This window comes from Amycolatopsis acidicola (assembly GCF_007713735.2).
GTDB classification, from domain to species: Bacteria; Actinomycetota; Actinomycetes; order Mycobacteriales; family Pseudonocardiaceae; genus Amycolatopsis_E; species Amycolatopsis_E acidicola.
In genome coordinates, this window is sequence record NZ_VMNW02000022.1 from 1 (window position 1) to 103013 (window position 103013).

Below are 103013 nucleotides of genomic sequence, written 5' to 3' on the forward strand. Positions count from 1 at the left end.
GCCCTGCTACACGCCCGGCCGGATCCGGCTGAACCGGGCGGGTAGTTGCGGCGCGGGCGCGGCGACGTGACAGGATCGACGCGTGTTGCGCTGGATTACCGCTGGTGAATCGCATGGGCCCGCATTGGCGGCCGTGCTGGAAGGGATGGTGGCCGGCGTAGCGGTCACCACCACCGAAGTCGGCGAGCAGCTCGCCCGCCGGCGGCTCGGGTTCGGCCGGAGCCCCCGCATGGGCTTCGAGACCGACCACATCGAGTTTCTCGGCGGCGTCCGGCACGGCGTCACCCAGGGTGGCCCGATCGCGGTCCACATCGACAACGCGGAATGGCCCAAATGGGAAAAGGTCATGGCCGCGGACCCGGTCGACCCGGCGGAGCTGGCCGGGCTCGCCCGCAACGAGCCGCTGACCAGGCCCCGCCCGGGCCACGCCGACCTGCCCGGCATGCAGAAGTACGGCTTCGACGAGGCGCGTCCCGTCCTTGAGCGCGCGAGCGCGCGGGAGACGGCGTCCCGGACGGCGCTCGGCACGGTGGCGCGGGCGTTCCTGCGGCAGTTGCTCGGCGCGGAGATCGTGAGCCACGTGGTGTCGATCGGCGGCGCCGAGGCGCCGGACGGCCCGCTGCCGGGCCCCGGTGACCTCGCGGCGGTCGACGAGAGCCCGGTGCGCGCGTTCAGCCAGGAAGGCACCGACCGCATGGTCGCCGAGGTGGACGCGGTCCGGAAGGCCGGGGACACGGTCGGCGGCGTGATCGAGGTGATCACGTACGGCCTCCCGCCGGGCCTGGGCTCGCACGTGCACTGGGACAGGCGCCTCGACTCGCGGCTGGCCGGCGCGCTGATGGGCGTGCAGGCGATGAAGGGCGTCGAGGTCGGTGACGGCTTCACCACGGCGCGCCGCTGGGGCAGCCAGGCGCACGACGAGATCGACCGCGGCAGCGGGCCGGCTGGCGTCACCCGGCGGTCCAACCGGGCCGGCGGGCTCGAAGGCGGCATCACCAACGGCGAGCCGCTGCGGGTGCGCGTCGCCATGAAGCCGATCTCCACGGTGCCCAAGGCACTGTCCACAGTGGACGTCGCGACGGGTGAGCCCGCGGTGGCGATCCACCAGCGCTCGGACGTCTGCGCCGTGCCGAGGGCGGGCGTGGTCCTCGAGTCGGTGGTGGCGCTGATCCTGGCGGACGCGGCGATCGAGAAGTTCGGCGGTGACTCACTCACCGAGAGCAAGCGCAACGCCGACGCCTACCTGAAGGCCCTGGAGGAACGGTGGTGAAACCGTGCATCGTGGTCGCGGGGCCGCCGGGCTCCGGTAAGAGCACGGTCGGGCCGCTGCTCGCCAAGCACCTCGGGGTCGACTTCCGCGACACCGACGACGACATCGTCGCGCGGGCGGGGCGGGCGATCGCCGACATCTTCACCGAGGACGGCGAGCCAGCCTTCCGCGCGCTCGAAGAACAGGTCATCGCCGAAGCGTTGGCCGAGCACGAAGGCGTCCTCTCGGTCGGCGGCGGCGCGGTGCTCGCCGAGGGCACCCGCGCGCGCCTGAAGCCGCATCCGGTGGTGTTCCTCAACATCGGCTTCGCGGCCGGGGTGCAGCGCGTCGGCCTGTCCACAGCCCGCCCGCTGCTGGCCGGGGTCAACCCCCGCGCCACCTATCGCAGCCTGCTCGAAGCCCGGCTGCCGGTCTACCGCGAGGTCGCCACCGTCGAGGTGCACACCGACGACCGCACCCCGGAAGAACTCGTGGCCGTCATCGCGGCCGCGCTGAACGAGGAACTGGAGAAGACGCAGTGACCGATCCGGTACGGATCCCGGTCCGGACAGCCCGCCCCTACGAGGTCGTGATCGGCCGCGGCCTGCTGGGCGAGCTCACCGAAGCCGTCCGGGACGCGTCGAAGATCGCCCTGATCCACCCGCCGACGCTGACCACCACGGCCGACGCCATCCGCGACGAGCTGAACGAGGCCGGGCTGGACGCGCACCGCGTCGAGATCCCCGACGCCGAGGACGGCAAGGCGCTCACGGTCGCCGCCTTCTGCTGGGAGGTGCTGGGCCGCATCGGCCTGGACCGGCGCGGCGTGGTCGTCGGGCTCGGCGGCGGCGCGGTCACCGACCTCGCCGGTTTCGTGGCGGGCACCTGGATGCGCGGGGTCCGCCTGGTCAACGTGCCCACCACGCTGCTGGGCATGGTGGACGCGGCGGTCGGCGGCAAGACCGGGATCAACACCGACGCGGGCAAGAACCTCGTCGGCGTCTTCCACGAGCCTTCGGCGGTGCTGGCCGACCTGGCCACCCTGGAAACCTTGCCCCCCAACGAACTCGTCGCCGGGATGGCCGAGGTGGTCAAGACCGGGTTCATCGCCGACCCGGCCATCCTCGACCTCATCGAGTCCAGCCCGGCCGACGCCGTCGACGCCACCGGCGAGGTCCTGGGCGAGCTGGTCCGCCGCTCCATCCAGGTCAAGGCCGACGTCGTCGCCGCGGACCTGCGCGAGTCCGATCTGCGGGAGATCCTCAACTACGGCCACACCCTCGGGCACGCCATCGAACGCCGCGAGCGCTACCGCTGGCGGCACGGCGCGGCGGTCAGCGTCGGCCTCGTCTTCGCCGCCGAGCTGGCCCGGCTCGCCGGCCGCCTCGACGACGCCACCGCCGATCGCCACTCCGCCGTGCTGAAGTTGCTCGGCCTGCCCACGAGCTACGAAGCCGACGCGCTGCCCGATCTGCTCGAAAACATGCGCGGGGACAAGAAAACCCGCTCCGGGGTGCTGCGGTTCGTCGTGCTCGACGGCCTCGGCAAACCGGGCAGGCTCGAAGGCCCGGACCCGGCGCTGCTCGCCGCGGCTTACTCCGCAGTCGCGGCGGACAAGCCCGCGGACGGCGGGAGCGTGCTGCTGTGAAGGTCTTCGTCTTCAACGGCCCCAACCTGGGCCGCCTGGGCAAACGCGAGCCATCGGTCTACGGCTCGACGACGCACGCCGACCTGGCCGCTGTGTGTGTCGCCACCGGAGCCGAACTGGGCATCGAGGTCGAGGTGCGCCAGACCGACCACGAGGGCGAGATGGTCGGCTGGCTGCACGAGGCCGCGGACGGCGGAAACCCGGTGGTGCTCAACGCCGGCGCATGGACGCACTACTCGATCGCGGTGCGCGACGCGGCGGCCCAGCTCACCGCGCCGCTGATCGAACTGCACATCTCGAACGTGCACAAACGCGAGCAGTTCCGGCACCACAGCGTGCTTTCCGACATCGCGACCGCCGTGATCGCCGGGCTCGGCGTGCCCGGGTACCCGCTGGCCCTGCGGTGGCTGGCGGAAAACGCCGGATGAGCGTACCCACGCTCACCACGGAACGGCTGGTGCTGCGTGGCCTCGAAGCCGCCGACACCGACGCGGTGCTGCGCGTGTTCGCCGACCCGGAGACGAGCCGGTACTTCGCGGCCGACTTCAGCGATCCCGCCCAATGCCGCGCGATGATCGGCCGACGGCTCGCCTACGACGGGCCCGACGGCCAGGGCCACTGGGTGCTGGTGCACGAGAACGAAATCGTCGGCCTCGCGCACCTGCGCCCCTCGGCGGAACTGCCGGGATCGGTCGCGGAGATCGGCTATTTCCTCGACCCGGCGCACGGTGGCCGGGGCCTGGCCACCGAAGCGGCGCGGGCACTGCTCGGCCACGGATTCGGCACGCTGGGCCTGCCCGCCGTCTGGGCGCTGATCCACGAGTCCAATGTGGCCAGTCGGAAACTGGCCCGGCGCCTGGGTTTTCTCGATATGGGCGAGGGGGAGCACTACGGCGCCACGCATCGCGTGTGCGTCGCGCTGCCCGGCGTGCACGGCCGCCTGCACCACGTCGAGCTGTGGGTGCCGGACCTCGAGCGCGCCGAAACGAGCCTCGGCTGGCTGCTCACCGAACTCGGCTGGCGCGGGTTCCAGCGCTGGCGCGACGGCGTGAGCTGGAAGCTCGGCGGCACGTACGTCGTCGTCGAACGGTCCCCGGCGCTGAGCGCCCCGCGGCATGATCGTCTCGCCCCGGGGCTGAATCACCTGGCGCTGCACGTGGGCACCGAATGCCGTGTCGACGAACTGTCCGCCGCCGCGCTGGAGCACGGCTGGCGCCCGCTGTTCGCCGACAAGTACCCCCATGCCGGGGGCCCCGGGCATTACGCGGCCTACCTGGAGAACGAGGACGGGTTCGAGGTCGAACTCGTCGCCGTGCCGCGTGCTGCGGCCCCCGGCAAGGTGACGTCTCTCTAAACTGAGTGGGCCGGTGCGCCTGGAGAAAGTGGGTCAGCGAGTTCATGCGCGGAGTTCGCCAGCGGTTCGCCGCAGCCCTCGCGACGGCGCTGCTGGGCGCGTCCGGGCTGACCGCGTGCACGGCAGGAAACGCGCAGACCCAGGCCGAGGGCCAGCAGGGCGGGCTGGGCGGCGCGAAGCCGACGAGCACTCCCAGCCGGCCCAGCGACGTCGCCCTCGCCACGGCGAACGCCCGCCAGAGCCCCGGCACGGTCGCCGCGGGCGGGCCGGGAGCGCCGTACAACTACGGCCCCAGCGTGATGCTCGACGGCGGCAAGACGCGAATGTGGTGGTGCAGCCAGTATCCCGGCGCGCTGCCGCCGGGCGACGACATCCTGTACGGCGAGTCCGCATCACTGGACGGGCCCTTCACCGGGCCGGGCGGGGGAGTGCCGCCCGCCGTGCTGTCCGGGGATCCCGGCCACTTCGACGGCGTGCACACCTGCGATCCGTCGGTCATCCGCGTCAACGGGATCTACTACCTGTACTACACCGGCGCGGCGGGCGACCACGCGCTCGGCAACTCCATCGGACTGGCCACCAGCACCGACGGCGTCACCTGGAACAGGGCGCCGGGGCCCATCGTGAGCCCCTCGCACGACGTGCACCGCGACAACCTCTACGGCGCCGGACAACCTTCCGCGGTCTACGTCGACGGCTGGTTCTACCTGATGTTCACCGACACCACCGGCAAGGCCGCGGGCTGGAACGGGGCCGGGCAGTTCGTCCTGCGCGCCCAGGATCCCGCCTTCACCGAGAACGTGGAATCGTTGGGGGACAACGGTTTCAGCGCGGCGTCGAGCACGGCGGCGCCGCGCGTGAAATCGGTGGCCGACGCGTTCAGCGCGGACCTGGAATGGGTGGACGCCCTCGACGCCTTCGCCATCGCGCACGAAACCCAGGACGGCACCACGATCTCGTTCTGGAACGCCGACTTCACCGCCAGCCCTTACCAGCCCGTCGTGCTGCCCGGGGCGTGGCAGGAAGGCCCCGGCCTCGCGCGCAGCGCGGACGGGCACGCGCCGGTTTCCGCGGACGATCCGTGCGGGCGGATCCCGATCGACGTCGTCCGCGCCACCGCGATCGGCGAAGCGGCCGCGCCCACCGATCTGCGCCGTTTCGGCCTTGACGTCACCGCCACCGGCTGCACCGATCCCGCCACCGCGCTGGCGGTGCTCGACGGGTTCGCGATGCCTTCGCCGTCGCGGACGATGGACCTCGTCGCGGACGGCAAGGTCGTGCGCGTCGACCGCCGCTCGGTCGCGGGGCAGCTCGCCGCGCACGTACTCGACCAGCGAATCCCCGTGCTCGACCAGGTGCCCGTGTCCGCGCGGCTGACGTCGGGCGCCCGCGCGGTCCAGGCGGAGGGAATCGGGCTGGGGTTCCTGCTCGACGACGGGAACCTGTGGCCGGCGCACCCGGACAGCGTCGCGGCGCTCAACGGCTCGCCGGTGCAGCCGGTGACCGCCGCGCAATGGCGCGCTTACGCGAAGGGGCCGACGCTCGGCAAGTGACTACTTGCCGTGCCGCGGCACCGGTGAAGGCCGGCGGGTCGGCGACGGCTTGCGCGTCCTGCCGCGTTCCCAGGACCGAGGACGTTCCGGCGCCTCAGCCGACCGACGCCGCTTCACCGGGCGAGCGGGCGGCTTCGGCGCGGGAGGCTCCTCCGGGGGTTCGAGCCGCGCGGGGCGTAGCCGCGGGCCCACGACCATCCCGAGCCCGGCGGGCACCAGCACCAGCAACGCCGTGAAGGCGGCGCCGCCGGTGAGCGCGGGCCACAGCTCGTCCGTGCCGCTCTGGTCGACGAAGATCGCGCGCCCGATCACGTACAGCACGCCCGACACCGGGCCCGCGATGATGGCGGCGATCAGCCAGGTGCGGCCGAGATCCGTTCTCCGCAGCAGGCCGTCGATCGCGCTCCACAGCGCCGCCGCGCCGACCAGCAGCGCGATCACGACGATCTTGGCGGTGAGCAGGCCGGTCGGTTCGTAGACCGACGCCTTCGCGAGGGCGGTGTCGGCCACGGCGTGCAGCAGTGCCATGCCGAGACCACGGGTCAACCAGGGCCGCATCGCCCCACTGTAAGGCAACTCGCCAGTAAGGTGAGTGCGTGCCCGAGATCCACGCCACCCGCCGCGAGTCCCTGCGTGCCATGCTCCGTGCCGACGAGACGGACGCGCTGCTGGTCACGGACCTGCTGAACATCCGCTACCTGACCGGGTTCACCGGTTCCAACGCCGCGCTGCTGCTGCACGCCGGCGACGAGGGCCGCACGGTCTTCTGCACCGACGGCCGGTACACCACCCAGGCCGAGGGGGAGGTGCCGGACCTGGAGCGAGTGATCAGCAGGCAGAGCGCGGCGGCCTTGCTCGAGCGCGGCAGCGAGCGCAGGAAGGACTACGGCCGCACCGGGTTCGAGAGCCAGCACGTCAGCGTCGAGCAGTACGAGGCGTTCGCCGCGCTGGCCGACGGCGTGGAGCTGCGCCGCCTGCCCGGCCTCGTGGAGCGGTTGCGGCTGGTGAAGGACGAGACCGAGATCGAGGCGTTGCGCCAGGCCTGCGCCGCGGCCGACAACGCACTGCGGGACTTGATCGAGCGCGGTGGGATCCAGCCCGGCCGCACCGAGCGCGAAGTGGCCAGGGACCTGGAAAACCTGATGCTGGACCACGGTTCGTCCGAGCGCTCGTTCGAGTCCATCGTGGCCGCCGGCGCCAACTCCGCGATCCCGCACCACCGCCCCGCGGACGTGGTGCTCGAAGCGGGTGACTTCCTCAAGCTCGACTTCGGCGCCACGGTCGACGGCTACCACTCCGACATGACCCGCACCCTCGTGCTGGGCGAGCCCGCGGACTGGCAGCGCGAGCTCTACGACCTGGTCCGGCGGGCGCAGGCGGCGGGCCGCGAGGCGGTCCGGCCCGGCGTGGCGACCGCGGACGTGGACAAGGCGGCGCGGCAGGTGATCGAGGACGCGGGGCACGGCGCCGGGTTCTCCCACGGCCTCGGGCACGGCGTGGGCTTGGAGATACACGAGGCACCCAGCCTGGCCAAGACCGGCGACGGTACACTGTCCGCTGGTATGGCGGTCACCGTCGAGCCAGGCGTGTACCTCGCCGGCCGTGGTGGCGTGCGCATAGAGGACACGCTGGTCGTGCGGGACGACGCTCCCGAACTCCTCACCCTGAGCAGCAAGGAACTCGTGGTCGTCTAGCGGCCGCGCAACGAAGACAACAGGAGAACTGGACAACCCGTGGCCTCCACCAACGACCTGAAGAACGGCCTGGTGCTCAACCTCGACGGGCAGCTCTGGTCCGTCGTGAACTTCCAGCACGTCAAGCCGGGCAAGGGCGGCGCCTTCGTGCGCACCACCCTCAAGCACGTGCTCTCCGGCAAGGTGGTGGACAAGACGTTCAACGCCGGCACCAAGGTCGAGACCGCGACGGTCGACCGCCGGAACATGACGTACCTGTACAACGACGGCACCGACTACGTCTTCATGGACGGCGAGACGTTCGAGCAGATCAGCGTCCCGAACGAGACCATCGGTGACGCGGCGGGCTACCTGCTGGAGAACACCGAGGCCCAGGTCGCGGTGCACGAGGGCACCCCGCTCTACGTCGAGCTGCCCACCTCGGTCGAGCTGGTCATCCAGCACACCGACCCCGGCCTGCAGGGCGACCGCTCCACCGGCGGCACCAAGCCCGCCACGCTGGAGACCGGCGCCGAGATCCAGGTGCCGCTGTTCGTCACCACCGGCGAGAAGGTCAAGGTCGACACCCGCGACGGGCGTTACCTGGGCAGGGTCTCGTCTTGAGTCCAGCCGGTTCCCCTCAGCGCGGCGGCTCTCCGGGCCGCCGCGCTTTGCGCAGGCGCGCCGTGGAGATGCTCTACGAGGCCGCGCAGCGCTCCCTCGACCCGGTCACGATGCTGTCGGGCCGGGTCGGGTCCCCCGAAGTCGACCCGATCGGGGACTACACGATCTCGCTCGTCGAGGGCGTCACGACGCACCGCGAGCGCATCGACGAGCTGCTGTCCGAGCACGCGCAGGGCTGGACGCTCGACCGGATGCCCCCGGTCGATCTGGCGGTGCTGCGGGTCGGGGTCTACGAACTGCTGTGGGCGGCCGACGTGCCGGACCCGGTCGCGATCGACGAGGCGGTCGGGCTCGCGAAGGAGCTGTCCACGGACGACTCGCCCCGGTTCGTCAACGGGGTGCTGGGCCGCATCGGCAACATCGCGGACAGGCTGCGCGCGGTCCTGTAGGCGCGCGGCCTGTGAGGGCGCGGCGGCCCCCGCCCGCCGCGGCACCCTTCCCGGAGGGGTTCTTAGTCTTCCTTCGCCGGCCTGGCCTCGGGCGGCAGCACGCCCCAGTCGATGAGCTGTTCGGTGAGCTCGCCGGGGGTCATGTCGTAGATGATCGCCAGCGACCGCAGGTCCTCGGTGCGGATGGAGAGCACCTTGCCGTTGTAGTCACCGCGCTGGCTCTGGATGGTCGCGGCGTAGCGGGCCAGCGGGCCGACCTTCTCGGCGGGCAGCTGCTGCAGCCGTTCCAGGTTGATCACGATCTTGGTGGCGGGTTCGGCGCCCGAGGGGACACGGCCCTCCGGCAGCAGCTCGACCACCGGGACCCCGTAGAAATCGGCCAGCTCGGCCAGCTTCTGGACGGTTACCGCCCGGTCGCCCCGTTCGTAGGAACCGACCACGACCGCCTTCCAGCGGCCGCCGGACTTCTGCTCGACCCCGTGCAGGGACAGTCCCTGCTGCTGGCGGATCCCGCGGAGCTTGGCCCCAAGCGCCTTGGCGTAATCGCCCATCTGGTGGTTCTCCGTTTCCTCGCCCAGTCGGTCAGGGCGACCGCCGGGGAATAGCCTGAGCTGAATACTCAGAGTAATGGTTACGCATTGTCGTCACCAGGTCAAGCAAATGTCCGGGCGGGAAGCTTGCATACCACTCGCCGGGCTGATCAAACCTCCTGATATCGTGTCGGGGATTCCCTGGCTGAACAGGGTCTCGACATCCTTTAAGGACCCGTCCCGTGAGGCGGGGAAGGAGTCTGCCGTGGCGTCACGCCCTCGTGGCGCGACGGAACCGGCCGGTGAGCGTGAGCTGCTCTCCGCTGGTGACGTCGCGCGCACCATCGCCCGAATGGCCCATCAGGTCATCGAGAAGACCGCTCTCGGTGCGGACACCGCCGAGCCGCCGGTCCTGCTCGGCATCCCGACCCGGGGCACCTCGCTCGCCGGGAGGCTGGCCGGGCGCATCGCCGAGTTCGCCGGCATCACGCCGCCCACCGGCGATCTCGACATCACCCTGTACCGCGACGACCTCCGCCGCAGACCCACCCGGCCGCTCGCCTCGACGCGGCTGCCGGGCGACGGCATCGACGACCGCGTGGTGATCCTCGTCGACGACGTGCTGTTCTCCGGCCGCACCGTCCGCGCGGCGCTGGACGCCCTGCGCGATCACGGCCGCCCCCGCTCGGTGCAGCTGGCCGTACTGGTCGACCGCGGCCATCGCGAGTTCCCGATCCGGGCCGACTACGTGGGCAAGAACGTGCCCACGTCGCGGTCCGAGGAGGTGCACGTCCTGCTGTCCGAAGTGGACGGACGGGACGCGGTGCTGCTGCGCGGGAACGGGGAGGAGAACCGATGAAGCACCTGCTGGCCACCGACGGGCTGGACCCGGACCAGGCGACCGCCGTGCTCGACACCGCCGACGAGCTGAAGAAGACCCTGCTGGGGCGCGAAGTGCGCAAGCTGCCGACGTTGCGCGGCCGCACGGTGATCACGCTCTTCTACGAGAACTCCACCCGCACCAGGGTCTCGTTCGAGATCGCGGGCAAGTGGATGAGCGCCGACGTGATCAACGTGTCCTCCGGCAGCTCGTCGGTCGGCAAGGGGGAGTCCCTGCGCGACACCGCGCTGACGCTGGCCGCCGCGGGCGCGGACTGCGTGATCATCCGGCACCCGGCCTCGGGCGCGGCGCACCGGCTTTCGGGCTGGCTCGCCGAGGCGGGCACGGCCGTGGTCAACGCCGGGGACGGGATGCACGAGCACCCCACCCAGGCCCTGCTCGACGCCGCGACCCTGCGGGAGCGGCTCGGCACGGTGAAGGACCGGCGGATCGCGATCGTCGGGGACGTGCTGCACAGCCGGGTCGCCCGCTCGAACATCCACCTGCTGGCCGCGCTCGGCGCGGAGGTGGTGCTGGTCGCGCCGCCCACGCTGCTGCCGGTGGGGGTGGAGTCGCTGCCGGTCACCGTCTCGCACGAGCTGGACGCCGAGCTGCCAGCCGCGGACGCGGTGATGATGCTGCGCGTGCAGGCCGAGCGGATGCACGGGGCCTTCTTCCCGTCCGCGCGGGAGTACTCGATCGCTTACGGGCTCAACGGAAAGCGGCTGAAGATGCTGCCCGAGCACGCCGTGGTGCTGCACCCGGGGCCGATGCTGCGCGGGATGGAGATCGCCTCGGCGGTCGCCGACTCGCCTTCTTCGGCGATCACCGAACAGGTGCGCAACGGGGTCCACGTGCGGATGGCGGTGCTGTACCACTTGCTGGCAGGAGAGGAAGAGAAAGCGTGAGCGAGCTTGCGAGTGAACAATTCCATACAGCAGCGGCCGCTCGCGGGCTCGACGAGCGAAGCGAGGAGTGCGCGTGAGCGACCGGGTATTGATCAAGGGCGCCCGGCTTTACGGCGAAGGCGAACCGGTGGATGTCCTGGTTTCGAACGGGATCATCGCCGAAATCGGTTCGCCCGCGGTTTCCGGCGACACCGAGGTGGTCGAAGCGGGCGGCCAGGTGCTGCTGCCCGGTTTCGTCGATCTCCACACCCACCTGCGCGAGCCCGGCCGTGAGGACGCCGAAACCGTGGAAAGCGGTTCGGCCGCCGCGGCGCTGGGCGGCTACACCGCGGTGTTCGCGATGGCCAACACCGATCCGGTGGCCGACAACTCGGTCGTCGTCGAGCACGTGTGGCGCCGGGGGAGGGAAGCCGGGCTGGTCGACGTGCATCCGGTCGGCGCGGTCACCGTCGGGCTCAAGGGCGAGCAGCTCGCCGAGCTGGGCACGATGGCGAAATCGGCCGCGAACGTCCGGATTTTCTCCGACGACGGGCACTGCGTCGACGACCCGCTGATCATGCGGCGGGCGCTGGAGTACTCGACGGCGCTGGGCGTCGTCATCGCGCAGCACGCGGAAGAGCCGCGGCTCACCGTCGGCGCGCAGGCGAACGAAGGCGAGCGCGCCTCCCGGCTCGGCTACGCGGGCTGGCCCGCTTCGGCGGAAGAGTCGATCGTGGCCCGGGACTGCCTGCTCGCCCAGCACGCCGGGGCGCGGCTGCACGTCTGCCACGTGTCCACCGCGGGGACCGCGGACGTGCTGAGCTGGGCGAAGGACCGGGGCACCCGGGTCTCCGCCGAGGTCACCCCGCACCACCTGCTGCTCACCGACGACCGGCTGGAGACCTACGACCCGGTCAACAAGGTCAACCCGCCGCTGCGCACCGGGGGCGACGCCGCCCGCCTGCGGGCCGCGCTGGCCGAGGGCGTGATCGACTGCGTCGCCACCGACCACGCCCCGCATCCGGTGCAGGACAAGGACTGCGAATGGGCGGTCGCCAAACCGGGCATGCTCGGCCTGCAGACCGCGCTGTCCGTGGTCGCCGAGACGATGGTCCGCACGGGGCTGCTGGACTGGCGCGGCGTGGCGCGGGTCATGAGCGAGCGGCCCGCCGAGATCGCCGGGCTGCCCGACCACGGCCGTCCGCTGGAGACGGGGGAGCCGGCCAACCTGGTGCTGGTCGACCCGGACGCGGAGTGGACGGTGCGCGGCGCCGAGCTGGCGAGTATCGCCGCGAACACCCCGTACGAGGGCATGCGGCTGCCGGGCGTGGTGACACTCACGCTGTTGCGCGGGCGGATCACCGCGCGTGAAGGGAAGATTGGGTAATGGAGCGCTTCATTCTCGTCCTGGTCGTCCTCGCCTTCTTCCTGCTCGCGGTGTGGGGGATGCGCGTGGGCTGGCGGCGCAAGGCGCGTTCGCAGAGCGCGCGCGTCGCGCCCTTCCCGCAGCTGCCCGAGGAGCCGGGTGAGGTGGAGTTCGAGGCCAAGGGCCTCTACGTGAGCACGACCACCGCGGGGAACTGGCAGGACAGGATCGTCACCCGCGGCATGGGCCTGCGCGGGCGCGCGGTGCTGCGCCGGTACGCGGGCGGGATCGAGGTCGACCGGGCCGGCGCGCCCGGCTTCTGGATCCCGGAAGAGTCCATTGTGGACATCAAACGGGGCAGCGCGATCGCCGGGAAGGTGATGGGCTCGGACAGCCTGCTCATCCTCACCTGGCGCCTCGGCGAAGTGGAGCTGGACACCGGGTTCCGGGGGGACGACCACGGCGTCTATCCACAGTGGATGGAAAGCTTGACCCACAAGAGCAAGGGAGGGGCCCAGTGAGCACGCGTACACCCGCGGCGCTGGTGCTGGAGGACGGCCGCGTGTTCCGCGGCTCGGCGTACGGCGCGCAGGGGCGCACGCTCGGCGAGGCGGTGTTCTGCACCGGCATGACCGGCTACCAGGAGACGCTGACCGACCCGTCATACCACCGCCAGATCGTGGTGCAGACGGCGCCGCAGATCGGCAACACCGGCTGGAACGACGAGGACGACGAGTCGGCCCGGATCTGGGTTTCCGGTTACGTCGTGCGCGATCCCGCGCGCACCCCCTCGAACTGGCGCTCGCGCCGGGGCCTCGACGACGAGCTGGCCCGCCAGGGCGTGGTCGGCATCGCCGGGATCGACACCCGCACCCTCACCCGGCATCTGCGCGAGCGGGGCGCGATGCGCGCCGGGGTGTTCTCCGGGGACGCGCTCGCCGCCGAAGAGGCGATGGTGGCCGAGGTGCTCGCGAGCCCGCCGATGAAGGGCGCGGACCTGGCGGGCGAGGTCACCACGGCCCAGCCGTACGTGGTCGCGGCCGAGGGGGAGCGGCGCTTCCGCGTCGCGGCGCTGGACCTGGGCATCAAGTCCAACACGCCCCGGCAGATGAGCCGCCGCGGCATCGAGCTGCACGTGCTGCCCTCGTCGAGCACGATCGAGGACATCCTGGCGGTCGAGCCGGACGGGGTGTTCCTGTCCAACGGCCCCGGCGACCCGGAGACCCAGGCGCACGCGGTCGCGCTGACCGAGGAGACGCTGCGCCGCGAGATCCCGCTGTTCGGCATCTGCTTCGGCAACCAGATCCTCGGCCGCGCGCTGGGGCTGGGCACGTACAAGATGCGCTACGGCCACCGCGGCATCAACATCCCGGTGATCGACACCGACACCGGCCGCGTCGCGATCACGGCGCAGAACCACGGGTTCGCGCTGGAAGGCGAACCGGGCCAGGTCTTCGACTCGCCGTTCGGCGCCGCGAAGGTCAGCCACTACTGCCCGAACGACGGCACCGTCGAGGGCGTGCGCTGCGCCGACGTGCCCGCGTTCTCGGTGCAGTACCACCCCGAAGCGGCCGCCGGCCCGCACGACGCCGCGCCGCTGTTCGACGAATTCGCCGCACTGATGGAGAAGAAGAGCCAGTAATGCCGAAGCGGACAGACATCGAGCACGTTCTCGTCATCGGCTCCGGCCCGATCGTCATCGGGCAGGCCGCGGAGTTCGACTACTCCGGCACCCAGGCCTGCCGCGTGCTGCGCGAGGAGGGCCTGCGGGTCAGCCTGGTGAACTCGAACCCGGCCACGATCATGACCGACCCGGAGTTCGCCGACTCCACCTACATCGAGCCGGTCACCGCCGACTTCGTGGAGAAGGTCATCGCGGCCGAGCGCCCCGACGCGATCCTGGCCACCCTCGGCGGGCAGACCGCGCTGAACACCGCGGTCGCCCTGCACGAGCGCGGGGTGCTGGAGAAGTACCAGGTCGAGCTGATCGGCGCGGACATCGACGCCATCCAGCGCGGCGAGGACCGCCAGAAGTTCAAGGACATCGTGCGGACCATCGGCGGCGAGGTGCCGCGCAGCAAGGTCTGCCATTCGATGGACGAGGTGCGCGAGACGGTCGCGGACCTGGGCCTGCCGGTCGTCATCCGCCCGTCGTTCACGATGGGCGGGCTCGGCTCGGGCATGGCGCACACCGACGAGGAGCTGGAGCGGCTCGCCTCGGTGGGGCTGAGCGAATCCCCGGTCACCGAGGTGCTGATCGAGGAGAGCGTGCTCGGCTGGAAGGAGTACGAGCTCGAGCTGATGCGCGACCGGCACGACAACGTCGTGGTGGTCTGCTCGATCGAGAACGTGGACGCGATGGGCGTGCACACCGGCGACTCGGTCACCGTGGCCCCGTCGATGACGCTGACCGACCGCGAGTACCAGCACATGCGCGACGTGGGCATCGCCGTGCTGCGCGAGGTCGGGGTCGACACCGGCGGCTGCAACATCCAGTTCGCGATCAACCCCGCCGACGGCCGGATGGTCGTCATCGAGATGAACCCCCGCGTGTCCCGCTCGTCGGCGCTGGCCTCGAAGGCCACCGGGTTCCCGATCGCCAAGATCGCCGCGAAGCTCGCCATCGGCTACACCCTCGACGAGATCCGCAACGACATCACCGGCGAGACCCCGGCCTCCTTCGAGCCGTCGCTGGACTACGTCGTGGTGAAGGTGCCGCGGTTCGCCTTCGAGAAGTTCCCCGGGGCCGACCCGACGCTGACCACCACGATGAAGTCGGTCGGCGAGGCGATGGCACTGGGCCGCAGCTTCCCCGAGGCGCTGGGCAAGGCCATGCGCTCCATCGACACCAAGGCGGCCGGGTTCTGGACGCGGCCCGACCCCGAGGGCGCGACGCTGGAGAACACCCTCGAAGCGATGCGCACCCCGCACGACGGCCGGCTCTACGCGGTCGAGCGGGCGCTGCGGCTGGGCGCGACGGTGCAGCAGGTGCACGAGGCGAGCGGGCTCGACCCGTGGTTCATCGACCAGATCGCGCTGATCGGCGAGGTCGGCGCCGAGGTGCGGGACGCGCCGGTGCTCGACGCCGATCTGCTGCGCGAAGCGAAGCGCACCGGTCTGTCGGACAAGCAGATCGCCGCGCTGCGCCCGGAGCTGGCCGGTGAGGACGGGGTGCGCGCGCTGCGGCACCGCCTCGGCGTGCGGCCCGTGTTCAAGACCGTCGACACCTGCGCGGCGGAGTTCGCCGCGCGGACGCCGTACCACTACTCGGCCTACGAGGCCGATCCCGCCGCGGAGTCCGAGGTGACCGCGCAGCCGGACAAGCCGAAGGTGCTCATCCTCGGCTCCGGGCCGAACCGGATCGGCCAGGGCATCGAGTTCGACTACTCCTGCGTGCACGCGGCGATCGCGTTGCGGGACGCCGGGTTCGAGGCCGTGATGGTCAACTGCAACCCGGAAACCGTGTCCACCGACTACGACACCTCCGACCGCCTGTACTTCGAGCCGCTGACGTTCGAGGACGTGCTCGAAGTCGTCTACGCGGAGCAGAACTCGGGCACCGTGGCGGGCGTGATCGTGCAGCTGGGCGGGCAGACCCCGCTCGGGCTGGCCAAGCGGCTCGCGGACGCGGGCGTGCCGATCGTGGGCACGTCCCCGGACGCGATCAACCTGGCCGAGGACCGCGGCGCGTTCGGCGAGGTGCTCGGCGACGCCGGGCTGCCCGCGCCGGCGTACGGCACGGCGACGTCCTTCGAGGGCGCCAAGCGGATCGCCGACGAGATCGGCTACCCGGTGCTGGTGCGCCCGTCCTACGTGCTGGGCGGCCGGGGCATGGAGATCGTCTACGACGAGCCCTCGCTGGAGGGCTACATCCAGCGCGCCACCGAGGTCACCCCCGAGCACCCGGTGCTGGTGGACCGCTTCCTCGACGACGCGATCGAGATCGACGTGGACGCGCTGTTCGACGGCGAGGAGCTGTTCCTCGGCGGCGTCATGGAGCACATCGAGGAGGCCGGGATCCACTCCGGCGACTCCTCGTGCGCGCTGCCGCCGATCACCCTGGGCCGCCAGGACGTGGAGACCGTGCGCGCCTCCACCGAGGCCATCGCGCGCGGCGTCGGCGTGCGCGGGCTGCTGAACGTCCAGTACGCGCTCAAGGACGACGTGCTCTACGTGCTGGAGGCCAACCCGCGCGCCTCGCGCACGGTGCCCTTCGTCTCGAAGGCCACCGGCGTGCAGCTGGCGAAGGCGGCCTCGCTGATCATGACCGGCTCCAGCATCGCGGACCTGCGCGCCCGCGGCGTGCTGCCCGCCGAGGGCGACGGCGGGCACCTGCCCGCGGACTCCCCGGTGGCGGTCAAAGAGGCCGTGCTGCCCTTCCACCGCTTCCGCACCCCGGAGGGCAAGGGCGTGGACTCGCTGCTCGGGCCGGAGATGAAGTCGACCGGCGAGGTGATGGGCGTGGACACCTCCTTCGGCGAGGCGTTCGCGAAGTCCCAGGCCGGGGCGTACGGCTCGCTGCCGACCTCGGGCAAGGTGTTCGTCTCGGTGGCCAACCGCGACAAGCGGGCGCTGGTGTTCCCGGTGAAGCGGCTGGCGGACCTCGGGTTCGAGATCCTCGCCACGTCCGGCACGGCGGAAGTGCTGCGCCGCAACGGGGTCGCCTGCACCGAGGTGCGCAAGCACAGCGAGGACGCGGCGGGCTCGGCCGTGCCGGGGCCGAACATCGTGGAGATCATCCTCGACGGCGGCGTCAACATGGTGATCAACACCCCGTACGGCAACAGCGGTCCCCGCATCGACGGCTACGAGATCCGCACCGCCGCGGTTTCGCGCGACATCCCGTGCGTCACCACGGTGCAGGGCGCGGCGGCCGCGGTGCACGGGATCGAGGCGCTCATCCGCGGCGACATCGGGGTGCGCTCGCTCCAGGACCTCCAGGCGGCGCTGCGGGCGAACTCGTGACTGGGCCGTTCGGCCCAAAGCTGAGCGCGAAGATTGCCGAACGCGGCAATCTTTGCGCCGGCATCGACCCGCACCCGGGGTTACTGGACGCATGGGGCCTCGAACGCACGGTGTCGGGGCTGGAAAAATTCGCCCTCTCCGCCACCGAGGTGCTGGCCGCCGAGGCCCCGGTGATCAAGCCCCAGTCGGCCTTCTTCGAGGCCTACGGGGCCCCTGGGATCGCCGTGCTGGAGCGCGTGATCGCGGGGGCCAGGGAGGCCGGGGCGCTCGTCCTGCTGGACGTGAAGCGGGGCGACATCGGCTCCACGATGGGCGCCTACACCACCGCGTATCTGAGTGGTGACACAGCGCTCGCCGCGGACGCCGTGACGGTCTCGCCGTACCTGGGGTTCGGATCGCTCGCACCGGCGATCGAAACGGCGCGGGCGAGCGGGCGGGGCGTGTTCGTGCTCGCCCGCACGTCCAACCCCGAGGCCGCGGAACTGCAGAAAGCCTTGCTGGGCAACGGAAAGACCGTCGCGCAGTCCATTGTGGACGAGGTGGCGGCCGTCAACGCGGGCGCCGGGCCGCTCGGGGACGTCGGCGTCGTCGTCGGGGCCACGGTGCCCCCGGGAGAGCTGGAACTGGGCGCCTTGAACGGGCCCATCCTGGCACCCGGTTTCGGGGCCCAGGGGGCGGGCGTGAGCGATCTTCGGGCGGTGTTCGGAACGGGACTGCCGGGCGTGCTCCCGGCTTCGTCGAGGGACCTGCTGCGGCACGGGCCGGACCCGCGGGCGCTGCGTGAGCAGGTGCGGCGGATCCGGTCTTCGTTGGCCGAATTGGAGTTCGGACAGTAACGCGCAGCGTTTCCGTTGAGGGTGGCGGTGGGTGACGGGAGGGCTAATATCAGGCCTGGCCATTCGAACTGACCGGCCACCCCCGCATTGTGGCCGGTGGCCCGGGGTGGGTACCGTCGCGTCACCCACCCGGAATTTTGAGTACTACGGAGGAAAAACGTGGCACTTCCCCAGCTGACTGAGGAACAGCGCAAGGCGGCGCTGGAGAAGGCCGCTGCCGCTCGACGTACCCGTGCCGAATTCAAGGAACGCCTCAAGCGGGGCGGCATCACCCTGACCGACGTGCTCAAGCAGGCCGACGAAAACGAGATCCTCGGCAAGATGAAGGTTTCGGCTCTGCTCGAGGCTCTCCCCGGCGTCGGCAAGGTGCGCGCGCAGCAGACGATGGAACGCCTGGAGATCGCGCCGAGCCGCCGGCTCCGCGGCCTTGGCGACCGGCAGCGCAAGGCGCTGCTGGCCGAGTTCAGCGGCGAGTGAGCGAGACGGGCAACGACCACGCGGTGGCGGCCGGCACCCCCGGCCGCACGCGGCACGGTGAGCCGGTTCCCGGGCGTCGGCCCAGGCGCCGGCTCACCGTCGTCTCGGGTCCTTCCGGGGTCGGCAAGTCCAGCGTGGTCTCGGAGCTGCGGAAGCTGGACCCGGAGATCTACTTCAGCGTTTCGGTGACCACCCGGGCTCCCCGGCCCGGCGAGGTCGACGGGGCGCACTACCACTTCGTCGACCGGGCCGTCTTCGACAAGATGGTGGCCGCGGGCGAGCTGCTGGAGCACGCGGAGTTCGCGGGCAACTGCTACGGCACCCCGCGCGAGCCGGTCGAGCGGGCGCTGGCCGAGGGCCGCCCCGCGGTGCTGGAGATCGAGCTGCAGGGCGCCCGGCAGGTCCGCCGGGCCATGCCCGGCGCGCGCCTGGTGATGCTGATGCCGCCGTCCTGGCAGGAACTGGTCGGCAGGCTGACCGGGCGCGGCACCGAGGAGGAGGCCGCGGTCAAGGCGCGGCTGGCCGAGGCGGAGCGCGAGCTGGCGGCCGCGGGGGAGTTCGACGCCCGCGTCGTCAACGCCGACGTGCGGGACGCCGCGGAGCAGTTGTTAAACTTGATGAACGCCGACTTCGAAACCATTCAGGAGCAGAACGAGTGACCGCAGCGCTGGGTATCCACGGTGAAGAGCTCGAGGGCATCACCAACCCGCCGATCGACGACCTGCTGGCGAAGGTCAGCTCCAAGTACGCGCTGGTGATCTACGCCGCCAAGCGCGCACGCCAGATCAACGACTACTACGCCCAGCTCGGCGAGGGCCTGCTGGAGTACGTCGGCCCGCTCGTCGAGCCGGGCCCGCGCGAGAAGCCGCTGTCCATCGCCCTGCGCGAGATCCACGGCGGCCTGCTCGAGCACACCGAAGGTGAGTGACAAGCCCCGCGTCGTCCTCGGCGTGGGTGGCGGCATCGCCGCCTACAAGGCTTGCGAGGTGCTGCGCGGGCTGACCGAATCCGGTCACGACGTCCGCGTGGTGCCCACCGAGGCCGCGCTGAACTTCGTCGGCGCGGCCACTTTCGAAGCGCTGTCGGGGCATCCGGTGCACACGGGCGTGTTCACCGAGGTGCCCGAGGTGCAGCACGTCCGCGTCGGCAAGGAAGCGGACCTCGTGCTGGTCGTGCCCGCCACGGCCGACCTGCTGGCCCGCGCCGCCCACGGCCGCGCGGACGACCTGCTGACCAGCACCCTGCTCACGGCGCGGTGTCCCGTCGCGTTCTTCCCGGCGATGCACACCGAGATGTGGGAGCACCCTGCCACCCGCGACAACGTGGCGCTGCTGCGCTCGCGCGGCGTGGTCGTCACCGAGCCCGCGGCGGGGCGCCTGACGGGCGTGGACACCGGCAAGGGGCGGCTCGCCGACCCGGCCGAGATCGTCGACCTGGCCCGGCTTCTGCTGGCGTCGCGGACCGCGCTCCCGCGTGATCTCGAGGGGCTGCGCGTCGTCGTGTCGGCGGGCGGCACTCGTGAGCCGCTGGACCCGGTGCGCTACCTGGGCAATCGGTCGTCGGGCAAGCAGGGGTACGCGATCGCGCGGGTGGCCGCGCAGCGCGGCGCGGAGGTCACGCTCGTCGCGGGGCACACGGCCGAGCTGCCGCCGCCCGCCGGAGTTGATCTTCGTCACGTTTCGACCGCGGCGCAGCTGCGGGACGCGATGCAGGAGCGCGCGCAGGACGCGGACGTGGTCGTGATGGCCGCCGCGGTGGCCGATTTCCGGCCCTCGGCCCGCGCCGAGTTCAAGATCAAGAAATCCGACGACGTCCCGGACCCGGTCGTCACGCTGACCCGGAACCCGGACATCCTGGCCGAACTGGTGCAGAAGAGGCGTGCGGGCCAGGCCATCGTCGGGTTCGCCGCCGAGACCGGGGACGAGCGCGGCTCGGTGCTCGACCACGGCCGCGCCAAACTCGCCCGCAAGGGCTGTGACCTGCTGGTCGTCAACTCGGTCGGGGAGGGTGGCGCCTTCGAGGCCGAGGACAACGCCGGCTGGCTGCTGGCCGCGGACGGGGCCGAACGGCCTATTCCGCGTGGGCCGAAAGCGCAGCTGGCGGCCACATTGTGGGATGCGGTGGCCGAGTTCATGCGCCGTTGACCGTCCGCTTAGGTTTAACTCAGTAGGCTGGCCAAGCCCATGGAGTTGAGGGGATGTGAGGTGCGTCGTGACCGAGACCCGCAGGCTGTTCACGTCGGAGTCGGTGACGGAAGGTCATCCCGACAAGATCTGCGACGCGATCAGTGACTCGATCCTGGACGCGTTGCTGACCAAGGATCCACGCAGCCGGGTCGCCGTGGAAACGCTGATCACCACCGGTCAGGTGCACGTTGCGGGCGAGGTGACCACCGAGGCCTACGCGGACATCCCGACCATCGTCCGGGAGCGGATCCTGGACATCGGCTACGACTCCTCGGCCAAGGGGTTCGACGGGAACTCCTGCGGCGTGAACGTCGCGATCGGCTCGCAGTCGCCGGACATCGCGCAGGGCGTGAACACCGCGTACGAGTCGCGGCTGGAGAACGCGCTCGACGAGATCGACAGGCAGGGCGCGGGCGACCAGGGCCTGATGTTCGGCTACGCGTGCAGTGACACGCCCGAGCTGATGCCGCTGCCGATCGCGCTGGCGCACCGGCTTTCCCAGCGGCTCACCCGGGTCCGCAAGGAGGGCGTGCTGCCCTACCTGCGCCCGGACGGCAAGACCCAGGTGACCATCGAGTACGCCGGTGAGCAGGCCGTGCGGCTGGACACCGTGGTGGTCTCCACCCAGCACGCCGAGGGCATCGACCTCGACTCGATGCTCGGCGTGGACATCCGCGAGCACGTGGTCGCCCCGGAACTGGACGGGCTCGACCTGGACTCCGCGGACGTGCGGCTGCTGGTCAACCCCACCGGCCGGTTCGTCATCGGCGGCCCGATGGGCGACGCCGGGCTGACCGGGCGCAAGATCATCGTCGACACCTACGGCGGGATGGCCCGGCACGGCGGCGGCGCGTTCTCGGGCAAGGACCCGTCGAAGGTGGACCGCTCCGCGGCGTACGCGATGCGCTGGGTGGCCAAGAACGTGGTGGCCGCGGGCCTGGCCACGCGGGTCGAGGTGCAGGTGGCGTACGCGATCGGCAAGGCGGCCCCGGTCGGGCTGTTCGTCGAGACCTTCGGCACCGAGACGGTGGACCCGTCGAAGATCCAGGGCGCCATCACCGAGGTGTTCGACCTGCGCCCGGCCGCGATCATCCGCGACCTGGACCTGCTCCGCCCCATCTACGCGCCCACGTCGGCGTACGGTCATTTCGGCCGGCCCGAGCTGAACCTGCCGTGGGAGAACACCGATCGCGCCGAAGCACTCCGTTCCGCCGCCGGTGCCTGACGGCGGGCACACGACACCCCTGTGGGACCTCCCCAAGCCGAAACCGGCGCCGGGGAAATCCCGGGCGCGCAAGGGACAGCAGAAAGCGGCGGCCGTCGACCCGATCGCCAGGATCGTGGTCGACGTGCCGCTGGCGCATCTGGACCGCACGTTCGACTACCAGGTACCGGACAAACTGGACGCCGACGCGGTTCCCGGCGCCCGCGTGCGGGTGCGCTTCGCCGGGCAGCTCGTCGACGGGTTCCTGATCGAACGCGCCGGCACCACCGAGCACACGGGGCGGCTGGCGTTCCTGGAACGGGTCACCTCCAGCGAGCCCGTGCTCGGCCCGAAGCTGGCCACGCTGGCCAGGACGGTCGCCGAACGCTACGGCGGCACGATGATCGACGTGCTGCGGCTGGCGATCCCGCCGCGGCACGCGAAGGCGGAAGCCGAGCCGGCGAGGCCGCGCGCGGAGGTGTCGGCGGCGCCTGAGGCCGCGGCCTGGTCCCGGTATCAGCGGGGCGCGGCGTTCCTGGAAGCGTTGCGTGGCAAGAAACAGGCGCACGCGGTGTGGCAGGCGCTGCCGGGCGAAGACTGGCCGCGGCGGCTGGCGGAAGCGGCGGCGGTCGTGGCGGCCGGGGGGCGTGGCGCCGTGCTGGTGGTCCCGGATCAGCGGGACCTCGCGCGGGTGCACGCCGCGTGCGTGGAGCTGGCCGGTGAGGACGCCGTGGTCGGGTTGTCCGCGGACCTCGGCCCGGCGGAGCGGTACCGGCGGTGGCTGGCGGTCTCACGGGGCTCGGCGCCGATCGTGGTCGGCACGCGGGCGTCGATGTTCGCGCCGGTGGCCGATCCGGGCCTGTTCGTGGTCTGGGACGACGGGGACGATCTGCACGTCGACCCGCATATGCCCTATCCGCAGGTGCGGGACGTGCTCATCCTGCGGGCGCACGCGGAGCGGGCCTCGATGCTGGTGGCCGGGTTCGCGCGCACGGCCGAAGCGCAGCTGCTCGTCGAGTCGGGGTGGGCGCATCCGGTGGTGGCGGCGCGCGAAGAGCTGCGGCGCGCGGCGCCCCGTGTCACGCCGGTCGGCGAGGATTTCGATGTGGCGCGCGACGAAGCGGCGCGCGCGGCCCGGTTGCCGTCGGTGGCGTTCGAGGCCGCGCGGCAGGCGCTGGGCGGTGGGGCGCCGGTGCTCGTGCAGGTGCCGCGGCGGGGTTACGTCCCGGCGCTGGCGTGCGCGCATTGCCGGGCGCCGGCGCACTGTCGTCGTTGCGCGGGGCCGTTGGCGCTGACCGGTTCCGGGGCGCCGAGCTGCCGCTGGTGCGGTTCCCCCGAGGGCGGTTTCCGTTGTGCCACTTGCGGTTCTCAGCGGTTGCGGGCGGTCGTGGTCGGCTCGAAGCGGACGGCGGAGGAGCTCGGCCGCGCGTTCCCCGGGTTCGCGGTGCGGACGTCGGGCGCGCAGGAGGTGTTGTCCACGGTGCCGGGCAAACCGGCGCTGGTGGTGTGCACGCCGGGCGCCGAGCCGGTGGCCGAAGGCGGCTACGGCGCGGCGTTGCTGCTGGACGGCTGGGCGTTGCTGGGCCGGCAGGATCTGCGGGCGGCGGAAGAGACTTTGCGGCGCTGGATGGCCGCGGCGGCGCTGGTGCGCCCCGCGACGGCGGGCGGCCGGATCGTGGTGGGCGCCGAAGCCGGGCTGACGCCGGTGCAGGCGCTGGTGCGCTGGGACCCCGCGTGGCACGCCGAACGCGAACTGGCGGAGCGGCGCGAACTGGGTTTCCCGCCCGCGGTGCGGATGGCGAGCCTCGAAGGCACGCCCGAAGCCGTCGCGGCGTTGCTCGACGAGCTGGCGCTGCCCGGCTCCGGTGAGGTCCTGGGCCCGGTCCCGCTCGGCGAGATGGACGACGACGGCCGCACGGACCGGGAGCGCGCGCTGGTGCGCGTCCCCCGCGCCGAAGGCCGCGCCCTGGCGAACGTCCTGGCCACGGCCCAAGCGCGACGCGTAGCCCGCAAGGAAGCAGAACCGGTGCGCATCCAGCTGGATCCGCTGGAGCTGATCTAGCGCCCGGTGGCGCCGCATGGCCGGAGACCCGAGCCCGTTGGCAAACAGCTCGCCCCCTGGAGCTGATCTAGCTTCCGGCGCGAGACGCAGCGAACCGCCCGTGGCTGACGATCCGAAGCGAGCCGCGCCGCTGCCCGGGAACCACCGCGCTCCGGCCGCTCAGCCGGGTCCGCGCCCCTGGCCATAGACTGGCCGACGATGCCTTCCCAGCCTGAAACCGCCGAGGTGCCTTGATGCGCCTGGTGTTCGCCGGTACCCCCGAACCCGCCGTGCCCTCGCTGCGGGCACTGCTCGACTCGCCCCGGCACGAGGTCGTCGCGGTGGTCACCCGTCCCGACGCGCCGGCGGGCCGGGGCCGCAAGCTCGTCCGCTCGCCGGTCGGCGCGCTGGCCGACGAGCACGGCATCGAGGTCCTCACCCCGGCCAAGGCCGGGGAACCGGAGTTCCTCGACAGGCTGCGCGAGCTGGCCCCCGACGCCTGCCCGGTCGTCGCGTACGGCGCGTTGCTGCCGCAGCGCACGCTCGACCTCCCGCCGCAGGGCTGGGTCAACCTGCACTTCTCGCTGCTGCCCGCGTGGCGCGGCGCCGCCCCGGTGCAGGCCGCGATCCGGGCCGGCGACGAGATCACCGGCGCCTCCACCTTCCGCATCGTCAAGGAACTCGACGCGGGCCCGGTCTTCGGGGTGGTCACCGAGAAGATCGAACCCACCGACACCGCGGGCGCGCTCCTCGAACGGCTTTCCCACTCCGGAGCCCGGCTGCTGGTGTCCACAATGGACGGCATCGAGGACGGCGCCATCGAGGCCGTCCCGCAGCCGCCGGACGGGGTCAGCTACGCGCCCAAGGTCACGGTCGAGGACGCGAAGGTCACCTTCACCGACCCGGCGCACGCCGTGGACAGGCTGATCCGGGCCGTGACCCCGGAACCGGGCGCCTGGACGGAGTTCCGCGGCGAACGCCTCAAACTCGGCGCGGTCACGGTGCTCGACGAGGACCCGCTGCCACCGGGAGAGCTGCGCGTGGAGCGGAAGCGGGTCGTGGCGGGCACGGCGACCCAGCCGGTACGCCTCGGCGAAGTGCAGGCACAGGGCAAGAAACGGATGGCGGCCACCGACTGGGCGCGCGGCACGAGGATCGACCAGGGGGAGCGCCTGTCATGAGCGGCGAACGTCAGCAACGGCCGTCGAGGCCGCAACGGAGCAGGCCCGCGCCGCGAAAACAAGGCCCGCGCCGCCCGCCGCCGTACGAGGACCCGGCGCGCCGGGTCGCGTTCGAGGTGCTGCGCGCGGTCCGCGAGCGCGACGCCTACGCGAACCTCGTGCTGCCCGATCTGCTGCGCCAGCGCAAGCTTTCCGGCCGGGACGCCTCGCTGGCCACGGAGCTGGCGTACGGCACATGCCGCGCGCAGGGCCTGCTGGACGAGATCATCGGCGCCAACGTCGACCGCCCCGTGTCCAAAGTGGACGGCGTTGTGCTGGACTGCCTGCGCCTGGGCGCCTACCAGCTGCTGCGCACCCGGATCCCGGAGCACGCCGCGGTCGACTCGATGGTCAACATGGCCCGGCTGGAAGCCGGTTCGCCCGTGGCCGGGTTCGTCAACGCGGTGCTGCGCAAAGTGTCCGAAAAGGACGAAGCGGCCTGGGTGGACGAGCTCGCGCCGGACCCGGAGAAGGACGCGATCGGCAACCTCGCGCTCCGGACCGCGCACCCCCGCTGGGTGGCCCGCTCCTTCGCGGAAGCGCTGGGGGACAAGGGAGCCGAGCTGAAGGCCGCGCTGGAGGCCGACGACACGCGGCCCGAGGTGCACCTGGTGGCGCGCCCCGGCGAGATCAGCGCGGACGAGCTGGCCGCGATCACCGGCGGCGACGTGGCGCCGTACTCGCCCTACGGCGTGCACCTGCCCGCGGGCGCGGGCGACCCGGCGGATTCCGAGCCGATCCGCGAAAAACTCGCCGCGGTGCAGGACGAGGGCAGCCAGCTGTGCGCGGTGGCGCTGACGAAGGTGCCGGTCGAGGGCAGCGACGAACGCTGGCTGGACCTGTGCGCCGGACCGGGCGGGAAAGCCGCGCTGCTGGGCGCGCTCGCGGGCATCTCGGGCGCCACGGTCGACGCCGTCGAGCAGGCCCCGCACCGCGCCCGCCTGGTCGAGCAGGCGACGGCGGGGCTGCCGGTCACCGTGCACGTCGGCGACGGCCGGGAATCCGGGCTGGAGCCGGGATTCGACCGGATCCTCGTCGACGCGCCGTGCAGCGGGCTCGGTTCGCTGCGCCGCCGCCCGGAATCGCGCTGGCGCCGTAAGCCTTCCGACGTCGCGGACCTGACGAAACTGCAGGGGCAGCTGCTGACGGCGGCGCTCGAACTCGCGCGCCCCGGCGGCGTCGTGGCGTATGTCGTGTGCTCGCCGCACCTGGCCGAAACCGAAGGCGTGGTCGCCGAGGTGGCCCGCCGCGCCAAGGCGGAGATCGTGGACGCGCGGGAGTTCTTCCCCGGCGTCCCGCTCCTCGGCGACGGGCCGTACGTGCAGCTGTGGCCGCACCGGCACGGCACCGACGCGATGTTCTTCGCCGCGCTGCGGGTGCGTTGAAAGTCCTCGGTCTCGTCGCCAGCTCGTGCGGCGGGCTCGACACGCGCTTCCGCACCGAGCTCGCCGAACCCGCGGTGGCGCGCGGGTGGCGGCTGGCGATCACGCTGACGCCGACCGCGGCGAGCTGGCTCGAGCACGCCGGCGAGCTCGCCCGCCTGCGGGAGCTGACCGACCTGCCGGTGCGCAGCGAGTCGCGCCTGCCGGGGCAGCCGCGGCCGCATCCGGACCCCGGGGTGTTCCTGTTCGCCCCCGCGAGCGCGAACTCGGTCGCGAAGCTCGCCCTGGGCCTCGCCGACAACCAGGCCCTCACGGTGCTCGGCGACGTCCTCGGCGATCCGGCGGTCACCGTCGCGGTGGCGTACCAGGTGAGTCCCGCCCGCGCCGGGCACCCGGCGTGGCAGGGCCACCTCGACGCGCTCACCTCGGCGGGGGCCACGGTGTCCCAGCTGGCGGAATCGTGGGCGACGGCGCTGGAACTGCTGCCGGTCTGACCTTCTACACTGCGTAACCGTGAGCCACCGTTCCCTCATCGCCCCGAGCATCCTGTCCGCCGATTTCGCCCGGCTGGGCGAGGAGATCAACGCCGTAGCGGGGGAAGGGGAGACGCGCGCCGACTGGGTGCACGTCGACGTGATGGACGCGCATTTCGTGCCGAACCTGACCCTCGGCCTGCCGGTGGTGAAGTCTCTGCTCAAGGCCACCGACCTGCCGCTGGACTGCCACCTGATGATCGAGGACCCGGACCACTGGGCCATCGGGTACGCCGAGGCCGGCGCCTACAACGTCACCGTGCACGTCGAAGCGGCGTCGGACCCGGTGATGCTGGCCAAGAACCTGCACGCGGCGGGCGCGAAGGCCGGGCTGTCGGTCAAACCCGGCACCCCGCTGGAGGATCACCTCGAAACCCTCAAGCACTACGACACGCTGCTGGTGATGTCGGTCGAGCCCGGGTTCGGCGGCCAGTCCTTCATCCCGGACGTGCTGGACAAGGTCCGCACCGCGCGCCGCCTGGTCGACACCGGGCACCTCAACGTGATCGTGGAGATCGACGGCGGGATCAACGCCGACACCATCGAGCAGGCCGCCGAGGCCGGGGTCGACTGCTTCGTCGCCGGCTCCGCCGTCTACGGCGCCGAAGACCCCGGCAAGGCCGTGGCCGCGCTGCGCGCGCAAGCCGCCGCGCGCTGAACGAACAGGAGACGCCAGTGTTCACCGGCATTGTCGAGGAGCTCGGCGAGATCACCGCGGTCGAGCAGCTGCCCAACGCGGCCCGTCTCACCGTGCGCGGTCCCGTCGTCAGCTCCGACGCCCGCCACGGCGATTCGATCGCGGTCAGCGGGGTCTGTCTCACCGTGGTCGAGGTGCGCGGGGACGAGTTCACCCTGGACGTGGTGAACGAGACCCTGCAACGCTCGCGGCTGGCCAAGATCGCCACCGGCGACCGGGTCAACCTGGAGCGGGCCACCGCGGTCGGCGCCCGCCTCGGCGGGCACATCATGCAGGGCCACGTCGACGGCACCGGGGTGTTCCGCTCCCGCGACGACAACGGCCTGACCCGGTTCGCGTTGCCGTCCGGTTTGTCCCGCTACATCGTGGAAAAGGGCTCGATCGCGGTGGACGGGATTTCGCTCACCGTGACGAGTGTGACGAACGACGAGTTCACGGTGGCGCTCATCCCGACCACACTGGAGCTGACGACGCTGGGCCGCGCCGAGCCGGGCGATCTGGTCAACCTCGAAGTGGATGTGCTCGCCAAGTACGTCGAGAAGCTGGCCACGCCGCATCTGCGGGGCGCGGCGGAGCACAATGGAGCTTGAGGCTGGGACCCGGGAGGCCAACGTGAGTGCAGGGACGCCGTGCGGCGCAGGAGTGCCGGTGGACACCGCGGGCATCGAGCGGGCCATCGCCGCGATCGCCGACGGCAGGCCGGTGATCGTGGTGGACGACGAGGACCGGGAGAACGAGGGCGACCTGATCTTCGCGGCCGAGAAGGCCACGCCGGAGCTGCTCGCCTTCATGGTGCGCTACACCTCGGGCTACGTCTGCGTGTCGCTGACCCCGGAGACCTGTGAGCGGCTCGACCTGCCGCCGATGTACCACACGAACCAGGACGTGCGCGGCACCGCGTACACGGTGACGGTGGACGCGGCCGAGGGCATCAGCACCGGCATCTCGGCGGCCGACCGCTCGCGCACCATCCGCCTGCTGGCGAGCGCGGACTCGAAGGCCTCCGACCTCAAGCGCCCCGGGCACGTCGTGCCGTTGCGCGCGAAGGAGGGCGGCGTGCTGCGCCGTCCCGGCCACACCGAGGCGTCGGTCGACCTGGCCCGCCTCGCCGGGCTGCAGCCGGCCGGGGTGCTGTGCGAGATCGTCTCCCAGAAGGACGAGGGGGACATGGCGCGGCGGGACGAGCTGCAGGTCTTCGCCGCCGACCACGACCTCGAGATCATCACGATCGCCGACCTGATCGCGTACCGCCGCCGCACCGAGAAGCAGGTGGAGCGGGTCGCCGAGGCGCGGATTCCGCTCGCCGCGGGCACGTTCCGCGCGGTCGGCTACGACAGCCTCCTGGACGGGATCGAGCACGTCGCGTTCGTCTACGGCGACATCGGCGACGGCGAGGACATCCTGGTCCGGGTGCACTCCGAATGCCTGACCGGCGACGTGTTCGGCTCGCTGCGCTGCGACTGCGGCCCGCAGCTGGAGGCGGCCCTGCAGGCGATCGCCGACGAGGGCCGCGGCGTGGTGCTCTACATCCGCGGGCACGAGGGCCGCGGGATCGGCCTGCTGCACAAGCTGCAGGCGTACCAGCTGCAGGACCTGGGCGCCGACACGGTGGACGCGAACCTGGCGCTGGGCGTGCCCGCCGACGCGCGCGACTACGGCACGGGCGCGCAGATCCTGTGCGACCTCGGCGTTCGCTCGATGCGGCTGCTGACCAACAACCCGGCCAAGCGGGTCGGGCTGGAGGGCTACGGCCTGCAGGTCACCGGCCGGGTGCCGCTGCCGATCTCGCCGAACCCGGAGAACGTGCGCTACCTGCGCACCAAACGCGACCGGATGGGCCACGACCTGTCCAACCTCGAGGAGTTCGACCAGGTCGGCGCCGACTTCGACCCGGCACCGAACGGAAAAGGCGCGGCACAGTGAGCGGTGAAGGACGGCCGGACGTCGAGCTCGACCTGAGCTCGTGCGAGAACCTGAAGCTCGCGATCGTCGCCACGCGCTGGCACGCGAACATCACGGAAGCCTTGCTGGAGCGGGCGATCGCCACCGCGAAGGAGGCCAAGCTCGCCGAGGAGCCCACGGTGGTGTGGGTCGCGGGCGCGGTCGAACTGCCCGTGGTGGTGCAGTCGCTGGCCCGGACGCATGACGCGGTCGTGGCGCTCGGCGTCGTGATCCGCGGCGGTACTCCGCATTTCGAGTATGTGTGCGACGCGGTGACGGCGGGGCTGACGAGGGTGGCGCTCGACGAGGGCACTCCGGTCGGCAACGGCGTGCTGACGGTCGAGACCGAGGCGCAGGCACTGGACCGCGCCGGGTTGCCGGATTCGGCGGAGGACAAGGGCCGTGAGGCCACGCAGGCGGCGCTGGACACGGCGCACGTGCTGCGGGGCCTGCGCCAGCCGTGGACCGAGAAGGGTTTCGTGTGAACGCGGCCGTGACCGAGCAGCAGAGCGAGACCGTGGTGATCCGGCCGTTCAAGGCGGCGTGGATGTCGGTCGTGCTCGCGATCGTGCTCGTGGTGGCGTTCGCGGTGGTCGCGATCCTGTTGCGCAGCTCGAACACCGGCGCGATCTTCGAGGTGTCGGACCAGGTCGCGATGATGGGCGTCGGGATCGTGCTGGCGCTGGGCGCGCTGCTGTTCGCCACGCCGCGCGTGCGGGCCGACGCCGAAGGCATCGAGGTGCGCAACGTTCTGTTGCTGCAGAAGCGGTTCAGCTGGCTCGAGGTGCTGTCGGTGAGCTTCCCCGACGGCGCGTCCTTCGCCCGGCTGGAGCTCCCGGAGGACGAGTACTACGGCATCCTCGCGATCCAGGCCGTGGACAGGGACCGGGCCGTCGAGGCCGTCCGCGCCTTGCGGCGCCTGCACAAACAGGCCTGGGCCGACCAGCCCTGACGGCTGTCGATCTGCCGCGCCGCCCTTCCGCGCGGGTGGCCAACTCGCGTGCGGGGGCGGCCAACACATGAACGTGAGTGGCCAACGCACGCGTGGGGGCGGCCAACACGCGCCCGCGCGTGGCCAACACGCGCCCGCGCGTGGCCAACACATGAACGTGAGCGGCCACCACGCGCGCATGAACGGCCAACCCGCGCCTGCGTGTGGCCAACACGCGCACATGAGCTGCCAGCTCGCGTGCGGGGGCGGCGCTCAGACCGTCAGGTCCACCACCACCGGCGCGTGGTCGGACGCGCCCTTGCCCTTGCGCTCCTCCCGGTCCACGTACGCGTCGGTGACCGAGCCGGCGAACTTCGCGTCGGCGTAGACGAGGTCGATGCGCATCCCATTGTTCTTCGGGAACGCGAGCTGGCGGTAATCCCAGTACGTGTAAGGCTTGTCGTACTTCAGCGCGCGCGGCAGCACGTCGCTCAGGCCCGCTTCCCGCAGCACCGCCAGCGCCTTGCGCTCCGCGTCGGTCACGTGGGTGGACTCGGTGAACAGGCTGATGTCCCAGACGTCCTCGTCGGTCGGGGCGATGTTGAAATCGCCCAGCACGGCGAACGGGCGCGCCCCGTCGCTCTCGCTGATTACCGTGCCACGCAACGCTTCCAGCCACCGGAGCTTGTACGCGTAGTGCTCGTGGCCCGGCTCCCGGCCGTTGGGCACGTACACCGACCAGACCCGGACCCCGTCGCACGTGGCGCCGATCGCCCGCGGCTCCGACGCGTCTTCGTACACCGGCTCGTCGATCAGGCCGCGGCGCACGTCCTCGATGCCCACGCGGGACAGGATCGCGACGCCGTTCCAGCGGCCCGTGCCGTACGCCGCCGCTTCGTACCCGAGCTCGGCGACCTGCTCGCCGGGGAAGGCGTCGGTGGCGCATTTGAGCTCCTGCAGGCACACCACGTCGGGTTTCGCGGATTCCAGCCAGGCCAGCAGCCGGGGCAGCCGCGCCGTGACCGAGTTGACGTTCCAGGTGGCGATGCGCATGGCCCCGAGAATGGCACACGGGTACGACACTCCCGTCCGCGGCCGTTTCGAAATGCGCGGCCCGCGCGCTGCTCTTAATGTTTCCAGGCAGCCGAGGGACGGGGGAGTCCGAATGCGCAAGGTCGCGATCGCCGCGGTGCTGGCTCTGCTGGCGGGTCTGTTCCTGCCGGGGTCGGCAGGCGCCGACGCCGGGTGCCGTGGCGGGGATCCGGTGATCCTGCTGCACGGCCTCGGCGCCACCGGGCCGGAGAACTTCTCCTACCTCGACCCGGTCCTCCGCCAGGCCGGGTACTGCACCTTCGTCACCACGTACGGCCAGGCCACGCCGGCCGCGCCGGTCGGCGGCACCACGGCGATCGAGCGCTCCTCGCGCGAGATCGTGGCGTTCATCGACCGCGTGCGGCAGGCGACGGGCGCGGACAAGGTCGATCTCGTCGGGCATTCCGAGGGCGCCTTCCAGTCCCTCTACATCCCCAAGGTGCTCGCCTACTCCGCGCACGTGCGCCGGGTGGTCGCGCTCGCGCCGCCCACGCACGGCACGAACGTCTCCGGGCTCGTGACGCTCGCCGACCTGCTCGGGCTCCGCCCGGTGGTGGACCAGGTGCTCGCGAACTCCGGCTGCCAGTCCTGCCCGCAGATGCTGCCCGGCGGGTCTGCGGTGCGGGACCTGACCGACGGCCCGATCGCCCAGCCGGGCGTGGACTACACCATCATCGCGACCCGCGCCGACACCGTGGTCACCCCGCCGGAGACGTCGTTCGTGCCCGAGCCCGGGGTGCGCAACGCGTTCGTGCAGGACACCTGCCCGCTCGACCCGGTCGGGCACGCGGGGCTCGCGTTCGACGGCGGGGTCGCGGACATGATCGTCAACGCGCTCGATCCCGCCGGCGCCGGGCCGGTGCACTGCACAGCCGGTCCGCCGCAGTGACCGGTGGGGGTGCGTGAGACTGTCACCCCCGAGCCATAGGCTTGCGGGGTGGCTGATCCGTCCACCTACCGTCCAGCACCGGGGAGCATCCCGGACCAGCCCGGCGTGTACAAGTTCCGCGACGCGACCAGGCGCGTGATCTACGTCGGGAAGGCCAAGAGCCTGCGCAGCAGGCTCAACTCCTACTTCGCCGACCTCGCCGGGCTGCATCCGCGCACCCGCCAGATGGTCACCACGGCGGCGAGCGTGGAGTGGACGGTGGTCACCACCGAGGTGGAGGCGCTCCAGCTCGAGTACAACTGGATCAAGGAGTTCGACCCGCGGTTCAACGTCCGCTACCGCGATGACAAGACGTACCCGGTGCTCGCGGTGACGCTGCACGAGGAGTACCCGCGGCTGCACGTCTACCGCGGCCCGCGCAAGAAGGGCGTGCGCTACTTCGGCCCGTACGCGCACGCGTGGGCGATCCGCGAGACGCTGGACCTGCTGCTGCGCGTGTTCCCCGCGCGCACCTGTTCCAACGGGGTGTTCCGCAGGCACACGCAGATCGGCCGCCCGTGCCTGCTGGGCTACATCGACAAGTGTTCCGCGCCCTGCGTCGGCAAGGTGACCGCGGAGCAGCACCGCTCGATCGTCGAGGACTTCTGCGATTTTCTGGCCGGGCGCACCGATGCGATGGTGCGGCGCCTGGAAAAGCAGATGGCCGAAGCCTCCGAGACGCTGGAGTTCGAGCGCGCGGCCCGGTTGCGGGACGACCTCGGCGCGCTGCGCCGCGCGATGGAGAAGCAGGCCGTGGTGTTCGGCGACGGCACGGACGCGGACGTGGTCGCCTTCGCGCACGACGAGCTCGAAGCCGCGGTCCAGGTCTTCCACGTGCGCGGCGGCCGGGTGCGCGGCCAGCGCGGCTGGGTGATCGACAAGGCCGAGGAGATGGACATCGCCGAGCTGGTGGACCAGTTCGTGGCGCAGTTCTACGGCGAGCAGGCGGAGCTGGCCGAGCAGACGGCCGACGCCGGAGTCCCCGTGCCGCGCGAGGTGCTCGTGCCGGAGCTGCCCGCCGACGCCGACGCGCTGGCCGAATGGCTGTCGGGGTTGCGCGGTTCCCGTGTGCAGCTCCGGGTCGCGCAGCGCGGGGACAAGCGCGCGCTGGCGGAAACCGTGCAGCGCAACGCGCAAGAGGCGTTCCAGCAACACAAACTGCGCCGCGCGGGCGATCTCACGGCGCGCTCGGCGGCGTTGTCGGAGCTGCAGGAGCAGCTCGGCCTCGACAGCGCGCCGCTGCGCATCGAATGCATCGACATCAGTCACATCCAGGGCAGCGACGTGGTCGCCTCGCTCGTGGTGTTCGAAGACGGCGTGCCCCGCAAGTCCGAGTACAAGCGGTTCGCCTTGCGTGAGGCCGCGGAAGAGGGCGACGTCGCCTCGATCGCCGAGGTCGTGCGGCGGCGTTTTCACCGCTACCTCAAGGAAACCGAGAACCAGGCGGACGAGAGCAGGCCCGGGATCGACCCGGAAACGGGGCGGCCGCGCAAGTTCGCGTACCCACCGAACCTGCTCGTGGTCGACGGCGCGGGCCCGCAGGCCACCGCGGCCGCGGATGTGCTGGCGGAGCTGGGGATCACCGACGTCGCGGTGGTGGGGCTCGCCAAGCGGCTGGAGGAGGTCTGGCTGCCGGCGGACCCGGATCCGGTGATCCTGCCGCGCACGGCGGAATCGCTGTACCTGCTGCAGCGCGTGCGGGACGAGGCGCACCGGTTCGCCATCCGCTACCACCGCGAGAAACGGGCGAAGCGCCTGCAGGTGTCCGTTCTGGACGGTGTGCCAGGGTTGGGGCAGACGAGGAAGACCGCGCTGATCAAGCATTTCGGCTCGGTGAAGAAGCTCCGCGAGGCCGGGGTGGACGAGATCGCACAGGTGCCGGGAGTGGGGAAACGGACCGCGGAAGCGGTGCACGCGGCACTCAACACAGGGGAGAGGGAGTCATGACCGGACACGAGGACGAGCACCATTCCGGGATGGAGGTCGCGGTCGTCACCGGGCTGTCCGGCGCGGGCCGCAGCACCGCCGCGAAATGCCTGGAGGACCTCGGCTGGTTCGTGGTGGACAACCTGCCGCCCGAGCTGATCTCGACGATGGTCGAGCTGGGCGCGCAGGCCAGCGGCGCGATCACGAAGGTGGCCGTGGTGATGGACGTCCGCTCGCGGGCGTTCACCGACGACCTCGCCTCGGTGATCAAGGACCTGGACGCGCGCGGGTACAAACCGCGCGTGCTGTTCCTGGAGGCCACGGACGCGGTGCTGGTGCGCCGCTTCGAGTCCGTGCGCCGCGGCCACCCGATGCAGGGCGACGGGCGGCTGGCCGACGGCATCACGGCCGAGCGCGCGCTCCTGGCGCCGTTGCGCGACGAGGCCGACCTGATCCTGGAGACGTCCGCGCTCTCGGTGCACGATCTGCGCGCCAAGATCGAGGACACGTTCGGCTCCGAGTCCGCCACGCAGACCAGGGTCACGGTGCTCTCGTTCGGCTACAAGTACGGGCTGCCGATGGACGCGGACCTGGTGATGGACGTGCGGTTCCTGCCGAACCCGTTCTGGATCCCGGAACTGCGCGACCACACGGGGCTCGACTCCGAAGTGCGCAACTACGTGCTCTCCCAGGAAGGGGCCGAGGAGTTCCTCGACCGCTACCATCAGCTGCTGCGGCTGATCGGCGCCGGCTACAAGCGCGAGGGAAAGCGCTATCTCACCCTGGCCGTCGGCTGCACGGGCGGAAAGCACCGCAGTGTCGCGATTTCCGAGGAGCTGGCCCGGCTGCTGTCCAATGAGGACGGTATGGCGGTGAAGGTGATCCACCGGGACCTGGGCCGCGAGTGACGCCGGCCGAGCCGCTGCGCGCGGTCGCTCTCGGGGGCGGGCACGGGCTGCACGCGACGCTCACCGCGGCGCGGCGCCTGACCTCCGACGTCACCGCCGTGGTGACGGTCGCCGATGACGGCGGGTCCTCGGGCAGGCTGCGTCGCGAGCTGGGCCTGCTGCCGCCGGGGGACCTGCGGCAGGCGCTGGCCGCGCTCGCCGAGGCGGAGCTGGGCGAAACGCTGTGGGCGGAGGTGTTCCAGCACCGGTTCGGCGGCAACGGCGCGCTGGCCGGGCACGCGGTCGGGAACCTCGTGCTGGCCGGGTTGTTCGAGGTGCTCGGTGACCCGGTGCGGGCGCTGGACGAGGCGCGCCGGCTGCTCGGCGTGAGCGGCCGGGTGCTGCCGATGTCCACCGAGCCGCTGGAAATCGAGGGCGAGGTCACCGGACTCAGTAACCACGACGAGGTCCGCACGATCAGAGGTCAGGTGGCGCTCGCGAGCACACCGGGCCGGGTCCGGCGGATCGAGCTGCGCACGCCGGCCCGCAACGGTGGCACGCCCGCCGCCTGCCCGCAGGCGGTGGACGCCGTGCTCGGCGCGGACGTGGTGTTCCTCGGCCCCGGGTCGTGGTTCACGAGCGTGCTGCCGCACCTGCTGGTGCCCGGTCTGCACGACGCGCTGGTCCGGACGGAGGCGACGAAGGTGGTGATCCTCAACCTGGTCCCGCAGCCGGGAGAGACGGCTGGCTTCTCACCCGAACGGCATCTGGACGTACTCTTCGAGCACGCGCCCGGGCTGCGGGTGGACACAGTGATCGCGGACCGGGCTTCGGTGCCCACGCCGCGGCGGCTGAGTGACGCGGCGGCGGCGCTGGGGGCGCGGGCGGTACTGGCGGACGTGGCGGACCCGAACGTGGCGGGTTTGCACGATCCGGATGCGCTCGCGGACTGTGTGCGAGAGGCTCTCGGGCGCCGCTGGAGTGCGCGCGACCGGGACGGTGGAGAAAGCAGGGAGGGGACATGGCGATGACTGCGGCGGTGAAGGACGAGCTGAGCAGGCTCCAGATCACCAAGATCGGGCCGCGCCGCGCGGAGGTGGCGTCGATGCTGCGGTTCGCGGGCGGGCTGCACATCGTCGGCGGCCGGGTCGTGGTGGAGGCGGAGCTGGACACCGGTTCGGTGGCGCGGCGGCTGCGCAAGGAGATCCAGGAGCTCTACGGCCACCATTCGGACGTGCACGTGCTTTCCGCCGGGGGCCTGCGGAAGACGACGCGGTACCTGGTGCGGGTGGTCAAGGACGGTGAGGGGCTGGCCCGGCAGACGGGCCTGATCGACAACCGGGGCCGCCCGGTGCGCGGGCTGCCCGCGGCGGTCGTGTCTGGGGGGATCGCGGACGCGGAAGCCGCGTGGCGTGGCGCTTTCCTCGCGCACGGTTCGCTGACCGAGCCGGGGCGCTCGTCGTCGCTGGAGGTCACCTGCCCGGGGCCGGAGGCGGCGCTCGCGCTGGTGGGTGCCGCGCGGCGGCTGGGCATCCAGGCCAAGTCGCGTGAGGTCCGCGGGGCGGACCGGGTCGTGGTGCGCGACGGTGACGCGATCGGCGCGCTGCTGACCAGGCTGGGCGCGCACACGAGCGTGCTGCAGTGGGAAGAGCGCCGGATGCGCCGCGAGGTGCGCGCGACCGCGAACAGGCTCGCCAACTTCGACGACGCGAACCTGCGCCGCTCGGCGCGCGCGGCGGTCGCGGCCGCCGCCAGGGTGGAGCGGGCGATGGAGATCCTCGGCGACACGGCGCCGGATCACCTGCTGGCGGCCGGGAAGCTGCGGCTGTCCAACAGGCAGGCGTCGCTGGAGGAGCTGGGGCAGCTGTCCGACCCGCCGATGACGAAGGACGCGGTGGCCGGCCGCATCCGCCGCCTCCTCGCGATGGCCGACAAACGGGCGAAGGACATGAACATCCCCGACACCGAGTCGGCCGTCACCGCCGAGATGCTGGAGGAAGAGGTCTAGCGCCGCGCCCTCGTGACGATGAACGCCGCGGCGGTCAGGGGCAGCAGGGACCACAGCGCCGCCGTGACGTAACCACCTTGCGTGGGGAGGGTCATCGCGGCCGGGGTCGCCGAGGCGAGGAGGAGGCCGGCGAGGGCGCTGCCGGTGCTGAAGCCGATACTGCGCACGATCTGGTTGATCGACAGCACGCTCGCGGTTTCCCCTTGCGGCGCACCGGCGAGCACGAGCTTCGGCATCACCGCCGAGGTCCCGCCGACGCCGAAACCGAGCAGGGCGATCGCGGCGAGTACGGCGACCAGAGAACCGTGGGCGAGGGCGAACAGCAGCGCGGCGGCCCCGGCGATCGCGGCGGACAGGGCGAACATCCGGCGTACCGTGCCGCCGCCGCTCAGCCGGGGCACCGACCGCCCCGCGACGAAACCGAGCAGCGAGAACGGGATCAGCGCCGCCCCGGCGGCGACACCCGGCAGCGCGAACCCGTAGCCCGCGCCGTCCGGTGTCTGCACGAAGCGCGTGAACAGGCTGAACAACAGGTACAAGCCCATCCCGGCGACGAGCATCGCCAGGTTCGCGCGCAGGACCGGTGCCCGGCCGAGCATCCGCAGATCGACCAGCGGCGCGGCGGCCCGCAGTTCGAACACCGCCCACCCCGAGAGGATCACGGCGGCCGCCGCGAGGAGTCCGCCGCCCAGCCACGGATCCGCCCAGATCGCGGGCTCCGCGATGACCAGCAGCACCCCGAGCGTCCCGAGGGCGAGCAGAAAAGCGCCGAGTACATCGATCCGCGGCCGCGCTCCGGGCGCCTCCGCGGGCAGCGCGCGCCACGCGATGACGAGCGCGATGGCCGACAACAGGAATCCCAGTCCGTACGCGGCACGCAGCCCCGCGAGCTGGTCGAGCAGGCTGACCGCCGGATAGCCGACGCCGATCCCCACCGTCGAGGCCACGGACAGCGCGGCGATCGTCGACGCGGAGCGATCCGCTGGCAGATGGGTGCGGGCGACACTCATCAACAGCGCCACGAGCGGCACGCCGAGCCCCTGCAACCCGCGCCCGATCAGCAATGCCGCGAACGGCAACGGCAGCGTCGTCAGCAGCCCGCCCGCCGTGACCAGAACCAGGGTCGCCAGGATCGTCGCCCGCCGGTACGGGCCGCCGCCGAGCCTGCCGAGCACCGGGCCCGCGATCGCGCCGGTGAACAGCGTGACCGTCAGGGTCCACTGCGCGGCGGCGAGGGACACGTGCAGGTCCGTGGCGACCGGGGTGATCAGCGGCGCACCGACACTGCCGATCACCGCCGTCGCCAGCGCCGTGCAGACCAACGCGAACCCGAGACGCCCGGAGATGCCACTGCCCAAGGTCTTCTTCACCGCGTCCACGGCGCTAAGTTATCAGTTACTAACTACTAATTAAATGTGATGCGCGACCACTGGTCATCGGCCGAGGGCGCTGGATCTTCCGGCGCGAGCCCCCTGCGGGGCTGACCGTGTGCAGCTGGTGTTACTTCCGGCCGGGTGCGGCGCCGGACTCCGTAACGCGGCGGTTTCACGGCCGCGGGGTGCGCGAAACCCGGCGCGCCGACGCTGGATCACGGCCTGACCGGTTCGGGGAAGGGGATGATCGTGCGTTCCGATCACGCGAACGAAAGGGCGGAGCTCAAGGTCTCCGCCGATGTCGGCAGCTGGCTCTCCCGGCGCAGCAGCCACGCTGCCGGCTGGCGGGCCGAGGAGCTCGTGGCCGCGAAACGGGGGAGCACCGTCAGCGTCGTCATCCCGGCACGCGACGAGGAGGAGACGGTCGGGGACATCGTCCGCACCATCCGGCGTGAGCTGATGGAGGCCGTGCCGCTGGTGGACGAGCTGCTGGTGGTGGATTCCCGCTCGCAGGACGGCACGGCGCGCGTCGCGGCCGAAGCCGGGGCCGCGGTCGTGGCGCAGGACGCGGTGCTGCCGTCGCTGGAAGGCATGGCGGGCAAGGGAGAAGCGCTCTGGAAAGGGCTCGCGTCGACGACCGGTGACCTGGTGGTGTTCGTCGACGGCGATCTCTACGACTTCAGCAGCGACTACGTGACGGGACTGCTCGGCCCGTTGCTGACCGACGCGGAAGTGGCCTACGTCAAGGGTTTCTACCACCGGCCGCTGGGCAGCGACGCGGACGGCGGTGGCCGGGTGACCGAGCTGGTCGCGCGACCGTTGCTGAACATGTACTGGCCCGAGCTGGCCGGGTTCGTCCAGCCGCTCGCGGGCGAGTACGCCGGGCGCCGCGAGGTGCTGGAGAGCATCCCGTTCGTGGTCGACTACGGCGTCGAGGTCGGGCACCTGATCGACATCCTCGCCGCGCGGGGGCTGGACGCGCTCGCGCAGGTCGATCTCGGCAAGCGCACCCACCGCCACCAGAGCACCCAGGCGCTGGGGCGGATGTCGGGGCAGATCATGCAGACGGTGTTCGACCGGCTCGCGCGGCACGGGCGGCTGGTGTCGGCGCTACCGCCCGCGACACTGCTGGCCCAGTTCCGCCGCGGCGAGTCCGAGCACGGGGTCGAGCGGGAGATGGTGCTGACGGACGTGACGTGCCGGCAACGCCCGCCGCTCGCCGACCTGCGAGGGGAGGACAGGGTGCGCGACATCGCCTGAGCGGGCTTGGAGAACCGGCGTGCCGCGACGTGCGGGTGCGGCGCGGCTCGTACGTAGATCCGGTGGCTCTGCGCGGGTCGTCGTGCCGGACGAGCGGTGGATTTCCGATCAGGCCGCGCACGGTCGTCGGCCTGCGCGCCTAAGCGGCGTCGTGGAAAACGAGGCCCAGGGTGTGGCGGATCCCGGTCCGGACGGTGCTCACGCCGTGCCGGACCGGGGACGCCGACCAGCCGCGCGCGGAGCGCACGGGGCGGTCGCGCGTGGTGAAGATCAGCGCGTCGCCTTGGCCCAGCGCGGTGACCGTGCCGCGGGACTGCGCGCGCGGCCGCTGCTCGACGAGCAGGAACTCGCCGCCGGTGTGGTCGGTGCCGGGTTCGTCGAGCCCGATCACGACCTGCAGCGGGAAGACGAGCTCGCCGTAGAGGTCGCGGTGCAGGGCATTCCAGTCCCCGGCCTGATAGCGCAACAGGATCGGAGTCGGCCGGACCTGCCCGGCGCGGTGGCATTCCGCCAGCCACGTCTCCAGCTCGTCCGGCCATCGCGCGTCCCAGCCCAGCCGCGTCGCCCAGTCACGCGCGATCGGGAGCAGGCGCGGGTAGAACGCGTCGCGCAGTTCGCGCACGGTGTCCGGTAACGGGTAGCCGAAGTAGCGGTACTGCCCGGACCCGAAGCGGTACCGCGCCATGTCGATGGTCGAACGGAATCTCGCCACGTCGTCGTAAAGCGCCGACAGCGCCCGGCATTCGTCCTTTTCGAGGAGCGCCGGGATGCGGGCGCAGCCGTACGCGTCGACCTCCGTCGCGAGTGCTGTCCAGTCTTGTGCGGCAAGGCGTTCGGGGAAGTTCACCCCGCCCAGTGTCGTGCCGGGCGGGCGTCGTCGCTGGCGGCTTTCGGCCGTCTCGCTCAGGCCGCGAGATCGCCCTGCGCGATCACCTTCGTGATCTTCGCGCGCACCAGCGCCTCGCCGGGGACGGCGTTGCGCTTGCCGAACTGCTCACCCTGGTCCTCGCCCATGTACCGGGCGCCGATGGCGATCGACCACGGCAGCATCTCGTCCAGGTCCTCGGACAGCTCGGCCTCGGCGGTGAACTGGACGAAGGAGAACGGCGGCCGCTGGTCGTCGACGGTCAGCGAAAGCCTCGGCTGCCGGCGCAAAGCCTTGCCCTTCACCGTTTCCACGCCGGTGTTGAAGATCAGCTCGTCACCGCCGCCGCCTTCGTTGAGCACGAACCAGACCGGCGTGACGTGCGGAGTGCCGTCGGCGCGCACCACCGCCAGCTTGCCCGTCCTCGTCCCCGCGCTCGCGAACTCCCACCACTGGTCCCGGCTCATCTCGTACATGTGCCCGAACGTAACGGATCACCGCCGGAGCGGCATGCCATGATGACGGCATGGGCCCGGACGTGGACGAAGGCGTGCGGACGATGCTGCTGCTCATGCCCCGGCTGGTCGGCCGCGCGAAGAAGATCCCGGTGCCCGCCAGCCTGAGCTCGTTTTCGCTGGCGCCACGGCATCTTTCGCTGCTGTCGTACCTGCTCTTCGACGGGCCGCTGCACGTGAACGAGCTCGCCGCCCGGCTCGAGGTCGCGCCCACCACGGTCAGCCTGATGGTCGGCGACCTCGCCCGCAGCGGCATCCTCGACCGCGCCGAGGACGAGAACGACCGCCGCCGCACGATCGTGAGCATCGCCGGGCGCTACCGGGCCGACGTCGAGGGCTGGCTGGCCAGCGGCGCCCGCGCGTGGCGGAAGGTGCTCGCGCCGCTCACGCCCGAGCAGCGCGGTCTGTTCATCGAGACGCTCCAAGCCTACGAACGCGAAGTCGAACGCGCGGGCCCGGAGCACGACACATAGCCCGCACCGTCACCCACCGCCGCCCTCAACCGACGCGCTGCGCGCGGCTCGCCTAGTCTGCTGGACTGTGCGAGACGCGGACCTGATCAGCGGCGGGCTGGTCGACGAGGGCCTGGCTCGGCGGCTCAAGGCGCTCGCCTGCACCGCGCCGCTGCACGACCTCGACGCCCGCAAGGCCAAACTCGACTGGGCCGATGCCACCGTCTACCAGATGGCCGAGATCGCGCTGCACACGATCGACCAGGTCACCATCGCGATGGACTTCGACACCGGCGCCGACCACGAGGACGTCATCCGCCGCCTGCAGCCGTTCATCGCCGCGCAGGCCCCGGACCGCCTGGCCGACGAGCACCAGCGCGTCGCCCGCTGGGTGCTGGACAACCTGATCAACGTCGGCACCGCCGACCGCGGATTCCGCCGCGTGTACGGCAGCGTCGACGCCTCCGGCGCGTACCGCCGCCGCGCGTTCGACTTCAAACTGCTCATCGAGCTGGCCGCCCCGGACGGCGAGGTGTACCTGCGCGCCAGCGACGAAGCGATCAACGTCCTCGTCGGTGCGCTCGACACCGACGTGGAGTCCGCGCAGATCGCGGCCGAGGTGAAGCTCGAAAACCTGATCAGCCGCGGCAGGCTCGCCGACGCCAAGCTCGCCGCCGAGCAGGCGCGCTACCGCACCGTGCAGTACGGGGAAACCTTGCGCGCCAAGCTCGACGCCACTCGCCGCGACGTGCGCGCGGTCGACTGGGCCGAAGAGATGCCCGAGCTGCTCGACTCCGCGCTCACCCACATCGAGAGCCGGTTCCGCGCGGAGAACGCGATCCTGCGCAACATCACCCGAGCCCGGGACGAGGCCGAGGACGTCGACCACAAGCGCCGCGCCGCCGAGCTGGTGGACATCGTCGGCGACTGCATCTCGCGGCATACGCAGCTGCAGTCCCGGCTGCAGGCGGCGGGCGCGATCTTCCGCGCGGAGCAGGACAGGCAGCAGTTCTCCGGCCCGCCGCAGCGCGCCACCCTCGACCTGTTCGGCCAGCTGCTCGTGCCCACGCTGGAGCTGCCGATCGCCGACGCGGTCACCCCGGCGGAGGATTTCTTCCACGCCGTCGCCGGGCTGAACGTGCCCGCCGTCCCCGCGCTGCCGTCGCTCGTTTCGCTGCTGCTGCGCCCGGCGCCGGAGCGGGACAAGGTGATCGGCGAGCTGCCGGAGCCGGAGCTCGTCCCGTCGGAAACCACCGACTACTACAGTGACGAGCAGTGGCGCCACGCCGACGAGCTGCTCGACCTGCCCGAGGTGCCGAGGCGGCTGTCCGGGCTGCTCGCCGAGGCCCGAGAGACCGACCCGCAGCTGGCGCGGCTGGTCGCGCTGCGGGCGTTGCACTCCTACAGTCCGGAGGTCGGCGCGGCCGTGCGGCAGGGGGGCGATCGCGCGCTGCTGGCCGTGGACGACGGGACCTTGCTGGAGGACGCGGAGTTCGGCGGCGCGGACCTGTTGCTCGGCACGGCCCGGATCGAGCGCGAAGACGAGGGGGAGGTGGCATGAACAATTCCGATGTCGAGAGCGCTGCGCGGCTGATCTCGTTCGGGATGAAGCCGAAGCAGTTGCCGGGCCGGGACGTCGTGTACGGCGACCTCGTGCGCCGGTACGGCGAAGACAGCGCTTTCAAGCAGCTCACCAACTCCGTCGCGGCCGGGCTGGGCCTGATGGTGCTCGACGTGAGCACACAGGCGGGCGCGGTGCTCGCGGCCACCGACGAGTCCGTGTTCGAGATCAAGATGGACTCGTACGCGCGGCAGAGCAAGATCCGCGAGCGCCGCGAGACCGAGAAGGTGCTGCACGGGCTGGTGCACCTGGCCACGGCCGCGCTCGGCTATCCGCGCCCGGACGATCTGGCCAACGACACCTACATCGGCCGCGTGAGCGTCGAGCAGGTCGACGGAGTGGTGCGCGAAGCGTGCCGGATCCTCGACGAGCGCGCCGCGAAGGCGGAGTTGAACAACGACCCGCTGTCCGACGCCCCCGAGCTGGAGCAGGCCTGGCGCGCGTACGCCCGGCGCCCGGCCGCGGCGGCGACGAAGGACGGCAGGCTCGCCTCGGACACCACCCGCGGCATGGTGTCGCGCGCGCTGCGTTTCCTGTCCGACCAGGGTTTCCTCGTGCAGGTCAACAGCGACCAGGGCGGTACGTACCGCACCACGCCGCGGTACCAGATCCAGGTGCGGGAGCTGGCCGCGGACAGCGCGTTCGAGGAGCTGCTGGAACTCGGCGTGGTCGCGGTGGGGGATGCCGCCGGCACGCTTCGTCCGTCCATTTCGGACACTCTTTAGGGGTCGCATGTACGAGTTGTCTCGGGTGCGCTTGCACTCGGTCGGTCCTTCGGGCGCGCGGTACCAGGACGTGGTGCTGGACTTCAGCGGCGTCGGGCAGGTGGTCAAGGCGCCCGCGCAGGACGCGCTGTTCACCGCCGGGATCCACTCCGCCGACGGGGGCCTGCCGCGCCGCCCGTCACCGGCGAGCGTGCTGTTCCTGGAGAACGGCGGCGGCAAGTCGGTGCTGATCAAGCTGATCTTCTCGGTGATGCTGCCCGGCCGCCGCCAGGTCGTCGGCACCACGAACACCCGGGTGCTGGAGAAGTTCGTCGCCGCCAAGGACGTCGCGCAGGTGGCGCTGGAGTGGCAGCACACCGAGACCGGGCAGCGGATCATCACCGGCAAGGTCTCGGAATGGCGCGGGCACGTGGTGTCCAACGACCCCGCGAACCTCGTCGACTCCTGGTACTGCTTCCGCCCGAGCGCGAACACCGGGCTGGACACCCTGCCGTTCACCGCCGAGGGCAGGCTGCTGACCATGTCCGGGTTCCAGGAGAAGCTGGACGAGGCGCACCGCGCCGAACCGGAGCTGGAGCTGTCCTGGACGCGGCGGCACCACGAGTGGACCGAGCGGCTCGACGCGCTGGGGCTGGACACCGAACTGTTCCGCTACCAGCGCGCGATGAACGCCGGCGAGGGCGAGGCGGCGGACGCGTTCGCCTTCACCTCGGACGAGGCGTTCGTGGAGTTCCTGCTCAAGGCCGTGATCTCCGAGGACGATCCGCGCGATCTCGCCGACGTGGTGCAGACGTACGCGCACAACCTCGGGCAGCGCGGGGACCTGATGGCGGAACGGGATTTCGTCGCCGGAGCCCTGGAGCTGCTGGGCCCGCTGGCCGACGAGGAGTCCTTCGCGGCGGCGTCGCGGAAGCTCGCGGCGGTCGCGCGCGCGGACGCGCAGGCGTTCGCGGGTTCCGTTGTGGCGCGGCACAAACTGGAGTCCGACAGGCTGGCCGGGCTCGCCGCCTTCGTGGACGAGACACGGGACGCGGAGAAGCTCGCGGAGGGGGACCACCGCCGGTTGTCCGCGGTCGTCACCGAGCTGCGCCGGGTCGTGGCGGAGCTTCGCCTCGCGGACGCGACGAAGGACAAGAAGCGCGTCGACGGTGAGTTGGCCGAGGCGCGGGCGCTGGCCGAGGCATGGCGTGAGACGGGCACGGTGCTGACGCACGCCAACGCGGTGCGCAAGGCGAGCGACATCCGCGAGCTGGTGGGGGAGCGCGAGCAGACCGCGAAACCCGCGCTGGAGGCGAAGAACGCGGCCGCGAACGCGCTCGCGCGCGGGTTGCTGGCGCTGGCGCGCGAAGCGGAGGAGCAGGCGAAGGCCGCCGAGGAGCGCGCGGGCGTAGCGCGCGAGGAAGCCGCCGCGGCGCAGCAACAGCGTGACGAGGCGACGAGCACGGCGGCGAAGCACCGCGCGGAGGAGGCGCAGCTTTCCCGTCGTATCGAGGAAGTCCGCGCCGAGACGCAGCAGGCGGTCCGTGACGGCCTGCTCAGCGACGGCACGCAGGTGGCCGCGTCGGCGCAGGAAGCGCGCGACACAGCGGAGAACGCGGAGAACGAGCTGGCGACGCGCGAGGCGGAGCTGGAGCGTGTCGCCGAGGAACACGGCGAGGCCCAGAGCGCGCTACACGCCGCGCAGCAGCGCATGTCGTCCGCGCAGGCTCGGGCCGATCGCGCGGCGAGCGAACTCACGAAGGCGCATCGCCGCACGGACAGCCTCGCGGCCAACCCGCGGCTGCTGGAGCTCATCGGCGGGGAGAGCGTCCAGCTGGAGACGGACACGCCTGCGCTGCTGAAACGCCTGCGCGAGGCCAGGAACACGGCCGAGCGCGAGCAGACCGCGTTGCGGATGGAGGAATCCGTCGACGAGCGCGCGCTCGCCGCGCTGGGCAGCGGTGGCCTGCTGCCCGCCCCGCCCGAGGTGCAGGCGGCGCTCGACGTGCTGGAGGAAGCCGGGATCACCGCGTGGTCCGGCTGGCGCTATCTGTCCACAATGGACGCGAAGACCCGCGAGCGCGTGCTGGCCGAGCTGCCGCACCTCGTGGGCGGCGTGCTGGTGAACGAGGCCGCGCAGCTCGAACGCGCGCGGCGGGCGCTGGCGGACGCGAAGCTCCTGCCCAGCGTCGTGCTGCCGGTCGGCACCACGGAGTCGGTGCGGGACAAGGGTTCCGCGCCCGGGATCGAGTTCCTCGTGCCGCCGAACCCGGCGATGTACGACGAGGAAGCCGCCGACACGGAGCGCCAGGCGATCCTGGCCCGGCATTCCCGCCGCCAGAAGCAGCTGGAGGCGCTGGCCACGGCGATCGGCGACGACGCGGCGCTGGAGTGGAAGCTCACCACGTGGCGCGAGGACTACCCGCCCGGCGCGCTGGGCACGCTGGCCGAGGAGTCCGAGACGGCCGCGAGCGAGCTCGCGGAGGCACAGACGGCCGTGACCACAGCCGAGCGCGAACTGGCGGAGCTGGCAGCGCGGCGCGGCCGTCTTCGCGAGTCGATTCCCTTGCTGCGCACGGAAGCCCGCACCGGGGAGGAACGCGCCCGCAAGCTCGGCGAGCTCGCCGTCCGGGTCGCGAAGATTCCCCAGTGGACGGAAGAGGTCGAGCGGGCGCGCGAGATCCTCACCCGCGCGGACAGCGAGGCCGAGCAGGCGTCGACGCGCGCGGCGCGGGCCCGTGAGGAGGCCGCGGAGGAGCAGCGCACGGCCGACGGTCACCGCCGTACGGTCAGCAGCGCCCGCGCCGAACTCGCCGAAGTTCCCGGCGGGGGCGCGGTTTCCGAGGAAGACCCGGCGCTCAAGGAGCCCGTGGACACGCTGCGGCGGGCGTTCGCGTCGGCCAGTGACGCCTACGCGAAGGTCGAGGTGGGCAGCGACCTGCGCGCCGAGCTGGAGCACGCGGAGAACGCGGAATCCACCGCGAGGGCCGCGCTCGAAGTACTGGACCCCGCCGTCCGCGAGCAGGCCGGCCGCCTGCTGGAAACGCCGGACGGGTCCGACGCGGCGACGAGGTCCGCGGCACAGGCGCGCGCCGGCCGCGTGGTCGCCGCGCTGGAAGCCGAGCACAGCGAAGCGATCGGCGCGGTCGCCACCTGCAAGGCCGAGCTGGACCAGCTGCCCAAGCAGAACGCGTCACTGGACACCCGCCCCCGCGACGTCGAGCACGGCCGCGAGCTGATCGACGAGGCGGCGGAGGAAGCCAGCGCCGCCGCCCGCGCGTGGGAGGAGGCGCAGGCACGCCGGGCCGAGGCCGAGCACGCGTCGGAAACCGCGAACGCGTCCGCGGCGGGGTTCCGGCTGCTCGCCGAGTCGATGGAACGGCTGGCGCCCGAAGGCGAGCCGGAAAGCGTCTTCGACGGCGACGTCGAAGCGGCCCAAAACCGTTACCGCAAGCTGAATTCCGCGCTCACCGACGCCGAGACCGCGGTGGACAACGCCGAGAAGCGCGTGCGGGCCGCGGCTGACGCGCTCGCCCAGTACGCCACCGAAAAGCGTTTCGAGAAACTGTCCAGCCCGGTGCGGCAGCAGATCATCTCGGTGCGCCGGGACAGCCTCCCGGCCAGCGCCGCCGAATGGGCCGCCGCGCTGCGCCCGCGGCTGCGCACGCTCACCGACGACCTCGCCCAGATCGACCGCCACCGTTCGGGCATCGTCGCGCGGCTTCAGGGCATGGTCGAGGGCGCGCTGCGGATGCTTCGCTCGGCGCAACGGCTCTCGCGGCTGCCAGAAGGGCTCGGCGACTGGTCCGGGCAGGAGTTCCTGCGCATCCGCTTCGGCGACCCCGAGGAAGCCGAACTGGCCGAGGCGCTGGGCCAGGTGGTCGACGAGGCCGCCGCGGGCAAGACCAGCGACGGCCGCGACGTCAAACGCGACGGGATGAGCCTGGTGCTGCGCGGCGTCCGGGCGGCGGTGCCGAAGGGTTTCCGCGTCGACATGCTGAAGCCGGACTCGGTGCTGCGCACCGAACGGCAGCGTGTGTCGGAGATCCGCGACGTGTTCTCCGGCGGGCAGCAGCTGACGGCGGCGATCATCCTGTACTGCACGCTGGCGGCGTTGCGCGCCAACAACCGCGGCAAGATGCGCAACCGGCACTCCGGCGTGCTGTTCCTCGACAACCCGATCGGCCGCGCGTCGGCGGGGTACCTGCTGGAGTTGCAGCGGGTGGTGGCCTCGGCGCTCGGCGTCCAGCTGATCTACACCACCGGCCTGTTCGACGCGGGCGCGCTTTCGGAGTTCCCGTTGATCGTGCGGCTGCGTAACGACGCCGACCTGCGGGCTGGGCGTAAATACCTGTCGGTCGACGCGACCATCCGCAACCACCTCGACGAGCTCACGCCCCCGGACGGCACCTCCCACCTGTCGGCCACGCGGCTGTTCAGCAAGCCCGCAGCCGAAGCCTCCTGACACCCGGCGGCGGGTCGCACGGACAGGCGATCTTGATCAAGCCTCGCGGCGGCCGGTCGCCCCGGCGATCCCGGGCCTGATTCGCCCGGCCGTGGCCCGGCGTGTCACGCGGGGTGAGAGAACCGGCCGGGCCGGGCGGGGGAGTCACACGCCAGTGCCCTCGTGGCGTGTGCACCCGTGCCCGTCGGTGAGCACGCTGAAGGTGCGTCGCATTCGCTCCTTGGGGTCAGCTCCCGGGCGCCGGTGCGCCCGATTGTGTAGGGATTCTGCGAGTATCCCCGCCCGATCGACGAACGGATCCCGATGTCGCGCCCCGGCCTCGCGCTGTGCACTGCCCTCACCCTCGCCGTGGCGCTGCTCGCGCCCGCCGCGAACGCGGAGCAGCCGGGCGGCACGAGACTGGAGCCGGTCTGCGCCGGACAGTTCCAGCGCCTGGCGTGCCAGGTGGAGCGGGTCGTCGGCGGCTACGACGACGATCCGGACCCGGTGGGCTGGAGCGCGCAGGACCTGCAGAAGGCCTACGAGCTGCCGAGCACGGCGAACCGCACGGGCACGATCGCGATCATCGACGTCGGCGCCTACCCGAATCTCGAAGGCGATCTCGCCCGGTACCGCGCGCAGTTCGGGCTGCCGCCGTGCACCGCGGCTTCGGGCTGCTTCCGGCAGGTCGACTTCCACGGCGGCCCGCCGCTGCGGCCGAGCGGCGGCCCGGACGGGGCTTCGATCGACGAGCAGATCGCCGTGGAGACCGCGCTCGACGTGGACATGGCCTCGGCGGCCTGCCCCGGCTGCCGGATCACGGAGGTGCAGATCCCGTCGACCGAGGTGCCGTCCGCTGGCGATTCCGACGCGCCGCCGGACTACGACGGTTACGCCGACGCCTTCGGCACGGCTGTGCAGACCGCGATCGCGCAGGGGGCGGACGCGGTCAGCATCAGCTACGGCCTGCCCGGCGACGACCACATGCTGCACGGGCCCGTCGCGGCCCAGCTCGCGCACCGGGGCACCGCGATCGTCGCGGCGAGCGGGGATTCAGGCTTCGAGGCCAACAAATCCCTTTGGCCGCAAGCACTTCCGACGGTTACGGCGGTCGGCGGCACCGAGCTGGTGCGGCAGTCCGGGCGGTTCAGCGAAGGCGCGTGGTCGGGCGCCGGTTCGAGCTGCGTGCCCGGGGTGGCGCCGCCGGAGGGACAGCCCGAGGCGATCACGAAGTCGTGCGGCGGTTCGCGGGCGAGCGTGGATGTCTCGGCCGCGGCGAGCGACCTCGCCGTCTACGACAGCTACGCGCCGGAGAGCCAACAGCCCCCTGGCTGGACCGTCGTCGCCGGGACGAGCGCGGCCGCGCCGATCATCGCCGGGATCTACGCCGCCAGCGGCGGGCTCGCCGACGTGCTCGGCCCGAACACGCTCTACCGCGCGCACTCCGGGACCTTCCAGGACGTCACGTCGGGCACCAGCGGCACCATCGGGAACGGCCGCTGCCTCAGCACCGCCGAAACCGACCCGGGCAAACCCCCGCCCACCTTCGACGGCAGGCTCTGCGCCGCGGGCGAAGGCTGGGACGGGCCGACCGGCCTGGGCACGCCCCACGGCCTGTTCCACTTCTAGAGACTGTTGTGAAAGTGGCTTGCGTGGCGGTGCGGGTAGGGGCCCCTCCCGTCGCCCGCCACCACCCTCAACGGACGCGCTCCGCGCGGCTAGCCACATTCAAGGTGGCCCCTGACTCCGGGATCGCCTCATCATGAATTCCCACCCGCCACCCGGCCGCCACCCCTGAAGGACACGCTCCGCGCGACAGTGCTTTCACCACTTCGGCGCTGTCCTCGCCAGGAGCCACCCACCCGCCACCACCCTCAACGGACGCGCTCCGCGCGGCTCCGCCGATTCAAACCCCCGGCGGTGCCGGTTGACGGCCCACCGCAAACGGCTCCGCCGCTTCCAAAACGCAACCTAGTCCGCGCGCCCGTTGAGGGCGATCCCGGCGCCGAGGCCGATCATCACGAGGCCTCCGGTGCCGCCGACCAGCTCCAGCCGGCGCGGCGAGCGCGCGAACCACGAGCGCGCCGCGCCGGCGACGAGCGCCCATACGCTGTCGCAGATCAGCGCGATCACCGGCAGGCAGATGCCGAGCAGCATGATCTGGACCGGCACCGCCCCCGCGCCCGCTTCCACGAACGGGGGCAGGAACGCGGCGAGGAACACGATCGACTTCGGGTTGGCGAACCCGACGACGTACCCGTCACGCACCACCTTCCACGCCGGGCCGGGCGAAGCGGGCACCGCGGCGTGGAACGCGTCGCTGAGTTTGCGGCGGTGCCGCAGCGCCTGCACCCCGAGGTAGACCAGGTAGCCGGCACCGGCGAACTTGATCACCGTGAACACCGCCGCCGAGCCCGCGACGATCGCGCCCAGCCCGAAGGCGACCGCGACCACCTGCGTGTACACGCCGAACGCGTTGCCGACGACGGTCAGCAGCGCGCCCCGCCGCCCGACGGTGAGCGCGCGGCTGATCGTGAACAGCACGCTCGGGCCCGGGACGATGACCATGACGAACACCAGCGCGGCGAACGTCGCGAAGTGGCTGGGGGAGACCATTTCCCCACCGTAGCCAGCACGCCGCCCGCGGCGAACCGATTTTTGTCGGTGCCCGGTGGTAGGAAAGCAGGCGTGAAAAGACGCATCCGCGCCGCGGAACGGCGAGCCCGCCTGGCGCTGCGGCACCACCTCGCCGCGCCGGCCCGCGGCGTGCCCGAGGTCGCGGAGAGCCTCATCGCCTTGCACGCCACCGATCCGGCGACGGTGCACGTGTCCGCGGCGGTGCGCCTCGCCGAGCCCGAGACGGCCGAGCGCGCCCTGTACGAGGATCGTTCGCTGGTCCGGATGCTCGGGATGCGGCGCACGATGTTCGTCGTGCCCGCCGCGCTCGTGCCCGTCGTGCAGGCAGCCTGCACCGACGAAATCGCCCGCAAGCAACGGAAACTGCTCCTCCAGCACCTCGCCACCGCGGAGCTGGACGGCGATCTCGGCGCCTGGCTGGCCGAGGTCGAGCAGGGCGCGCTGGCCGCGCTGGAAGCCCGCGGCACGGCGCAGGCGCAGGAGATCGCCGACGGGGAGGCCCGGCTCCGCACCAAGATCACGATGGCGGCCGGAAAGCCTTACGAGGCAACGGGTTACATCACGAACCGGGTGCTGTTCCTGCTCGCCGCGCAGGGCCTGATCGTGCGCGGGCGCCCGCGCGGATCCTGGCTGTCCACCCAGTACGCGTGGGCCACCGCGGAGTCCTGGCTCGGCGCCGCGCCGCCCGCGATCCCGGCGGACGAGGCGCGCGCCGAACTGGCCCGGCGCTGGCTGCGCGCCTTCGGCCCGGCGCCGGTGGACGATCTCAAATGGTGGACCGGCTGGACGGCGGGCCAGGTGAAGAAGGCGCTCGCGCGGATCGGCCCGGTGGAGGTCGACCTCGACGGCGTGCCGGGCCTGGTGCTGCCCGAGGACGCGGAGCCGGTGGCCGAGCCGGAGCCGCGGGCCGTGCTGCTGCCCGCGCTGGATCCCACGCCGATGGGATGGAAAGCGCGCGAGTTCTACCTCGGCGCGCACGAGGCGCCGTTGTTCGACCGCACCGGCAACATCGGGCCCACGGTCTGGTGGGGCGGGCGCGTCGTCGGCGGCTGGGCGCAGCGCGCGGACGGGGAGATCGCGGTGCGCCTGCTGGAGGACGCCGGCGCCGAGGCGGAAAAGGCGATCGAGGGTGAATCCGCCCGGCTGTCCGCTTGGCTGGGGCCGGTCAGGGTAACCCCGAAGTTCCGGACACCACTGGAAAAAGAGCTGGCTTCTTGATCGTTTACGGCCGATCGCGGTCCCGCGATCTTGATCGATTCCCCCGCCTGGCTGACGGTGGCGAGGATCTCGCCGGTGCTTGTGGGTACGCCCAGGTCGGCACGCTAGGGTGGCCGGGAACCCGAAGACGTGTGACCCGGTGGGACACCGGGTCGGACCCGAGGAGAGAAGAGCAGTGACGGTTCGCGTAGGTGTCAACGGCTTCGGCCGGATCGGCCGCAACTTCTTCCGTGCCGTGCAGGCGGCCGGCCACGACATCGAGGTGGTCGCGTTCAACGACCTCGGCGACGTGAACACGATGGCGCAGCTGCTCAAGTACGACAGCGTCCTCGGCCGGTACCCCGAAGAGGTCGCGGTCAGCGGCGAGGGCATCGTCGTCGGCGGCAAGACCATCAAGGCACTCGCCGAGCGGGACCCGGCCAACCTGCCCTGGGGCGACCTGGGCGTGGACGTGGTCGTGGAGTCCACCGGCTTCTTCACCAACGCCGACGCCGCGAAGGCGCACATCGCCGGCGGCGCCAAGAAGGTCATCATCTCCGCGCCGGCCAAGGGCGAGGACCTGACGGTCGTGCTGGGCGTCAACGACAACCTCTACGACGGTTCGCAGACGATCATCTCGAACGCGTCCTGCACCACCAACTGCCTCGGCCCGCTCGCGAAGGTGCTGCACGAGAACTTCGGCATCGAAAAGGGCCTGATGACCACCATCCACGCCTACACGCAGGACCAGAACCTGCAGGACGGCCCGCACAAGGACCCGCGCCGCGCCCGCGCCGCCGCGCTGAACGTGGTGCCCACCTCCACCGGCGCCGCCAAGGCGATCGGCCTGGTGCTCCCGGAGCTCAACGGCAAGCTCGACGGCTACTCGCTGCGCGTGCCCGTGCCGACCGGCTCGATCACCGACCTCACGGTGGACCTCGCCAAGAAGGCCTCCGCCGAGGAGATCAACGCCGCGTACAAGGCGGCCGCGGACGGCGCGCTGCAGGGCATCCTGCGCTACAGCGAGGACCCGATCGTCTCCTCCGACATCGTCAACGACCCGGCCTCGTGCATCTTCGACGCCCCGCTGACCAAGGTGATCGACAACCAGGTCAAGGTCTTCGGCTGGTACGACAACGAGTGGGGCTACTCCAACCGCCTCGCCGACCTGGTCAAGCTCGTCGGCTCGAAGCTCTCCTGAGGTCAGACGAAACCCGATGGCAGTCAAAACTCTGGAAGACCTGCTCTCCGAAGGTGTCGCGGGGCGGCGCGTCCTGGTCCGCTCGGACCTGAACGTGCCGCTCGACGGCGAGAAGATCACCGACGACGGCCGGGTGCGCGCCGCGCTCCCGACCATCAAGCGCCTGGCCGAGGCCGGCGCGAAGGTGATCGTCGCCGCGCACCTCGGCCGTCCGAAGGGCGAGCCCGACGCCAAGTACTCGCTGAGCCCGGTCGCGGCCCGGCTCGGCGAGCTGCTCGGCGCCGAGGTGCGCCTCGCCGGTGACGTCGTGGGCGAACAGGCGAAAGCAGTCGCGGCCGGGCTGGCCGACGGCGCCGTCGCGCTGCTGGAGAACGTGCGCTTCGACCCGCGCGAGACCAGCAAGTCCGACGCCGAGCGCGCCGCGCTGGCCGCCGAGCTGGCCGCGCTGACCGGAGACAGTGCTGATGCCTCTGGCGCCGGCGGGCGCGGGGGCGCGTTCGTCTCCGACGGTTTCGGTGTGGTGCACCGGAAGCAGGCCTCGGTGTACGACGTGGCCCGCGCCCTGCCCGCGTACGCGGGCGGCTTGGTGCTGGCGGAGCTCGAGGTGCTGAGCAAGCTCACCGGTGACCCGGAGCGGCCGTACGTGGTCGTGCTCGGCGGCTCGAAGGTGTCCGACAAGCTCGCGGTGATCGAGGCGCTGCTGCCCAAGGTGGACAAGCTCCTCATCGGCGGCGGCATGGCGTTCACGTTCCTCGCGGCGCAGGGCCATGGCGTCGGCGCTTCCTTGCTGGAGAAGGATTTCGTGGAGACGGCGCGTAAGCTGCTCGACGCGAACGGCGACAAGATCGTGGTCCCGGTGGACGTCGTGGTGGCGGACAAGTTCGCCGCCGACGCCGCCACCGACACCGTCGCGGCCGGGGCGATCCCGGAGGGCTGGATGGGCCTGGACATCGGCCCGCGCACCACCGAGGCGTTCGCCGCCGAGGTGTCGCGCGCGAAGACGGTGTTCTGGAACGGGCCCGCCGGCGTGTTCGAGCTGGCGCCGTTCGCGGCGGGCACGCGCGGCGTGGCGCGGGCGATCGCGGACTCGTCCGCGTTCAGCGTGGTCGGCGGTGGCGACTCCGCCGCCGCGGTCCGGGTGCTGGGCCTGCCCGACGACGGGTTCTCGCACATCTCCACCGGCGGCGGCGCGTCGCTGGAGTACCTCGAGGGCAAGGAGCTGCCCGGGGTCGCGGTGCTGGGGGAGGAGGCCTGATGGCGCGCAAGACGTTCGTCGCCGGCAACTGGAAGATGAACCTCAACCACCTCGAGGCCATCGCGCTGGTGCAGAAGATCGCCTTCTCGCTGCCGGAGAAGTACTTCGCGAAGGTGGACGTCGCGGTGCTGCCGCCGTTCACCGACATCCGCAGCATCCAGACCCTGGTCGACGGGGACAAGCTGTTGCTGAGCTACGGCGCGCAGGACCTTTCCCAGCACGACTCCGGCGCATACACCGGGGACGTGTCGGGGCCGATGCTGGCCAAGCTCGGCTGCGGCTACGTCACGGTCGGGCACTCCGAGCGGCGCGAGTACCACCACGAGGACGACGAGCTGGTCAACAAGAAGGTCCGCGCCGCGGTCAAGCACGGGATCAGCCCGATCCTGTGCGTCGGCGAGGCCCTCGAGGTGCGGGAGGCCGGGGGCCACGTGGAGCACTGCACCGGCCAGCTGATCGCCGGGCTCAAGGGGCTCAAGGCCGAGCAGGTCAAGGAGAAGGTGGTCATCGCCTACGAGCCGGTGTGGGCCATCGGCACCGGGCGGGTCGCCACCGCGGCCGACGCCGAAGAGGTGTGCAAGTCGCTGCGCGAGGCGCTGGCCGAGAAGTACGGCGCCGAGGTGGCCGACGCGGTGCGGGTGCTCTACGGCGGTTCGGTCAAATCGGGCAACATCGCGGAGCTCGTGGCCTGCGACAACATCGACGGCGCGCTGGTCGGCGGGGCCAGCCTCCAGGCCGAGGAGTTCACCAAGCTGTGCGCGCTGGCGGCCGGGGGTCCGCTGCCTTAGGGCCCGGCGCTGCCGAGTAGTCTGTCAACCTCAGACCGTCACACAATCAGGGAACGCCGTTCGGCTCGCGTACGATCGGGCCCACCCGCCCGGCAGGTCGTGCACGGCCCGAAGACTACAGAGGATGAAATGAAGCTGTTCCTGCAAATCCTGATGATCGCGACCAGTGTGCTGCTGGTGATCGCGGTACTGCTGCACCGCGGGCGCGGCGGCGGGTTGTCCTCGTTGTTCGGCGGAGGGATGCAGTCGAGCCTCGCGGGGTCGAGCGTGGCCGAGAAGAACCTCGACCGCATCACCCTCTTGCTCGGTGCCATCTGGTTGATCAGCATCGTGGGCCTCGGCCTGCTGCTGAAGGTCTGAGAGCACGGGCGTGCCTATGGGGGGTGCGCCGCCGAAAACACTGTGAGGATTCATGGTTGGCGGTAACGCGATTCGAGGCACCAGGGTCGGTGCCGGTCCTTCCGGCGAGTCGGAACGCGGCGAGTCCGCACCGCGGCGCCGGATTTCCTACTGGTGTGCCAACGGGCACGAGTCGCGTCCCTCGTTCTCGATGGACGCGGAGGTCCCGGAGGAGTGGGACTGCCCCCGCTGCGGCCTGCCCGGTGGGCAGGACGCCAAGAACCCACCCGCCGCGCCACGGACCGAGCCGTACAAGACCCACCTGGCGTACGTGAAGGAGCGGCGCAGCGACGCCGACGGGGAGGCCATCCTCGCCGAAGCGCTCGAGCGGCTCCGCCAGCGCCGCCAGATCTGATCCCACGGCGGCCGCGGCCGCCACGGGATCGGCCCGGTTCCCGGCGCACCAGGGAAGCCGGCCCGCCGCCAGGACCCCGCGGCTGGTTCTTGATCCGGACAGTGTCCGATACCGGACAAAAGGGGCCGGGCCCTCGCCCGGCCCCTTCGGCATGTCCGCACAAGGTTGAAGGGCGGGCACTTCGCCCGGCCCCCCGGTGTTCCCGGGTGGGTTCGCCGGGGGAGCGGGCTGCGTGGCGCCTTCGGGTTTCGGGTACGTGGGGAGGGAAGCCGGGCCGCGGCGCGGCGCCTCCGCGCTTGGGCTCGGGGAAGGACGCGGGCCCTCGCGCTTGGGCTCGCCGGGGCGAGGGGCTGAGTGGCCTGCCTCTCCGGTTTCCCCGCACTGGGGCGCGGGCGCGGACGCGGCCAGGTGCCTCCGTGCTTGGGCTCGCGGGGGCGAGAGGCTGGGTGGCTTGCCGCTCCGGTTTCCCGCACTGGGGCGTGTTTTGGGTGCGGGCGGGGCCAGCTGTCTCCGTGCTTGCGTTCGCTGGGGGCGAGAGGCTGGGTGGGCCTGTCTCTCCGGTTTCCCGCATGGGGGCGCGGGTTTGGGCGCGGGCGCGGCCAGGTGCCTGCGCGTCTGCGTTCGCGGGGGACCATGCTGGCCGGTGGCTTGACCTCACCGGATTTCGGCTCGCCGGGGGCGAGGGGCTGGGGCATGGTCTGCTGCTGCCCCCGCCTTTCCTCATGCTGGGAGGAAGGCTGGGTCGCGGGCAGGCGTCACCGCGCTTCGGCTCGCGGGGAGGCAAGCTGGGCTCCGGCCCGGTGCCCCCGCGCTTCTGCCCCGCTGCGAGGAAAACCGCGCTGCCCCTCGCGCTTCCGTTCGCGGGGCGAGAGGGCTGGAAGGTGTCTGGCGCGCCTGCGTTTCCGCACACGGCGACAAGCACTGGGCCGCGCCGCCCAGTGTCCGCCGCCCAGTGTCCACGGCTCTCCGCGCCCGGCGCGGAAAGCCCCTGGTGCGGCGCCGCCGGAATCCCGCGCTCGACGAGCAGCCAGGCCATAGCCCCGCGCTCGCCTGCCCCTCAGCCGCGCACCGGGTAGCTGGCCCGGACCCGGAAACCGCCGTCGTCGGTGGGGGTGGTCTCGAAGCTGCCGCCGAGAAGCCGCGCGCGTTCGGCGAGGCCGGTGAGGCCGTGCCCGCCCGAGGGCAGCGGGGTCACCGGCGCGCTCGGGCTTTCATTGCACACCTCGATGTTCAGCGCGTCGCCGTCCCCGAGGATCAGCACCGTGGCCGCGGCCCCCGGCGCGTGCTTGCGCACATTCGTCAGGCATTCCTGGACGGTCCGGTACGCCGCCGCGGAAACCTTGGCGGGCAACTGTTCCGGCACGCTGTCCACGGTCAGCTGCACCGGCACCTCGCACCCCCGCACGAGCTGCGTCAGCTCACCGATACCCGGATGCGGCCCGTCGTCCGCGGCCCCGGACCGCAGCACCCCGACCAGCGACCGCAGCTCCTCCAGCGTCCGCGTGGACAGCTGCCGGATCACTTTCGCCGTCTCCTGCGCGCTTTCCGAGCCCGGGGTGGTGGCCAGCACGCCCGCCTGCATCGCGATCAGCGTGATGTCGTGCGAGACGACGTCGTGCATTTCCCTGGCGAGCCTGGCGCGTTCCTCCGCGCGGACGGCGTCGTCGTGCAGTTTGCGTTCCCGGTCGCGGCTCGCGGCCAGCTCGACGAGTTTCTGCGACAGCTGGGCGCGCGCCCCGATGAGCAGCCCGATCGCGATCGGCATCCCCGCCACCAGTATCCCGTACAGCCCGTCCAGGACGTGTTCCCGCCAGCTCAGCGTCGTGAAATCGGACAGCGGCCATTGGATGAACCGGCACGCCCACACCAGCGCCGCGCCGACCCACACCTGCCAATGCGTCTGCTTGCGGGTGGCGAGCATCCCCAGCGCGATCATCGCGGCCAGCTGCGACCAGCCGGTGAGGAAACCGGGCACGGTGCCCAGCACCACCGCGAACGGCAGCCACCGCCGCCCCACCAGAGCGAGGCAGGCGAACGCGGAAAGGTAGATCGAGTACGGCGGCGCCTTGTCCGGGATCACCAGCCACACGTCGGCCACGGCCAGCAGCACGGCCACCGCGTCGATGGCCAGCGGCACCACGTTGTCCCGTCTCAGCAGCACCTGCCACCGTGAGCCGGAACGCGCGCGTGCCCGGTCGGTGGCCTGGCCACCGACCGGGATCCCGATGGAGAGTCCCTCTGTGCTCATGCGATCGGACCTCACTCGTCTTGTGGACTTGACTCATGAGATGCGCGAAGCGGCCGATCGGGACGCGTACCGCCCGTTAAATGTGCGGATGTTAACGGGCATCGGTGTGACCGCGGTGAATTTTCCGCTCCCGATCAGGAGAAATACTGTGGGTAGAGGTCATTCGCCGGCCAGTTCGTCACCCCGTTGTAGGCGGTCCACATCGCGGAATCGATGTCGCCGTAAGCAAGGCCCGACGCGTCGTCGCGCTGGTTGAGCAACACGGCCCAGCTCGCGCCCGCGTAATTGCGCACCAGGAACGTGTACGTGCCGGGGAGACTCCCGTCGTGCCAGGTGTTCTGCCCGGTGCCGCCGGTGGTGACCGGGCGGACGAGCCAGCCGAGGCCGTAGTAGGAGCCGCCGCTGTTGACGCCGGTCTCCGGCTTGGTCCAGACCTTCGCGAGCGACGTGCCGTCGAGCACCTTGGAACCCTTGTCGAAGGCGCTCGCCCACCGCACCATGTCTACCGCGGACGAGATCCACGCGCCGTTGGCGTAGTGCAGCCGCATGCTGAACGTGCCGTAGGGCGCGGCCACCGTGGCACCGGATTCGTCGAGCACCGTCGTCCCGGTGTACTGGGATTTGTACGGCACCTCACCGCTGTGCTTCGCCACGCTCCAGCCCTGCGCCATGCGCGTGATGCCCAGTGGCGTGAACAACTTCTGCTGCACGTAATCCGCGTACGTGGTGCCGCTGACCTTCTCGACGATCTGGCCCGCGAGCAGGTACCCGAAGTTGGAGTAGGCGTACGTGCTGCCGGGCGCGTGGTCCAGTGGCTGCCCGGCCATGTACTTCACGACGTCGGCGGGAGACAGCTCCATCGGCACGCCGAGCGCCTGCGAAATGGTGCTGTCCTTGAACAACGGGTCACCCGAGATGGCGCGATCCCAGCCACCCAGGTGCTGCAGCAGCCGCTGGACGGTGACCTGGGACAGCCGGGAGTCGGCCGTCTGGCCGGGCGGCGGTGTCAGGTCGAGCAGAGACGTGATCGGCGTCGACAGGCTCAGCCGGCCGTCTTGGACGAGGCGAAGCACGGCGGCCGCGGTGACCGACTTCGACAGGCTCGCCACCCGGAACAGCGAAGTCGGCTGCACCGTCAGCGCGGTGTCCGTGCTGTAGCCGCGGGCGAGCACCAGTCTGCCGCCGTAGGTGACCGCCAGCTGCCCGCCCTGGATACCACGGGCCTGCATGAACGTCTTCATCTGGGCGTCGAAACCGCTCAGCGCCGAGACCGCGGTGCCGGTCGTCTTCCACGTGCTCGCCGCGTCGGCGGCCGGGGCGTTCAGCGCGCCGGCGAGACCGAGCCCGGCCACGCCCGCGAGCTTGCCGAACGTCCGCCGGGACAGGGGTGCCTGATGCATGGGGTCCTTTCCTGGGAGGGTCGGCCCCAGTCAACCCCGCACACGCAAGTGGCCGGTTTTCCGCCCGGCTGAGCGGAAAACCGGCCACTGGGGAACCGATCAGGCCGTCGGCGGCCGGTACACGTGCGACAGCTTCGACGCCGCCGTCTTGTCCACGAGCCACAGCGTGCGCCGCTGCCCGCGGGCACCGGCCACCGGCAGCTGCACCTCGCCGGCACCGGACAGCGCCATCGCGACCGCGTCCGCCTTCGCCTCGCCGGTGGTCAGCAGCCACACGTCGTGGGAACGGCGGATCGCGGGCAGGGTCAGCGAAACCCGGGTGGGCGGCGGCTTCGGGCAGTTGCGCACCGCCACCACCGACCGCTCGGTCTCGTACACCGCGGGCGATTCCGGGAACACCGAAGCGGTGTGCCCTTCGCCGCCGAGCCCCAGCAGCGTGATGTCGAACGAAGGCACGTCGCCGTGATCCTCCGGCAGCGCGTTTTCCGCCAGCACCCGGGCATACGCCTCGGCGGCCGCGTCGACGTCGTCCCCGAACTCGCCGTCCGAGGCCGCCATCGCGTGCACCCGCTTCGGGTCGACGGGCACGTGGTCCAGCAGGGCCTCGCGGGCCTGCTTTTCGTTGCGCTCGCCGTCTTCCGCCGGCACGAACCGCTCGTCGCCCCAGTACAGGTCCAGCCGCGACCAGTCGACCGCGTCCCTGGCGGGGGAGGCCCGCAGCTGCTCCAGCACCGCGATCCCGGTGCTGCCGCCGGTGAGGACCAGCGAGGCCGAGCCCTTGGCGGCCTGCAGGTCCACCAGCCGGGTCACCAGCCTGGCCGCCACCGCGGCGGCCAGCAGCTCCGGATTGGCGTAGACCACGACCTCGCTGGCGCTCACTTGCTCGCCGCCTTCACCGGCTTCTTGCCGTTCTTGGCCTTCGCCGCCGACTTCCCGCCGCCCGCCGAGAGCTTGTCCAGACCATGCAGCGAAGCCTCGTAGACCTCGTCCGGGTCCAGCCGGCGCAGCTCCTCGATCAGGCAGTCCTTGGTGCTGCGGCGATGCAGGGCGATCCGGCGGGTGGGCTGGCCCGGCTGGGTCAGCGTGCCCACCTTCCCGTCCGGCCGGTGCAGCTCGATCACGCCGGAGCGCCGCTCCAGCTGCACCGCGACGATGCCCTGCGCGGACGCCGTCTTGATCCGCTTCACCGGGATCTTGAGGTACTCCGCGAGCCAGCCCGCCAGCAGCTCGGTGGAGGGCGAGTCCGCCTCACCGGTGACCGTGGCCGACGTGATGGGCTCGTGCGGTGGCAGGTCGAGCGCGGCGACCAGCTGGGCACGCCAGTTGGTCAGCCGCGTCCAGGCCAGGTCCGTGTCGCCGGGGGTGTAGTTCTTGCGCCGCGTCTGCAGCGCGCGGATCGGGTTGCGCTCCGCCGCCGAGTCGGTGATCCGGCGCTGGGCCAGCTCGCCGATCGGGTCCTGTTCCGGGGCCTTCGGCCCGGCGCTGGGCCACCACGTGACGATCGGCGCGTCCGGCAGCAGCAGCGGCACCACGGCACTTTGCCCTTGCGAGGCAAGGGGTCCGTAGAGCCGCAGGATGATGACCTCACTCGCGCCGGCGTCGCCGCCGACCCGGATCTGGCCGTCGATCCTGGCCGCCGCGGTCCGCGAACCGCGGGCGAGCACGATCACCCGGCACGGGTGCTCGCGGCTCGCCTCGTTCGCCGCGTCGATGTGCTCCTCGAGGTGCTCGCCGTCGTCGTCGACGATCACCAGGGTGAGCACCCGGCCCAGCGCGACCGCGCCGCCGCGCTCGCGCAGCTCGACCAGTTTCCGGTTCACCTGCGAGGTGGTGGTCGAGGGCAGGTCGATGATCACGGACGCCTCCAGTTCCGGCCCGAACGCTCCAGCAGCTCGTCCGCCGAGGCGGGTCCCCAGCTGCCCGGCGAGTACGGCTCGGGCGCGCCGTGCTTGGCCCAGTGGTCGAGGATCGGGTCGAGGATCTCCCAGGACAGCTCGACCTCCTCGTTGACCGGGAACAGCGAGGGCTCGCCGAGGAGCACGTCCAGGATCAGCCGTTCGTAGGCCTCGGGGGAGGACTCGGTGAACGCGTGCCCGTACCCGAAGTCCATCGTGACGTCGCGGACCTCCATCGTGGTGCCTGGCACCTTGGAACCGAACCGCATCGTGACGCCCTCGTCCGGCTGCACGCGGATGACGAAGGCGTTCTGCCCCAGCTCCTCGGTGGAGGTGTAGTCGAAGGGCAGGTGCGGGGCGCGTTTGAACATCACCGCGATCTCGGTGACGCGGCGGCCCATCCGCTTGCCGGTGCGCAGGTAGAACGGCACCCCGGCCCAGCGGCGGTTCTGCACCTCGAGGGTGACCGCGGCGTAGGTCTCGGTGGTCGAGTCCTTCGCGAACCCGGCCTCCTGCAACAGGCCCGGCACCTTCTTGCCGCCCTGCCAGCCGCCGCTGTACTGCCCGCGCGCGGTGGTCTCGTCGAACGGCTGCGCCGCCTTGATCGCCCGCAGCACCTTGATCTTCTCCGCCCGCAGCGCGTTCGGCTCGAACGACAGCGGCTCCTCCAGCGCGGTGAACGCGAGCAGCTGCAGCAGGTGGTTCTGGATCACGTCGCGCGCCGCGCCGATGCCGTCGTAGTAGCCGGCGCGCCCGCCGAGGCCGATGTCCTCGGCCATGGTGATCTGCACGTGGTCCACGTAGTTGGCGTTCCAGATCGGCTCGAACAGCTGGTTCGCGAAGCGCAGCGCCAGGATGTTCTGCACCGTCTCCTTGCCGAGGTAGTGGTCGATGCGGAACACCGACTCCTCGGGGAAGACGTCGTTGACGATCCCGTTGAGCTCGCGGGCGCTGGACAGGTCGTGCCCGAACGGCTTCTCGATCACCACGCGGCGCCACGAATGCTCGTCCGACTGCGCCAGCCCCGAACGCGCCAGCTGCTTGGTGACCACCGGGAACGCGCTCGGCGGGATCGACAGGTAGAACGCCACGTTCCCGCCGGTGCCGCGCTCCTCGTCCAGCTCGCGGACGGTGTCGGCGAGCCGGTCGAACGCGTCGTCGTCGTCGAAACTGCCCTGCACGAACCGGATCCCCTCCGCGAGCCGGTGCCAGACCGACTCGCGGAACGGGGTGCGCGCGTGCTCGGCGACCGCGTCGTGCACCAGCTGGCCGAAGTCCTCGTCCTCCCAGTCGCGCCGGGCGAACCCGACGAGGGAGAAGCCGGCGGGCAGCAGCCCGCGGTTGGCGAGGTCGTAGATCGCCGGCATCAGCTTCTTGCGGGACAGGTCACCGGTGACCCCGAAGATCACCAGGCTGGACGGCCCGGCGATCCTCGGCAGCCGTTTGTCGCGGGGATCCCTCAGCGGGTTCTCCCACTGGTTCATTCGCCGACCTCCTGGATGGCGCGAACGAGCTGAGCCAGGCCCGCGGCCCGGTCGGTCAGGTGCAGGCGCAGCACCGGCCTGCCGTGCTCGGTGAGCACCTTGCCGTCGCCGAGTGCCTGCGCGTGCTGCAGCTTGCCCAGGGTGTACGGGCGGTCCGGCACCTCGAGGTCCTGCTCCGGCGAGCCGGTGATCTGCAGGAAGACGCCGTTCTGGTGGCCGCCCTTGTGGTACTGCCCGGTGGAGTGCAGGAACCGCGGGCCCCACCCGAAGGTGGTCTGCAGCCCGGTGCGGCGCGCCAGCTCCGGCCGCAGCAGCGCCGCGGACGCGTCGTCGAGCCTGTCCAGGTACGCCTGCACGGCGAGGTAGCCGTGCTCCGGCGCCGTGGCGAGGAACGCCTTCAGCACGTCGGTCAGGCTGCCGTCCGCGGAAACCCCGGCAGGCGCGAAAACCTGCACGGAACCGTCCACAGTGGACGGATTCTCGCCGCCTTCGAGCGCGGCCGGGTTGTCCAGCAGTTCCCGCGCGGCCTTCTTCGCGGCCTCCACGTCCGGCTGGTCGAACGGGTCGATCCCGATCAGCTTGCCGGCGATCGCGGTGGCGAACTCCCACAACAGGAACTGCGCGCCCAGCTGGCCTTCGGTGGCGATCTTCGCGGCGCCACCGGCCGGGCCGACGGCGACCGCCGTCGCGTCCTGGCCCGCGTCCGCGAAACCGGGGGCCTCGGGGCCCTCGACCGCCACCGGCAGCAGGCCGGTGCCCTGTTTGCCGGTGGACTCGGCGATCAGCTGCTCGGCCCAGTCCGGGAACCCCTTGATCCCCGAGCCGGTGTCGGCCAGCACGACCTTCTCGGCGCCGTCGGAATGCGCCGCCGCCCACGCGGCGGCCAGCCGCAGCGCCGGGTTCTCCTTGCTGTCGCTGCCCAGCACCTGCGCCGCCAGCGCGGCCTGGTCCAGCAGCCGGGCCACGTCGGCACCGGCCAGCCCGGCGGGCACGAGCCCGAAGGCGGTCAGCGCCGAGTAGCGGCCACCGACGTGCGGGTCGGCCAGGAACACCTTGCGGTAGCCCGATTCCTCCGCCAGCTTCGACAGCGGAGAGCCGGGGTCGGTGACGACCACGATGCGGCTCGCCGCGTCGATCCCGGCCTCGGTGAAGGCCTGGGTGAAGATGCGCCGGTGGCTGTCGGTCTCCACCGTGCCGCCGGACTTCGACGACACCACGAGCACGGTGCGCTGCAGGTCGCCCGCCAGCGCGTCGGCCACCTGGCCGGGGTCGGTGGTGTCCAGCACCGTGAGCGGCGCGCCCTCGGTGCCGGTGATCACCTCCGGCGCCAGCGAGGAACCGCCCATGCCGGCCAGCACGACCCTGTCCACGCCCTCGCCGCGCAGTTCCTCGCGCAGCGCCTCGATCTCACCGATCAGCGGGCGCGAGCTCTTGTGCAGCGTGGTCCAGGACAGCCGGATCGACGCCTCGGACTCCGCGTCCGGGCCCCACAGCGTGGGGTCCTGCGCGGCGAGCTTCGAGGCGACCTGGTCGGCGATCAGCTTGTCGACCAGTGCCGCGGCCGTGGCCGCGAGCGGCTCGTCGGTGACGTGGACCGCCACCGGAGCGTTGTCTTCGGCCATGCGTCAGTCCTTCGCCTTCCCGAGCTGGCCCTCGACGGTGTCGAGCAGCTCCTGCCAGGACTTCTCGAACTTCTCCACGCCCTCGGTCTCCAGCGTGACGAACACGTCGGCCACGTCGATGCCCACCGCCGAGAGCTGGTCGAACACCGCCTGCGCCTGGCTGCCGGTGCCGGTGACCTTGTCGCCCTCGATCTCCGCGTGGTCGGCGACCGCGTCGATCGTCTTCTCCGGCATGGTGTTCACCGTGTTCGCGACCACGAGCTGGTCGACGTAGCGGGTGTCGGAGTAGGACGGGTCCTTCACGCCGGTGGAGGCCCACAGCGGGCGCTGCGGGTTGGCGCCCTCGGCCTTCAGCGCGGCCCAGCGGTCGGAGGCGAACAGCTCCTCGTACGCGGCGTAGGCGAGCCGGGCGTTGGCGATGGCGGCCTCGCCGCGCAGCGCCTTGGCCTCGTCGGTGCCGATCTTCTCCAGCCGCTTGTCGACCTCGGTGTCCACACGGGACACGAAGAACGACGCCACGGACTCGATCCCGGCCAGGTTGTGGCCGTTGGCCTTCGCCTGCTCCAGCCCGGCGAAGAACGCGTCGATCACCGCGCGGTAGCGCTCCACGGAGAAGATCAGCGTGACGTTGACGCTGATGCCCTCGGCCAGCGTCGCGGTGATCGCGGGCAGGCCCTCCTCGGTGGCCGGGATCTTGATGAAGACGTTCGGCCGGTCCACCGTCTTCCACAGGTCCTGCGCCTGCGCCACGGTCTTGGCCGTGTCCTTGGCCAGGCCCGGGTCCACCTCGATGGACACGCGGCCGTCGGTGCCGTTCGTGGCGTTGTACACGTCGCGGAACAGGTCCGCGGCGTTGCGCACGTCGGTGGTGGTCAGCTCGCGGACGGTGGCCGGGACGTCGGCGCCGCGCGCGGCGAGCTCACGCACCTGCTTGTCGTACGCGTCGCCCTTCGACAGGGCGTTGGCGAAGATCGTCGGGTTCGTGGTGACCCCGACGATGTGCTTGTCGCGGATCAGCCCGGCGAGGTTGCCGGAGTCCAGCCGCTCGCGCGACAGGTCGTCGAGCCAGATGGACACGCCTGCATCGGAGAGCTGGGCGAGTCGGTCGCTCATGACGTTCATCCCCTTCTTGGTGACGTTCAGGAGTTCTTGGTCTTGGCGAGCGAGGCGCGCGCGGCGTCGGCCACGGCGCCCGCGGTGAACCCGAACTCGCGGAACAGGGTCTTGTAGTCGGCCGAGGCACCGTAGTGCTCGATCGACACGATCTCCCCGGCATCGCCCACATAGCGGTACCAAGGCTGGGCGATCCCGGCCTCGACCGCCACCCGGGCCTTCACCGCGGCGGGCAGCACCGACTCGCGGTAGGCCTCGTCCTGCGCCTCGAACCACTCGAAACACGGCATGGAGACCACGCGGGTTCGAACGCCCTCGGCGGTCAGCGTCCGGCCGGCCTCGACGGCCAGCTGCAGCTCGGAACCGGTGCCGATCAGGATCACGTCCGGCGTGCCTTCGGCGTCCGAGACCACGTACGCGCCCTTGGCGACGTCGCCGGCCGAAGTGCCTTCCAGCACCGGCACGTTCTGGCGGGTCAGCGCGAGGCCGGACGGGTGGCGCTTGTCCTCCAGCGCGGCCTTCCAGGCGCCCGCGGTCTCGTTCGCGTCGGCCGGGCGGACCATGTTCAGGCCCGGGATGGCGCGCAGCGCGGCGAGGTGCTCGATCGGCTGGTGCGTCGGGCCGTCCTCGCCGAGGCCGATCGAGTCGTGCGTCCACACGTAGACGACCGGCAGGTGCATCAGCGCGGCCAGGCGCACCGGCGGGCGCATGTAGTCGGAGAAGGTGAAGAAGGTCGCGCCGTAGGGGCGGGTGCCGCCGTGCAGCGCGATCCCGTTGAGGATCGAGCCCATCGCGTGCTCACGCACGCCGAAGTGCAGCGTGCGGCCGTACGGGTTCGCCTTCCACATCCCGGTGGAGGCCTTCTCCGGGCCGAACGAGTCGGCACCGTCCATGGTGGAGTTGTTGCTCTCGGCGAGGTCGGCCGAACCGCCCCACAGCTCCGGCAGGACGTCGGCCAGCGCGGAAAGCACCTTGCCCGAGGCCTTGCGGGTGGCGACGCCCTTCTCGTCCGGCTCCCAGCTGGGCAGCTTTTCGGCCCAGCCTTCGGGCAGCGTGCGGGTGGACATCCGGTCGGCGAGCGCCTTGCGCTCCGGGTTGGCCGCGCCCCAGGCGTCGAACTTCTCCTGCCATTCGGCGCGCCACTGCTTGCCGCGGTCGACCGCCTTGCGGGTGCTCGCGAGGACCTCGTCCTCGATCTGGAAGCTCTTCTCCGGGTCGAAGCCCAGGATCTTCTTGACCCCGGCGACCTCTTCGGCGCCGAGCGCGGCGCCGTGCGCCTTGCCGGTGTTCATCTTGGTGGGCGCCGGATAGCCGATGATGGTGCGCAGCAGGATGAACGACGGGCGCGGGTCGGCCTTCGCCGCCTTGATCGCTTCCTCGATCGCGACGACGTCCTCGCCGCCCTCGACGGTCTGCACGTGCCAGCCGTAGGCCTCGTAGCGCTTCGCGGTGTCCTCGGACAGCGCGATGTTCGTGTCGTCCTCGATGGAGATCTTGTTGTCGTCGTAGAAGACGATCAGGTTCCCCAGCTCCTGGCGGCCCGCGATCGAGGAGGCCTCGGAGGTGACGCCCTCTTCGATGTCGCCGTCGGAGGCGATCACGTAGATGTGGTGGTCGAAAATGCTCTCGCCGGGCGCGGCGTCCGGGTCGAGCAGGCCGCGCTCGCGGCGCGCCGCCATCGCCATCCCGACCGCGTTGGCCAGGCCCTGGCCCAGCGGGCCGGTGGTCACCTCGACGCCGTCGGTGTGCTGGTACTCGGGGTGACCGGGGGTCTTCGAGTTCCACTTGCGCAGCGCCTCGAGGTCGGCCATCTCCAGGCCGTACCCGGCGAGGAAGAGCTGGATGTAGAGCGTCAGGCTGCTGTGCCCCGCGGACAGCACGAAACGGTCGCGGGCCGGCCACTCCGGGTCGGCGGGGTCATGCCGCATTTCGCGCTGGAACAGCGTGTAGGCCAGCGGGGCCAGGCTCATCGCCGTGCCCGGGTGACCACTGCCACAGTTCTCGACGGCGTCCGCGGCGAGCACCCGGATGGTGTCCACGGCGCGGGTGTCGAGGTCCGTCCAGTCGGCGGGGACGTTCCGCCGGAGCAGAGGATTGTTCTCGCTGATGGAAGCGGTTTCGGACACTGAACTCGAACTCCCCGTGCTTGTCGGTTGATCTGCTTCGTTCTCTCGGTGCGTTCGCGCGCGCGGACCTACCTGTCTCAATCGATCCCGAAGGCAGGATATTCCAGGTCGGCGGCAGTGCGCGCGTCCGCGGCCGGGCCTTGCAGGGGCAGCCTAGTAGGTCGGCTACCCGGCCGCCGGAACCCCGACACCCGCGGCCCCGGCCGCGCTGCTCCGGCACCCCGTGGTTACGATCGGTTGCGGTGTCGCGCAACGCGTTGACGCCACCCGAAACTGACCCAGGGAGCGAAATGTCGTTGGTGGACGCTGCGCACGGACGCAGTGACAGCACCAGCGCCGCGGACCCCAGTGCACCGCCCGCCGGTGGCCTCCGGCGAGTCCGACAGCGTGTGGGCGCCTACGTCGCGCTGACCAAGCCTCAGGTCATCGAGCTGCTGCTGGTGACCACCATCCCCGCGATGTTCCTCGCGGCGCGCACCATCCCGTCCCCGTGGCTGATCCTCGCCACGCTGGCCGGCGGTTCGATGGCGGCGGGCAGCGCCAACGCGCTCAACTGCGTGATCGACGCGGACATCGACAAGGTGATGAACCGCACCAAGCGGCGCCCGCTGGTCCGCGACTCCGTGCCGCGGCGCAACGCGCTGGTGTTCGGGCTCGTGCTCGGCGCGGGCTCGTTCGTGATGCTGTACTTCACGGTCAACCTGCTGGCCGCGCTGCTCGCCATCGCGACGATCCTGTTCTACATCTTCGTCTACACCCTCGGCCTCAAGCGCCGCACGGCGCAGAACGTCGTGTGGGGCGGGGCCGCTGGCTGCATGCCGGTGGTGATCGGCTGGGCCGCGGTGACGGGAACCGTGCAGTGGCCCGCGTTCGTGATGTTCGGCGTGATCTTCTTCTGGACCCCGCCGCACACCTGGGCGCTGGGCATGAAGTACCGCGAGGACTACGAGCGCGCCGGCGTGCCGATGCTGCCGGTGGTCGCCACCGCCGAGCACGTGGCGCGGCAGATCGTCATCTACTCGTGGGTGATGGTCGCCTGGACGCTGCTGCTGCTCCCGGTGACGAGCTGGCTGTACGCCTCGTTCGCGGTGCTGGCCGGCGCGTGGTTCCTCTTCTACGCGCACTCGCTGCAGCGGCAGGTGCGGCGCGGGGTGGAGACCAAGCCGATGGCGCTGTTCCACCGCTCGAACACGTACCTGATGATCGTGTTCGTCGCGCTCGCCGTCGACTCGGCGATCGGGCTGCCCACCCTCGGCCTCCCGTTCTAGGACCGCCCACCGCGCGAGCTCGCGTGACGTGTTGGCCCCTCCCGCGCACGTGTTGGCCCCTCCCGTCGATGAGTTCGCCCCTCGCGTGCGTGTGTTGGCTCGTCCCGCGCGTGTGTTGGCTGGCGGCGCGTCCGGCGTGGCGGTGCGGATGTGTTGGCCACCGGCGGCGGCCAACGCATCGGCGGGGGCGGCCAACGTGCGCGCGGGGGCGGCCAACATGCGCGCCGGGGCGGCCAACATGGCGCGCGGGCGTGCGGGGCCGGCCGGATTTCGCGCGCCCGCCGGGGAATTCCCCGGCGGGTAGGGTCGTTGGTTCATGGTCGGCCATCCATCCCGGAGCGAAAGTGGGTCACCCTTGTCCGTGCTTCCGGACGAAAACCCGGAACTGGCGGCGGAGCAGGACTACGTGTCCCGGCTGTACCGCAAGCTCGACAGCGAACGGGAAACCGTGCAGCGCAGGCTGACCGGAGTGCTCGCGGAGACCGGCGGCACCCCGCAGGCCCGCACCGAGCGCGACGTCGCCACCACCACGTATTCCGACCGCCTCACCCAGCTCACGTCGGTGGAGCAGGGCCTGTGCTTCGGCAGGCTCGACTTCCACGACGGCGAAACCACGTACGTCGGCAGGCTCGGCCTGTTCGACGAAGAAGGCGACTACGAGCCGCTGCTGCTCGACTGGCGGGCCCCGGCGGCGCGCCCGTTCTACCTCGCCACGGCCGCTTCGCCGGACGGAGTGCGCCGCCGCAGGCACATCCGCACGTTGTCGCGCAAGGTCGTCGGCCTCGACGACGAGATCCTCGACCTGAGCGCCGCGGACCAGGGCCACGATCTGGGCCTGGCGGGCGAAGCCGCGTTGCTGGCGGCGCTGGAACGCCGCCGTACCGGCGAAATGAGCGACATCGTCGCCACGATCCAGGGCGAGCAGGACCGCATCATCCGCGACGAGCTGAGCGGCGTGCTCGTCGTGCAGGGCGGGCCGGGCACCGGAAAGACGGCCGTCGCGCTGCACCGCGCGGCGTACCTGCTCTACACGTATCGCCAGCAGCTGGCGACGCGCGGCGTGCTCGTGGTCGGGCCCAACAGCACTTTCCTGCGCTACATCGGGCAGGTCCTGCCGTCGCTGGGCGAGACGGGCGTGCTGCTTTCGACCATCGGGCAGCTTTTCCCCGGCGTGCGCGCGAAGGGCGAGGACAGCCGCGAAGCCGCCGAGATCAAGGGGCGCGCGGTGCTGGCCGACGTGCTCGCCGACGCGGTCGCCGATCGCCAGCAGGTGCCGGAAGACGTGCTGCGCGTCGAGTTCGACGACGACGTGCTGGAGCTCGACAAGGCCACCTGTGAACGCGCGCGGGACAAAGCGCGCGGAACCTTGCGCCCGCACAACGTGGCGCGCCGGGTCTTCGTCGGGCAGCTGCTCGACGCGCTCGCCGAACGGGCCGCCGGGCACTACGAGGTCGATCTCTTCGAGGGCGTCCCGGAAATCCCGCTGGGCGAGGACGAAACCCCGGACGCCGAGGTGCTCGACGCCCGGGACCGCACCGAGATCCGGGCCGAGCTGGCCGAGTCGAAGACGGTGCTCGCGGCGCTGGATTCCTTGTGGCCCAAGGTTTCCCCGCAGCGCCTGCTGCGCGAGCTGTTCGCTTCGCCGGAGCGGCTGGAGTCGGCGGTGGGCAACCGGCTCACCAAGGCCGAGCGCGCGCTTCTGGTCCGTCCCGCCAAATCCCGCTGGACGCCCGCGGACGTGCCGCTGCTCGACGAGCTGGCCGAGTTGCTCGGCGAGGACGACACCGAAGAGCGCGCGGCGCGTGAGCGCCGGGAGCGCGAGGAGCGCGCGTACGCGGAAGGCGTGCTGGACATCCTGGAGCAGGACGAGGAGATCATCGACGAGGAAATCCTCCGGGTGAGCGACATCCTCGACTCCGAGCTGTTCGCCGAACGGCAGCAGCGCCGCAGCGAACTGACCGCGGCCGAGCGCGCCGCGCGGGACCGCCGCTGGACCTTCGGGCACGTGATCGTCGACGAAGCGCAGGAGCTGTCGCCGATGGACTGGCGGCTGCTGATGCGCCGCGTGCCGAGCCGGTCGATGACACTGGTCGGCGATGTCGCGCAGACCGGGGCGCCGGCGGGTGCGTCGTCGTGGGGCGAGATGCTCGGCCCGTACGTGGGGGACCGGTGGCGGCTGCGCGAGCTGACCGTCAACTACCGCACGCCCGCGGAGATCATGGCGCTCGCCGCCGGCGCGCTCGCGCACGTGGACCCGGGGCTGCGCGCGCCGGATTCGGTGCGGGAGTCCGGGGTCCGGCCGTGGCAGCTGCCGGCGGCCGGCGCCGACCTTCCGTCCATTGTGGACAAGGAGCTCGCCGCGGCGGACGGCGGCACGATCGCGGTGCTCTGCCCGGCGGCCCGCCTCGGCGGCGTGCGTGCCGCGCTGCAGGAGGACGAACGACTGTCGCTGCTGACCGTCGAAGAGGCCAAGGGCCTGGAGTTCGACGGGGTCGTCGTGCTGGCGCCGGAGGAGATCGTGGCGGCCTCCCCGCGCGGCTGGAACGACCTCTACGTCGCGCTCACCCGCGCCACCCGCAGGCTCGGCGTCGTCTACACCGCGCACGAACTCGAAGCTCTCGTGGGTGCCGGATAAGGACTGGTCAACGCCCGGTTAAGGTGAGCGCCATGCGTAACGCTGGCAAGATCATGATCGTGGTGGCCGCCGCGCTGAGCCTCGCCGCCTGCTCCAACGGCCAGGAGCCGTCGTCGTACCCGCCGGGCGGGGGCCCGACGTACCCCGCGCCGGCGCCGGCCGCGGAGTCCTCGAGCGCGTCGGCGTCCGCCGGGGAGCCGGCTTCCGGGCAGCACGAGTGCACCGCGGACGACGTGAAGGTCACCGGCGACTTCGGCGCCAAGCCGACGATCACCATCCCGGACACCTGTTCCGCGCCGACGAAGCTGCTCACCAAGGACCTCAAGCAGGGCACCGGCGCGGCCGCGGCGAACGGCAGCACGGTCGAGGTGAACTACGACCTCGTCACGTGGTCGGACAAGGCCGACAAGGAGAGCTCCTTCGGCTCGCAGCCCGCGCAGCTGACGCTGAGCGAGGACCAGGTCATCCCGGGCTGGGTCCAGGGTCTGGCCGGTATCAAGGAAGGCGGCCGCAGGCTGCTCGTCATCCCGCCGGACCTCGGCTACGGCGCCACCGGCAAGGGCACGGTCAAGCCCAACGAAACGCTGGTGTTCGTGGTCGACGCCGACAAGGTCAGCGGCTGAGTGGAACTCCGCGGCGCGCTGGCCGTGGTCACGGGGGCGTCGTCGGGCATCGGCGCCGCCACCGCGGCGCGCCTGCACGAGGCGGGTGCCCGGTTGATCCTGCACGGCCGTGACGAACGGCGCCTCGCCGAGCTGGCGGAGCGCACCGGCGGGTCCGTGGTCACCGCGGACTTCGCCGACCCGGCCGCGGTTTCCGCCGCGGCCGGGGAGATCCGGCGTCTCGGCGAGGTGGACATCCTCGTCAACAACGCGGGCATCGGCTGGGCCGGGCCGGTCGCGGAGATGACCGCCGCCGACGTCGCCCGCCTGGTCCAGGTGAACCTGACGGCGCCGCTCGAGCTGACCCGCGCGCTGTTGCCGGGCCTGCTCGCCCGCCCGCGCGCTTCGCTGATGTTCGTCACCTCCATCGCGGGGCGCACGGCGGTGGCGGGGGAGTCGGTCTATTCGGCGGTGAAAGCCGGGCTGGACACCTTCGCGGAAAGCCTCCGGTTCGAATTGGCGGGCACCCGCGTCCACGTCGGCGTGGTCGTGCCCGGGGTCGTGGACACGGAGTTCTTCACCCGCCGTGGCCGCCCGTACGAAAGGCGCTCGCCGAAACCCGTCCCGTCCGATCGGGTGGCTTCGGCGATCGTCGACGCGCTGCGCCGTGACCAGGCGGATCGCTATGTCCCCGGCTGGCTGAAGCTCCCCGTGACGGTGCGCGGCGCCCTGCCCTCGGTGTACCGTGCGTTAGCGTCCCGATTCGGCGGTTCGGGCTGAACCACCGGATTCTGTTTCGCGATGGGGAGCACCGATACATGGGAAGCGTCGTGACCTGACGTGGTGATCCCGGTCATTCTCGGATTCACCGCCGCGTTCCTGTTCGCGGCGTCCGCCGCGCTGCAGCGCAGCGCGGTCATCGAGGTGGCCGATGCCGACGTCGAGCACCGCGCGAGCCGGCACCGGGTGCCCATCCTGTGGCTGATCCGCAAGCTGATCCGGAAACGGGTGTGGCTCGCGGGCTGGGCCACCAACCTCCTCGGCTTCCTCAGCCAGGCCGCCGCGCTGCACTTCGGCTCGATCGCGCTGGTGCAGCCGCTGCTGGTCACCCAGCTGCTGTTCGCGCTGCCGATGGCCTCGGCGGCGATCCGGATGTGGCCCGCGCTGCGGGACTGGCTCGCGGCGCTCGCGATCGTCGGCGGGGTCGTGGTCTTCCTGACGGTCGAAGGGGCCGCGCCGCTCGGCGGTTCGCCGGACAGGGGCAGGCTGCTGATCGCCGTCGCGGTCGCCGCGGCCACCGTCATCACCCTCGTCCAGCTCGCGCAGGGCCGCGGCCCGCTGCTGCATTCGGCGTTCATCGCCACCGCGGCGGGGGTCTGCTACGCGATGAGCGCGGCGCTGATGAAACTCACCACCGACGACCTGCTCAACCGCGGCGTGCTGGCCACCGCGATCGACTGGCCGGGGTATCTGCTGGCGCTGTCCACGCTGACCGGGCTCCTGCTGGGGCAGCAGGCCTACGGGTCCGGGTCGCTTTCGGCGGCGATAGCGGTCATGTCGATCGTGAACCCCGCGGTGAGCTATGCGCTGGGGCTCTTGGCTTTCCACGCCACGCTGTCCACTTCGCCGGGCTCGCTGGCGGCGACGGCGGGCGCGGCCGCGCTGCTCACGGCCGGTGTCATCGGCCTCGCGCATTCACCCACGGTGCAGCGCGAAACGAGCCGGACGGCTACACATGGCGTTTACCCGCACGCTGATACGTTGCCGGGCAAAGTTGCCACACCTTCGCATTCGTCGGAGACTTGTTCCCAGGAGTGAAACAGAGCCCGTGCAACCTTCGGAGAACGTCCCCGCCACGCGCCACATGGTGATCGAGATCCCGCATCTGCGGGGCACCCTGGCACGGGCGCTGGTGATGCTCGCCGAAACCGTGATCGTGCCGAGCGTGCTGCTTGCGCTCCTGCTCCACTTCTTCGGCCTCGTGCCCGCGCTGTCGGCGGTGCTGGGCTGGTCGGCGCTGGTGATCGGGGCCCGCAGGCTGATGCGCCGCGACCTGCCACGCACGCTGCTGCTGTGCACCGGGATGCTCGTCGGCCGCGCCTGTTTCGCCCTGGTCACCTCCAGCGCGGTGGTGTACGTGCTGCAGCCGGCGCTGGGCTCGGTCCTGATGTTCCTGATCTTCGTCGGCAGCGCCGTGCTGGGCAGGCCGATCACCGCGCGGCTGGCCAAGGATTTCGTCCGGCTGCCCGCGGAGCTGTTCGCGCACCGCACGGTGAACCGGGTGTTCGTCGAGGTCGCGCTGCTGTGGGGCGGTTCGCGGCTGATCGACGCGGCGATGACGCTGGGTTTCCTGCACTGGGGAGTGGAGGCCGGGCTGTTCTCGCGCGGCGTGCTCAGCGGTCTGCTCACCGCGCTGACGGTCGCGGTCTGCGCTGGTCACGGCTGGCGCAAGCTGCGCAAGGTGCCGGGCCTGACGCTGCGGATGGGCTGGCGCGCCACCGCGACCGCCTGATCCGGGCGAGCGTCACTCCCTGTTTTCGTGCTATATGACGGTGTGTGCTCACTGTTGGAACGTCAACCAACACGCCGTTAACGGTCGCTGACCGGACCGGGGCGCGCGGGCGGCCGCGGTGGTGGGCGGAGCTGCTCGGGGGCCTGGCGCTGTTCGGCGTCTACCTGCTGATCGAGGCGCGTCCGCTGCCGTCGCGGGAGGCGCGCGCGATCTCGTCGGGGGAGGGGATCCTCGGCTTCGAACGGGCGCTGCGCCTGGACTTCGAGCGCCCGATGAACGTGTGGCTTGCGGGCCAGGGCTGGCTGCGCACGCTCGCCAACTACGAGTACGCGTTCACCTACATCGTCAGCGCGCTGGTGCTGCTGTGCTGGGTCTACGTTCGGCATCCCGGGCAGTACCGGCGCGTGCGGAACTCCTTCGCGCTGGTGAACCTGCTGGCGCTGCTGGTTTTCTGGCTGCTGCCGGTGGCGCCGCCGCGGATGCTGCCGGGCGCCGGGTTCGTGGACACCGTGCGGCTCGGGCACACCTGGGGTTCCTGGGGCTCGCCGATGGTCGACAACGCCAACCAGCTCGCGGCGATGCCTTCGCTGCACGTGGGCTGGGCGCTGTGGGTGTCGGTGGTGCTGGCGCGGCTCGCGCGCGGCCGGACGGTGCAGCTGGTGAGCGCGGTCCACGTGCTGGTCACGCTGCTGGTCATCCTCGCCACCGGCAACCACTACTGGCTCGATGCCGCGGGCGCGGTCCTCGTCGTCGCCGTGGGTGTCATGATCGCGGATGTGGCGAGACGATCAGCACCCCGCATCCCGGCATCGGACGCGTTCTTCCTGCACGTCGAAACCCCGTCGGCACCCCAGCACGTCGGCGGGCTCATCATGCTCGACACCTCCCGCGCGGCGGGCCCGCCCACCTTCGAACTGGCGCGGGACACGATCAAGTGCAACCTGCCCGACCTGCCCGGGTTCCGGCAGCGCCTGGCGCCGCCGACGAAGTGGCGCCCGCTGCGGTGGGTGGAGCATCCCGACCTCGACTGGGAGTGGCACGTCCCGGTCTTCGACCTGACCCGCCCCGACGGCAGCCCCGGCGGGATGGGCGCGTTGCACGAACTGGTCGGGAAACTGGCCGGGACACCGTTGCCGAGGGACAGGCCGTTGTGGCGGTACTGCGTCGTCACCGGGGTCGAGGAGGACACGGCGGCGGTCGTGTCGCTGGTGCACCATTCGGTCGCCGACGGCATCGGCACGATCAACATGATGCTGAAACTGTTCGACTCCCCGGACATGACCGAGGCGATCGGCGAGGTGAAGTTTCCCGGGCGGATCCAGCGCGTCGTCGGCGGCGCGGTCGGGCTGGCCCAGCTGGCCACCGACCACCGGCCGGAGGCGGCGCTCGCGGCGAACAACACCTCCGAGCGCTCGTTCGGCACGCTGAAACTGGACCTGGACTGGCTCAAGGAGCTGGCGCGCCGTCGCGGGGTCCGGGTCACCGATCTGCTGATTTCCGGCTCCGTGGCGGCGATGCGCCGGGTGGCGAAGGGGCCGCTGCCCTCGCGGCTGCTGGTCTCCGTGCCGTTGATGGCGGCCGTACCGCGGCCCGGGATGGCCGGGAACGTGACGGCGGCGGTCATGGTCGAGGTGCCGACTGGCGACATGCCGGAGCCCGAACGGCTCGAGGTGATCGCGAAGGCGGGCAAACGGCTGCGCGGTGGCACGAGGGCGATCGCGTCGCGGTTCGTGATGCATTCGGTGGCCGCGCTGATGCCGCCGTGGTTCCACGGGTGGTTCTCGAAGTTCTTCTACGGCGGGCGGATCTTCAACGGCATCGTGTCCAACATGCCGGGCGCGACGTGGCAGGTGTCCTTCGGGGACTACCCGCTGCGGACGGCGTACCCGATCATCCCGCTCGCGCCCGGCACGCCGTTCGTGGTGGGGGTGCTGGGCTGGTACGGGGTGTTCTCGATGAGTGTCGTGACCGACACCGGCTTCATCCCCGACGTCGGCCCCTTCCTCGCCGAGTTCCGCAAAGCACTGGCGGAGTTCGGTTAGCGCCCGGACGGCGACCCCCGCCCGCGAGCCTCGCCGAGCCGCACGCGAACGGCCAACTCACCGGCGGGTGCGGCCAACTCGTGGACGGGAGGGGCCACCACGTCGACGGGAGGGGCCAACATGGCTGCGGTTAGGGACTGTCAGCCGTGGGGGAGTTCGGGGCGCCCCAGGCTAGCGCGAGCGTCAGGCGGCGGCGGTTGTCCGGGTCGTCGAGGCTTTCGCCGAACAGCTCGCGTAGCTGGGAAAGCCGGTACCGGACGGTCTGCGGGTGGATGTGCAGCTCCTCGGCGACCGCGCGCCGGTCGCCGAGGTGGCGCAGCCACGACGCGAGCGTTTCGCACAGCCTCTCCCGGGTGACCGGGCCCAGTTCGTCCAGTGGCGCAAGGGTTTGCTGCCGGAACACGGTCAGCAGCCGCTCGTCGCGGTGCACGATGATCGAGTCCAGGTGCTCGTCGACGAACACCGGATCGTCCCGCAGCACCTCGTCGCGGCGCAGCTGCGCGGCGACCTCGGCCACGCGCATGCTGGCGGGCAGGTGTTCCAGCGGCACGGCGTGCCCGACCACCGCGCCCGCCCCGCGCAGCGCCGTCGCCAGGCGCTGACGGCGGGCGGGCCCGCCGGGGTCCGGGATGATCGCGCAGACCATCCGCTGCCGCCGGACGTGCAGGCACGAATGGTCCAGCCGGGCCAGCAGCGCGCTGCCCACCGGGTTGTCCGGCTCCACGATGATCACCGCGGCTTCGCGCGGCAGCGGCCAGTCGATCCGGGCGGCGGCGGCGCGGATCGCGGTGGTGTCCGAACGGTCGGACAGGAGCATGTTGCCCAGTTCGTCCCGCAGGCGCTCCCGCGCCGCGGCGGCTTCGGACTGTTCGAGCACATACCCGCGCGCGGAGGCCGACGAAAGCTGGTCGATGAAGATGAACACGGCCTCGGCCAGTGAGGCGAAGACGTCCGAGGGCACCCCGACTTCGAGCGCCACCTCGGCGACGTGGTGCCACGCCACCCGCGCGCCGATCTGGTACGCCGAAAGCAGGCTGGTCAGCTCACGTCCCTGCTGCCATTGGGCGCGGCCGATCTCCTCGAACAGCGACTGCTCGCCGAGCTGCTCGGCCGGCTGCTCGGCCGCGCCGGACAGCTCCGTGATGTCCCATTTCGCCATCCGCATCAGCCGGTGCAGGAACATGTTCGCGGCGCCGAGGACCTCGTCCCGCTCGGTGACGATGAAGTCCGCGTAGTCCGGCCAGTGGTGGCTCAGCAGCCGGGTCACGTCGTCGAGCATCCGGGGGAGGCGCTCCGCCGTCGCCTCGGCCAGTCGTTCCAGTTTCGTGTCGCTCGGATCCGCTTTTCTGCCCACTGGTGCCGGCTACCTCCACCCTGATGTCGAGATCCGTCCTTCGTTCGGGTCAATACTGTCCGCTCGTGATAACCCGGACTCCACCGAATTTGTTTCCCGCGCGAAGAATCCTGGCCCCCTTCCGATGGATTATGGGCCGATGACACCGGCACCGACAGGTCGCGACACGGCCGGCCGTCCCGTGCTGCACGGTTTTCCCCCGTCCCGGGTGGTTTCGCCGCCCGCCACGCTCGAAGAAAAGAAACACGCGGAAAACTTTCCCGTAGCACTCCGCGTACTCCCGGCAGCGCTGCGCCGCGATCTCGGCGCGGTCTACAACGTGGTGCGCGTCATCGACGATCTCGGCGACGAAGCCGAAGGTGATCGAACGGTCGCGTTGCGGGCATTCCGCGAGGATCTCGAGCGCGCCTGGCGCGGTGACCCGCGGGAGCCGGTGCTGCGCGCGCTGCTGCCGACGATCCGGGCCAGGGGGCTGGATCGCGAGCCGTTCGACCGGCTGGTGCGGGCGAACCTTCAGGACCAGGAGGTTTCCCGGTACCCGGACCAGGCGGCGCTTCGGGAGTATTGCGCGCTTTCGGCCGATCCGGTCGGCCGGATCGTGCTGCGGATCTTCGGCGTCCGTTCGGCGGAAGCCGAACGTCTCTCGGATCTCGTGTGCACCGCGCTTCAGCTGCTCGAACACTGCCAGGACGTGGCCGAGGACCGCTGGGCGGGCCGCGTCTACCTGCCGCAGGCCGATCTGGCCGGTTTCGGGGCCACCGAAGGAGATCTCGACGCCGTGAGCACGCCGCCCGCCGTGCGGCACGCGGTGGAACTGCAGACGCGCAAGGCGCTGGATCTGCTCGACGAAGGTGCCGCGCTCGTCGGGCGGCTGCGCGGCTGGGCCCGGCTGGCGATCGGCGGATACGTCGCGGGCGGGCTCGCGACCGCGGATGCCTTGCGCCGCGCGGAATGGGACGTGCTGGCCGTCACGCCACGGCCACGCAAGCAGGACGTGCTGGTCCATCTGGTGAAGCTACTGACGAAGAGGCACCGATGACGACGGATGTGGCAACCGCCTACCAGGCGTGTGAACAGATCACCAAGACCGAGGCGAGGAACTTCTACTACGGCATCCGGCTGCTGACCCCGCAACGGCGGGCGGCGCTGTGCGCGGTGTACGCGCTGGCACGCCGGGTGGACGACATCGGGGACGGGGACCTGCCGGTGGAGGAGAAGTCCACCCAATTGCAGGATGTCCGAAAATCACTGGCAGAGCTGGAAATCAGCACGGATCCGGTGCTGATCGCGCTCGCCGACGCGGCCCGCCGCTACCCGATCCCGCTGGGTGCCTTCGAGGAGCTGCTCGACGGGGTGTGGATGGACATCGAGGGCCGTCGCTACGAGACCTTCGCCGACCTGACCCAGTACTGCCGCTGCGTCGCCGGGGCCATCGGCAGGCTGTGCCTCGGCGTGTTCGGCAGCAAGCCACACCCGGACGCCGCCCTGTACGCCGACCAGCTCGGGATCGCTTTGCAGCAGACCAACATCCTCCGCGACATCCGCGAAGACCTGATCAACGGCCGCGTGTATCTGCCCCAGGAGGATCTGGACCGGTTCGGGGTGGAACCGGCGCTGGACGAGCAGGGCAGGCTGATCGACGACGGCGGCGCGCTGACCGCGCTGATCCGGCACAGTGCCGCCCGCGCCCGCGAGTGGTACGCCGACGGGCTGCGCCTCGTGCCGCTGCTCGACCGCCGCAGCTCCGCCTGCTGCCTGGCGATGGCGGGCATCTACCGCAGGCTCACCGACCGGATCGCCGAACAGCCCTCGCTCGTGTTCGACCGCCGGATGTCCTTGTCCGGCAGGGAAAAGCTGGGGGTGGCGGCCCGGGCGCTGACGGGGCGCGCGTCGTGAGCGAACGCATCGCCGTCGTCGGCGGTGGTCTCGCGGGGATCACCGCGGCGTTGCGCTGCGCCGACGCGGGCGCCGAGGTCACGCTCATCGAGTCCCGTGGCCACCTCGGCGGGCTGACGCATTCCTTCCGCCGTGGCGAGCTCGACGTCGACAACGGGCAGCACGTGTTCCTGCGCTGCTGCACCGCGTACCTCGAGCTGTTGCGGCGGTTGCGGGTGATGGGCAAGGTGTTCCTCCAGCCGAAGCTGGCGATCCCGGTCCGCTCGCCGGGCTCCGCGCGGCCGGTGTGGTTGCGCCGCAACGGTTTGCCCGCGCCGCTGCACCTGGCCGACTCGGTGCTGAAGTTCCGGCCGCTCGGGCTCGGCGACCGGATGCGGTTCGCCGGGGCGGCGTTCGCGCTGCGCGGGGTGGACCCGGCGTCGAAGGAGGCGGACGGGCAGTCCTTCGCGGACTGGCTTTCCGCGCACGGGCAAAGTGAACGCGCGATCGCGAACCTCTGGGACCTGGTCGGCATCGCGACCCTCAACGCGCCCGCGACCGGCGCTTCGCTCGGCCTCGCGGCCACGGTCTTCCAGGTCGGCCTGCTCACCGAAGCCTCGGCCGCGGACATCGGCTGGTCGAAAGTGCCGCTGCGCGAACTGCACGGCGACGCGGCGCAGGCCCGGCTGACGGAGGCAGGCGCCGAAATCCTGTTCAACACCAAGGTGACCGCGCTGTCCCCGGACGGCGAGGGCTGGCGGCTCACCACTTCGGAGCGTGAGCTGACCGCCGACCGGGTGGTGCTCGCGGTGCCGCCGCCGGCCGCCGCGCGGCTGCTGCCACCCGGGAGTGTGGACCTGCCGCCGGAATGGGACCGGCGCCTCGGCAGTTCGCCTATCGTCAACGCCCATGTGGTCTTCGACCGGCCCGTGCTGGACGAACCGTTCTTCGCGGCGGTCGATTCCCCGGTGCAGTGGGTGTTCGACCGCACCGGTCAGTCCGGTGTGGACAGTGGGCAGTACCTCGCCGTCTCGCTGTCCGCGGCCGACGACCTCATCGACGTCCCGGTACGCGAGATCCGCGCGCGCATCCTGCCCGCGCTCCGTGCCGTGCTGCCCCAAGCGGCGCGCGCCGGGGTCCGGGATTTCTTCGTCACCAGGGAAAGGCACGCCACGTTCCGTCCGGCGCCGGGCTGCGCGGCGCTGCGCCCTCCGGCCGTGACCGCGGCCGAGGGCGTCGTGCTCGCCGGCGCGTGGACCGCCACGGGATGGCCCGCGACCATGGAAGGCGCCGTGCGCAGCGGCGACGCGGCCGCCCGTGCGCTGCTCGGCAATGCCGTTGTGCCAGGTAAACAGGAGGGTGTACCAGCATGACTGCGGTTCTCGATTCACTCGCGCAAGGCAGGCAGGCGATCATGCCCGCGATGCGGGCCGCACTCGACAGGCTCGACCCGGCCACCAGGTCGATCTCCCACTACCACCTCGGCTGGACCGATCTCGACGGCAATCCCGCGTCGGCAGGCGGAAAAGCGGTCCGGCCCGCGCTCGCGCTGCTCTCCGCCGAAGCGGCGGGCGCCCCGCCTGAAACCGGGTTACCGGGCGCGGTCGCGGTCGAGCTCGTGCACAATTTCTCGCTGCTGCACGACGATCTGATGGACGGGGACACCGAACGCAGGCACCGGCCGACGGTCTGGGCCGTGAAGGGCGCGGCCAGCGCGATCCTGACCGGGGACGCGATGCTTTCGCTGGCGCAGGAAGTCCTGCTGGACGTCGACGGGCCGGGCGGGGTGGCCGCGGCGCGGCTGCTGACCGAGGCGACCGGCGAGCTGATCCGCGGCCAGGTGCTGGACGTGCAGTTCGAAAGCCGCGACGACGTCTCCCTCGACGAATGCCTGGACATGGCGGCGGGCAAGACCGGCGCGCTCCTTTCGGCCAGCAGCGCGATCGGAGCCGTGCTCGCCGGCGCTCCACAACGGACAGTGGACGCGCTCGCCGGATTCGGCGCCGACATCGGGCTGGCCTTCCAGCTCGTCGACGACGTGCTCGGGATCTGGGGCGAACCCTCGGTCACCGGCAAGTCGGTGTACTCGGATCTGCGTGCCCGCAAGAAGAGCCTGCCGGTCACGTACACGGTCACCCACGGCGGCGCGCTCGGGCGTGAGCTGTCGGAGTGGCTCGCCCGGCCGGAGACGCCGGGCGAGGAGTCGGTCCGCGGCGTGGCGGAGAAGATCGATCAGGCCGGCGGGCGCAAATGGGCGCTGGACGAGGCCTACCGCCGCATGGCCGCGGGACGGCTGAAGCTCGAAGAGGCCGACATCCCCGGCCGCGCGCGGGAGGAACTGCTTTCGCTGGCCCAGTTCATCGTCACGAGGGAGGCTTGATGACTCTGACCACCGAGCCCGGAGTCCGGACGCCGGCCGAGACCCTGGAGCGCGCGGTCGCGCATCTCAAGGGCAGGCAGGAGACCGGCGGCTGGTGGAAGGGCGAGCTGGAGACGAACGTCACGATGGATGCCGAGGACCTGCTGCTGCGGGAGTTCCTCGGCATCCGCACCGCTCGCGAGACCGAAGAGGCGGCGCGATGGATCCGTTCGCAGCAACGGGAAGACGGCACCTGGGCCACGTTCTACGGCGGCCCCGGCGACCTGTCCACCACGGTCGAAGCGTGGGTGGCGCTGCGCCTGGCCGGTGATTCGCCCGACGCGCCGCACATGCGGGCGGCGCAGGAGTTCGTGCTCGACGGCGGCGGGCTGGAGGCCAGCCGGGTGTTCACCCGGATCTGGCTGGCGCTGTTCGGCCTGTGGTCCTGGGACGAGCTGCCGAACATGCCACCGGAGCTGATCTTCCTGCCGTCCTGGTTCCCGCTCAACGTCTACGACTGGGGTTGCTGGGCGCGGCAGACGGTAGTGCCGCTGACCATCGTGGGCACGCTGCGCCCGGTGCGGCCGCTGTCGTTCGGCGTGGACGAGCTGCGCACGCGCCAGCGGAAGCGGACGTTGATCAAGCCGTGGACGTGGTCGGGCGCCTTCGAAATGCTCGACCTCGGGCTCAAGGCGTATGCCAGGCTGCCGGTGAAACCCTTGCGGGGACTGGCGATGCGCCAGGCGGCGGAGTGGATCCTCGCGCGGCAGGAGGCCGACGGCTCGTGGGGCGGGATCCAGCCGCCGTGGGTGTATTCGTTGCTGGCGCTGCATTTGCTCGGCTATTCCTTCGAACATCCGGCCATGAAGGCCGGGCTGAAGGGGCTCGACGGGTTCATCATCCGGGAGGAGACCCCGGACGGCCGGGTGCGACGGCTGGAAGCCTGCCAGTCCCCGGTGTGGGACACGGCCTTGGCGTTGACGGCGTTGCTGGACGCGGACGTGCCCGCGGACGATCCGGCGGTGCTCAAGGCCTCGGATTGGTTGCTGGGCGAGGAAATCACGGTGAAGGGCGACTGGGCGGTGAAGCGGCCGGCCACGCCGCCCGGGGGCTGGGCCTTCGAGTTCGCCAACGACGTCTACCCCGACACCGACGACACGGCGGAGATCGTGCTCGCGCTGCGCCGGGTCGCGCATCCGGACCGGCCGCGGTTGAAGGACGCGGTCGAGCGGGCCGTCACCTGGCTCAACGGCATGCAGTCCGCGGACGGCGGCTGGGGCGCGTTCGACGCGGACAACACGCGCACGCTCACCACCCAGCTGCCGTTCTGCGACTTCGGCGCGGTGATCGACCCGCCCTCGGCCGACGTCACCGCGCACGTGGTGGAAATGCTGGCCGCGGAAGGGCTCACCGGCACGAAGGAATGCCGCCGCGGGGTGGCCTGGCTGCTGGCCGCGCAGGAGAAGGACGGGTCGTGGTTCGGCCGCTGGGGCGCGAACCACCTCTACGGCACGGGCGCCGTGGTGCCCGCGCTCGTCGCGGCCGGGGTCTCGCCACAGGCGTCTCCGATCCGGCGTGCGGTGGAATGGCTTGCCGAGCACCAGAATCCGGACGGCGGCTGGGGCGAGGACCTGCGTTCCTACCGGGAACCGGAGTGGATCGGACGCGGGGATTCCACGGCTTCGCAGACGGCCTGGGCGCTGCTGGCCCTGCTGGCCGCGGGTGAGCGTGATTCGTCCATTGTGGAGCGTGGCGTCGGCTGGCTGGCGCGGACCCAGCGCGAGGACGGCACCTGGGACGAGCCGCAGTACACCGGCACCGGGTTCCCCGGCGACTTCTACATCAACTACCACCTGTACCGGCTGGTGTTCCCGGTTTCCGCGCTGGGCCGGTACCTGGAGGCCTCGTGACGGGTGTGGTGTGCGCGCCGATGCACGTGGAGGCCGCGGCCTTGCGGGCTCCCGGCGTGCGGGTGCTGCACACGGGCATGGGCCCGCGCCGGTCGGCCGAATCCGCCCGGCAGTTCAGCGGCGCCACGCCGGTACTGGTGGCCGGGGTCGCCGGAGCGGTCACCGGCGGCGTCGAGCCGGGCGACGTCGTGGTGGCCACCGAGATCGACGGGCCGGACGGGCCGGTGCCCCTGTGTTCGGCGCCACTGCTCGCGGGCGCGCTGCGGCGACTCGGGCTGACCGTCCACACTGGACCGGTAGCGTCCTCGGACAAGATGGTGGAGGGCGCGGACCGGGCGCGGTTCGCCGAACGGGGCGCACTGGCCGTCGACATGGAGTCCGCGCAGTTCGCTTCCGTACCGGCGCCGCTGGGGGTGGTACGGGCCATTGTGGACACTCCGGGCTACCCGCTGCTGCGGCCGGGCACGTTCATGCGCGGGCTTTCCGGGCTGCGTTCGCTGCGGCTGGCGGCACCGGCGCTGGCGGATTGGTGTGCCGCGGCCGGTTCCGGCGAGCTGCTGCTGGCCAGCCCGCGGTCGTTCTGCGCGGGGGTGGACAGGGCGATCGAGATCGTCGAGCGGGCGCTGGAGCGCTACGGCGCGCCGGTGTACGTGCGGCGGCAGATCGTGCACAACGCGCACGTGGTGCGCCGCCTGGAAGACCTGGGCGCGGTCTTCGTGCAGGAGGTCGAGGAGGTGCCCGAAGGCGCGACGACGGTGCTGGCCGCGCACGGCGTGGCGCCCTCGGTGCGGGAGGCCGCCGACGCGAGGGGACTGCGGGTGATCGACGCGACCTGCCCGCTGGTCACCAAGGTGCACAACGAGGTTCGCCGCTACAGCGCACGCGGCGACACGATCTTCCTCATCGGGCACGCCGACCACGAAGAGGTGGAAGGCACCGTCGGGGAGGCGCCCGGCCGGGTGGTCGTCGTCGAGGACGCCTCGGCGGCGGCGCAGGTCCGGGCGGAGGATCCGGAGAAGGTCGCGTACGCCATGCAGACCACGCTGGCGGCCGACGAGGCCGAGGAGGTGGCTTCGGTGCTGCGCGAGCGGTTTCCCGCGATGGCGGCGCCGAGACGGGACGACATCTGTTACGCCACGACGAACAGGCAGCGCGCGGTGCGCGCTGTCGCCGAGCATTCCGATGTCGTGCTCGTGGTGGGTTCGGCGAACTCGTCGAACTCCCAGCGGCTCGTGGAGGTGTCGCGGCGGCGGGGCGCGGCCGCGTACCTGGTGGACGATGTGTCCGAAGTGGACCTGCGGTGGCTCGCGGGCGCGCGGCGGATCGGGATCACCGCGGGTGCTTCCGCCCCGCCGCACCTGGTGGAGGAGCTGACCCGGTGCCTGGGCGGGCTCGGCCGGAACTCGGTACGGGAGTCCCAGGTTGCCGACGAAGACGTCCGATTCACGTTACCTCGGGAGGTGGGGTAGACATGCACATGCCATTGCGGCAGTCGATGCGGCTGGGTGCGTTCCTGGCCAAGCAGAAGCTGCTCCGGAAGGACAAGTTCGCGATACTCGTCGAGCTGGAGCCGCTGTTCGCCTGCAACCTCAAATGCGGCGGCTGCGGGAAGATCCAGCAGCCGGCGCATCTGCTCAAGCAGCGGATGCCGGTGCAGCAGGCGATCGGCGCGGTGGAGGAGAGCGGCGCGCCGATGGTGTCCATCGCCGGCGGCGAGCCGCTGATGCACCCGCAGATCGACGAGATCACCCGGATCCTGCTCGAGCGCAACAAGATCGTGTTCCTGTGCACGAACGCGCTGCTGCTGCCCAAGCACATCCACAAGTTCAAGCCGCACCGCAATTTCGCGTGGATGGTGCACATCGACGGGCTGGAGGAGAAGCACGACGCCTCGGTCCGCAAGGAAGGCGGGTTCCAGGCCGCCGTGGACGCCATCCGGCTCGCGAAGTCGAAGGGCTTCCGGGTCATGACGAACACGACGTTCTTCAACACCGACAGCCCGCAGGACGTCATCGACGTGCTCGACTACCTCAACGACGAGGTGGGCGTGGACAACATGCAGCTCTCGCCGGGCTACGCGTACGAGAAGGCACCGGACCAGGAGAGCTTCCTCGGCGTGCAGCAGAGCCGTGAGCTGTTCTCGAAGGCCTTCGCCGATGGGCGCCGCAAGAAGTGGCGGCTCAACCACTCGCCGGTGTTCCTCGACTTCATCGAGGGCAAGCGGGATCTCGAATGCACGCCGTGGGGCATCCCGTCGTATTCGCTGCTGGGCTGGCAGCGGCCGTGTTACCTGCTCGACGACGGCTACGCCAAGACCTGGCGCGAGCTGATCGAGGAGACCGAGTGGGACAAGTTCGGCCGCGGCAAGGACCCGCGCTGCGCGAACTGCATGGCGCACTGCGGCTACGAGCCCACGTCGGTGATCGCCACGACGAACTCGCTCAAGGAGACCATCCGCGCCGCGGTGAGTGTCTGAGCGGTGCACGAAAAGGGCGGCCGGCTTCCAGCCGGCCGCCCTTTTCGGGTTCCTTGTCGCGCAAGGCATTCAGGGCTGCAGGATCAGCTTTCCGGTGGTGCGCCTGCCCTGCAGGTCCTCGTGCGCGCGGCGCGCGTCGGCGAGCGGGTAGCGGTGGCCGACGCGGACGTTGAGCGCACCGGAGGTCACCGCCTGGAACAGTTCCTCCGCGCGCCAGTCGAGTTCCTCGCGGGTGCGGACGTAGTGCGCGCTCGTCGGGCGGGTCAGATAGACCGAGCCGGCGGAGTTCAGGCGCTGCGGGTCCACCGGGGGCACCGGGCCGCTGGCCGCGCCGAACAGGGCCAGCACGCCGCGCACCCGCAGACTCGCCAGGCTGCCGTCGAAAGTGGTCTTGCCGACGCCGTCGTACACCGCGGCCACGCCCTCGCCGCCGGTGAGTTTCCGCGTCTCCTCGGCGAAATCCACCTTGTCGTAGCGGATGATCTCGTCGGCGCCGGCCTCGCGGGCCAGTTTTTCCTTCTCCTCGGTGGACACCGTGCCGATCACGCGCGCGCCGCGGGCCTTCGCCAGCTGCACCAGCAGCAGCCCGACCCCGCCGGCGGCGGCGTGCAGCAGGATCGTGTCGCCCTCCTGCACCTCGTACGTCGAGCGGACGAGGTAGTGCGCGGTGACGCCCTGCAGCATCACGGCCGCCGCCGTCTCGTCCGGCACGCTGTCCGGCACGTGGACCGCGATGCTCGCGGAGATCTTCGCGCGCTGCGCGTAACCGCCGAGCTGGCCCTGCCACGCCACGCGGTCACCGGGCTTGAACCCCGTCACGTCCGGCCCGACCGCGGCCACCGTGCCCGCGCCCTCCATGCCGAGGGTGAGCGGGAGGTCCATCTTGTACAGCCCGCTGCGGTGGTAGGTGTCGATGTAGTTCACCCCGGCGGCGGCCACGTCCACCACGATCTCGCCGGCTCCCGGTTCGCCGATCTCGACCTCCGCGACCTCCAGTACCTCGGGGCCACCGGTGCGGCGGATCTGCACTGCCGTGGACATGGGTTCTCCTCACTCTCGCCGTGCTGGGCCGTTCCCAGTCTCACACTGCGCCCCGGGCGACGCGCCTTAGGATGCGGGTGTGGCTGAAGAGACCGAAAAGACCGAACCGCCGACCGAGAAGCAGCTCGGCGCCGCCCGCCGTTTCGTCGCCGAGCACGGCAAGCCCGCGAAGGCCGTGGTGGAGAACATCGGCCGGAAGGGCGCGCGCGTGGTGCTCGTCGGCGCCGACGGCGCGCTCGGCGACGTGATCGTGCCCGCCCCCGCGACTGGTGACGCGCTCGTCGAAGCCGTCGAGGACCTCGAGCCGGCGGAGTGGGACGCGGAGACCGTGGGCGCCACCAAGATCGGCGCCGCGCACCGGCACCGCATGGCGGGCCCGCGCGGCCGCCACTGAGCCCCGGCGTTACCCGCGGGCCTCGCCCGGCCGGGTTCCGGCTCGCCTTGCGCCGTTTTGGCCGCTGGGGTTGGTGTGTTGGCTGCTGGGGGTGGTGTGTTGGCTGCTCCGGCTGACGCTTTGGCCGCTGGGGGCTCAGGCGTGACGGGCCCGGCTGGCCGACGCGGCTTGTAGCCCGTCTTGTCCGACCGGCGCTCCTGGCCATGGCCCGCTTGGCCAACACGAGCCCCGCGGCCCCGGCCGAAGCGGGCTCCGCGCGGGCCGCGGCTCAGGCGGCTTTCGCGCGTTTGGCCGCCAGCCGCTCGGCCCGCGGCCACCGCACGTCGCGGGCCCAGCGGAGCTTCTCGAACATCCAGATCACCCGCGCCGAGACGTCCACCTGACCGCGCAGCACCCCGTGCCGGGCGCAGGTCGGGTCGGCGTGGTGGGAGTTGTGCCAGGACTCGCCCATCGACAGGATCGCCAGCGGCCAGAAGTTCGCCGCCTTGTCCCGGCTGGCGAACGGGCGGTCACCGACCATGTGGCAGATCGAGTTCACCGACCAGGTCACGTGGTGCAGGAACGCGATCCGCACCAGCCCGGCCCAGAAGAACGCGGTCACCGCGCCCCACCACGACCAGCTCAGCAGCCCGCCGAGCAGCGCGGGCAGCGCCAGGCTCAGCGTGATCCACAGCCAGAAATACCGGTTCACGACGCGGAGATCGTTGTCCGCCACCAGATCCGGGGCGAACCGGTCGTAGTTGGTCACCTCGCGCTGGAACATCCAGCCCATGTGCGCGTGCCAGAACCCGCGCGTGAGCGCCATCGGCGACGTGCCGAACAGCCAGGGGGAGTGCGGGTCGCCCTCGCGGTCGGCGAAGGCGTGGTGGCGCCGGTGGCTGGCCACCCAGAAGATCACCGAACCCTGCACGGCCATACTGCCCGCGATCGCCAGCGCCACGCGCAGCACCCGCCCGGACTTGAAGGCGCCGTGGGTGAAGTAGCGGTGGTAGCCGACCGTCACGCCGAGGGTGGCGACCACGTAGAACACCGCCGCCAGCACGAGGTCGAGCCAGTTCAGGCCCCAGCCCCAGGCCAGCGGCAGCGCGAGCACGAGCGCGGCGAAGGGGATCAGCAGGAAGGCCTTGAGGACGATCATCTGGCCGGTGGACCGGCTGTGGGAGACCAGTGGTTTGGCACCGGCCCGGACATCGGTGGTACTCATGCGCCTGAAAACCTCACTCCGGTTCGCGGACGGGAAACGGACATTCCGCCCTCGCCACGCAGTAGCGTAGTGCCCTGGTCTGGCGAGCACGCCGACACCGCGTTAAGGCAGTATGTCCGCTCGCGGACCGCTGACCGGTTCAGGCAGCGGTGAGTTCTCTCTCTTCGGCGCCGGCCGGGGCGGCGGCCCCGCGGTCCCGCGATCCGCACCACAGCGCGGCGGTCGCGATGATCACGAGCGCGGAACCCAGGACGTGGAAGGAAACCAGCGCCTCCGGCACCCCCAGCGCGTACTGCACGGAACCCAGCACGCCCTGCGCGAGCGCGACCACCCAGACGAGGCTGTAGCGCCACCAGAGCCGCTTCGGCGCGCCCGCGCGCAGCAGCGTGAGCCCGAACATCACCAGCACGAGCAGGTAGCAGACGAGGAACGCGCCGTGGATCGTGGCGAGCGTCTCGATCGGGGCGTCGAGCCGGTGGGTTTCCGGGTCGCCGCCGTGCGGGCCGGCGCCGGTGACCGTGGTGCCGGCGATCAGGATCGCCCACAGCGCCACCACGAGCGTGACGAGCAGCTTGTGCCCCAGCGGCGGGACCAGCCAGCGCGCGGGCTCGTCGCCCTCGAGGAACGCGTGCAGCAAAAGCACCGCGAGCCAGATCAGGGGAGTGGAGACGAGGAAGTGGATCGCGACGGTCCACCATTCCAGCTTCGCCAGCACGGTCATCCCGCCGACCACGGCCTGCAGGACGACGCCGCCGGGCATCGTCCACGCCAGCGCCAGCAGGCGCCGCCGGTCCGGCCGGTCGAGCTTGACCCGCCACGCGGTGATGACCGCGATCGCCGCGACCGCGATGACCAGGCCGGTCAGCATCCGGTTGCTGAACTCGATCCACTGCGTGAACTGGTGGTACTCCGCATGCTGGACCGGCACCATGCTGCCGGGCTGGCATTCCGGCCAGGTCCGGCAGCCCAGCCCCGAACCGGTCACGCGGACGACCGAGCCGGTCACGCCGATCCCGGCCTGCGCCACGATCGCGGCGATGCCGACCCCCTTCTGCACCGCGCGCGAGGGGAGGGGCAGCCGGCCGACGAGCGAGTTCAGGAACACGCGATCGAGGATATTCCCCGGGGCTTGCCGTGAGGTCGGCCGGGTGGTAGCGCCGGGGGATCGCGCCGGGTGGTGGCTGGGCGTGAGAGGAGCCGGGCGGGGTGGCGTTCGTGGTGGCCGCTTGCCGCGGATGGTGCGGGCGGGGACTTGGCGGAGTCGTGGTGGGGGATGGCGCCGAGTGATGCTTCTCGAACTACCGGCGGGGAGTCGCGTCGTGCGGGCGGAAACCGGGCCCGGGCGCGCCGCGGGACTCAGGTCAGGCGAGTGGTGCGGGTGGCGAGGGCACCCGCCACGGCGCCCCAGCCGATCAGCACCACGACGGGCTCCCACGCGAGCGTGCCTTCGACGAGAGCCTGCCGCAGGCCCTCCGCCAGCGCGCCGGACGGCAGCAGCTCCACGATCGTCGCGGCGCCGGACGGCAGCGTCGAGGGCGCCAGCAGGATCCCGCCCGCGAGCAGCAGCACGAACCACACGATGTTCGCCAGCGCCAGCACGGCTTCCGCGCGCAGCGAGCCGCCCAGCAGCACGCCCAGCGCGCCGAAGCTCAGCGTGCCGAGCACGAGCAGCACCACCGCTTCGGCGAGCCCGGCGCCCGAGGGGGACCAGCCGAGGATCGCCGCCACGGCGCCGAGCACGACCACCTGCAGCAGCACAACGACGAGCGCGGCCACGATCCGGCCCGCCACCAGCAGCCAGCGCGGCAGCGCCGTCGCGGAAAGCCTTTTCAGGACGCCGTAACGCCGGTCGAAGCCGAGCGCGATGGCCTGCCCGGTGAAGGCCGAGGACATCACCGCCAGCGCGAAGATCCGCGGCGTCACCCAGTCCACTTTGGACACCGGGCCGAGGTCGCCGGTGGGCACGATGTCCAGCAGCGTCAGGCCGATCAGCAGCGCGAGCGGGATGAGCAGGGTCAGCAGGATCTGCTCGCCGTGGCGCAGGGTGAGACTCGTCTCGACCCTCGCGTGCGTGCTGAGCATCTTGGCGCGGCTGCCCGCGCCGGGCTTCGGGGTGAAGGTGCCGGGGGCGAAAGTGGTCACGAGCGCAGCTCCCGTCCGGTCAGCTCCAGGAAGACCTCTTCCAGATCCCGTTTGCCCACATGCAGTTCCTCCGCCAGCACGCCCTGCTGCGCGCACCACGACGTGACGGTGGAGACCACCTGCGGGTCGACGTGGCCCAGCACCCGGTAGCCGCCGGGGGCGACCTCCTGCACGTGGTAGCCCTCGGGCAGGGCGGCGGCCAGCAGCGTGGTGTCCAGCCCCGCGCGCGCCTTGAACCGCAGCTGCGCCGAGTCGGAGTCCTCGGCCGTCAGCGCGCTCGGCGTGCCCTCGGCGATGACCTGGCCGTGGTCGACGATCACGACGTCGTCGGCCAGCGCCTCGGCCTCTTCCATCAGGTGCGTGGTCAGCAGGACGCTCACGCCGTCCGCGCGCAGCGCGCCCAGCAGGTCCCAGACCAGGCGCCGCGCCTGCGGGTCCATGCCGGCCGTCGGCTCGTCCAGGAACACCAGCTCGGGGCGGCCGACGAGGGCGCAGGCAAGGGAAAGGCGCTGCTGCTGCCCGCCGGAAAGCCGTTTGAACGGGGTGCGGCGGGCGGCGGCCAGGCCCAGGATTTCCAGCAGCCACGCGGGATCCAGCGGCTCGGCGGCGCAGGACGCGACCAGGCCGAGCATCTCGCCCGCGCGCACGCCCGGGTACGCGCCGCCGCCCTGGGGCATCACGCCGATGCGGGGCCGCAGCTTCGCGCCTTCGCGCGCCGGGTCCAGCCCGAGTACCCGCACCGAACCGGAATCCGGCCGCAGGAAGCCTTCGCAGATCTCGACGGTGGTGGTCTTCCCTGCGCCGTTGGGCCCGAGCAGGGCGAGCAGGCGGCCGCGGTGCATCTTCAGGTCCAGGCCGTCGACGGCGGTCTTCGGGCCGTACTTCTTCACCAGCCCGGTGATCTCGACGGCAGGTGTGCTCACGACCGTCAAGCCTACGACCCCGCGTCAGACCGCACTCTTGGCCTCCCGCTTGAGCAGCATGGGGGAGGCGCGGCGGACGATCAGCAGCGCGATCGCGATCACGACGATCCCGGCCAGATAGGCCTGCAACGGGACGAAGGACCGGCCGTCGAAGGTGCTGCCCGGCGGCGCGACGAGGAAGGCGACGACCGCGCTGACTATGGTCGCCGCCACGCGGAAGCGCGAGGTGCCTGCCGCGGCGGCGAGGGGGATCACCGCCCACAGCAGCCACCAGGGCTGCATGGCCACGTGCAGCATCATGAACGCGCCCAGCGAAACGCCCAGCCCGATGATCGGCCGGTACCGCCAGCGGAAGCTGTCCCAGAGGAACTTGACCGTGATCAGCCCGGCCACCACGGTGCCGGCGAACTGCACGATCGACACCAGCGCGTCGGTGTGGTTGCCCAGCCCGAGCGCGATACCGAGCACGCCGCCGAGGTTCGCCAGCTCGGCGGTGGGTGAGATCCAGCTGCGCACCATGCCCGGCGTGCCGAGCGCGCCGACCCAGCCGAAGCCGAGCCCGGTGCCGTAGCAGAGCGCGACGATCACCACGCCGAACACCGCGAGCATCAGGCCCGCCGCCTTGAGCAGGTCGGTGATCCGGCCGTGCCAGCGTCTCGCGATCATCACGCCGAAGAAGCCGAGCGCGATCATCGCGTTGATCTTCACCGCGGCGCCGAGGGTGATCACCACCGCGCCCAGCACGATGAACAGGATTTCGCCGCGCGCCAGCGGCGGCGGGCTGTCCCCGGCCACGCGCACCGGCAGCCGCCGGATGCCGATCTCCAGCCCCGCCACCATCAGCCCGATGCCGAGCGCCTCGTTGTGCGCGCCGGCGACGAGGTGGAAGAGCACGAGCGGGTTGGCCGCGCCCAGCCACAGCGCGGTGGCCGGTTCGACGCCGAACCGGCGGGCCAGCCGCGGCAATGCCCAGATGATCAGCACCACGCCGACGAGCGCCAGCGCGCGCTGCAGCAGTACGCCCGCGACGATGTTGTCGCCGACGATGCCGGAGATCCAGCTGCCGAGCTTGAGGAACAACGGGCCGTACGGCGCCGGGGTCTCGCGCCACATGTTCGACACGCCGCTGGTCAGCGGGTCGCCGACGCCGAGCGCCTGCGCCGGGCCGAGCGAGTACGGGTCCATCCCGCGGTGCACGATTTCGCTCTGCGCGAGGTAGCTGTACACGTCGCGGGAGAACAGGGGCGGGATGAACATCAGCGGCGTCAGCCACATCACGAGCGTGCGCGTCAGCTGCGCGCGGCTCACCAGCCGCGCCCGGCCCGGCCGGGCGAAGCGGCCCAGCATCAGCCATGCGATGACCAGCAGCCCCATGCCGGTGAACGCGATGGCGAGGGAGACCGTGGGGATGCGGGAGAACAGCCGCAGCACCGGGATGTCCTGCACCGGGTTGAGCACCGGGGCCGCACCGGCCCCGAGCGAACCCAGCGCCAGGAACAGCGCGCCGACCGTGCCCAGCCTGCGCACGACGTCGAGCGCGCGCAGCTCTGTGATTTCGAGGGGGCCCGCGTCCGGAGGCCGCACAGGGGATACGCCCTGCTCTGTGCCGGGATCGCTGACTACCACGTTAGAAGACTATCGGCGCCGCAAAGCGGCTCCGTTGAGGGTGGCGGCCGACCCTGTCGGTACCCCATGCCGTGACTCCGGTCACTGCCGGATGATCTGTCTTTGCCCTCGGCGGGGAAATACGACACACTTATGTTGTGAAAAACAACGGCGAGCTCCCGGACCCGGGTTCCGCCGTGCCCGCGCAGGCGACGGCGGAGGGACGGACCAGGCACGAGGTGGCCCGTCTCCTGCTGGAGGACGGCCCGATGACCGCCGTGGTGGTCGCGGACCGGCTGGGCATCAGCCCGACAGCGGTGCGCCGTCACCTCGACGCGCTGCTGGCCGACGGCGAAGCCGAAACCAGGGACGCGCCCCGGCGCGGCCCGCGCGGGCGGGGCCGTCCGGCCAAGCTCTTCCTGCTCACCGAAGCGGGACGGGCGAGGTTCGGGCACGCCTACGACGACCTGGCCGCCTCGGCCATCCGCTTCCTCGCCGAACACGCCGGGGAGGACGCGGTCCGCGCGTTCGCGGAGCGCCGGGTCGCCGCGCTGGTCGAACCGCACGAGGCCGCGGTCACCGAACCGGGCGATCCCGCCCGGCGCGCCGAGGCCCTCGCCGCGGCGCTGACCAGGGAGGGTTACGCTGCGTCGGCCCGCCAGGTCGGCAGCGGCGAACAGCTCTGCCAGCACCACTGCCCGGTCGCCCACGTCGCAGCTGAGTTCCCGCAGCTGTGCGAGGCGGAGACCGAGGCATTCGCCAGGCTGCTCGGGACGCACGTGCAGCGCCTGGCGACCATCGCACGCGGTGACTCCGTGTGCACGACACACGTCCCGGCGGAACCCCCGCAGGGACAACGAGCACGAACTCCGGATGGAGGAAGCGCATGACTGCCGCTGCCGAGCAGCGCAATCCCGCCACCGCGCCGCTGACCCAGGAAGAGACGATCGACTCCCTGGGCAACTACGCCTTCGGCTGGGCTGACTCAGACGCCGCGGGGGCCAGCGCCCGGCGCGGGCTGAACGAAGAGGTCGTCACCGACATCTCCGCGAAGAAGTCCGAGCCCGAGTGGATGACCGAGGCGCGGCTGAAGGCCCTCAAGCTCTTCGAGCGCAAGCCGATGCCGAACTGGGGCGCCGACCTCTCCGGGATCGACTTCGACAACATCAAGTACTTCGTCCGCTCCACCGAGCAGCAGGCGGAGAGCTGGGACGACCTGCCGGAGGACATCAGGAACACCTACGACAAGCTCGGCATCCCGGAGGCGGAGAAGCAGCGCCTGATCGCCGGTGTCGCCGCGCAGTACGAGTCGGAGGTCGTCTACCACCAGATCCGTGAGGACCTGGAGGCACAGGGCGTGCTGTTCCTGGACACCGACACCGCGCTCAAGGAGCACCCGGAGATCTTCCGCGAGCACTTCGGCTCGGTGATCCCGGCCGGGGACAACAAGTTCTCCGCGCTGAACACCGCCGTGTGGTCCGGTGGCTCCTTCATCTACGTGCCGCCGGGCGTGCACGTGGACATCCCGCTGCAGGCCTACTTCCGGATCAACACCGAGAACATGGGCCAGTTCGAGCGGACCCTGATCATCGTCGACGAGGACGCCTACGTGCACTACGTCGAGGGCTGCACCGCGCCGATCTACAAGTCGGACTCGCTGCACTCCGCGGTCGTGGAGATCATCGTCAAGAAGGGCGGCCGCTGCCGCTACACGACCATCCAGAACTGGTCGAACAACGTGTACAACCTGGTCACCAAGCGCGCCAAGTGCGAAGAGGGCGCGACCATGGAGTGGATCGACGGGAACATCGGCTCCAAGGTGACCATGAAGTACCCGTCGGTCTTCCTGATGGGCGAGCACGCCAAGGGCGAGGTGCTCTCGGTCGCGTTCGCGGGCGAGGGCCAGCACCAGGACGCGGGCGCGAAGATGGAGCACCTGGCGCCGCACACCTCCTCGACGATCGTGTCGAAGTCGGTGGCGCGCGGCGGGGGCCGCACGTCCTACCGCGGCCTGGTCAAGGTCGCCAAGCGGGCGCACCACTCCGCCTCCACGGTGAAGTGCGACGCGCTGCTGGTGGACAACATCTCCCGCTCGGACACCTACCCCTACGTCGACATCCGCAACGACGACGTGTCGATGGGCCACGAGGCCACCGTGTCCAAGGTCAGCGAGGACCAGCTGTTCTACCTGATGTCGCGCGGCCTCACCGAGGACGAGGCGATGGCGATGGTGGTGCGCGGGTTCGTCGAGCCGATCGCGCGCGAGCTGCCGATGGAGTACGCGCTCGAGCTGAACCGCCTGATCGAACTGCAGATGGAAGGAGCCGTCGGCTGACATGACGGTGGCAAGCGACAACATCTCCGAAGCGGCGGAGGTCACCGTCCCGGCTACCTCGCGCGCGGAGCGCTTCACGGGGTACGACGTCGAGGCTTTCGAGGTCCCGGGCGGCCGCGAGGAGAACTGGCGGTTCACCCCGATGAAGCGGCTGCGCGGGCTGCACGACGGCTCGGCGGTCGCCGACGGGGAGATCAAGGTCGACGCGGACGCCGCGCCCGAGGTGCGGGTCGAGACCGTCGGCCGCGAGGACGAGCGCCTCGGCAAGGCCGGCGAGCCCAGCGACCGCATCGCGGCGCAGGCGTACTCGTCGTTCACCTCGGCCACCGTCGTCACGGTGCCGAAGGAGACGAAGGCGTCGAAGCCGACCCTGCTGCGGCTGACCGGCCCCGGCGAGGGGCTCACCGCGTACGGGCACGTGCAGGTGCGCGCCGAGGCGTACGCCGAAGCGGCCATCGTGCTCGACCACGCCGGTTCGGGCACGTACGCGGACAACGTCGAGTTCGTGATCGGCGAGGGCGCGAAGCTGACCGTGGTCAGCGTGCAGGACTGGGCCGACGACGCGGTGCACGTGTCCGAGCAGCACCTGAAGCTCGGCAAGGACGCGACGCTCAAGCACATCGTGGTCACCCTGGGCGGCGACCTGGTGCGCGTCTCGCCGACGGCGACCTTCGCCGACAAGGGCGGCGACGTGGAGATGCTGGGGCTGTACTTCGCGGACGCGGGGCAGCACCAGGAGCACCGGCTCTTCGTCGACCACGCGGTGCCGAACTGCAAGTCGAACGTGATGTACAAGGGCGCGCTGCAGGGCGACGGCGCGCATTCGGTGTGGATCGGCGACGTGCTGATCCGGGCCGCGGCCGAGGGCACCGACACCTACGAGCTCAACCGCAACCTGGTCTTGACCGAGGGCGCGCGGGCCGATTCGGTGCCGAACCTGGAGATCGAGACCGGCGAGATCCTCGGCGCGGGGCACGCCAGCGCCACGGGAAGGTTCGACGACGAGCAGTTGTTCTATCTGCAGTCGCGCGGGATCGAGGAGGAGTCGGCGCGGCGCCTGGTGGTCCGCGGGTTCTTCCACGAGATCCTGATGAAGATCGACATCCCGGAGGTGCGCGAGCGCCTGCAGGCCGCGATCGAAACCGAACTCGAAGCCGTCGGCGCCTGAGCCACCCCACCACGAAAGACGAAAGAAACCTCATGGCCACACTGGAAATCAAGGATCTGCACGCCGGCGTCACCACCGACGAGGGCAGCAAGGAGATCCTCAAGGGCGTCAACCTGACCATCTCCTCGGGCGAGACGCACGCGATCATGGGCCCCAACGGCTCCGGCAAGTCCACGCTGTCCTACGCGATCGCCGGGCACCCGAAGTACGAGGTGACCTCCGGCGAGGTGCTGCTCGACGGCGAGAACGTGCTCGACATGACCGTGGACGAGCGGGCGCGCGCCGGGCTGTTCCTGGCGATGCAGTACCCGGTCGAGGTGCCCGGCGTGTCGATGTCGAACTTCCTGCGCACGGCGGCCACCTCGGTGCGCGGCGAGGCGCCGAAGGTGCGGCACTGGGTCAAGGAAGTCAAGGAAGAGATGACCAAGCTGGAGATCTCTCCCGAGTTCGCCGAGCGCAGCGTGAACGAGGGCTTCTCCGGCGGTGAGAAGAAGCGCCACGAGATCCTGCAGCTGGCGCTGCTCAAGCCGAAGATCGCGATCCTCGACGAGACCGACTCCGGCCTGGACGTGGACGCGCTGCGGATCGTCTCCGATGGCGTCAACGAGTACAAGGCGAACAACGAGGTCGGCGTCATGCTGATCACGCACTACACCCGCATCCTGCGGCACATCACGCCGGACTTCGTGCACGTCTTCGCGGACGGGCGGATCGTGGAGTCCGGTGGCCGGGAGCTCGCCGACGAGCTGGAGGAGAACGGCTACGTCAAGTACGCGGGCAAGGCCGAAGCCGCCACCGTCTGAGCTCTCCCGAACTGACACCGGAAGGGAGTTGGCGCGATGACCACCACCACAGCCAACACGCCTTTGGACGTCGCTGCCCTGCGCGCCGACTTCCCCATCCTGTCCCGCACGGTGCGGGACGGGAAACCCTTGGTGTACCTGGATTCCGGGGCGACCTCGCAGCGGCCGAGGCAGGTTCTCGACGCGGAGCGGAAGTTCCTGGAGACCTCCAACGCGGCGGTGCACCGCGGGGCGCACCAGCTCGCGGAGGAGGCCACCGACGCCTACGAGCGCGCCCGTGAGCTGATCGCGGGGTTCGTCGGCGCGGACCACGGCGAGCTGGTGTTCACCAAGAACGCCACCGAGGGCATCAACCTGGTCGCGTACGCGATGAGCAACGCGGCCACCGATCCGGACCCCGCCGCCGAGCGGTTCCGGATCGGCCCTGGTGACGAGATCGTCATCACCGAGATGGAGCACCACGCGAACCTGGTGCCCTGGCAGCAGTTGTGCCGGCGCACCGGCGCCACGCTGCGCTGGTTCCCCCTCACCGGGGACTTCCGGCTCGATCTGTCCGATTTGGACGAACTGGTGAACGAGCGCACGAAACTCGTCGCGTTCACCCACCAGTCGAACGTGCTGGGCACGGTCAACCCGGTCGAGCCGATCGTCAAGCGTGCCAAGGAAGTCGGGGCGCTGACCCTGCTGGACGCGTGCCAGTCCGTGCCGCATTTCCCGGTGAACCTGCACGCACTCGGCGTGGACTTCGCGGCCTTCTCGGGGCACAAGATGCTGGCGCCGTCCGGGATCGGTGTGCTCTACGGGCGCCGGGAGCTGCTCGAAGCGATGCCGCCGTTCCTGACCGGCGGGTCGATGATCGAGCTGGTCACCCTGGAGCGCACCACGTTCGCCCCGCCGCCGCAGAAGTTCGAGGCCGGCGTGCCGATGACGTCGCAGGCCGTGGGCCTCGGCGCCGCGGTCGAGTACCTGTCCGGCGTGGGCATGCGCGACATCCAGGCGCACGAGCACGCGCTGACCGAGGCCGCGGTGGCCGGGCTGGCGCAGGTCGAGGGCGTCCGGCTGATCGGGCCGTCCGAGGCGAAGGACCGCGGCGCCACCATCGCCTTCGTCATCGACGGGGTGCACCCGCACGACGCCGGGCAGGTGCTGGACAGTCTCGGCATCGCGGTGCGCGTCGGGCACCACTGCGCGTGGCCGCTGCACCGGGCGTGCAAGGTGCCCGCGACGGTCAGGGCCACGTTCTACCTGTACAACGATCTGTCCGAAGTGGACGCACTCGTGAACGGGGTGCGTGAGGCGCAGAAGTTCTTCGGGGTGGCGTGAATGAACCTGGAGTCGATGTACCAGGACATCATCCTGGACCACTACAAGAACCCGCACGGGCGCGGCCTGCGGGACCCGTTCGACGGCGAGTCGTTCCAGGTCAACCCGACCTGCGGCGACGAGGTGACGCTGCGGGTGAAGCTCGACGGCGAGAAGGTCGCCGACGTGTCCTACGACGGGCAGGGCTGTTCGATCAGCCAGGCCTCCACGTCGGTGCTCACCGACCTCGTGGTGGGGCGCACGGTGGGCGAGGCGTTCAAGACGATGGACTCGTTCGTCGAGCTGATGCAGGGCCGGGGCCAGGTGGAGCCGGACGAGGACGTGCTGGAGGACGGCGTCGCCTTCGCCGGGGTCGCGAAATACCCGGCCCGCGTCAAGTGTGCTTTGCTGGGGTGGATGGCTTTCAAGGACGCTGTGGTCAAAAGCGAAGGAGCGACGGCATGACCGAGGAGACTCAGACTCGCGAGGGCCGCACCGCCGCCGACCTGCCCGAGCAGGCGCAGCCGGCGTCCGGTGACGTGGCCAAGATCGAGGACGTCGAGGAGGCCATGCGCGACGTGGTCGACCCGGAGCTCGGGATCAACGTGGTCGATCTCGGCCTGGTCTACGACATCCGTGTCGAGGGCGACAACACGGCCACCATCGACATGACCCTGACGTCCGCGGCCTGCCCGCTGACCGACGTGATCGAGGACCAGACCGCCTCGGTGCTGGTCGGGAACGCGGGTGTGGTCAAGGACTTCCGCATCAACTGGGTGTGGATGCCCCCGTGGGGCCCGGAAAAAATCACCGAGGACGGCCGCGAACAGTTGCGCGCCCTCGGTTTCACCGTCTGACCCCGGCTCAAGTGGGTCCAGTGGAGGCCACCGGCATCTCGTGCCGGTGGCCTCCCCGCGTATAACGCCCTATACCGCCATGCTCGGTACTTTCGTGGGTAGTGGATGACCCCGTCCATCTCCTACCTTGCGTGTTAATCACCAACGCGACGACGGGGACGGGCATGGCAGGTAAGCGTTTGACGGCGGGCGTGCTGGTGGCGCTGGCGCCGCTGGCCGCGCAGCTGCTGGTGACGCCGCATGCCGGCGCCGCGGCGGTCACCACGCTCTACTACAGCTCCTCCGACGCGGCGGACTACGTCTCGCAGATCGACCAGGCGGCGGCGAACTGGAACAACGCGGTCAGCGACGTGAAGCTCGTCAAGGGTTCCGGCGGCGCGACGATCGTCGTCCACGAGACCGACGACGGCCAGGGCTCGTACACCAGCACCGACGGGCACGGCCACGGCCAGGTGTACATCGACAAACAGCAGGTGGCGGAAGGCTTCGACGTCACCCGTATCGCCGCGCACGAACTCGGCCACAACCTCGGCCTGCCCGACGACTACGACGGCCCGTGCTCCGAGCTGATGTCCGGGCACGGCCCCGGAACCTCGTGCACCAACGCCGTGCCGGATGCCGGGGAAGCCGCGCAGGTGACCGAAAACTTCGCCGGCGGGTTCGCGCCCGCGGCGCCCCGGGTGGCCCGCTAGCGGGCCTGGGGGAGGGCTGCCAGGGGCGTCCCCGCCGGGATCGGGGCCGGCGGGGACGCCTTTGGTGGCAGCCATGGGAAAGACTTGGGGGACAAGGAAAACCCCGCCCGCGCCTCGGCGCCGGGCGGGGTTTTCCTGCTGCCGGGTCAGGCGTCGATCGTCGCCCCGGTGAACTTCACCGGGGTCTTCGGGGCGCCCGTGCCGTCACTGCTCTGCGCGGCCGAGGACGGGTCCACGCCGTCGCGGGCGACCTTGTCCAGCACCTGCAGGCCGGCGTCGGAGATCGAGCCGAACACGGTGTAGTCCGGGTCCAGCTGCGCGTCGCCGTAGACCATGAAGAACTGGCTGCCGCCGCTGTTGGGCTGCGACGTCTTCGCCATGGCCAGGACGCCGCGGCCGTAGGTCAGCTGGGCGAAGTTCTCGTCCGGGACCGTGTAGCCCGGCCCGCCCATGCCGCTGCCCGTCGGGTCGCCGCACTGCAGCATCTGCAGGCCCTCGGTGCCGAGCCGGTGGCACGAGGTGTCGGTGTAGAAGTTCTGGTTGATCAGGTTCAGGAAGCTGTTCACCGTGCAGGGCGCCAGCGCCCGGTCGAGGGTCAGCGGGATGTCGCCGGCCGTCGTCTTCAGCGTGACGTTGACCGTGCCCGTCGAGGGCACGTTCTTCCCGTTCGGCGCGGTGGCCTTCTTGTCCGCCTGCTGGTCGGACGAAGCGGGGTAGTCGCACGTGGTCGGGTTGGGCAGCGGGGTGGGCCGCGCCGCCTCGGTGACGCGCTGGGTGGGGATGTTGATGGAGCTGCTCTGCGCCGAGCTGCTCGGCGAGGCCGCCGAACTGGTGTCGCCGTTGTTCTGCGTCACGAAGAACACCACGAGGCCGGCCACCACCACGACCACGCCGACGGTCGCGCCCACGCCGATGATCTTGCGGCGGCGCGCGCGCTCGGCACGGCGGACGAGCTGCCGTTCCAGTTTGCGCTTCGCGGCCTCACGGCGCTGCTGGTTGGTCGCCACCTGCCCTCCAGAATTTTCCTCGACGTCACCGAACGGGTGGCGGCAGTCTATGGGCACAGCCTGTGAGAACCCCTGTCTCTTATACA

93 protein-coding genes are annotated in these 103013 nt (G+C 71.3%); 70 read left to right on the plus strand and 23 right to left on the minus strand.

Annotation, left to right across the window (positions count from 1 at the left end):
* The first annotated feature begins 82 nt into the window (after positions 1–82).
* From aroC to FPZ12_RS17245, 6 genes are read left to right on the plus strand one after another with little or no spacing between them, the layout of a single operon-like run.
* Positions 83–1270 (plus strand): chorismate synthase, encoded by a 1188-nt coding sequence (gene aroC, locus FPZ12_RS17220; protein WP_144749633.1) that lies wholly within the window; start codon positions 83–85, stop codon positions 1268–1270.
* Between the two features lie 11 nt (positions 1271–1281).
* On the plus strand, positions 1282–1791 hold the full coding sequence (locus tag FPZ12_RS17225; RefSeq protein WP_144749709.1) for a shikimate kinase: 510 nt from the start codon (positions 1282–1284) through the stop codon (positions 1789–1791).
* A complete protein-coding gene (gene aroB / locus FPZ12_RS17230) occupies positions 1788–2897 on the plus strand; it encodes a 3-dehydroquinate synthase (RefSeq protein ID WP_144749635.1) in 1110 nt (369 codons plus the stop codon). Before FPZ12_RS17225 ends, aroB begins: the two co-directional genes overlap by 4 nt.
* Entirely contained in the window at positions 2894–3325 is a 432-nt protein-coding gene (gene aroQ / locus FPZ12_RS17235; RefSeq protein ID WP_144749637.1) for a type II 3-dehydroquinate dehydratase, read from the plus strand. The genes aroB and aroQ overlap by 4 nt, the downstream gene beginning before the upstream one ends.
* Positions 3322–4251 carry a GNAT family N-acetyltransferase gene (locus tag FPZ12_RS17240; protein WP_144749639.1) on the plus strand — a complete coding sequence of 310 codons (930 nt, stop codon included), beginning with the start codon at positions 3322–3324 and terminating at the stop codon, positions 4249–4251. The genes aroQ and FPZ12_RS17240 overlap by 4 nt, the downstream gene beginning before the upstream one ends.
* A 44-nt stretch (positions 4252–4295) precedes the next feature.
* Positions 4296–5804 (plus strand): glycoside hydrolase family protein, encoded by a 1509-nt coding sequence (locus FPZ12_RS17245; RefSeq protein ID WP_144749641.1) that lies wholly within the window; start codon positions 4296–4298, stop codon positions 5802–5804.
* On the opposite strand, the gene FPZ12_RS17250 is transcribed toward FPZ12_RS17245, so the two are convergent.
* Positions 5805–6362: a B-4DMT family transporter gene (locus tag FPZ12_RS17250; protein ID WP_208025887.1), complete on the minus strand. Its 558-nt coding sequence runs from the start codon at positions 6360–6362 to the stop codon at positions 5805–5807.
* Positions 6363–6400: 38 nt separating this feature from the next.
* On the opposite strand from FPZ12_RS17250, the gene FPZ12_RS17255 reads away from it, so the two are divergent.
* The 3 genes from FPZ12_RS17255 to nusB are packed head-to-tail and all read left to right on the plus strand — an operon-like array spanning position 6401 to position 8550.
* Positions 6401–7498: a M24 family metallopeptidase gene (locus FPZ12_RS17255; RefSeq protein WP_144749643.1), complete on the plus strand. Its 1098-nt coding sequence runs from the start codon at positions 6401–6403 to the stop codon at positions 7496–7498.
* Positions 7499–7537: 39 nt separating this feature from the next.
* Entirely contained in the window at positions 7538–8101 is a 564-nt protein-coding gene (efp, locus tag FPZ12_RS17260) for an elongation factor P (protein ID WP_144749645.1), read from the plus strand.
* Positions 8098–8550: a transcription antitermination factor NusB gene (gene nusB / locus FPZ12_RS17265; RefSeq protein WP_144749647.1), complete on the plus strand. Its 453-nt coding sequence runs from the start codon at positions 8098–8100 to the stop codon at positions 8548–8550. Before efp ends, nusB begins: the two co-directional genes overlap by 4 nt.
* A gap of 62 nt (positions 8551–8612) precedes the next feature.
* Here nusB and bldD read toward each other — a convergent pair whose 3' ends face one another.
* Positions 8613–9101 carry a transcriptional regulator BldD gene (bldD, locus tag FPZ12_RS17270; protein WP_020422358.1) on the minus strand — a complete coding sequence of 163 codons (489 nt, stop codon included), beginning with the start codon at positions 9099–9101 and terminating at the stop codon, positions 8613–8615.
* Between the two features lie 244 nt (positions 9102–9345).
* Here bldD and pyrR point away from each other — a divergent pair, with 244 nt between their 5' ends.
* The 21 genes from pyrR to FPZ12_RS17375 all read left to right on the plus strand — a co-directional run bounded on the left by pyrR (position 9346) and on the right by FPZ12_RS17375 (position 30647).
* The gene (gene pyrR / locus FPZ12_RS17275; RefSeq protein WP_144749649.1) at positions 9346–9939 is read left to right on the plus strand and encodes a bifunctional pyr operon transcriptional regulator/uracil phosphoribosyltransferase PyrR; all 594 of its coding nucleotides are present in this window, start codon (positions 9346–9348) and stop codon (positions 9937–9939) included.
* Positions 9936–10868 carry an aspartate carbamoyltransferase catalytic subunit gene (locus FPZ12_RS17280; RefSeq protein ID WP_144749651.1) on the plus strand — a complete coding sequence of 311 codons (933 nt, stop codon included), beginning with the start codon at positions 9936–9938 and terminating at the stop codon, positions 10866–10868. Before pyrR ends, FPZ12_RS17280 begins: the two co-directional genes overlap by 4 nt.
* A 73-nt stretch (positions 10869–10941) precedes the next feature.
* Complete coding sequence (locus FPZ12_RS17285; protein WP_144749653.1) at positions 10942–12234, plus strand: dihydroorotase; 1293 nt, start codon at positions 10942–10944, stop codon at positions 12232–12234.
* Positions 12234–12734 carry a PH-like domain-containing protein gene (locus FPZ12_RS17290; protein WP_144749655.1) on the plus strand — a complete coding sequence of 167 codons (501 nt, stop codon included), beginning with the start codon at positions 12234–12236 and terminating at the stop codon, positions 12732–12734. The genes FPZ12_RS17285 and FPZ12_RS17290 overlap by 1 nt, the downstream gene beginning before the upstream one ends.
* Positions 12731–13855: a glutamine-hydrolyzing carbamoyl-phosphate synthase small subunit gene (carA, locus tag FPZ12_RS17295; protein WP_144749657.1), complete on the plus strand. Its 1125-nt coding sequence runs from the start codon at positions 12731–12733 to the stop codon at positions 13853–13855. The genes FPZ12_RS17290 and carA overlap by 4 nt, the downstream gene beginning before the upstream one ends.
* Positions 13855–17178, plus strand: a complete 3324-nt coding sequence (gene carB, locus FPZ12_RS17300; RefSeq protein WP_144749659.1) for a carbamoyl-phosphate synthase large subunit — start codon at positions 13855–13857, stop codon at positions 17176–17178. The genes carA and carB overlap by 1 nt, the downstream gene beginning before the upstream one ends.
* Entirely contained in the window at positions 17175–18014 is an 840-nt protein-coding gene (gene pyrF, locus FPZ12_RS17305) for an orotidine-5'-phosphate decarboxylase (protein WP_144749661.1), read from the plus strand. The genes carB and pyrF overlap by 4 nt, the downstream gene beginning before the upstream one ends.
* Before the next feature lie 159 nt (positions 18015–18173).
* Positions 18174–18491, plus strand: a complete 318-nt coding sequence (gene mihF, locus FPZ12_RS17310; RefSeq protein ID WP_144749663.1) for an integration host factor, actinobacterial type — start codon at positions 18174–18176, stop codon at positions 18489–18491.
* Positions 18488–19150, plus strand: coding sequence for a guanylate kinase (gene gmk / locus FPZ12_RS17315; protein ID WP_144749665.1), 663 nt, complete (start codon positions 18488–18490; stop codon positions 19148–19150). The genes mihF and gmk overlap by 4 nt, the downstream gene beginning before the upstream one ends.
* A complete protein-coding gene (gene rpoZ, locus FPZ12_RS17320) occupies positions 19147–19419 on the plus strand; it encodes a DNA-directed RNA polymerase subunit omega (RefSeq protein WP_091507578.1) in 273 nt (90 codons plus the stop codon). Before gmk ends, rpoZ begins: the two co-directional genes overlap by 4 nt.
* The gene (coaBC, locus tag FPZ12_RS17325; RefSeq protein WP_144749667.1) at positions 19412–20635 is read left to right on the plus strand and encodes a bifunctional phosphopantothenoylcysteine decarboxylase/phosphopantothenate--cysteine ligase CoaBC; all 1224 of its coding nucleotides are present in this window, start codon (positions 19412–19414) and stop codon (positions 20633–20635) included. Before rpoZ ends, coaBC begins: the two co-directional genes overlap by 8 nt.
* Before the next feature lie 85 nt (positions 20636–20720).
* Positions 20721–21902 carry a methionine adenosyltransferase gene (metK, locus tag FPZ12_RS17330; RefSeq protein ID WP_144749711.1) on the plus strand — a complete coding sequence of 394 codons (1182 nt, stop codon included), beginning with the start codon at positions 20721–20723 and terminating at the stop codon, positions 21900–21902.
* A complete protein-coding gene (locus tag FPZ12_RS17335) occupies positions 21895–23943 on the plus strand; it encodes a primosomal protein N' (protein ID WP_144749669.1) in 2049 nt (682 codons plus the stop codon). Before metK ends, FPZ12_RS17335 begins: the two co-directional genes overlap by 8 nt.
* A 233-nt stretch (positions 23944–24176) precedes the next feature.
* On the plus strand, positions 24177–25103 hold the full coding sequence (gene fmt, locus FPZ12_RS17340) for a methionyl-tRNA formyltransferase (RefSeq protein ID WP_144749671.1): 927 nt from the start codon (positions 24177–24179) through the stop codon (positions 25101–25103).
* The gene (locus FPZ12_RS17345) at positions 25100–26527 is read left to right on the plus strand and encodes an RsmB/NOP family class I SAM-dependent RNA methyltransferase (RefSeq protein WP_144749673.1); all 1428 of its coding nucleotides are present in this window, start codon (positions 25100–25102) and stop codon (positions 26525–26527) included. Before fmt ends, FPZ12_RS17345 begins: the two co-directional genes overlap by 4 nt.
* Positions 26524–27018 carry a flavoprotein gene (locus FPZ12_RS17350; RefSeq protein WP_144749675.1) on the plus strand — a complete coding sequence of 165 codons (495 nt, stop codon included), beginning with the start codon at positions 26524–26526 and terminating at the stop codon, positions 27016–27018. The genes FPZ12_RS17345 and FPZ12_RS17350 overlap by 4 nt, the downstream gene beginning before the upstream one ends.
* 19 nt (positions 27019–27037) lie before the next feature.
* Positions 27038–27715 carry a ribulose-phosphate 3-epimerase gene (gene rpe, locus FPZ12_RS17355; protein WP_144749677.1) on the plus strand — a complete coding sequence of 226 codons (678 nt, stop codon included), beginning with the start codon at positions 27038–27040 and terminating at the stop codon, positions 27713–27715.
* Positions 27716–27732: 17 nt separating this feature from the next.
* On the plus strand, positions 27733–28344 hold the full coding sequence (locus FPZ12_RS17360; protein WP_144749679.1) for a riboflavin synthase: 612 nt from the start codon (positions 27733–27735) through the stop codon (positions 28342–28344).
* Positions 28334–29677: a bifunctional 3,4-dihydroxy-2-butanone-4-phosphate synthase/GTP cyclohydrolase II gene (locus tag FPZ12_RS17365; RefSeq protein WP_424923613.1), complete on the plus strand. Its 1344-nt coding sequence runs from the start codon at positions 28334–28336 to the stop codon at positions 29675–29677. The genes FPZ12_RS17360 and FPZ12_RS17365 overlap by 11 nt, the downstream gene beginning before the upstream one ends.
* Entirely contained in the window at positions 29674–30180 is a 507-nt protein-coding gene (gene ribH / locus FPZ12_RS17370) for a 6,7-dimethyl-8-ribityllumazine synthase (protein ID WP_144749681.1), read from the plus strand. Before FPZ12_RS17365 ends, ribH begins: the two co-directional genes overlap by 4 nt.
* On the plus strand, positions 30177–30647 hold the full coding sequence (locus FPZ12_RS17375; RefSeq protein ID WP_144749683.1) for a PH domain-containing protein: 471 nt from the start codon (positions 30177–30179) through the stop codon (positions 30645–30647). Before ribH ends, FPZ12_RS17375 begins: the two co-directional genes overlap by 4 nt.
* Positions 30648–30899: 252 nt before the next feature.
* On the opposite strand, the gene FPZ12_RS17380 is transcribed toward FPZ12_RS17375, so the two are convergent.
* Positions 30900–31679, minus strand: coding sequence for an exodeoxyribonuclease III (locus FPZ12_RS17380; protein WP_144749685.1), 780 nt, complete (start codon positions 31677–31679; stop codon positions 30900–30902).
* Positions 31680–31791: 112 nt separating this feature from the next.
* Here FPZ12_RS17380 and FPZ12_RS17385 point away from each other — a divergent pair, with 112 nt between their 5' ends.
* From FPZ12_RS17385 to whiA, 5 genes are read left to right on the plus strand one after another with little or no spacing between them, the layout of a single operon-like run.
* Positions 31792–32607: an esterase/lipase family protein gene (locus tag FPZ12_RS17385; protein WP_144749687.1), complete on the plus strand. Its 816-nt coding sequence runs from the start codon at positions 31792–31794 to the stop codon at positions 32605–32607.
* Positions 32608–32655: 48 nt separating this feature from the next.
* Complete coding sequence (gene uvrC / locus FPZ12_RS17390; RefSeq protein ID WP_144749689.1) at positions 32656–34593, plus strand: excinuclease ABC subunit UvrC; 1938 nt, start codon at positions 32656–32658, stop codon at positions 34591–34593.
* Between the two features lie 29 nt (positions 34594–34622).
* Positions 34623–35480, plus strand: coding sequence for an RNase adapter RapZ (gene rapZ, locus FPZ12_RS17395; protein WP_144749715.1), 858 nt, complete (start codon positions 34623–34625; stop codon positions 35478–35480).
* Positions 35481–35494: 14 nt separating this feature from the next.
* Positions 35495–36490 (plus strand): gluconeogenesis factor YvcK family protein, encoded by a 996-nt coding sequence (locus tag FPZ12_RS17400; RefSeq protein ID WP_144749717.1) that lies wholly within the window; start codon positions 35495–35497, stop codon positions 36488–36490.
* A complete protein-coding gene (whiA, locus tag FPZ12_RS17405; protein WP_144749691.1) occupies positions 36481–37467 on the plus strand; it encodes a DNA-binding protein WhiA in 987 nt (328 codons plus the stop codon). Before FPZ12_RS17400 ends, whiA begins: the two co-directional genes overlap by 10 nt.
* Here whiA and FPZ12_RS17410 read toward each other — a convergent pair.
* Positions 37464–38846, minus strand: a complete 1383-nt coding sequence (locus FPZ12_RS17410; RefSeq protein ID WP_243769888.1) for an MFS transporter — start codon at positions 38844–38846, stop codon at positions 37464–37466. The two genes, whiA and FPZ12_RS17410, sit on opposite strands and share 4 nt — an antisense overlap.
* 243 nt (positions 38847–39089) lie before the next feature.
* Here FPZ12_RS17410 and FPZ12_RS17415 point away from each other — a divergent pair, with 243 nt between their 5' ends.
* Positions 39090–40100: a glucosyl-3-phosphoglycerate synthase gene (locus FPZ12_RS17415; RefSeq protein WP_243769889.1), complete on the plus strand. Its 1011-nt coding sequence runs from the start codon at positions 39090–39092 to the stop codon at positions 40098–40100.
* Between the two features lie 139 nt (positions 40101–40239).
* Here FPZ12_RS17415 and FPZ12_RS17420 read toward each other — a convergent pair whose 3' ends face one another.
* The gene (locus FPZ12_RS17420; protein WP_144749695.1) at positions 40240–40947 is read right to left on the minus strand and encodes a 2OG-Fe(II) oxygenase; all 708 of its coding nucleotides are present in this window, start codon (positions 40945–40947) and stop codon (positions 40240–40242) included.
* Between the two features lie 56 nt (positions 40948–41003).
* Positions 41004–41441, minus strand: a complete 438-nt coding sequence (locus FPZ12_RS17425; RefSeq protein ID WP_144749697.1) for a PPOX class F420-dependent oxidoreductase — start codon at positions 41439–41441, stop codon at positions 41004–41006.
* A gap of 50 nt (positions 41442–41491) precedes the next feature.
* On the opposite strand from FPZ12_RS17425, the gene FPZ12_RS17430 reads away from it, so the two are divergent.
* The 5 genes from FPZ12_RS17430 (at position 41492) to FPZ12_RS17450 (ending at position 50330) form a co-directional block, all read left to right on the plus strand.
* On the plus strand, positions 41492–41953 hold the full coding sequence (locus FPZ12_RS17430; protein ID WP_144749699.1) for a MarR family winged helix-turn-helix transcriptional regulator: 462 nt from the start codon (positions 41492–41494) through the stop codon (positions 41951–41953).
* Positions 41954–42020: 67 nt separating this feature from the next.
* Positions 42021–43493 (plus strand): hypothetical protein, encoded by a 1473-nt coding sequence (locus FPZ12_RS17435; protein ID WP_144749701.1) that lies wholly within the window; start codon positions 42021–42023, stop codon positions 43491–43493.
* Complete coding sequence (locus tag FPZ12_RS17440) at positions 43490–44278, plus strand: hypothetical protein (protein WP_144749703.1); 789 nt, start codon at positions 43490–43492, stop codon at positions 44276–44278. The genes FPZ12_RS17435 and FPZ12_RS17440 overlap by 4 nt, the downstream gene beginning before the upstream one ends.
* Positions 44279–44285: 7 nt before the next feature.
* Positions 44286–48722: a coiled-coil domain-containing protein gene (locus FPZ12_RS17445; protein ID WP_144749705.1), complete on the plus strand. Its 4437-nt coding sequence runs from the start codon at positions 44286–44288 to the stop codon at positions 48720–48722.
* A 303-nt stretch (positions 48723–49025) separates the two neighbouring features.
* A complete protein-coding gene (locus tag FPZ12_RS17450) occupies positions 49026–50330 on the plus strand; it encodes a S8 family serine peptidase (RefSeq protein WP_144749707.1) in 1305 nt (434 codons plus the stop codon).
* Between the two features lie 342 nt (positions 50331–50672).
* Here the strand turns inward: FPZ12_RS17450 and FPZ12_RS17455 are convergent, their stop codons facing one another.
* Complete coding sequence (locus FPZ12_RS17455; RefSeq protein ID WP_144760171.1) at positions 50673–51317, minus strand: LysE family translocator; 645 nt, start codon at positions 51315–51317, stop codon at positions 50673–50675.
* Between the two features lie 72 nt (positions 51318–51389).
* On the opposite strand from FPZ12_RS17455, the gene FPZ12_RS17460 reads away from it, so the two are divergent.
* The 6 genes from FPZ12_RS17460 to FPZ12_RS17485 all read left to right on the plus strand — a co-directional run bounded on the left by FPZ12_RS17460 (position 51390) and on the right by FPZ12_RS17485 (position 56533).
* A complete protein-coding gene (locus FPZ12_RS17460; RefSeq protein WP_144760170.1) occupies positions 51390–52556 on the plus strand; it encodes a winged helix DNA-binding domain-containing protein in 1167 nt (388 codons plus the stop codon).
* Positions 52557–52731: 175 nt separating this feature from the next.
* Positions 52732–53736, plus strand: a complete 1005-nt coding sequence (gene gap / locus FPZ12_RS17465) for a type I glyceraldehyde-3-phosphate dehydrogenase (protein WP_144760169.1) — start codon at positions 52732–52734, stop codon at positions 53734–53736.
* A gap of 16 nt (positions 53737–53752) precedes the next feature.
* The gene (locus FPZ12_RS17470) at positions 53753–54991 is read left to right on the plus strand and encodes a phosphoglycerate kinase (protein WP_144760168.1); all 1239 of its coding nucleotides are present in this window, start codon (positions 53753–53755) and stop codon (positions 54989–54991) included.
* The gene (tpiA, locus tag FPZ12_RS17475; RefSeq protein ID WP_144760167.1) at positions 54991–55779 is read left to right on the plus strand and encodes a triose-phosphate isomerase; all 789 of its coding nucleotides are present in this window, start codon (positions 54991–54993) and stop codon (positions 55777–55779) included. Before FPZ12_RS17470 ends, tpiA begins: the two co-directional genes overlap by 1 nt.
* A 129-nt stretch (positions 55780–55908) precedes the next feature.
* Positions 55909–56139, plus strand: a complete 231-nt coding sequence (gene secG, locus FPZ12_RS17480; RefSeq protein WP_144760164.1) for a preprotein translocase subunit SecG — start codon at positions 55909–55911, stop codon at positions 56137–56139.
* A 52-nt stretch (positions 56140–56191) separates the two neighbouring features.
* Positions 56192–56533 carry an RNA polymerase-binding protein RbpA gene (locus FPZ12_RS17485; protein WP_144760161.1) on the plus strand — a complete coding sequence of 114 codons (342 nt, stop codon included), beginning with the start codon at positions 56192–56194 and terminating at the stop codon, positions 56531–56533.
* 1057 nt (positions 56534–57590) lie between these two features.
* Here the strand turns inward: FPZ12_RS17485 and FPZ12_RS17490 are convergent.
* The 8 genes from FPZ12_RS17490 to tkt all read right to left on the minus strand — a co-directional run bounded on the left by FPZ12_RS17490 (position 57591) and on the right by tkt (position 68421).
* Entirely contained in the window at positions 57591–58781 is a 1191-nt protein-coding gene (locus tag FPZ12_RS17490) for a sensor histidine kinase (protein ID WP_144760158.1), read from the minus strand.
* 134 nt (positions 58782–58915) lie between these two features.
* On the minus strand, positions 58916–60181 hold the full coding sequence (locus tag FPZ12_RS17495; RefSeq protein WP_144760155.1) for a serine hydrolase domain-containing protein: 1266 nt from the start codon (positions 60179–60181) through the stop codon (positions 58916–58918).
* A gap of 99 nt (positions 60182–60280) precedes the next feature.
* Complete coding sequence (gene pgl / locus FPZ12_RS17500; RefSeq protein WP_144760152.1) at positions 60281–61060, minus strand: 6-phosphogluconolactonase; 780 nt, start codon at positions 61058–61060, stop codon at positions 60281–60283.
* The gene (gene opcA, locus FPZ12_RS17505; RefSeq protein WP_144760149.1) at positions 61057–62037 is read right to left on the minus strand and encodes a glucose-6-phosphate dehydrogenase assembly protein OpcA; all 981 of its coding nucleotides are present in this window, start codon (positions 62035–62037) and stop codon (positions 61057–61059) included. The genes pgl and opcA overlap by 4 nt, the downstream gene beginning before the upstream one ends.
* Positions 62034–63560, minus strand: a complete 1527-nt coding sequence (gene zwf, locus FPZ12_RS17510; protein ID WP_150980372.1) for a glucose-6-phosphate dehydrogenase — start codon at positions 63558–63560, stop codon at positions 62034–62036. The genes opcA and zwf overlap by 4 nt, the downstream gene beginning before the upstream one ends.
* Positions 63557–65182, minus strand: a complete 1626-nt coding sequence (locus FPZ12_RS17515) for a glucose-6-phosphate isomerase (RefSeq protein ID WP_144756867.1) — start codon at positions 65180–65182, stop codon at positions 63557–63559. The genes zwf and FPZ12_RS17515 overlap by 4 nt, the downstream gene beginning before the upstream one ends.
* Positions 65183–65185: 3 nt before the next feature.
* The gene (tal, locus tag FPZ12_RS17520; RefSeq protein WP_144756868.1) at positions 65186–66295 is read right to left on the minus strand and encodes a transaldolase; all 1110 of its coding nucleotides are present in this window, start codon (positions 66293–66295) and stop codon (positions 65186–65188) included.
* A 26-nt stretch (positions 66296–66321) separates the two neighbouring features.
* Entirely contained in the window at positions 66322–68421 is a 2100-nt protein-coding gene (gene tkt, locus FPZ12_RS17525) for a transketolase (RefSeq protein ID WP_144756870.1), read from the minus strand.
* A gap of 290 nt (positions 68422–68711) precedes the next feature.
* Between tkt and FPZ12_RS17530 the strand changes: the two genes are divergently transcribed.
* The 7 genes from FPZ12_RS17530 (at position 68712) to FPZ12_RS17560 (ending at position 77480) form a co-directional block, all read left to right on the plus strand.
* Positions 68712–69689 carry a heme o synthase gene (locus tag FPZ12_RS17530; RefSeq protein WP_144756872.1) on the plus strand — a complete coding sequence of 326 codons (978 nt, stop codon included), beginning with the start codon at positions 68712–68714 and terminating at the stop codon, positions 69687–69689.
* A 316-nt stretch (positions 69690–70005) separates the two neighbouring features.
* Positions 70006–72324 carry a HelD family protein gene (locus FPZ12_RS17535; RefSeq protein ID WP_144756874.1) on the plus strand — a complete coding sequence of 773 codons (2319 nt, stop codon included), beginning with the start codon at positions 70006–70008 and terminating at the stop codon, positions 72322–72324.
* 32 nt (positions 72325–72356) lie between these two features.
* Positions 72357–72947: an FKBP-type peptidyl-prolyl cis-trans isomerase gene (locus tag FPZ12_RS17540; protein ID WP_144756876.1), complete on the plus strand. Its 591-nt coding sequence runs from the start codon at positions 72357–72359 to the stop codon at positions 72945–72947.
* Positions 72948–73706, plus strand: a complete 759-nt coding sequence (locus tag FPZ12_RS17545) for an SDR family NAD(P)-dependent oxidoreductase (RefSeq protein WP_144756878.1) — start codon at positions 72948–72950, stop codon at positions 73704–73706.
* 60 nt (positions 73707–73766) lie between these two features.
* Entirely contained in the window at positions 73767–74744 is a 978-nt protein-coding gene (locus FPZ12_RS17550; protein WP_144756879.1) for a DMT family transporter, read from the plus strand.
* Between the two features lie 46 nt (positions 74745–74790).
* Complete coding sequence (locus FPZ12_RS17555; protein WP_144756900.1) at positions 74791–75438, plus strand: DUF3159 domain-containing protein; 648 nt, start codon at positions 74791–74793, stop codon at positions 75436–75438.
* Positions 75439–75482: 44 nt separating this feature from the next.
* Complete coding sequence (locus FPZ12_RS17560; RefSeq protein ID WP_144756881.1) at positions 75483–77480, plus strand: bifunctional phosphatase PAP2/O-acyltransferase family protein; 1998 nt, start codon at positions 75483–75485, stop codon at positions 77478–77480.
* Positions 77481–77610: 130 nt separating this feature from the next.
* On the opposite strand, the gene FPZ12_RS17565 is transcribed toward FPZ12_RS17560, so the two are convergent.
* Positions 77611–78834, minus strand: coding sequence for a PucR family transcriptional regulator (locus tag FPZ12_RS17565; RefSeq protein ID WP_144756883.1), 1224 nt, complete (start codon positions 78832–78834; stop codon positions 77611–77613).
* A gap of 139 nt (positions 78835–78973) precedes the next feature.
* Between FPZ12_RS17565 and hpnC the strand changes: the two genes are divergently transcribed.
* Genes hpnC through hpnH form a run of 7 tightly spaced genes read left to right on the plus strand, consistent with a single transcriptional unit; the run spans position 78974 to position 87454 of the window.
* Positions 78974–79873, plus strand: coding sequence for a squalene synthase HpnC (gene hpnC, locus FPZ12_RS17570; RefSeq protein ID WP_144756885.1), 900 nt, complete (start codon positions 78974–78976; stop codon positions 79871–79873).
* On the plus strand, positions 79870–80730 hold the full coding sequence (gene hpnD, locus FPZ12_RS17575) for a presqualene diphosphate synthase HpnD (RefSeq protein ID WP_144756887.1): 861 nt from the start codon (positions 79870–79872) through the stop codon (positions 80728–80730). Before hpnC ends, hpnD begins: the two co-directional genes overlap by 4 nt.
* Entirely contained in the window at positions 80727–82082 is a 1356-nt protein-coding gene (gene hpnE, locus FPZ12_RS17580; RefSeq protein WP_144756889.1) for a hydroxysqualene dehydroxylase HpnE, read from the plus strand. The genes hpnD and hpnE overlap by 4 nt, the downstream gene beginning before the upstream one ends.
* Entirely contained in the window at positions 82079–83089 is a 1011-nt protein-coding gene (locus FPZ12_RS17585) for a polyprenyl synthetase family protein (RefSeq protein WP_144756891.1), read from the plus strand. The genes hpnE and FPZ12_RS17585 overlap by 4 nt, the downstream gene beginning before the upstream one ends.
* Positions 83089–84978 carry a squalene--hopene cyclase gene (gene shc, locus FPZ12_RS17590; RefSeq protein ID WP_144756893.1) on the plus strand — a complete coding sequence of 630 codons (1890 nt, stop codon included), beginning with the start codon at positions 83089–83091 and terminating at the stop codon, positions 84976–84978. Before FPZ12_RS17585 ends, shc begins: the two co-directional genes overlap by 1 nt.
* Positions 84975–86447 carry a 4-hydroxy-3-methylbut-2-enyl diphosphate reductase gene (gene ispH, locus FPZ12_RS17595; RefSeq protein ID WP_144756895.1) on the plus strand — a complete coding sequence of 491 codons (1473 nt, stop codon included), beginning with the start codon at positions 84975–84977 and terminating at the stop codon, positions 86445–86447. The genes shc and ispH overlap by 4 nt, the downstream gene beginning before the upstream one ends.
* 2 nt (positions 86448–86449) lie before the next feature.
* Complete coding sequence (hpnH, locus tag FPZ12_RS17600; RefSeq protein ID WP_150980376.1) at positions 86450–87454, plus strand: adenosyl-hopene transferase HpnH; 1005 nt, start codon at positions 86450–86452, stop codon at positions 87452–87454.
* Between the two features lie 69 nt (positions 87455–87523).
* Here hpnH and FPZ12_RS17605 read toward each other — a convergent pair whose 3' ends face one another.
* Positions 87524–88495: a quinone oxidoreductase family protein gene (locus tag FPZ12_RS17605; RefSeq protein WP_144762534.1), complete on the minus strand. Its 972-nt coding sequence runs from the start codon at positions 88493–88495 to the stop codon at positions 87524–87526.
* 79 nt (positions 88496–88574) lie between these two features.
* On the opposite strand from FPZ12_RS17605, the gene FPZ12_RS17610 reads away from it, so the two are divergent.
* Positions 88575–88889 (plus strand): hypothetical protein, encoded by a 315-nt coding sequence (locus tag FPZ12_RS17610; RefSeq protein WP_144762536.1) that lies wholly within the window; start codon positions 88575–88577, stop codon positions 88887–88889.
* 268 nt (positions 88890–89157) lie between these two features.
* Here the strand turns inward: FPZ12_RS17610 and FPZ12_RS17615 are convergent, their stop codons facing one another.
* The 5 genes from FPZ12_RS17615 to mptB all read right to left on the minus strand — a co-directional run bounded on the left by FPZ12_RS17615 (position 89158) and on the right by mptB (position 94742).
* The gene (locus FPZ12_RS17615; protein WP_144762538.1) at positions 89158–90093 is read right to left on the minus strand and encodes an acyl-CoA desaturase; all 936 of its coding nucleotides are present in this window, start codon (positions 90091–90093) and stop codon (positions 89158–89160) included.
* A gap of 139 nt (positions 90094–90232) precedes the next feature.
* Complete coding sequence (locus FPZ12_RS17620) at positions 90233–91198, minus strand: COX15/CtaA family protein (RefSeq protein WP_166462798.1); 966 nt, start codon at positions 91196–91198, stop codon at positions 90233–90235.
* Positions 91199–91449: 251 nt separating this feature from the next.
* A complete protein-coding gene (locus tag FPZ12_RS17625; RefSeq protein ID WP_166462801.1) occupies positions 91450–92175 on the minus strand; it encodes an ABC transporter permease in 726 nt (241 codons plus the stop codon).
* Positions 92176–92231: 56 nt separating this feature from the next.
* Entirely contained in the window at positions 92232–93158 is a 927-nt protein-coding gene (locus FPZ12_RS17630) for an ABC transporter ATP-binding protein (protein WP_144760543.1), read from the minus strand.
* Between the two features lie 24 nt (positions 93159–93182).
* A complete protein-coding gene (gene mptB / locus FPZ12_RS17635) occupies positions 93183–94742 on the minus strand; it encodes a polyprenol phosphomannose-dependent alpha 1,6 mannosyltransferase MptB (protein WP_243769890.1) in 1560 nt (519 codons plus the stop codon).
* 179 nt (positions 94743–94921) lie between these two features.
* Between mptB and FPZ12_RS17640 the strand changes: the two genes are divergently transcribed.
* From FPZ12_RS17640 to FPZ12_RS17675, 8 genes are all read left to right on the plus strand, one after another.
* Positions 94922–95653, plus strand: a complete 732-nt coding sequence (locus FPZ12_RS17640; protein WP_243769891.1) for a helix-turn-helix transcriptional regulator — start codon at positions 94922–94924, stop codon at positions 95651–95653.
* Positions 95650–97098: a Fe-S cluster assembly protein SufB gene (gene sufB / locus FPZ12_RS17645; RefSeq protein ID WP_144760552.1), complete on the plus strand. Its 1449-nt coding sequence runs from the start codon at positions 95650–95652 to the stop codon at positions 97096–97098. Before FPZ12_RS17640 ends, sufB begins: the two co-directional genes overlap by 4 nt.
* A 1-nt stretch (position 97099) precedes the next feature.
* Positions 97100–98266 carry a Fe-S cluster assembly protein SufD gene (sufD, locus tag FPZ12_RS17650; protein ID WP_144760555.1) on the plus strand — a complete coding sequence of 389 codons (1167 nt, stop codon included), beginning with the start codon at positions 97100–97102 and terminating at the stop codon, positions 98264–98266.
* 32 nt (positions 98267–98298) lie between these two features.
* Positions 98299–99069 (plus strand): Fe-S cluster assembly ATPase SufC, encoded by a 771-nt coding sequence (sufC, locus tag FPZ12_RS17655; protein ID WP_144760558.1) that lies wholly within the window; start codon positions 98299–98301, stop codon positions 99067–99069.
* A 36-nt stretch (positions 99070–99105) separates the two neighbouring features.
* A complete protein-coding gene (locus FPZ12_RS17660; protein ID WP_144760561.1) occupies positions 99106–100392 on the plus strand; it encodes a cysteine desulfurase in 1287 nt (428 codons plus the stop codon).
* A complete protein-coding gene (sufU, locus tag FPZ12_RS17665; protein WP_144760564.1) occupies positions 100393–100836 on the plus strand; it encodes a Fe-S cluster assembly sulfur transfer protein SufU in 444 nt (147 codons plus the stop codon).
* Entirely contained in the window at positions 100833–101228 is a 396-nt protein-coding gene (locus FPZ12_RS17670; protein ID WP_144760568.1) for a metal-sulfur cluster assembly factor, read from the plus strand. The genes sufU and FPZ12_RS17670 overlap by 4 nt, the downstream gene beginning before the upstream one ends.
* A 164-nt stretch (positions 101229–101392) precedes the next feature.
* Positions 101393–101920, plus strand: coding sequence for a snapalysin family zinc-dependent metalloprotease (locus tag FPZ12_RS17675; RefSeq protein WP_144760571.1), 528 nt, complete (start codon positions 101393–101395; stop codon positions 101918–101920).
* Positions 101921–102066: 146 nt separating this feature from the next.
* Here the strand turns inward: FPZ12_RS17675 and FPZ12_RS17680 are convergent, their stop codons facing one another.
* The gene (locus FPZ12_RS17680) at positions 102067–102927 is read right to left on the minus strand and encodes a peptidylprolyl isomerase (RefSeq protein ID WP_150980378.1); all 861 of its coding nucleotides are present in this window, start codon (positions 102925–102927) and stop codon (positions 102067–102069) included.
* Positions 102928–103013 lie beyond the last annotated feature (86 nt).

What these genes read in the sequence shown, in the direction of transcription:
- FPZ12_RS17240 (WP_144749639.1), top strand. Translation starts at nt 3,322, where the DNA reads ATGAGCGTACCCACGCTCACCACGGAACGGCTGGTGCTGCGTGGCCTC.
- FPZ12_RS17245 (WP_144749641.1), top strand. Translation starts at nt 4,296, where the DNA reads ATGCGCGGAGTTCGCCAGCGGTTCGCCGCAGCCCTCGCGACGGCGCTG.
- FPZ12_RS17250 (WP_208025887.1), bottom strand. Translation starts at nt 6,362, where the DNA reads ATGCGGCCCTGGTTGACCCGTGGTCTCGGCATGGCACTGCTGCACGCC.
- bldD (WP_020422358.1), bottom strand. Translation starts at nt 9,101, where the DNA reads ATGGGCGATTACGCCAAGGCGCTTGGGGCCAAGCTCCGCGGGATCCGC.
- FPZ12_RS17280 (WP_144749651.1), top strand. Translation starts at nt 9,936, where the DNA reads ATGAAGCACCTGCTGGCCACCGACGGGCTGGACCCGGACCAGGCGACC.
- FPZ12_RS17290 (WP_144749655.1), top strand. Translation starts at nt 12,234, where the DNA reads ATGGAGCGCTTCATTCTCGTCCTGGTCGTCCTCGCCTTCTTCCTGCTC.
- carB (WP_144749659.1), top strand. Translation starts at nt 13,855, where the DNA reads ATGCCGAAGCGGACAGACATCGAGCACGTTCTCGTCATCGGCTCCGGC.
- fmt (WP_144749671.1), top strand. Translation starts at nt 24,177, where the DNA reads ATGCGCCTGGTGTTCGCCGGTACCCCCGAACCCGCCGTGCCCTCGCTG.
- FPZ12_RS17345 (WP_144749673.1), top strand. Translation starts at nt 25,100, where the DNA reads ATGAGCGGCGAACGTCAGCAACGGCCGTCGAGGCCGCAACGGAGCAGG.
- FPZ12_RS17365 (WP_424923613.1), top strand. Translation starts at nt 28,334, where the DNA reads ATGGAGCTTGAGGCTGGGACCCGGGAGGCCAACGTGAGTGCAGGGACG.
- FPZ12_RS17380 (WP_144749685.1), bottom strand. Translation starts at nt 31,679, where the DNA reads ATGCGCATCGCCACCTGGAACGTCAACTCGGTCACGGCGCGGCTGCCC.
- FPZ12_RS17385 (WP_144749687.1), top strand. Translation starts at nt 31,792, where the DNA reads ATGCGCAAGGTCGCGATCGCCGCGGTGCTGGCTCTGCTGGCGGGTCTG.
- rapZ (WP_144749715.1), top strand. Translation starts at nt 34,623, where the DNA reads ATGGAGGTCGCGGTCGTCACCGGGCTGTCCGGCGCGGGCCGCAGCACC.
- whiA (WP_144749691.1), top strand. Translation starts at nt 36,481, where the DNA reads ATGGCGATGACTGCGGCGGTGAAGGACGAGCTGAGCAGGCTCCAGATC.
- FPZ12_RS17425 (WP_144749697.1), bottom strand. Translation starts at nt 41,441, where the DNA reads ATGTACGAGATGAGCCGGGACCAGTGGTGGGAGTTCGCGAGCGCGGGG.
- FPZ12_RS17430 (WP_144749699.1), top strand. Translation starts at nt 41,492, where the DNA reads ATGGGCCCGGACGTGGACGAAGGCGTGCGGACGATGCTGCTGCTCATG.
- FPZ12_RS17440 (WP_144749703.1), top strand. Translation starts at nt 43,490, where the DNA reads ATGAACAATTCCGATGTCGAGAGCGCTGCGCGGCTGATCTCGTTCGGG.
- FPZ12_RS17445 (WP_144749705.1), top strand. Translation starts at nt 44,286, where the DNA reads ATGTACGAGTTGTCTCGGGTGCGCTTGCACTCGGTCGGTCCTTCGGGC.
- FPZ12_RS17450 (WP_144749707.1), top strand. Translation starts at nt 49,026, where the DNA reads ATGTCGCGCCCCGGCCTCGCGCTGTGCACTGCCCTCACCCTCGCCGTG.
- FPZ12_RS17455 (WP_144760171.1), bottom strand. Translation starts at nt 51,317, where the DNA reads ATGGTCTCCCCCAGCCACTTCGCGACGTTCGCCGCGCTGGTGTTCGTC.
- FPZ12_RS17470 (WP_144760168.1), top strand. Translation starts at nt 53,753, where the DNA reads ATGGCAGTCAAAACTCTGGAAGACCTGCTCTCCGAAGGTGTCGCGGGG.
- tpiA (WP_144760167.1), top strand. Translation starts at nt 54,991, where the DNA reads ATGGCGCGCAAGACGTTCGTCGCCGGCAACTGGAAGATGAACCTCAAC.
- secG (WP_144760164.1), top strand. Translation starts at nt 55,909, where the DNA reads ATGAAGCTGTTCCTGCAAATCCTGATGATCGCGACCAGTGTGCTGCTG.
- FPZ12_RS17485 (WP_144760161.1), top strand. Translation starts at nt 56,192, where the DNA reads ATGGTTGGCGGTAACGCGATTCGAGGCACCAGGGTCGGTGCCGGTCCT.
- FPZ12_RS17490 (WP_144760158.1), bottom strand. Translation starts at nt 58,781, where the DNA reads ATGAGCACAGAGGGACTCTCCATCGGGATCCCGGTCGGTGGCCAGGCC.
- FPZ12_RS17495 (WP_144760155.1), bottom strand. Translation starts at nt 60,181, where the DNA reads ATGCATCAGGCACCCCTGTCCCGGCGGACGTTCGGCAAGCTCGCGGGC.
- zwf (WP_150980372.1), bottom strand. Translation starts at nt 63,560, where the DNA reads ATGAACCAGTGGGAGAACCCGCTGAGGGATCCCCGCGACAAACGGCTG.
- FPZ12_RS17515 (WP_144756867.1), bottom strand. Translation starts at nt 65,182, where the DNA reads ATGGCCGAAGACAACGCTCCGGTGGCGGTCCACGTCACCGACGAGCCG.
- tal (WP_144756868.1), bottom strand. Translation starts at nt 66,295, where the DNA reads ATGAGCGACCGACTCGCCCAGCTCTCCGATGCAGGCGTGTCCATCTGG.
- FPZ12_RS17530 (WP_144756872.1), top strand. Translation starts at nt 68,712, where the DNA reads ATGTCGTTGGTGGACGCTGCGCACGGACGCAGTGACAGCACCAGCGCC.
- FPZ12_RS17535 (WP_144756874.1), top strand. Translation starts at nt 70,006, where the DNA reads ATGGTCGGCCATCCATCCCGGAGCGAAAGTGGGTCACCCTTGTCCGTG.
- FPZ12_RS17540 (WP_144756876.1), top strand. Translation starts at nt 72,357, where the DNA reads ATGCGTAACGCTGGCAAGATCATGATCGTGGTGGCCGCCGCGCTGAGC.
- FPZ12_RS17555 (WP_144756900.1), top strand. Translation starts at nt 74,791, where the DNA reads ATGGTGATCGAGATCCCGCATCTGCGGGGCACCCTGGCACGGGCGCTG.
- hpnC (WP_144756885.1), top strand. Translation starts at nt 78,974, where the DNA reads ATGACACCGGCACCGACAGGTCGCGACACGGCCGGCCGTCCCGTGCTG.
- hpnD (WP_144756887.1), top strand. Translation starts at nt 79,870, where the DNA reads ATGACGACGGATGTGGCAACCGCCTACCAGGCGTGTGAACAGATCACC.
- FPZ12_RS17585 (WP_144756891.1), top strand. Translation starts at nt 82,079, where the DNA reads ATGACTGCGGTTCTCGATTCACTCGCGCAAGGCAGGCAGGCGATCATG.
- shc (WP_144756893.1), top strand. Translation starts at nt 83,089, where the DNA reads ATGACTCTGACCACCGAGCCCGGAGTCCGGACGCCGGCCGAGACCCTG.
- hpnH (WP_150980376.1), top strand. Translation starts at nt 86,450, where the DNA reads ATGCACATGCCATTGCGGCAGTCGATGCGGCTGGGTGCGTTCCTGGCC.
- FPZ12_RS17605 (WP_144762534.1), bottom strand. Translation starts at nt 88,495, where the DNA reads ATGTCCACGGCAGTGCAGATCCGCCGCACCGGTGGCCCCGAGGTACTG.
- FPZ12_RS17615 (WP_144762538.1), bottom strand. Translation starts at nt 90,093, where the DNA reads ATGAGTACCACCGATGTCCGGGCCGGTGCCAAACCACTGGTCTCCCAC.
- FPZ12_RS17625 (WP_166462801.1), bottom strand. Translation starts at nt 92,175, where the DNA reads ATGCTCAGCACGCACGCGAGGGTCGAGACGAGTCTCACCCTGCGCCAC.
- sufB (WP_144760552.1), top strand. Translation starts at nt 95,650, where the DNA reads ATGACTGCCGCTGCCGAGCAGCGCAATCCCGCCACCGCGCCGCTGACC.
- sufD (WP_144760555.1), top strand. Translation starts at nt 97,100, where the DNA reads ATGACGGTGGCAAGCGACAACATCTCCGAAGCGGCGGAGGTCACCGTC.
- sufC (WP_144760558.1), top strand. Translation starts at nt 98,299, where the DNA reads ATGGCCACACTGGAAATCAAGGATCTGCACGCCGGCGTCACCACCGAC.
- FPZ12_RS17660 (WP_144760561.1), top strand. Translation starts at nt 99,106, where the DNA reads ATGACCACCACCACAGCCAACACGCCTTTGGACGTCGCTGCCCTGCGC.
- sufU (WP_144760564.1), top strand. Translation starts at nt 100,393, where the DNA reads ATGAACCTGGAGTCGATGTACCAGGACATCATCCTGGACCACTACAAG.
- FPZ12_RS17670 (WP_144760568.1), top strand. Translation starts at nt 100,833, where the DNA reads ATGACCGAGGAGACTCAGACTCGCGAGGGCCGCACCGCCGCCGACCTG.
- FPZ12_RS17675 (WP_144760571.1), top strand. Translation starts at nt 101,393, where the DNA reads ATGGCAGGTAAGCGTTTGACGGCGGGCGTGCTGGTGGCGCTGGCGCCG.